The following is a 113689-nucleotide window of genomic DNA, read 5'->3' on the forward strand; positions in this document are numbered from 1 at the left end:
CTTACCAGGTGCCGGTGTTTTCCATTGAAGCCCAGGGCTCCTGCGGCTCCAGCGCCTCCCCTTTCTGCAGCAGCTCAATGGAAATGCCATCCGGTGAGCGTACAAATGCCATGTGACCGTCCCGCGGCGGGCGGTTAATGGTTACCCCTTCGTCCATCAGGCGTTGGCATATGGCATAGATATTATCCACACGGTAGGCCAGATGGCCAAAATTGCGCCCGCCGCCATAGCTCTCCGGATCCCAGTTGTAGGTCAGCTCCAGCAGCGGGGCCTTGTTCTCCCGCGCACTCTCGGCGTCCCCGGGCGCGGCCAGGAAGACCAGGGTAAAACGTCCCTTGTCACTGTCTTTCCTGTGGACTTCCTGCAGTCCCAGCTTTTCACAATAGAAACGGAGGGACTCCTCAAGATCCGAAACCCGGACCATGGTGTGCAGGTATTCCATCGTATGACGCCTCCAGGCGATTATTGGTTAAAAGATGCGCGTATTTCATTGGGACAGTATCCGGGAATCCAATAGGAATCGCCTATCGCGTCAATAGGCCCGGCCAGCCCATGTGCCAGATCGCGGATGTCGGCGCGAAGTCAAACCGGCTACAATCGCGCGGTAAATTAAAGCTTGTAAATCACGGATGCCAGAACCAAATGTACCAGAAATACTTCCGCCGGTTCCTTGAGGGTGCGGCTCAAAGCGCGGGCTCCGGCGCCGGAGCGCCACTGCATATGGCCTGTCATTCCCATCACTACTGGCCGGATGTCACCTACGAGGCCGTAAAGCAGTACTGGAACGACTCCGCCACACAGGCAGATGCCAAATGGGGCCCGCTGTTTGAAGAGAAAATTCCCGCCTGGCAGGCAGCGGTGGCACGGGTGCTCAATCTCCCGGCGCCCGAACGCATCGCCATAGCTCCCAATACCCACGAGCTGGTCTATCGCCTGGTAAGTGCCTTTGACCCGTCCCGGCCGCTTCGTATCCTGACGACGGATGGCGAATTCTACAGCTTTGCCCGACAGCTTCACCGGCTGGAGGAAGACAGTAATATCGAGGTGACGCGCATCCACAAGGAACCCTACGCGACCCTGGCCGAGCGTTTCGAGCAGGAGCTGCACCGGGGCAACTACGAGCTGGCCTACGCCAGCCAGGTATTCTTCGACTCCGGAGTGGTTTTCCCGGATCTCGCCGGGATTGCCGCGCGCAAGCCGGAACGAACCGAGTTCGTGATCGATGGCTACCACGGCTACTTCGCCCTGCCCACAGACCTGGGGCCGGTCGCCGACAAGGTGTTCTATACCGCCGGCTCCTACAAATACCAGGGCGCTGGCGAAGGCCTGTGTTTCATGAGCATCCCGGCCGGCTGCAAGCTGAGGCCGCGCTATACCGGCTGGTTCGCCGACCTGGAGGAGCTGGAGAACCGTGCCGACCAGGTGAGCTTTGCCGACAACTGGTTGCGCTTCGCGGGCTCCACCATGGATTACTCTACCCTGTACAAGGCGCTGGCGATCCTCGAGCTGTACGAGCAGGAGGGTGTGACGGTGGAAGGCATTCACGAGTACGTCCAACAATCACAGCAGCGCTTCCTGGCCAGCATGGATGCCGCCGGGCACCCTCTCCTGAATCGCGACAACCTGATCCATCACGACCTGGACAATGGCCACGGCCACTTTTTCACCTTCGATTGCACCACGGCACAAAAGTCGGAAGACCTGCAGGCCGAACTGCATTCACGCGGGGTATTGTGTGACCGGCGGCAACAGTTACTGCGACTCGGGTTCGCCATCTACCACGCAGCGGACGAAACCTTTCAGCGTGTATTCAGTTAAACACGGTGAGAATGAATGAAGCTCTCGGATAAGCATTCAGGAAACAACAGGGAGATAGCAATGCAGAGAACAACTAAGTGGATTGGCGGCGGCCTGCTGGCCGCCCTGCTGGCGCTAAGCGGCGGCTGTGGCAACGGCGTCGAGGGTCAACCGACCGGGACCCTGGTAAGCATCTCTGCCCAGGGTGAAGCCAGCAAGGTACCGGACGTGGCCGAGATTTCCGCAGGTGTAGTAACCGAGGCCACGGAAAGTAACGAGGCCATGAAAGCCAACGCCGAGCAGATGGAGAAACTGATTGACGCAATCGCGAAGGCGGGCATCGACAAAAAGGATGTCCAGACCAGCGGCATCAGCCTGACGCCGCGCTACGCGGCCCGGCCAGACAACCAGGGCCCGAACCGCCAGATCACCGGGTATATGGCGCGCAACACCGTGCGCATCACGGTGCGAGAGGTGGATGAACTGGGTGAGGTTCTGGACAAGATGGCCGAAGCCGGTGCCAACAATATTTACGGACCAAGCTTCTCCATCGGCGAGCCGGAGCCCCTGCGGGCCGAAGCCCGGGAGAAAGCCCTGCAACAGGCCAGGGAGCGGGCCGAGGCCTATGCCGGCGCGCTGGATATGAAGGTCGCCCGCATCGTAAGTATCTCAGAGGGCAGCCAGGGTGGTATGCCGCGCCCGATGATGCGTGCAGAAATGGCCTCCGCCGATGCACGTACGCCGGTGGCGCCGGGTGAGACCACCGTATCGGTCAACCTGGAGCTGGTGTTCGAACTCGTGGACTGACTGCTTGGGCGGTGCGGGCCCGCGGGCCCGCCCATTTCCCTGCTTCCCCCGGGCCCTCTCCCCTTCCCCCTCCCCCCTTCTTCCGTTCCCGACTACAAAGCCTTTGCCCTGCCTACACCGCAGACCGCGCAGCCAGCATTTGTCGGTGAGAGCTATGTATCAGTTTTCTCCCGGTGACCTACATTTTCCTCATACGCCCATCAATTTAAAGGAGCAGAGAATATGCGCGCACTGGTCTGGCACGGCATCGGCGACATACGAGCCGAAACCACGGATGACCCGTCAATCGAGAACGATCACGACGCCATCATCAAGGTCACCGCCACCGCCATCTGCGGTTCGGACCTGCACCTGGTCAATGGGGTGGTACCGGAAATGCATGAGGGCGACATTCTCGGCCATGAATTTATGGGCGAGATCGTCGAAACCGGCTCCGCGGTCCGGAAAATGAAGGTGGGCGATCGCGTAGTGGTTCCGTTCACCATCGCCTGCGGCGACTGTTTCTTCTGCGACCGTGACCTCTATTCCCTCTGCGACAACTCAAACCGCAAGCCGGAGGTCGCGCGCCAGGCGCTGGGACACGCGACTGCCGGCCTGTTCGGCTACTCCCACCTGACCGGCGGCTTCGCCGGCGGCCAGGCCGAGTATGTGCGGGTGCCCTATGCCGACGTGGGGCCCATCCGTATTGACAGCGACCTGCGGGATGATCAGGTGCTGTTCCTGTCTGACATCTTCCCGACCGGCTATATGGCGGCAGAGAACTGCGCTATTGAGGATGGCGACACTGTCGCCATCTGGGGTTGCGGACCCGTGGGGCAGTTCGCCATCCGCAGTGCATTCATGCTGGGGGCCGGACGGGTGATCGCGATCGACTGCGTGCCCGAGCGCCTGGCCCTGGCCCGGGATTTCGGCGGCGCCGAGACCATCGATTTCAGCTCAGAGGATGTGCTGGAGCGACTTGCGGAGATGACCGGCGGCCGCGGCCCTGACCGGTGTATCGATGCCGTGGGGGCCGAAGCCCACGGACACGGGGACAAGCCGGCCGTTACCCCGGAGGGGGCCAGCAAGCCTGGTGACAAGCCCGACCACCCCGACGTGCTGGCGCAGGCGATCATGGCCTGCCGCAAGGGCGGCACCCTGTCGGTGCCCGGGGTCTATGCGAAGACAGTGGAGCTGCCCTTCGGGGCATTGATGAACAAGGGGCTGGCGCTCAGGAGCGGCCAGACCCACGTGCAACGCTACCTGGCGCCGCTACTAAAGCGTATTGAGAATGCCGATATCGACCCATCGGCAATCATCACCCACCGGGCCGGACTCGACGAGGGACCGGAGCTTTACAAGGCCTTTTCCGAGAAGCGGGACGGCTGCATCAAGGTCTTCCTCACTCCCTAGGCATCCCCGCTTACTGGCCCGCCGTCGCCTTCCGCGGCGCGGCGGGCCGCTTGTAAATCTTGCCGCCCTTCATGATAAAGCGGACCCGCTCAAGCTGGGTGATATCCTGCAGCGGGTCGCCGGCCACCGCGATGATATCGGCATGCTTGCCCGCGCTGATGCTGCCCAGCTGGTCCTGTACCTGTAACAGCTCGGCGGCGTTCCAGGTCGCGCTCCGCAGGGCGTCGGCAGGTGTCATGCCGGCGGCCACCATCAGCGCAAACTCCTGCGCGTTGTCACCGTGACGACTGACTCCACTGTCGGTGCCGAAGGCAATCTTGACCCCGCGCCGGTAAGCTTCGGCGAAGGTGTCCCTGATAAGCGGCCCGATGGTGGCGGCCTTGGTCCGGACAATTTCGGGGAAGAAACCTTCCACCCTGGATTTCTCGGTGACCCAGTCGCCGGCCAGCAGTGTGGGCACATACCAGGTGCCATGGCGGCGCATCAGCTCGATGGTTTCGCCATCCATGTAGGTCCCGTGTTCAATGGAATCGACCCCCGCCCGGATCGCCCGCTCCATGCCCTCTTTGCCGTGGGCGTGGACCGCTACCGTAAAACCATAGTCCTTCGCCGTACTCACGATGGCTTCCAGCTCGTCTTTCATGAATTGCGGATTCTGGCCACTCTTGGCCACGCTCAGGACACCGCCGGTAGCGGTGATCTTGATCAGGTCGGCACCGTCCTTGTAGCGTTGCCGCACGGCTTCGCGAGCACTGGCAACCCCGTTCACGACACCTTCAACCGGACCGGGCTGGCCCATCAGGTCAATGCGGTAGCCATTGGTCGGATCCGCGTGGCCGCCGGTGGTGGCAATGGACTTGCCGGAAGTAAAAATACGGGGCCCGTCGACAGTGCCATTGCCGATGGCCTCCCGCAGGCTCACGGTCACGTTGCCGGTATCACCCAGGTCCCGCACGGTGGTGAAGCCTGCCATCAGGGTACGATGCGCGGTATCCACGCCACGCAGGGCGTAGTCAGCCGGATTCCAGGTGAAGCGCTCGACATAGGTGCGCGGCCCGAATTCGGTCACCAGGTGGGTGTGCATGTCCATCAGGCCCGGAAGTACCGTGTAGCCGCGCAGGTCCACCAGCTTTTCCCGGTCGCGCTTGGCGAATCCCTTCTGGACAGACTCTATGCGGCCATCAACCACGTGAATTGTGCGGTTTTCCAGGATCTCACCGGATTCGCTATCGAACATTTTGCCAGCATAGATCGCCAGCGATTCTGCCGAGGCCTGCGCGGCCCCCAGGGTCGCAAGTAAAACCGAGGTAAATATCGCGGCGCGTATGCCGAAGCGCCCCCTTTTGGTAGTTGTGCTCATTGTTACACCTTTTACGACTGGCTTAGCCTTGGTTGTTCTTGTGTCGAGTGGGCCTATGACCGCACAATCTACCCTATTCCCAATGCAGAGAGAAATGCCCCATGAAGATCTATGAATACGCACAGGCACCCAATTGCCGCCGGGTGCGCATGTTTCTGGCCGAGAAGGGAATCGAGGGGGTTGAGTTCGTGCCGGTGGATATCGCCCGCGGCGAAAATCGCACCGATGACTACCGCCGCAAGGATTTCAACGGCAAGGTCCCGGTGCTGGAGCTGGATGACGGCACCACCATCGCCGAGTCCGTAGCCATCAAGCGCTACCTGGAGGAGCTCTACCCAGAGCAACCGCTGTTCGGCCGCGACGCAAAAGAGAGGGCCAGGGTGGAGATGTGGAACCGCCGCGCCGAGTTCAACCTGATGGTGAACGTCGGCATGTGCTTCCAGCACACAACCGGCTTCTTCGCCGACCGTATGACAACCTTCCCGGAGTATGGTGAGGAATGCGGCCGCAAGGCACTGGCATTCTTTGACGAGCTGGACCGCCACCTGGCCGACAACCGCTACCTGGCGGGCGACTACTATTCCGTCGCCGATATCGGCATGGTCTGTGCCCTGGACTTCGGCAAGGTGGTTAACCTGCGTCCCAGTGCAGACAAGCACCCGCACCTGAAACGCTGGCGCGACGAACTGAACGAGCGGCCCAGCGCCCGGGCCTAGCCCACCGCCGGGTAACGGTGCCAGCAAGCCAGGTATGAGGTATACCCCTGGCTCGCCCGCGCGCGGCTAAGCGGCTAGGTGGAAAGCACCTCGGAGGCGGAGGTCTTGCGGGTACTGACCACACGCACATCCCGCTGCGGGAAGGGAATTTCGATACCGTGGCGCTGCAGCGTCTCGAATATGATCAGCAGCAGGTCCCCGCCGACGCGGTTGCGCCCGTCATCAATGCCCTCCATCCAGAATTCCACGAACATATTCACTCCGCTGTCACCGAAACTGTCGATCTCGCAGTCCGGTCGCTCCTCGAGAGGCAGGTGGTCCCCACTGAGCACCTGGGGATGGGAAGCCACTGCCGCCTTGATGATTTCCACCATCTCGCGGATGTTGGTGCTGTAGCTCACGGAAAAATCGACGCGGTAGCGCTGTTTCTTGTTTTTGTGGGTCCAGTTGATAAAGGAATTGGAAACAAACTTCTCATTGGGAACCACGATATCCTTGCCATCAAAGGTCTCAAGGGTGGTAGAGCGCATATTCAAGCGGGTAACCAGGCCTGTGCGACCATCCTCAAGTTCGATGTAGTCGCCTACCGTCACCGACCGGTCCAGCAGGATGATGATGCCGGAAATGAAGTTGGAGGCAATCGTCTGCAGCCCGAAACCGACCCCCACGCCGACCGCGCCCCCGAATACGGCCAACGCGGTGAGGTTGATTCCCATCAACTGCAGGATTAACAGCGCGACGAGAGTGAACAGGCCAATCTCAAACAGCTTGGCCGCCACCTCACGGGTGCGGAAGTCCAGGGTCTCCTGCTTGCGGATGATGTTCTGGCCGGTGGAGTTGGAGACGCGACCCAGCCAGAACAGAAGCGAGCCGAAAATGACAGTGCGGGCGATCCCGTAAGCCGACAGGCGGATATTGCCAATCTCCACCGCCATCGCATCGAGGACCTGCACGATGTCATCCAGTGCCCCGACCACGTACAGGAACAGGATAGGCATGCCAACCCAGCGGAAAATGTGGGCGGCCGCGGGATTGGTGACCACCACCCGCACGAAGGAATTGAACAGCAGGATGATCGCCACCGCGAGCGCTGTCTGTACGACCCAGCTCTGGCCGATAAACTGGGGAATAAACACCACCGCCACTTTCAGCAAGACGATGGCGAGCAGCGGAAACAGCAGGCGTCCACAGCGATAGGCCATCATTCGCAGTGGGTGCAGCTCCGGCGACTGCGGTGGGCGGCGAAGGGCGGGAACGTAGCGCTGCAGGCGGTGGGTAACAACAAAGGCGAGCGCGTAAACACCCGCAATGATGCCAACCTGGCTGAGGACACTGGCTTCACTGGTGGATGCCAGCAATTCACCCACCCGCTGCACAAACCGATCCAGCAGTTCCCCGCTCTCCATAATCCCTACCACTCAGGCAAAATTCATCGAGGTTATCAAGCGCGAGGGTTCTACCGGCGCCCTCCCGCTGTCCTAGAGGACCCATTAAAACACGTCAACGGTAACCCGGGTACCTGGCGGCCGGCGCCGGGTGTCCTAATCGACCGACTCCACGTCGGCGACCGAAACCGCATCCTCGGGCAGGCTGGCAATGTCGGGCTGGCGCCGGCGCCGGGTCTTGGCCGGCACCATGCCGCGCATGGCCTCCAGCTTACCGAAGCAGAGCAGCTTGTCGTTCGGCTCCAGCTCCCGCTGCGGCTTCGGGTTCGGGATCACCTTGTTGCCCCGGTAGAGTGTCAGCACGTTGATATCATGCTCATACAGCCTGGTTTCCTGAATGGTGCGGCCGACAAACCTGGATCCCTCGGGAATATAGATTTCACTGACCCCGTAGCCCTTGCTTACCGTCAGGCGCTGGCGCACATCGATTTCAGGGAAATCCACCTGTGCTGCGATGTACTCGATCACCGCGCCGGCCACATCCAGGCCGGTGCAGGTCTCGATGCCCTCGAGGCCGGGCGATGAGTTGACCTCCATGATCTGGGGGCCTGTCTTGCCCTCGAGCATATCCACCCCGGCCACCTGCAGTCCCATGATCTGCGTCGCCCGCACTGCGGTATCGATATATTCCTGCGGCAACTCCACCGGCTCGGCGATGCCGCCCCGATGCACATTGCTGCGAAACTCCTGCCCCTGCGCGACTCGCCGCATGGCCGCGACAACGCGATCACCCACAACAAAGGCACGAATATCCCGCCCCTTGCTCTCTGCAACAAATTTCTGGATCAGCACATTCTGCTTCTGGGCCTGTAACAGCTCGATAATGGCCTCTGCCTGCTTTACGGTTTCCGCCAGCAGTACACCGATGCCCTGGGTGCCCTCGATCAGCTTGATCACTACCGGCGCACCACCAACCCGTTCTATGGCCGGCAGCACATCTTTCTTGTTGTGAACGAAGGTGGTCTGCGGAATACCGATATGGTGCCGGCTGAGCAACTGCAGGCTGCGGAGCTTGTCACGGGAGTTGTTGATACCGTGGGCAGTATTGGCGCAAAACACGTCCATCTCCTGGAACTGGCGCACCACTGCCGTGCCGTAATAGGTTATCGAGGCACCAATACGCGGCAGCACGGCGTCGTAATCCTCGATCTGCTTTTGCCGGTAGAACAGGTCCGGCGCCCCCCTCTTCAGGTCGATGGCGAATTTGATGGTGTCCAGTACCTGCACATCATGCCCACGGTTCTGTGCAGCCTCCTGCAGCCGCATGGAGCTGTAGCATTTGGGGGAGCGGGAAAGGATCGCAAGCTTCATGGTGGCCACCTTTATTATGGGGCGGGCAGGTCTCATGCTCGCCCGGATTGACTGGTCGAGAACGCAACCACAATTACCAATGAGGAGGAAGCCCCCGGATTGCGTATCTCGCTTTATTATTCGCTGCCCCGGCGCGACCGGGGCGCGCGGGATAAACAGGATCAGTTCCCAGCCTAGTAGAAAACGGAGAAAACGCCAATCTCGCCTACCGGAGGGTGACGGGAGAGCTCCTCAGGATTCACCCGGCAGCACGGTGACCGGCCCGATATCCAGTGCCTCTACTTCCTCGCGGATCTCGTCAAGGTCACCGACGACCACCCAGGTGAACTGCCCGGGCTCGAGTACTTCCCTGGCCGCTGTCATTACGTCGTCCCGGGTCAGCGCCCCCACGCGCTGGGGGTAGTTGGCGATATATTCGGGTGGCAGGCCCTTCTCCACCTGCCAGGCGATGCTCGAAAGCAACTGTGCCTTGGTCTGGAAGCGGGCGCTCTGCTTGAGCACCTCGTCGTCGCGATAATCTGCCAGCTCCTGTTCCGTTATGGGTTGATCACCCAGGAACTCTTTGTACTCACGGAGCAGCTCTTTGATCGCCGCGGCGGTCTTGTCGGTCTGCACGGGGGCAAACAGAACATAAGGCCTCTGCGCCTCGGTATCCAGCGACACGGCCTGCGCGCCGTAGGACCAGTGTTTGTCTTCCCGGAGGTTCATGTTCACCCGCGAGGTAAACTTACCGGCAATGACGCTGGCCATGGCATCGAAAGCCTCCGCGCCCTCGGGTTGCCAAGGGGGGATCACCAGCCCGGCGAGTATATAACTCTGCTTTGCTCCCGGCCGGTCAAGCAGGTAGACCCTTGGCTGCGACGGGCGCTCCACCTCGGCGACATCGATCTGCGGTACCTCACCCTCCGGCGCCTTCCAGCCCCCGAGCGTGTCATTGAGCATGGCTTTCAGCTTCTCGGCAGTCACATCACCCACCACCGTGAGCACTGCATTGTCGGGACGCAACCAGGTATTGTGAAATTTCACCAGGTCGTCGCGGGTAACCGCCCGGATGCCCTCAACGGTGCCGGAGCCGGTCAGTGGCGCGCCGTAGGGATGCCCCTGCCCGAACAACAATGGCGGCAGCTCGCGCAGGGCCAACCCCTGGGGCTGGGCCTTTTCCTGGGCGATTGCATCGATGCGGTTGGACTTTACCCGGGCCAGGTCCTCCTCCGGGAACAGCGGTTCCTGCACTACTTCTGCCAACAGCTCCAGCGAGGGCTCTAGCTGTGAGGTCAGGGCGCTGAAGGTGATGTTGTTGTAATCCAGGCCGCTATCAGCGCTGATACTCGCCCCCAGTTCCTCCTGTCGGCTGCTGAAAGCGAGGCTGTCGTACTTGCCCGCCCCCTCGCTCAGCATCCGCGCAGCGAGTGAGGCCAGGCCCGGCTTATCGCCGTCTGCCGCCGCGCCGCTACGAAACTGCAGGTTCATGAACACCGCCGGGGTATCGTGGCGCTCGGCCAGCACCACGCGCAGGCCGTTGTCGAGTGTGAACTCCCTTTGTTCGGGTAATTCCAGTTCGACCGTTTTATCCACCGGCGGGAGGCTGCTGCGATCGGCCCCTTCGTCGGCGGCCTGGTATTCAGCCCGGGGCTTGATGACCAGGGTGTAACTCTCCGGGGTCAACCATCGCTGGGCGACTTTCTGCACGTCCAGTGCCGATACCCGCGCGTAGTCTTCCAGGCCAGCGACCAGGGCGCCGGGATCGCCGTAGTAAAATTCGGACCGGGCCAGAATATCGCTCTTGCCGCCGAAACCACCGATTTTTTCCAGCCCCTTGACCAGCCCCGCAAACTCGCTCTGCTTGATCCGGCGCAGTTCAGCGGCACTCACTCCGGCGTTGGCGAATTCCCGTAACTCCTCGTCGAGGAGCTTTTCCACCCTTGCCACCGGCACACCGGGCTTGACGTCGACCATGATCATCAGCTGCCCCGCCAACTGGCGCCCGTAATAGTATGCGCTGACACCGGTGGCCACCTGCTCTTCGCGCACCAGGCGCCGGTACAGCAGGGAATTGTTGCGATTTGCCAGCAGCGAAGTCATCAGCTCCAGGGCATTTTCCTCCTCGCTGCCCACCGCGGGGACATTCCACACTTTGTAGATCCGCGTCTGCGGCACCTGGTCAGTCAGTACCTCGCGCTTGTCCGGCTGCACCGGCAGCTCCCAGTTCTCCAGTCGTCGCGGCACGGTGGTGCTGGGAATATCGGCGAAATACTTGCGCGCCTTGGCCATGGCCTCGTCGACCTTGATATCCCCGGCGATCACCAAAATGGCATTGGCAGGCTGGTAGTAATCAGCAAACCACTGCTTGACGTCCTCCAGGCTGGCGTTGTCCAGGTCCTCCATGGAACCAATGGTGGTCCATGAGTAGGGATGGTGCGGGGGGAAGGTGCTGCGGGCGATTGTCTCGAAGGCCTCGCCGTAAGGGGCATTTTCGCTCTGGCGCTTCTCGTTCTTCACCACACCGCGCTGTTCATCGAGCTTTTCCTGGCTAATGGCCCCCTGGAAATGCCCCATGCGATCGGACTCCATCCACAGGGCCATGTCTACCGCTCCCCTGGGCACGGTTTCAAAATAATTGGTGCGATCGTTGTTGGTGGTGCCATTCATATCGGTGGCACCTGAGCGCTGGAAAGGCTCGAAATACTCGCCCGGGTAGTTCTCGGAGCCGTTGAACATCAGGTGCTCGAACAGGTGGGCAAAGCCGGTCTTGCCCGGCTCCTCATCCTTGGAGCCCACCTTGTACCAGATATTGACGGCGACAACCGGCGCCTTGTGATCCTCGTGCACGATTACCGTCAGGCCATTGTCGAGCACCTCCCGGTGGAAGGGGATCTCGATATCCGGAGCTTCGACATAGGCTTCTTTTCTCTCTGCCGCCGCGCGGCTGCTGGCAGCAGCTTCCTTGTCTACGGAAAGGGCACGGTGTTCCCCGTTCCCATCCCGGGAATCATCGGGCGCGCCGCATCCCCCCAGCGCCAGGATAGACGCGAGCAGCACGGAAAAAGCGTATCGCATTGGCATGAAATTATTTCCCGTTACCCTATCGGCATTAGTCTCTGGCCTGCCTCACCCAAGGGGGATTGCAGCCGCCACAGACTCGGAACAGATAGTTTAGGCAACAAACACGGCCGGGGGGGTTGGCCCATCCGGCGGGCAAAAAAAACGGGCGCTTCAGCGCCCGGGGAAATACTTCAGTTGGACTTCACGACGATACATCGCCAGAGGGAGAAGTGATTACAGTGCCGGTCCGGCGTCAGCCGCCGGACCCGGCCAGCAGCGCTCAGGCTGCGGCGGTATCAGTTTTTTTTACCGCATCTTCGTGACCAAAGCGTTCCTCGGCAATGCGGTCTGCCACATGGGCGGTGGTCTCACCGGTTTCCCCGGCACGCTCAAAGATTTCCTGCATGGTGTCGCCGATGCGATCGATGTGTGCCTTCACCTGCAACGGGTCATAGTCCCCGCCTTGCTGCTGGTAATAGACGTCGATAATGCCGCCGGCGTTAACGACATAATCAGGGGCGTAGAGAATGCCCTTCTCACGCAATACCGCGGCGTGGCGCTCCTCGGCCAGCTGGTTATTGGCCGCACCGGCGATCGCGCCCACCTTCAAGCGGGCAATGGTGTCGTCGTTGAGGATGGCCCCCATGGCGCAGGGTGCGAACAGGTCCACGTCCAGGTCGAAGATCTCGTCAGATCCCACAGCAGTGGCTCCCAGCTCATTCACCGCCCGGTCGATATTGTCCTGGAAGATGTCCGTGACATAGATCTCGGCACCGGCGTCCTTGAGCAGCTTCGCCAGGCGGAAGCCCACATTACCCACGCCCTGGATCGAAACTTTCAGGCCCTGGAGGTCGTCGCGTCCCCAGCGATGCCTGGCGGTGGCTTTCAGGCCCACGAACACACCATAGGCGGTGGACGGTGAGGGGTCGCCGCCGGTCTCGATACCCTCGACCAGGCCGGAGACAAATTCGGTGGTCTCGCCGATGACTTTCATGTCGGCGACACTGGTGCCGGAATCCTCGGCAGTGATATAGCGACCGCCCAGGGTGTTGATGAACTCACCCATGGCGCGCAGCAGTTCCGGGGTCTTGTCCTTGCGCGGGTCACCGATGATCACCGCCTTGCCGCCTCCCAGCTTCAGTCCGGCCATGGCGGATTTGTAGGTCATGCCGCGCGACAGGCGCAGTACATCTTCGAGCGCCTCGCCGTCATCGGCGTAGGGCCACATCCGGCAGCCGCCCAGCGAGGGTCCCAGATTGGTGTTGTGCACCGCAATAATCGCCTTCAGTCCGCTTTTGGCGTCCTGGTAAAAAGCCACTTGTTCGTGCTTGTCGTAGGCGGAATGGGAAAATATGCTCATTTCTTGTTCCTCTCCGGAGACCGGTTCTACAGCTGGGGAACAACCACAGCCCTTTGTGCGTTTTTATTCGAAGTTAGGATTATATCTATGATCAGGATATAAAGTTTGCAATCTTTGCACAAACAACCGCCCAACGGGCTAATCTGTCATACAGTCCGGCCGTTTTTAGGATGGAGGGTCATGCAAGACTGGAGCCGGCCCACCAGTCACCAATTGCGAGACCTTCCGCCCCGGTTAAACTGGTTCCACGATTCCTGTCTGGTAGAATCCGCGCCCAAATCGACCCGTAGAGACTCCCCGCATGCTGAACCCGGATGCCCTCAAGCAACTCTCCCAACTGAAGACCGATATTCGCTCCACCAAGGAGTTCGCCGAGGGGAGGGTCCGCGGCAGCAACGGCAAGTTCGGCTTTGTGATGCTCGATGACGGCCGCGAGGCCTTCCTGCCGCCACCTGAGATGGAGCGCGTCTTCCCGGGCGATCGCGTTCGGGTATGCCTCAACGAAGAGGACAAGGGCAAGCTGTCCGCTGAACTGGACGACCTGCTGGAGAGCGAACTGAAATACCTGGTTGGGCAGTATGTACAGCGCGGCCAGGGCCACTTCGTGCAGCCGAGCGAAAACGGTCTCACCCGCTGGATCTTCCTCCCGCCGAAAGCTCGGGGCAAGGCGCAGCCGGGCGAATTCATCGCCTGCAAGGTAATCCGCCACCCGTTCAGGGACGGCAAGGCGCAGGCGAAGGTTGTCGAAGTGATCGGCAAGCCGGAAATGCCCGGTATCGAGCATGCATTCGTGGTGGCCCAACACCGGCTTCCGGAGAAATTCAGCGACGCCGCGCTGAAACAGGCCGCGGAGATACGCGAGAAACTCTCCGAAGTCGCGGCCAGCCGGAAAGACGAGTCCGACATGGGTTTCGTCACTATCGACGCCGAGTCTACACGCGATATGGATGACGCCATTGCCGCGACCAGCCGGGAGGGTGGCTGGACCCTGCATATTGCGGTGGCAGACCCCTCAAGCCTAATCGAACCCGGCTCGCCCCTCGACAAGGAGGCATTCCAGCGCGCCCACAGCCAGTACCTTCCCGGCGAGACCCTGCCCATGCTCCCCCGCGAGCTGTGCGAGGACTCTTTCTCCCTGCTGCCGGGCGAGTTGCGCCCGGCACTGGTGCTGCATATCGATATCGACAGCGACGGCAGCCTCGGGGACAGTCGTTATGAGTTTGCCGCGGTGCGCTCCCGGCACAAGCTGAGTTACACACAGGTGTCACGGTTCATTGACGGCGAGGACGATGCCGTGCCGCCAGAGCAACACGACTCCATGCGCGCCCTGGCCGAGCTCAGTAAGGCGCGTGCCGCCTTCCGGGCCAGCCACTCGCTGATTATGGAGGATCGTCCGGATTACGAAATCCACCTGGACGAACGGCGCAAGATTGCACGCATCGAAAAGCAGGTGCGGAATGTTGCCCAGCGCATGATCGAGGAGGCCATGCTCGCCACCAATATCGCGGTGGGCGAAAAGCTGGCGGCGATGCAGCAGGGCTGCTTCTCGGTCCACCTGGGCTTCCGCGACGAGCGCCTGGGTGAAGTCAAGAGCCTGCTGAAAGAGACCCTCCCAGAGCATGCGGAGAAAGACCTGCACCAGCTGGACAACTACCTGGCCCTGGTGAAGTACCTTGAAACCCACCACGAGCCGAAGATGCAGAACCTGCTGGCGGTCCTCAAGCGCATGCTGCGTCCGGGCCAGCTGGCCAATACACCCGGGGCCCACCTGGGACTGGGGCTGGCAGCCTATGCCACGGTTACCTCGCCGATCCGCAAGTACAATGACCTGCACAACCACCGCGTACTGCGTGCCGCGGAAGAGGGACAGCGGGCAGCAGCGCTGGACGACAGCCAGGTCGAGACACTGCAGGACAGCCTGGTTCGCGGCCGCCAGGCCAACCGCGCCCTGGAACAGTGGCTCTACTGCCAGTTCATGCAGGACAAGGTTGGCAATGAATTCGCAGGCAAGATCACCCTCGTCAACGGCGCCGGCCTGGGCGTGCGGCTGGACGACTACGGGATCGACGGCTTCGTGCGCCTGAACACCGACAAGAAGAACCTGCCGGCGTTCGATGGCAAGCACCTGGTCCTGACCCACAATGACCACAGCTATCACCTGGAGCAACCGGTCACCGTCAAGGTGAGCAGTGTGGACGTCGACAAGCGGCGTATCGCGCTCGAGCTGCTCAGTGGCGGGACACCGCTGGCAGAGGTCCCTGCGGCCGCCGAAGCGAGCGAGTAGTCCACACCGCGGCCCCGACCGGGGCCGCGTTCCCACCTTTGCGCTCCACCTGTCCGCGCTGCGGGTATCCTCGCCGCACACAGCTATCACTCCCCTGCCCGCGGGCCCTATAATTGGCGCCGAATTGCGGGACCGGGCCACGAACCCGGCCGCCCGTCTGCCGGGCTCGCTTGATCAGGGCGGGCCGGGACCTTACCCAGGAACAGGAAGAAGGACCCAAGATGTCATCCATTGCCGAATTGAGCCCAACCCCACTGTGGAAACATTTCGCGAAACTCTGCGAAATCCCCCGCCCCTCCAAGCACGAAGAGAAGGTGGTGGCTTACATCATCGATTTCTGTAAAGAGCGCGGGCTCGACGTCAAGCTGGACCAGATCGGTAACGTCATCATCAAGAAACCGGCCACTCCGGGCATGGAGGACCGCAAAACCCTCGCCATGCAGAGCCATGTGGACATGGTGCCGCAGAAAAATGCCGATACCGACCACGACTTCCTGAAGGATCCCATCAAGGCCTATATCGACGGCGACTGGGTCACCGCCGAGGGCACCACCCTGGGTGCTGACAATGGTATTGGTGTTGCGGCCATACTGGCCCTGCTGGAGAGCACCGACATCCCCCACCCGCCGCTGGAAGCGCTGCTCACAATCGACGAGGAGGCGGGCATGACCGGTGCCAAGCACCTGCAGCCGGGCCACTTCGAGGCGGAACTACTGCTGAACCTGGACACGGAAGATGAGGGAGAGCTCTACGTGGGCTGCGCGGGCGGCGTGGACATCAATATCTCCATGCCCTACACCGCCGAGTCAGTACCGTCGGATCACAAGGCCTTCAGGCTTAGTGTGCGCGGCCTGCGCGGCGGCCATTCCGGCCTCGATATCGACAAGGGGCGCGGCAATGCCAACAAGATCGCCAACCGCATCATCGACATCGCCCACCGCGAACTCAGCGGCCTGCGTATTGCCGGCCTGGACGGCGGCAGCCTGCGCAACGCCATCCCGCGTGAGTCCTTCTCCACCCTTACTGTCCCCGCAGGCAATGCCGGCAGGCTGATGGAGATCGTCCTGCAGGAAAGCGCGGTGATCAAGGCGGAACTCGACAACGAGGCAAAGCTCGACATCGCGCTGGACGAGACCGAGGCCCCCTCCAGCATAATGGACCGCGATACCCAGCAGCGACTGGTGCGCGCGGTCCGCGCCTGCCCCAATGGCGTGGAGCGTATGAGCAGCGACCTGGAGGGTGTGGCCGAAACCTCCAACAACCTGGCCCGGGTGGTCACCGAGCACGATGGCAGTGATCACCAGGTGCGTATCCAGTGCCTGGTGCGGAGCCTGTCCGACAGTGCCCGCGACGATCATGCCCTCAACGTCGCTGCCACCTTCCAACTGGCCGGAGCCGACACCTCGCTGGACAATCCCTATCCCGGCTGGACGCCCAACATGCAGTCCCCGCTGCTGGCGCTGATGAAAGACGTATACAAGGACATGACCGGCGCAGAGCCGGCGGTTAAGGTGATCCATGCGGGACTCGAGTGCGGCCTGCTGGCCAAGCCCTACCCGCACTGGGACATGGTCTCTTTCGGGCCCACAATCCGCCGCGCCCACTCGCCAGAGGAGCGGGCCCATATCCAGAGCGTGGCGAATTTCTGGGATTACTTTCTCCGGGTGGTCCAGGCCACACCGGCCAGCCACCGCTAGAGCCACCTGCCCCCGCCGGGAAACCGGCGGAGGCCATAAGGCCCGCCCCCACTGGGAAACTACACACCAACGAGAAACCGTCGATGATCTACGGACTGGGAGCACTGCTGGTGGTATTGCTGGTATACGGCCCCTCGCTCTGGGTCCAGCTGGTGATGTGGCGTCATTCGAAACACAAGGATGCCATGCCCGGCACCGGCGGTGAGCTGGCTCGCCACCTCGTCGAGCGCTTCGGGCTCGACGGTGTCACCGTGGAACGGGGAAGGCCGAACGGCGACCACTACGACCCGGCCGGGAAAATAATCTCCCTCAGCCCCCGAGTCCACGACGGCAAGTCCCTGACTGCCGTTGCCGTGGCTGCCCACGAGGTGGGGCACGCAATCCAGTTTACCCGCAACGAACCCGTCAGCCAGCTGCGGCAGAAGCATATGCAGAAAGCATTCTTTATCAGGAAAGTCGGTACCGGCCTGATGCTGGCCATTTCCTCACTCGCACTCGTTGCCAAAATTCCCCATGTTTTCGCCATTGGCGTGGCGGTGGGCGTGATCACCATGCTGGCGTCCGCGCTGATGTATGCCGCCATCCTGCCAGAGGAATACGACGCCAGCTTCAACAAGGCGCTGCCGATCCTGGAAGAGGGATATGTGCCGGCGGAATATATCCCCGCGGTTCGATCGGTGCTGAAGGCGGCTGCACTCACTTATTTTGCCGGCGCCCTGACGGAAATGCTCAGCCTGTGGCGCTGGTTGAGGTTTATCCGTTAGCCGTCAGCTTCCCATCAGGATTCCCTGAATACAGGTTTGTCCCGCCTTGCACACCTTGCACACAACCGGCAATACATAGAAAAACAGTTCACCTTTCCCCCAAAAAATAGAACAAAATATCACGTGTAGAGTCACACTACTCGTCAACCACATCAGGAAGGAAGTGAAAATGAAAATAATCGCTGCCGTCTGCGCGCTACTCCCGTCCCTGGCCATGGCCGCCACCGACTCGCAATTTGGGCTGGGCCTGGGTACTCAATACGGAGGACTTGCCGGCTTCAAGTACTCAGTCGACCTGGGCTCCAGCAAACTCTACGCCGGTGCCGGCCTTGCCGGACAGGGCACCTCTTCCATGGGCAGGGAATACGGATTTTCGCTGGGCTGGGAGGCCGCCCTGACGGACAGGCATGCCCTTGGCCTGGTAGTGAGAACCAAACGCCCCCAGGACAACGAGGTCGCCCTCTCTCCCGCCCCATATGGAAGATACAAAGTCCGTTACGAAAGCTTTATTGGCCCCAGCTATACATACTATTTCCGCGGCTCCGACCAGGAGGGATTCCTGACAGGATTCACCGCCGGAAAATCATACCTCAGCAGCAATCGAGACCAGGAGTTCAAATCCGGTTTGGATTATGGCTTTCATCTCGGCTACCAGTTCTAGTGTTCGAATTTTTTCGGACAGCTGGAGTGGGTGGTCCCTGTAAGCACAGTCAGGGAAAAGAGAGTTGCGACCAACCGCACATTTTAGCCATTTGCCTCTCCCTGAATCAGAGTTCCGTCGAGTAGTACACCTTTCCCCGCTTATAGCTGCGGTATTAATAACACTGGTTTTCGCAGCGCGATGCCATGTGGGAAGCATCCTGCCAACAACTCTCTTGAGGCAATTCCCTCCCCCACCTTGATGGGCCGCTCAAAGAGCGGCTTTTTTTCTTTCCCCCGGCTGGCCTGGGATGCATCGCTTCCGGGCACGCAGCTGGCCCCAATTATTGCCGGGATGGACTGGCGTTCATCACTGTTTGGCGAGCCTCGATTGGGGCACGGCGAACTACATCACTATCTGCCACGGTAGATTTCTGTAAAGCCGGGCCAGCACATGGCGGTCCCGGATCTTCCGGTCCGCTGTGCCCTCGATACCGATGGAAACCTCGGAGCACTGCTGGTCCCTCTCTGGAAGCCCGGCCATTCACAAGCCCTTTGCGTCAGGCCAGGGATTGTGCACTGGCTGTCGCTTTCCGCTTGCCGCATAATTGCCGGCCAATTTCGAAAATAGAATGAATGGCCCGTTGTATGTGGTTCAAGAACCTGCGCGTATACCGCCTCACCAAAGAATTCGACCTCACTGCCGAAAAATTGAACGAACTGCTGGAGCCGGGTCTGTTCGTGCCCTGTGGCAGCCAGGATGCGGCCCGTTATGGCTGGGTGCCGCCGCTGGGCCGCCACGGCTCCGAACTGGTTCACAGCACCAACGGCTACCTGATGGTCTGCGCCAAAAAACAGGAAAAAGTCCTGCCCGCGGGCGTGATCAACGAGAAGGTAGAGGAAATGGCCCAGGCCATCTCCCAGAAAGAGGGTCGGCAGGTGGGCCGCAAGGAGCGCCAGAACCTGAAGGACGAGGTCCTGATGGAGATGCGGCCGAAGGCCTTCGCCCGCTCGCGCCTGCAATACGCCTATATCGCGCCGCGGGACGGCTGGGTGGTGGTAGATGCCGCCTCGGCCTCGGCCGCGGAGGAACTGCTGGAGAACCTGCGCGAGGCCATCAGCAGCCTGGCGGTGGTGCCGCTGGCGGCAAAGAACCTGCCCCAGCAGGCCATGACCCATTGGTTGCATGCCCCCGAGACACCGGCACATTTCGAGTTCGGTCACGAATGCGAGCTGCGCGACCCGAAAGACAGCGGCAGCGTCATCCGCTGCAAGAACCAGGACCTCTGTGCCGAGGAAATCCACAATCACCTGGTGGCGGGGATGCAGGTGCACAAGCTGGGCCTGACCTGGCGTGGCGGGGTGGAGTTTATCGTCGACGACCAGCTGTCCCTGAAGCGGGTGAAATTCAGTGATGAACTGATCGAAAAGGCGGACAGCGCCGATGCGGACAACGCGGCACAGCGTTTCGATGCAGATTTTTCGGTGATGACCCTCGAGATCTCTGCGCTGCTGACAGACCTGCTCGCGGCATTTGGTGGCGCGAACACGGAGACCACCAGCGTAGAGGAAATCGTCGCCCGCGCCTCCCGTGCCGAGGCGGAGCAGCCGTCTGCAGAGGTCGAGGAACTGGTATTCTGATCTCCTCGCCAGCCCCTCACCGGGGGGCTGGCTCTGCGTCACTGATCCCGAACCGGGCCTGCGCTTGCAGTCGCACTGGCCCCACTGGCACCGACCGCCCCGGCGCCTTATCCGCGCGGTCCATTCAGGCTGCCTCCCTCCCGTGTCATGCATCGACATTTGCACTCACGCAGCGCGAAGTCCCGACGGAATTTGCCGCCACACCCTGCGCCTCACTGGACTATGCTCACTGACTGAATCCCCACCGGGCCTGAATGCGGAAAATCGCTGCCCGGCAATCACCCCCAATGGAGCAACCGGGTATCCAGCATGAGATACAGCCTTGTCAGCTTCTTCACCGTCTCCCTGCTGCTCACAGGCTGCGAGGCGCCGCAGAGATTCAAGCTCCCGCAGATATTCGAGGCGCCGCAGATATTCTCCCCTACTGGTAGTGAGGGGCAGTGGGAAAAATACGAGACCTTCAACTTCGTGCCGTCGGGTGGCAGTGATGGCCGTGTGGTGTCGACCCTTCATGCAGAGGTTTCGCGGCAGCTGAACGCGCGCGGCATGAAGCGCAGCCGCAACCCGGATGTCCTAGTCAATATCGCGGTACACACGAGACAGCGATCAAAAGCGCGAGCCGGGACCGCCGGCTTTGCCGCGGCACGCTATCCGTTTTTACAGGATTATTACCGCGACCTTTCGAAAAAGCACGTGACCGATATCGATGGGGAAACCGAGGGCCGGCTGACCATCGATGTGCTCGATGTGAAACAGGGCGAAATGGTCTGGCGCGGCCGGACCGGGGGCCGCATCACCCCGGCGATGATGCAGGAACCAGAGGAGACACTGGCCACAGCGGTGGATGAGATCTTCCGGGAGTTCCCGAAGGCCGGGGGCTGATCACCGGTGGCCGGGCCACCGGATAAGACGCGCCCCGGGATGTATCAGACCTTTACCATCGGCCGGTCTTTCCGGCTCCACAGCACGTGGTACTTCTCGTTTTCGGGACGATCCGCACGGGAGAAGGTATGCGCGCCAAAGAAGTCCCGCTGCGCCTGCAGCAGGTTGGCCGGCAGGGATTCGCGCCGGAACGCATCGTAATAATTGAGAGCTGAAGAGAGTGCCGGTACCGGGATACCGCGCAGGCTGGCATCCGCCACCGCGCGCCGCCAGTTGCCCTGGTTGGCGGCAATCTGCTCGATAAAGAAATCGTCCAGTAGCAGGTTCGAGAGCTTGTGGTCGCGCTCGTAGGCGTCGCTGATGGACTGGAGGAATACCGCCCGGATGATGCAGCCGGCGCGCCAGATGCGCGCGATCTCGGCGAAATTCAGTTGCCAGCCCTGCTCCCGTGCCGCCAGCTTCATCAGGTCGAAGCCCTGCGCATAAATGCAGATTTTGGCGCAGTACATGGCGTCGTGCAGCTGGGCGATGACGGTCTCCCGCTGCTCCGCCGGCACCGGTTCCACATCCGGGCCCAGCAGTTTTTTCGCCGCCCGGGTGCGCAGCACCTTGCGCGTGGACAGGGAGCGGGCGAACACTGCCTCGGCGATACTGGGCGCCGGGCACCCCACCTCCAGGCTGCTCACCGCAGTCCACAGCCCGGTGCCCTTCTGGCCGGCCCGGTCGAGGATCACGTCCACCAGTGGTGAGCCGGTTTCCGGATCGGCGGTGCCCAGTACCTCGGCGCTGATATCGATCAGGTAGCTGTTCAGCGGTCCCTTGTTCCACTCCCGGAAGACTGCGGCGATTTCCTGCGGTGACATCTCCAGCGCACTGCGCATCACGTCGTACGCCTCGCAGATCAGCTGCATATCTGCGTACTCGATACCGTTGTGGACCATCTTCACATAGTGGCCGGAACCGATGGGGCCGATATAGGCCGCGCAGGGCTCCCCTTCCTTGACCGGATTACCGGGTTCGAAGCGCTCGATCGGCTGGCCGCTGTCTGGATCCACCTTGGCCGCCATGGCATGCCAGACCGGCTCGATGCGGGCCCATGCATAGGGATCGCCACTGGGCATCAGCGAGGGCCCGAAGCGCGCGCCCACCTCTCCACCGGATACCGCGGTGGTAAAGAAAATCAGCCGGCCCTCGTAGCGCTTGCAGCGCTCCACCGAGTCGGTCCACAGGCTGTTGCCGGTATCCACCACGATATCGTCGGCCTTGAGGCCTGCGTCCAGCAGCTTGTTGCATACGTCGTCCACCGGCGCCCCGGCGGGCACAGACAGGATCACCAGGTGCGGCGCCTTTACCCGCGCCAGCAGCTCGGTATAGGAGTTGCAGGTCTCGATCCGCGCCGGCTGCTCACCGCGCTCCAAGCGGTCCTGCTCCAGCAGGTCCTCCAGGCGATGGTGGTCCAGATCGAAGGCGCACACACGGTACCCGTTATCGGCAAGGTTCAGGATAAGGTTCTTGCCCATCACTCCTGCACCGATGAAACCGATGTCGCACAGAGAGTTGGTTGCAGCCATGGATTGCTCCGCAAATCGTGGTATCTAAGCCTGGCGGGCGCCAGATCGGGCGCGAAGTATAGCAACCTGCCGGCGTTACCGGGAGGCCGGAACCATTGCCGGCACCCGGGACCGCAACCGGGCGGCGCACACAGAGCATTGTGCTGAAAGGATAGCAGCGGGCAGTGAATGGCTCTCAACGGGTTCCGCTTTCGGTTACCATACGGCGGGCGCCAACCCGGGGAACGGGCACCGGCGGCCGCCGGAAATGACCAGTAACCTGCGGAGACTGGCGGCACGACGGAATACGCGAGGCGCAAGGCCAACACGCAAGGGGGAAAAGGCAAACATCATGGACCAGCAAGCAGTGATCGAATTTTATCTCGCCAACCAGTGGCTGGTCCTGCCAGTCTTTATCCTGCTGGTGATCGGCGTGGCGCTACTCTGGTTTGGCGGATTGGTCGCGGCACTCGTGGCCCTGGGGAACCGCCAGTGGCTCTGGGGAATCCCGACGCTCATACTGGGCCCCTTCACTGGCCTGCCTTACGCCCTGACCTATCCCGGTCGGGCGGAATATGCACGCAGCCTCATGCTGCGCGGACTTGCGCTGGCCCTGGCCTCCCTGCTCCTTTTGTTCCTGGTCTGGCTTTTTACCTGAGTCTTGTGCGAAAGGGACTATAGGGACTGTAGCCTCAATGTAATAGGTTGTAATGCTGCCCGGTATCCGCAGTCCCGGCAGGATGGTAGGCTCGGCTGAACTTCATCGGAAGAACAGGCCGGTCACTATGGCATCGCTACCTCAACAGTTGTCTCGTCTCTTTTTACTGGTTTCTGTATCCCTGGCCCCCCTGGTCGGGGCCGCAACGCTGCCCGGTGATGAAAAATCACCGGGATACATTTGCCCTCCCTGTGACCACGAGAAAAACCTGTTTCAGGCCAGTGCCGTCAACGCGCCCGGCGCCTGTAAAGTGTGCGGCATGGAACTGGTGGAAAAACCCCATGCGCCCGGCAGCGAGGACTTCGCCCTTCATGAGGGTTCCGGCAGTTTCATGCTCAGTAGCAACACTCCCGACTCGAATCCCCTGGCAGTTTTTTATCACCACCCGCAAAACCTGCGCGAAGATGCCCCGGTGCTTATCGTCCTTCCCGGTGCCGGCCGCAATGCCTGGAGCTACCGCGATACCTGGGTGGAATCCTCCGAGATGTACGGCGTGCTGGTGCTCGTGCCGCATTACGCGGAAACCCATTACCCGGAATTCTGGAGTTACAACATTGCCGGCATGATCGAGAATGTGCGCATCAATGAAGAGCGCACGGGGGTGGTGGGTTACGATATCAACCGCGCACCGCAGACCTGGCTGTTCAACGACTTCGACAAGATCTTCAACGTTGCTGTCCAAGAGCTGGGGCTCGGCACCGAAACCTATGACCTGTTCGGCCACTCCGCGGGCGGCCAGATCCTGCACCGCTTTACCCTCTTCGCCGGCGAGAGCAAGGCCCGGCGTATCCTGGCGGGTAATTCCGGCTGGTACACGGCACCCCGGTTCGACAAGCCGTTCCCTTTCGGCGTGGGCAGTGACATGCTCGACGGTGCCGGGCTGGCAAGGGCGTTCCAGCGGGAACTGGTGGTATTTCTCGGCGAACTCGATAACGCGAATGAGACCCGGGGCCACCTGGTGCGCACCCCCGAGGTCAACTGGCAGGGCGACCACCGCCTGTCCCGAGGCCGCTATTTCTTCGCCCAGGCCCAGGAGCGGGCCCGGGAACTGGAAACGGACCTGAACTGGCAGCTGGAAGTCGTCCCCGGGGTAGGACACGATTACGCGGCCATGGGAAGGGCCGCTGCCGATTACCTGTACGGCGGGTCCGGGGAACAGTAACGGGATCCAGCCAGTCATAGCGGGATAGTGACCCGGTGTGGATGATGGGGGCGGCCGTACTGGGAGATATCCCGGCTAAACTGCCGGACTACTCATCGTCAAGCCGGCCATTTCTGCCTGCGCCCCCGACAAAACGCGCCGCGCCTTCCAGGGCTTCCCCGAACACCACGGGGTAGCCCCCGGCCCCCTCCTCTTCCAGCGCCTGCGCCAGTGGCAAGTCCCACTGGCGATACGCGGAGCGGCGATCGGCCCGCAGGCAGCGTTGGGGGAAGCGGGCAATCTGGCGGGCCAGTGCCTGCGCGGCGTCCAGCACCGCATCGTCTTCCACCACCCGGTTGGCCAGTCCCATCTGCAACGCCTCCTCCGCGTACACGTGACGGCCGGTCAGGATCATATCCATGGCGCGACCGTGGCCGACGATACGCGGCAGGCGCACGGTGCCGCCATCGACCAGGGGCACGCCCCAGCGGCGGCAGAAAACGCCAAAGACCGCGGAGCGCCCGGCCACGCGCATATCACACATGAGCGCCAGCTCGAGCCCGCCAGCCACCGCATAGCCGCTTACGGCGGCGATCACCGGCTTGTCCAGCGGCATGCGCGTGGGCCCCATTGGGCCCGGCCCGGTGCCGGCGGACTCGATCCCATTGCGTCGCTCCGGGTCCGCCAGCGCCGAGAGGTCGGCCCCGGAGCAGAAGTTACCCCCACTGCCGGCAAGCACGGCCACACTGAGGCGGTCGTCGCCCTCGAATTCCTCAAAGGCACGGCGCAAGGCAGTGGCTGTCGGCCCGTCCACCGCATTGCGCCTGGCCGGGCAGCACAGGGTTATGGTGCAAACGGCGCCGTCAACAGATATCTCTACCGGGGACTGGTCCATCCTGCTCTCCTTGCGACTGGTGCATACGGCCATCATATATCCCCACAGCAGCCACTGACACCAACGCGCCAGGGCGGCTGTGAGCCCCAATCCCGCAGCCTACAATGCGAGACAGGTGAGCGAACCGAAACCCACGCGCTCCGTTATTGCGTCCTTACCGTGGGGGAGATCACCACATGATCGACGTGCCGACCACACTCGGGCAGATAAAGACAGCCTTGGCGCCCCTTGCCGGGAGCGATTCCGATTACACCCCCCTGCTGGAGAAAGCAGCGGAGCGCAGCGTCGTGCTGCTGGGAGAGGCGAGTCACGGCACCCACGACTTCTACCAGATGCGCGCGGATATCACCCGCCACCTGATCGAGGAACAGGGCCTGGATGCTGTGGTGGTGGAGGGGGACTGGCCGGACGTATACCGCATCAACCGTTTCGTGCGCGGCCTCGACGGCGACGAGAGTGCGCGCGCGGCGCTGGGGGATTTCGAGCGTTTCCCGCTGTGGATGTGGCGCAATACCGTAATGGAGTCCTTTATCGGCTGGCTGCGCGACTGGAACCTGGAGCGCGCCCCCGCCGAACGCGTAGGCATCTACGGCATGGATCTCTACAGCATGTACCGTTCAGCCGATGCCGTCGTCAATTACCTGGAAAAGGTCGACCCGCCGGCAGCCCAGCGCGCGCGCCAGCGCTATGCCTGCCTGGACCAGCACGGTGACCCGCAACGTTACGGCTACCAGGCGGCCATGGGGCTGAGCGAGTCCTGCCAGCAGGCCGCCCTGGAGCAGCTGCTGGAGATCCTGGAAGCCCGTAACCAGTGGCTGAGGAAAGCGCGCAACCTGTCCGAGGACGAACTGTTCTACGCCGAGCGCAATGCGCGCATCGTCCACCATGCCGAAGCCTATTACCGCGGCATGTTCTTCTCCGGCGTGAACACCTGGAACCTGCGCGACCGGCACATGGTCGACACGCTGCTCGACCTGCGCCAGCACCTCGCCCACCAGCGCGGCCGGCCCGCGCGGATCGCGGTCTGGGCCCACAACTCCCATCTGGGCGATGCCCGCGCCACCGATGCCGCACTACATGAGGAGGTCAATGTGGGCCAGCTGGTACGTGAAAAAATGGGCGGTGAATCACTGCTGGTGGGATTTACCACCTATACGGGTCATGTGACCGCCGCCCCGGACTGGGATGAACCTGCCGAACACCGCTGGGTACGGCCCGCGCTGGAGGGCAGTGTGGAGGCACTGTTCCATCGGGCCGGGGCCGGGCGCTTTTACCTCGATATGGCAGCATTGGACGCGGATGCCCTCAACGAGACGTTGCTCGAGCGCGCCATCGGTGTCATCTACCGCCCGGAAACCGAGCGCCAGAGTCACTATTTCCGGGCCCGGGTGCATCGCCAGTTCGATGCCATCTTCCATCTCGACGAAACCCGCGCCCTCGAACCCCTGGACATGACCGAGGGCTGGGAAGAGCGCGAGCCACCGGAGACCTGGCCCTACGGGACGTGACCCGGGCGGGCGATGCCCCGGCTGGGTGCCGTGTCCCCGTATACCCGGCTGCGTACCCACGACGGTGTTGATTGGTATAGGCTCTTAACAGGGAACCATTTTTTGGCGAAACCTGCGGGGCTTCGAAACCAGAGCCCCCCAGGCCGCAAACCCTCATGGAGGCACACGATGAAATGCCCTTCCTGTAAAGACTCCGGCATGATGAGCATGGACCGCAATGGCGTCCAGATCGATTACTGTCCCAACTGCCGGGGCATCTGGCTCGACCGCGGTGAGCTGGAAAAGATCATCGAGCAGTCGCACGCGGCGGGCGCTTCCAGTAGCACCGGAGGCCAGGAACAGCACAAACAGAAGCGCAACCTGATCACCGAACTTTTCGACTTCTAATCATCCCGGTCCGGCGGTACCGTGACCCCACACCGGGTCATCGGCCCCCGGTTCGGCGCGGGCCTCCCGCCACCCTAGAATCCCGGGTGAGCGACCGAAAGCCTCCAGGGGGGATGCCGATGAGAGCGATTACCGGTGAGCCCCGCCGCGGGGCCATCGCCGACCTGCGCGCCCTGCAACAGCCGGGGCTGGAAACCTTTCGCCGATTTGTCCATGAGGAACTGCCCGGCCCGCCCATCTGGCGCCTGACGGGAATGCGGCCCACCGAGGTCACCCTGGGCAAGGCCACCTTTTCCATGCCCGTCACCGCCTGGCTGGCGGACGGTAGCGGAATCTACTGGGGTGGCATCTGCGCCATGTTCGCCGATGCCCCGCTGGCTTCCGCCATCTGGACCACCCTGCCCGCGGGAAAGGTTCTCAGTACCTCTGAGCTCAACATGTGCTTCGTGCGCCCGATCACCTCTGCTACGGGGAACCTGGTGGGCCGAGCCGAGACGGTACACTCCGGCAGGCAGGTGGGGCTGTCCACAGTTGAGATAACCGACCAGGACGGCCGCTTCCTTGCGTTCGGCAGCAGTCGCTGCCTGGTAGCCGACCTGCCGGTGGATCCGGACATCAGTCTGCCGGAACCCGACCTGGGCCCCTGTGATACGCCGGACCCATACCGGCGCGAGCCACCGAAAGCGGAGTTGTGTGACCTGAAAGAATTCGCGCGGCTCAAGCCAATCGAGATACAGCGAGCTACCATCGCCGAGGATCGCACGCAGCCCATCTGGCAACTCACCGGCTATCGCCCCGTAGCGGTGGAGGAGGGTTGCATGCGGGCGGTGCTGCCTTCCTCCGAGTGGTTCTCGAATGGCAGCCTGTCGATCTATGGGGGATTGCTGGCCTGGGCTGCCGACTACACCATGGGCGCCGCAATCTATTCCACCCTGAGCGCCGGCGACCTGTTCGCCACCCTGGACACGCACATTCGTTTTATGCGTCCGGCCGCAATAAACAGTGGCGATATCACCCTCTGCGCCAGGGTACGGCATCACGGGCGGCAGCTGCGGGTGGCGACCTGTAATGTCGACAGTGCCGACGGCAAGCGCCTGGCCATGGCAACGGCCTCCGCCCTCGTTATCAGGCGTGGCGCCCACGATCTCGCCGGCGGCAAGGACCCGGAGGAGATCATCGCCAGCGCCAGAGAGAGACTGTGACGTCAACAGTTACCGGCAGCGGCTCTCCCGCATCCTGCCCCCCGCCGGTTTCCGGTCCCCGGCCCTGCCGGATCCCCGCGGCTGCGGTGCAGCCGACCGCCAGTTCCCACCAATATTGAGCCCGCCATTCAGCCGAGGAACGCTTTTGTGTATCATCGACGGCTTTAGCGCATTTTTTGACCACTTTTTGACCCGGGGCCACGCTCCTGCCCCGGGCAATGCGCGCCCGGGAAACCCGCGCCACGGTGCGGGGGCGATAACCAGCAGTTAAGAGAAAAGCAATGAGTACGACCACAACCGAAAGTGCCGAAGAGTCATCACGCGGCGGCAAGAAGTCCGGTTTTACCCGTTTCCTCGACACCGTCGAGTGGCTGGGTAACCTCCTGCCCCACCCCATCACCCTGTTTGCCCTTTTTGCCGTGGGGGTTGTGGTCATCAGCGGTATCGCCTCTTGGTTCGGGCTGGCAGTGGCCGATCCGCGCCCGGTGGGGGCCGCCGGCCGCGACCCGGACGGGATAATCGAGGTGTTCAACCTCCTTTCGGGCGATGGCCTGCGTATGATCGTCACCAGCCTGGTGACCAACTTTACTGGCTTCGCGCCGCTCGGCACCGTGCTGGTGGCCCTGCTGGGCGTGGGTATCGCCGAGCACTCGGGGCTGCTTAGCGCCGCCGTGCGTGGGCTGGTGATGCAGGCCTCCAGGCGCACCGTTACGGTGATCGTGGTGTTCGCGGGCATCCTCTCCAATACCGCGTCGGAACTGGGCTACGTGGTACTGATCCCGCTGGCGGCGATGATCTTCCACTCCCTGGGACGCCATCCGCTGGCGGGCCTGGCCGCAGCCTTTGCCGGGGTATCCGGTGGCTACAGCGCCAACCTGCTGATCGGCACCGTGGACCCGCTGCTGTCGGGTATCACCGAATCCGCCGCCCACATGATCGACCCCACCTATACCGTGGGCCCCGAGGTGAACTGGTTCTTCATGATGATCAGCACCTTCCTGATCACACTGGTGGGCAGCTGGGTCACCATCGCCATCGTCGAGCCCAAGCTGGGCAAATACGACCCGGCAGAGGCCTCGGTAGACCTGTCGCAGGACAAGATGGGGGAACTCACCCCGGAAGAGAAGCGCGGCCTGAAGTACGCCGGCCTGGCGGTGCTGGGGGTATCGGCCCTGTTCGCGCTGTCCATCGTCCCCGAGTGGGGCGTACTGCGCCACCCGGAAACCGGTGCGGTGGCCGGCTCGCCATTCCTGAAGGGCATTGTGGCGCTGATCGTGGTGTTTTTCGCCGTACCCGGCTTTGTCTTCGGCCGCGTGACTGGCTCCATGCGCAATGACCGCGACGTGATCAACGCCATGTCCAAGAGCATGGGCACCATGGGCATGTATATCGTGCTGGTGTTCTTTGCCGCGCAGTTCGTGGCCTTCTTCAAGGTGACGAACCTGGGCACCATATTCGCAGTAGTGGGCGCCGATACCCTGCAGAGCATCGGCCTGACCGGGCCGCTGCTGTTCCTGTTCTTTATCATGATGTGCGGCTTCGTCAACCTGATGCTGGGCAGCGCCTCCGCCCAGTGGGCCGTCACCGCGCCCATCTTCGTGCCCATGCTCATGCTGCTGGGCTACGCGCCGGAAGTCATCCAGGCCGCCTACCGGATCGGCGACTCGGTCACCAACATCATCACGCCGATGATGAGCTATTTCGGCCTGATCGTGTCCTTCGCCACCCGCTACAAGAAGGACCTGGGCATCGGCACATTGATTAGCACCATGATTCCCTACTCGATCTTTTTCTTCGTGGGCTGGACGGCGCTGTTCTTCATCTGGGTCTTCGCACTCGGCATGCCTGTGGGCCCCGGCGCGGCCACCTACTACAATGGCTGACCGATCCGGGCACCCGAATGTACCCCGCTCCCGCGGGGTGCCATTCCCCGGCGATTCGGTTTAAAGTCCGCTACCGCCGGGATTCACTCCCCTTGAACAGATAGCAACCAGCCCGGAACTTCACCATGAGCTCTCTCCAGGACCAACTCCTCAAGGCCGGCCTCGTCGACAGCAAGAAGGCGAAGCAGGTCAGCAAGGAAAAGCGCAAGCAGCAGAAAGTGGCCAATAAAACCGGCCAGGCGCTCGAGAACGAGGCCCGCGCCGCCGCCGAAAAGGCGCGCGCCGAGAAAGCCGCCCGCGACCGCGCCCTGAACGCCGAGCGCGAGGCGGCAGCGCGCGAAAAGGCGATCGCCGCGCAGATCCGCCAGATGGTGGCCAGCAACCGCCAGCCGCGGGGAAGTGGCGACCTCCCCTACAATTTCACCTTCGGGCGCAAGATCAAGACCATACATGTGAGCGAGGCGGTGAGAGACCACCTGGCAGCCGGCCGCCTGCTGATCGTGGGCCTGGACGACCAGTTCGAGCTGGTGCCCAGGGTAATCGCCGACAAGATCGCCGAGCGCGACCCGGGAGCGGTAGTGCAGCCACCAGCTGACAGCAACGCCGTCGAAGAGGACGACCCCTACGCGGACTACCAGATCCCCGACGACCTGATGTGGTAACCGCGCTTGGGCAGCAATGACCCTGTAATCAGGGATGTCGAAAAATGGCTCACCGATGTGGTGGTGGGCCTGAACCTGTGCCCGTTTGCGCGCAGGCCCCTGCGCGCGGGACAGGTTCGCTTTACAGTCAGTGAGGCCCGTAACGACGAGGCCCTGATGGCGGATTTGCTGGCGGAAATGGAATTACTGGACGCGCGCCCGCCCGGGGAGCTCGAGACCACCCTGCTGATCATCCCGCACTACCTGGCGGAGTTTGCCGATTACAACCAGTTCCTCGACCTGGCGGAGTGGCTGGTGGAGCGGCATGGCTACACCGGAACCTACCAGCTGGCCAGCTTCCACCCGGATTACCAGTTTGCGGGTACGGAAGCTGACGACGCCGGGAACCTGACCAATCGTGCCCCCTACCCGCTTCTGCACCTGATACGGGAGGCGACTGTCGAGAGGGTGCTGGAGCTGTACCCCGATCCCGAGGCGATCCCGGAGCGCAATATCCGCAGGGTGCAAAGCCTGTCCAGGGAGGAAATGCGGAAACTCTTTCCCTACCTGTTCCCTTCCGATCCACCAGGATAACTGGCCTGCCCCGCCTCGGGGGAAGGAAGTTCCAGGTGGTGAAGCGCCTCCTGGCGTCCCACCCGGTAACCCTGCTCCAGCAGGTCCGGCTCGCGCGTAAAGCGCTTGACGGGAAAATCCTCCGGGGGAGCAATTACCGACACCCTGCAGCCCTCGGGCGGATCGATAATGAATTCCAGCGCGCGGTTGTAGCGCTCTGCCCGGTCCAGTACCGCCTCGAACAGCCGCGAGTGCTCGTGGAACACCTCCCGTAACAATCTCGGTGCCGGCGTCAGGCGCTTGCGATAGCCCAGGGGCCGCGACAGCACCACAGTGATATCCCGGGCGCCCTGCTCATAGGCCCACAGGACCGGGATGGAATCCGCCAGGCCACCGTCGGTCATGGGCTCGCCATTTACCCGGGGAAACTCGCGATAGATAAAGGGGATGGCACAGGAAGCGGGAAAGACCTCGTGCATGTTTTCCGCACTGACCTCCAGGTAATGGGCCTGGCCGGTGCGGATACTGGTGGTTACGGCATAGAGCGGCACTTCGTTGTCGTGGTAACGCTGGACATTGAGGGGCACCTCATCGAAAGACGCGTGCCACAACCAGCTCACATCACAGAAATGACCGCCCTTCAGGTAGCGCCGCCAGTCGATGAAGTCGGCCCGGCGGGCGTGGTCCAGCAGGATCCTCCGGCTGCGGCCGCGGTCACCCGCCAGGTAGCCGATCAGGTTGGTTGAACCCGCTGACACGCCCACGGCAAAATCGTAGGGCAGGTAATCATTCTCGATAAACACATCGAGGACACCCGCGGCAAAGATACCGCGCATCGCGCCGCCCTCTACCACCAGTGCAGATTTTCCGGTTTCCTCTGCTGACACCTGGGCTTCTCCCCGCCGAACACTGACACTGACAATTGTGGCGTGATTGTATCTGCCGCCGCCACCTTAGCACCAGTTGCGGAGGCTGCGGCACCACCCCTGAAGTGACCGCCGGGCCACCCGGTATGGCCATCCGCCGTGAATGCCGATACCATCCCCGACCCTGCAGGCAGCGCGGGCAGTGCTCGCTGGAACCGGACGATCGCAATGCCATACCAACAGAAATTCGATGCCCCCTGGAGCCGTCAGCTGAAATGGCTCACCGCCCTGACCTCACTGCTACTGGTGGGAATTCCCGCGGTTCTGCTCAACCGCGCACCGGAGAACCCCCCATCCCTGTACATGGTGTCCGTGTGGCTACCGCTCGTCATATTGGCACTCTGTACGCTGTTTGCCATCCGCGGTTACGCGATCGATGACAACGCTCTTTACATCCTGCGACCGCTGTGGAAAACCCGTATTTCGCTGGAAGGACTCATCGAGGTGAAGCCCGATCCGGAGGCAATGCGTGCATCCATCCGCGTATTCGGCAACAGTGGGCTGTTCGGTTATATCGGTTTGTTCCGCAATGAAAAAACCGGCCCCTACCGCGCATTCGCCACCGACCAGCAAAAGGCGGTGGTCATGCGCTACCCCGACCGCACCGTGGTGGTAACACCCGGTCGCCCGGACAAGCTGGCAGCGCTGCTGGAAGAAAAAATCGCGGGGCGTTGAATTCCCCACCGGCAGGCAGGTCTCCCTGTGAGTGCCGTCCGCACGCGTAGCGATGCCCGTACCAGGGCCCCGGCACTATGCTACAAATGACGCAGGCGGTTGACGGGAATCATCACTCCAGGGGTGCCGGCGATGGAAAATACTGACCAACTAACCCACGCACCACCCCTCCCCCCGTGGCTCGAACAGGAACTGCCCTGGCGCCGCCGGATGTTTACCGGGGGCGATTATCCGATGCACTTTATCGACGAAGGCAGCGGTCCCCCGGTACTGATGCAGCATGGAAACCCGACGTGGTGCTACCTGTGGCGCAAGGTAATTGGCGAGCTGGTCTCGCAGCCCGTGAGGGTTATTGCCCCAGACCTGATCGGCCTTGGCCTCAGTGGCAAGCCACGTAACGCGGCAATTCACACCCCCGCGTTTCATGGCGAACAGCTATCCAAACTGATCCGCGCGCTCGACCTGGAGGAAATCACTGTGGTCGGGCAGGATTGGGGCGGCCCCATCACCGGGCTCGCGGCGGCGCTGAACCCGGAGCGCGTCCGCGCCGCGGTATTCGCCAATACTTCCCTGCGCGTGCCGGAGAAGGCGCCCCGTGTAACCCCCTTTCACCGCTTTGCCAATATTCCCGTGCTGTCTGACCTGGCGTTCAGGTTGCTGAATTTCCCCCTGCCGGTGATGCGGAAGGTTCAGGGCGACCCGGCCAGCCTCGGCAAGGCCGAGATGCGCGCCTACCGCTATCCCTTGCGCAGGTTTCGGGACCGGACGGCGCCCCTGGCGCTGGCGCGCATGGTGCCGACGCACCTGGATCACCCAAGTATTCCCCATCTCACCAGGGCCAATCGCTGGGCCCGGGAATTCGGCGGCCCGGTGGAACTGGTGTGGGGTTGCCGCGACCCGATCCTGGGGCGCGCGCTGGGCAGCAACCGGGAGCTGTTCCCGCGAGCCAGGGTAACCGAGACCGAGGCCGGGCACTTCCTGCAGGAAGAAGTGCCGGAGGCACTTGCAGCAGCCATATTACGCGTCACCAGCGCCGGTCAGGGGGAGGAAGAGCCGCAGTGAAGGCCGGGGGTATTCCCATGCTCCCACGACGCTGGGTAGGGCGCTGCACGGCGCGGCGCAAGCACTAAACGGCGAAATGGGAGCGACATTTCGCCGCCTGCGCCTGTGTGCTTAACTCCTGTAAAGCACACAGGGTAAAAGGTGATGAACGAAACCATGCCCCCGGACCTGATTGCGGCTGCTGCCACCGAACCAGAATGGCTCCGCTGGTGGTTTCGGGTGCTGATTGTCACCAACCTGGCCGCCGTCTTCTTTATTCTCAAGAGAACCCCCGCTGGCAGGCTCGCGGCCAGGCCCGAGGCGCTTGCGATCCTGGTCGCATTCATCCTCTCTGCAGTCACCATGAACTGGCTCTACGACTGGGTCGGCTACGTGCGGCTGCTCGGTGTGACGCACCTCGTCTTCTGGACGCCGGTCTACCTGTGGGTGCTGGGCCGATTCTGGCTCGGGGCTTACAGCGGGCCTTTCCGCTATTACGCCATTGTCTATCTCGTTGTGGCTGGTGCCTGCCTGGTTATCGACGCCTCGGACCTGATCCGCTACCTGCTCGGCGACCACCGCCCCCTCCACTTGGATTAGACTGAAGGAATGGGTTTCTCCGGAATTCAGGCAATGAGCTATCTCTCCCGGCAAGCGGCCAACTCGAAGATACGCTCCGCGTCGCCCGCCTCGGTGCTGGCGAGCCTACTGGCTGCAGTGCTTTTACTCGCTGCCGCGCCATTGGCCCGGGCGGCGGAAGGCGATGACGCCGACGCGCGGGAAATCCAGTTCAAGCCAGGCCACAGTGGTGCCTCTGTCGAGGGTACGATCAAGGGAAGGGATTCCATCGTTTACACGGTCCGCGCCAAATCGGGCCAGCGCATGATCGTCGAAATGCAGACCGACAATGCGACCAGCTATTTCAATATTTACCCGCCAGGCAACGGGCCCGGTGACACGGCCATGTTTATCGGGTCGGTCAAGGGAAACCGCTTTTCCGGTGTGCTGGCCGAGTCAGGTATTTACACTATCCAGGTTTACCTGATGCGCAGCGCCGCACGGCGGGATGAGACCGCCAACTTCAGCCTGGAGGTATCCATAAGCGCGGCCACCCCCGCCTCCACTGGCGGGCGGGAGCTGGCCTGGCCGGAAGAGTACGATGCCACGGGGGACCTCCCCTGTTCGACCGGCGAACCGGGCTTCAACCGTGCCTGCCCATTCCGGGTGAAACGCGAACTCCCCGATGCCACCATCTGGACTACCAGCCCGGCAACTCCCGCCGGCCTGCGCGTGCTGTATTTCCGCCGCGGCCGCTTTTCCTCCGATGACGCCGCCGAGGTCAGGTGGGAGCGACAAGGTGACAACTGGAGGGTTGCGATAGGTGAACGTGAATTCTATCTTGTCCCCGATGCCGTAATTCAGGGAGGTTGAGAGGATGAAATCCCTCCCGAGGTCCCTGCGACTGGCCCTGGGCGGCGCGGCCGGGGGGCTGGTGGTCGCTCTGGTGATCGACCTGCTGGGTGCCGGCGGCGGTGCCCTGCCCTACGTTATGTATCCCGTTGCCGGCTTGATGGGCGGACTGCTCGGGAGCTGGATCCGCCGGCAAAAAGGCCGGCGTCGCGACAGCGATGGCCGGTAAAGCGTCGGCACACCCGGCAAGCGGTTCGATCACCGGGACGATGACTGCTACACCTGTCACTGCCCGCAGCACGATCACTAGCGACTGTCCGACACGAATACCGGGAGCAGCAATATGCTGAGCGACCAACAGGGACTCCAGGTAACCGGCGCAACTGAGGAAGCGCTGGGTTTCTACCACACTGGCCTCCAGGCATTTAATCTCTATTCCGGTGACCCCCTCGCCCCCTTGCAGCAAGCCACCGAGGCAGCTCCCCAATTCGCCATGGCGTATTTGCTGCAGGCGGGCCTGTGCGCCGTGGCGACCGAGCCTGCGGCAAATGTGGCGGCGCAAAACTTTCTGCTCGCCGCACGTGACCTCCCCATGAACGAGCGGGAGGAATCGTTGTTCGCTGCGCTGGAAAAGCTCATCATGGGCTACTGGACCAGCGCCGCCGAATCCCTGGATTTTCACTGCGCCCGTTATCCGCACGACCTGGTGGCCCTGCAGTGCGGCCACCTGGTGGATTTCTACCGCGCGAACAGCCGCGACCTGCGCGACCGCCTGGCACGGGCACTGCCACACTGGTCGGCAGAAATCCCCGGCTACTCCCTGCTGCTGGGCATGTATGCCTTCGGTCTGGAGGAGTGCGGCGACTATGGCAGCGCGGAGGAATACGGCCACAGTGCCATCGAGCTGGAGCCCTTCGATTGCTGGGCCCATCACGCGGTAGCCCACGTACTCGAGATGACCGGCCGCCCGGAGGTGGGGATCCAGTGGATGGAGAGCCGCGAACCCTTCTGGGCCGGCGAGGAGAATTTCTTCAAGGTTCACAACTGGTGGCATCGGGCGCTTTATCACCTGGATCTCGATGAGCCGGACGAGGCCCTGGCGATCTACGACGGCCCCATCCGGTCAGGCAGGAGCAACATGGCCCTGGACATGGTCGACGCCTCTGCACTGCTCTGGCGCCTGGCAATCAGCGGAACCGATCCGGGCGGTCGCTGGAAGGAGCTTGCCGAGGCATGGGAGCAGCACGCCGATGGGCGGCTCTATCCCTTCAATGACTGGCACGCAGTGATGTCTTACCTGGGCGCGGGGCAGGAGGACAGGGTTGAGGATATCGCCAACAGCCTGCGCGCGGGCCGCGACAACGAGGCCGAAGTATCGCACTGGGGCTGGAAAACAGGATTGCCGCTAGTGGAGGGGTTCACTGCCTTCTGGCATGGTGACTTTATGAAAGCCGTCGAGCACCTGCACAGTGCCCGCTATATCGCCAACACTTTTGGCGGCAGCCACGCCCAGCGCGACATCATCGACTGGACGCTGGCCGAGGCGGCGATCCGCAGCGGCAGGCGCCACCTTGCCGAGGCCTTTACCAATGAGCGCCTCGCCCTCAAGCCCGATAGCCGCATCAACCAGTCATTTGTCGCACGTGCGGGGGCCCTGCCCGACCCCGGCTAGGGCGGGTCCGCCACAGCCCAGCTGCCCGGCACTCCGTATACGGAGTAATACCGCGAGCGGAAAACGCCAGCGCCAGCCAATATTCAAGGCGGTATCTAAAAAGCGACATCAAACCCGACCAGGAAGTACATTTCCTTGTCGAGGTGTCCCGTGAAGTATTCCCCCCGCCGGGGATGATCGCCGAGGAAATCAAAATTCACTTCGGCGATACCTTTGGCGTTGCGCATAAAGTAATAGCTGGCGGCCAGTGACAGGGTATCGATTTCGATGCCCTCGTAGATCGTGTCACTACCGGCGAGGTCCCCGGCATCAGCGGAGTTGTACAGCAGCGAAAGGGCCCAGCGATCATTCGGGATGTAATCTACGCCCAGGAAGCCCCCGTGCCAGTCATACTGGCGCCCGGGCCAGATTACCGTATTACCGATTTCCGGCTGCAGAAACCCGTCCCAGCTGTTCCAGAGGTACTGGACAAACCAGTGGATGTCGTCACCGATGCTGCCCGACAGGTCCACGCCGAGGATTTCCACATCGGAGTCACTCCCCTCCTCCAGCAAACCCGCGGGACCGGTGACGCGGGGACGCTCGCCCGACAGCAGGAAAAGCCCCATTGAAACCTGATCAAGCCCCACACCGATGCGGCCAAAGGCACTCTTGCTGTTATTGTCATCGAACAAGTTGTCCGGGCGGCGATAACCGGGACTGTTGACATTGAAATTGTCAGTGATGCCATTGCCATTGACCAGTCCAAGGGCAACATCGACCGGCCCGAAGCTCCGGTCAAGCACCATGCCGCGCTCGTAGGTGATCCCGGCCAGGCGATACACCATGTAGTCCTGGAATGTCAGGCGAAGTTCGCGCGGAAACATCAGGTCGGAAACCTGGAACTGCCCCAACTGCAGCCCGGTCCCCGTACAAAACAGGTCGCTGTAGCGAACCCAGGCATCCTCGACTATGGCCTCACCGTTCTCGCCCTTTTCCGCAAAAATGACGTAGAAGTAGTAGGTCAGATTGTCGCTGAGGGGCGCGCTGGAGAGCAGCTTGACCAGGTAGGGGGCCTGGAAGTCCGTATTTGCCTGCACGCGCTCGCCGGTCACCGGGTCGACGGATTCCCCGCTACGCGCCTGTGCGTAGGCCTGGCCACGCACCGCGAACGGCACATGGTCGGGCAGTGCCAGGAGCTTATCCCCGGTGTCTACAGTATTTTCACGCCAGGTGGGCAGGCGGTAGTTGTTGGCCGCAAATTCTTCGCCAAAAGCATTCAGGCGTGGGTAAGCGGAATGACAGGCCGCACAGCTGAGATTGTAGCTGCGGGCGAACTCCGGGATGGCCCAGCATCTCAGTGGCAGGGCGATGGCCAGCAGTGCAGCCAGAGTGATTGGCCACCAGATACGTTCCATGCACATAGCTGCCAGCTCCAGTCCTTGGTTCACCCACAGCAGGCTAGTCGAAGCTGCTCGCTTGTAAAGGTGAGCGGTACATCAATGTGATCCGGCGAAAGGTCCGGAACGTACATGCAGCATTGTGAATCTGTTAAGGGGGAATCTTTCATGGGCAAGTTAACCCGGCTCATCTATGCAAGCCGAGCGAATTTCCGGCCAGTTGAGGCATCCCAGGGTGTGGAGCCAACGGTTGGCCGCATCCTGTTCCAGAGCAGGCGCAACAACAGCCGCCACGGAATCAGTGGGGTGCTCTACTTCGGTGACAGCCATTTTTTCCAGGTACTCGAAGGCGAACCCCAGGCAGTCAATGAAACTTACCGCAGGATTGGTGCAGACAGCCGCCACCGGGACCTGACGGTTCTCTCGCAACTGCCCGTGAAAGAGAGGCTTTTCAGCGACTGGTCAATGAAATATGTCCCCGCGGAAAATTCGGTAAAAGCCTTCCTGGCCAAGCGGGACTACCTGCGCTTTGCTCCCCTGCGTTTCAGCAAGTCCGAGGCGGAAGAGCTGGCGCGACTTTTCCACCGGCAACAGGCAGAAGGCGAAGGTTCCGGTCCACTACCTGCCCGCCGCTTCAGCCTGCGCAGGCTGCTGCCGTTCTGACACAGGGAGGGGGAAGGCGGCAGGCACACTGAGTGTCACTATACTGACTGCCGTATTGACCGTTGCCGGATAAAGGGGGCAGGATAGCCACTGGAATTCCCGGAAAGCCCCACCATGTCAAAAGTGCCGCTAGTGTTGTTACTCACAGTGCTCCTTTCACTTGCACTGCCCGCCAGTGCCGGAGAGGCCTGTGTGATACTGCTCCACGGGCTCGGCAGGTCCGACGGTTCGATGGAGAAACTGGCGGAGGCTATCCACGAGGCGGGCTACGACACAATCAACGTCGATTACCCCTCCACGGAATATCCCATCGAGACATTGGCGGGGCGCGCCATCGCCCCCGCACTGGATCGCTGTGGCAGTGCCGCAGAAATCAATTTCGTGACCCATTCAATGGGTGGAATCCTTGTCCGCCAGTATCTGAGCCGGGTGCCAATAGAGAACCTGGGGCGCGTGGTGATGCTCGGGCCACCCAACAATGGCAGTGAGGTGGTGGACCGGCTGGGTGACTTCCCCGGGTTTCACTTCGTGCTCGGCGACGCCGGGCTGCAGCTGGGCACCGGCCCCATGAGCATCCCCAACCGCCTGGGTGCCGCCAACTTCGATGTGGGCATCATCGCCGGAACCCGGAGTATCAACCCGGTCCTATCACAGATGATTCCCGCCACCGATGACGGCAAGGTATCAGTGCAGAGCACCAGGCTCGAGGGCATGCGCGACCATATCAGCATGCCGGTGACCCACGTGTTCATGATGAAAAGTGATGCGGTGATTGCCCAGGTGATCCATTACCTGCGGCACGGCAGTTTCCGTCGCCAGGAAACCCCACTGGAACAGGGGCCGGCCCGTACTAAGCTGAATTGAGCATTGATTCGCTTGGACAACTTCCCCCGGAGACCAGGATGCGCGCCCGCCCAGCAGGTATTGTGCCCCTTGCCCGCTATATCAGCGCGGCACCTCTCCCTGAACCATGGCCTGGGAGGTACCGGGGGCACGCTGGGTGACCGGGACTGACACGCCGGAAATCAAAGAGGTATTCCGCTTGACCCGCCTTGGTCGGCAGGGAAGCCACAGATGACAGTCCAGCGCTCTTTACCGGCCCAGGAAGAGAGTTCCGAGGCCATTCGTGAGCTGCCGGGCAAGGTGGACGAGAGCGTTGTTGGCGCCCTGGCGAAAGTGGACGGCTGGGTTGCAGACGCCATCCAGCACACTCCCAACTTCATTGCGGCGCTGTGCATCGTCGTTCTGCTCTACCTGCTGGGGCTTCTCTTCGGGTTCCTCACCAGACACCATTTCAGTCGGCGCGGACGGGAAAACCTGGGAGATGTTCTCGGCGGCCTGGTCAAATGGGTACTGTTCGGCATCGGCTGCCTGCTGGCAGCCACGGTGGTGATGCCCACCCTGAATCCTGGCGACCTGGTCGCCGGGCTGGGTGTGGGTTCCGTTGCCTTCGGCTTCGCCTTCAAGGACATACTCCAGAACTGGCTCGCCGGCCTGCTCATCCTGATCAGGGAACCTTTTCATGTAAACGACCAGATCCGCATCGGGGAATTCGAGGGTACGGTAAAGAAGATCGAGAATCGTGCCACCCTGATCCGCACCTATGATGGCCAGCGTGTAGTCATTCCCAACAGCGATATCTACACCACCGCTGTGGTGGTGAAGACCGCCCACCCCCTGCGTCGCAGTGAATATGACATTGGCATCGGCTATGGGGACGACCTCGACCATGCCTGCGAGGTCCTGGTTGCAGCGGTCAGCAAGGTCGAGGGGGTACAGGATAAACCGCCTGTCGAGGCACTACCATGGGACCTGGCTGCCAGCTGGGTCACGATACGGGTCCGGTGGTGGACCCACAGCCGCCAGACCGACGCAAACCATATTGGCGCAGCGGTGATACGCGCCATCAAGCTGGCCCTCGATGAAGCCCATATCGATATGCCCTTCGAAACCCGGGTGGAACTCTTCCACGACCAGACCGAGGCGGACGATGGGGACCGCAGCCGCCAGCGGGAGGGCTGGCCGGCGCCGCCGGAGGGGGAGACCAGGCCCCGCTGGCGCGCGCAGGCAGAAGACCCTTGAGCAGTAGCTGACTGCATCCCGGGGCGTATCGATTCAACCCGCGGGAGGAAAACGCTATCCTCTGCACTGAATACAACACCAGGGTGCAGATATCGATGGTTCAATGGCAGTGGTCCCGCTTCACCGCACTGGATAACCGGCAGCAGTATGAAGTCCTGCGCGTACGCCAGCAGGTGTTCACGGTGGAGCAAAACTGCGCCTACCAGGATGCCGACGGCAAGGACTGGGTGGCCTGGCACCTGTGCGGCTGGGCGCCGGACGCGGATGAACCACGCCTGCTCGCCTACCTGCGTGTCGTGGATCCGGGAGAAAAGTATGCCGAACCTTCCATAGGCCGGGTACTCACCACAGCTGCCTCGCGTGGCTCCGGGCTCGGGCGGGCCCTGATGGGCCGGGCCCTGGAGCACTCGGATCGGAGCCACGACGGGGCCGCGATCCGTATCTCCGCCCAGCGGCACCTCGAGGGTTTCTACCAGGAGTTTGGGTTCGAGCAGGTGTCCCCGCCGTACGACGAAGACGGTATCCCGCATATCGAGATGCTTCGCCCCGCCCGCCTGCGCTGACACCGGCCATCGCTGTTTGCCTGAGACTGCCGTCAGTGCTTCACGTTGCTGGAAAACAGGTTAATGATCACTACGCCGGCAATGATCAGGCACATGCCCAGGATTGCCGGCCAGTCGGGTATCTGGCGGTACACCACCGCCCCCGCCACGGCCACCAGCAGGATGCCGACGCCGGCCCAGATGGCGTAGGCGATTCCCACCGGGATGGTGCGCAGCACCAGTGCCAGCATGTAGAACGCCAGGGCGTAGCACGCCACTACCACCAGGGAGGGCAGCAGCCGGGTGAATTCCTTCGATGCCTTGAGGGCGGTGGTGCCGGCAACCTCGGCGACAATGGCGATGGCCAGGTACAGGTATGCCATAACTTCCCGTTAAAAATATCGATTGGCAGACAGTTGGGGGGCCATCCGCCCCCCCACCCTTGGCCCCTCCCCTCGGCGGTCAGGACCTGGGCACTACGGATAGGTATAGCTGGCCTGGAGTCCCAGCGGCAGGCCAATGGACCAGTAAATCACCAGGAACACCGACCAGCACAAAAGGAAGGCAACTGAATAGGGCAGCATCATAGAAACCAGGGTGCCGATACCAGTGCCCTTCACGTAGCGCTGGCAGTAAACCACCACCAGCGGGAAATACGGCATCAGCGGGGTAATGATGTTAGTGGAGGAATCCCCAACCCGGTAGGCCGCCTGGGTCAGGTCCGGGGAGAAACCCACCTGCATCAGCATGGGTACAAAGATCGGGGCCAGCAACGCCCATTTGGCCGAGGCGGAACCCACGAACAGGTTTACAGAGCCCACCAGCAGGATAATGCCCATTAGGGTAACGGGTCCAGGCAGGTTCATCGCAGCCAGCAGGCCGCCGCCCTCCACCGCCAGTAATGTACCCAGCCCCGAACGACCGAATTCGGCAATAAACAGGGCGCAGAAAAAGGCCATCACGATGTAGTAGGACATGGAGCCCATGGTCTTCGACATGGAGTCGATGACATCTTTCGACTTGCCGAAAGTGCCGGTCAGGTAGCCAAAGACCACCCCCGGAATAATGAAGAGCAGGAAGATCAGCGGCACGATCGACTTCATCGCCGGTGCACCGAAGGATGCCAGCTGGCCTGAACCATCGCGCAGGGCCGAGCTCTCCGGCAGCATCCAGGCCACCAGCCCGCCAATGCCGGCAGCCATCACCAGCAGGGACCAGCGCAGCGCGCGCCGTTCGCGCTCGCCCATGTCCTGCATCACCGGCATCTCATTCTCGTCCCCGTCAATTTCCACGTCCCTGAGGCGCGGCTCAATTACCCGGTCAGTGAGCCACCAGCCCAGCAGCACGATCACCAGGCAGGAAGCCGAGGTAAAGGCCCAGTTATTCAGTGGATTGAGCTGTACCTGTGCATCGACGATCTGCGCTGCAGACTGGGTAAAGCCCTGCAACAGGGGATCGATGGCCGAGGGCACGAAGTTGGCAGAGAAACCACCGGAAACTCCGGCAAACGCGGCCGCTATGCCGGCCAGCGGATGGCGCCCGGCGGCATAGAAGATCACCCCGCCCAGCGGAATCACCAGTACGTAGCCCGCATCCACCGCCGTGTGGCTGACAATGGCGACGAGGATCACCATTGGGGTGAGCAGCATCTGCGGGGTCACTCCCAGCAGTTTTTTCAGGACCGCATTGATAAACCCGCTCTGCTCTGCCACTCCCACACCGAGCATGGCCACCAGCACCACCCCCAGCGGGGCAAAGCCGGTAAAGGTCGTGACCATATTGGAGAGAAAATATGCGAGAGACTCCCCCGAGAGGAGATTATTGATGCGGATGGCCTCGCCAGTGGCCGGGTGCTGCGCGTCAAAGCTCACCCCGGACAAGAGCCAGGAAAACACCCACACGGTGACCATCAGGATCAGGAAGAGCACCGCCGGGTCCGGCAGGCGGTTGCCGATCACCTCCACCCGGTTCAGCGCCCGGTTGACCCAGCTGTTTTTATCAATGCTCTTGCCACCATCTACACCGGCGGCAGAACTCGCCTCAACTTCACTCATAACAGGGCTCCCTGTATCTGTAGTTATTGTGCTTGTTTGTTGTTCTTATACATCTATCCGTGGGCCCGGGCCCGCGGATGGCTACATTGAGCGAATGCGCCGGCGAGCCGGCAACGCAATCAACCGATCTTGCGGATGCCCACCGCCTGGCGCAGCCTGTCGATAAACGGCGCGGCATAGGCGCGGGCTTTCTCCGCACCTTTTTCCAGCTCGCGCTCGATTTCCGCCGGGTTGGCCAGCAGCTCGTTGTAACGTTCGCGGGCCTCGCCAATCTGGCTGTTGACCAGCTCGAACAGCTGCTTCTTGGCCTCGCCCCAGGCGATGCCCTCCTCGAACGCCTTGCGCATCTCCGCAGTCTGCGCCTCGGTGGCGAAGGCCTGCCAGACCTGGAACACGGTGGAGGTATCCGGATCCTTGGGCTCACCCGGCTCCAGCAGGTTGGTCTTGATCTTGTTGATATGCTTCTTGAGCTGCTTCTCCGTCAGGAACAGCGGGATGGTGTTACCGTAGCTCTTGCTCATCTTGCGCCCGTCGAGCCCCTGCAGGACCGCCACATGGTCATCTACCACGGCTTCGGGCAAGGTAAAGTGCTCACCGTAGTGGTGGTTGAAGCGCTGGGCGATATCCCGGGCCATCTCGATGTGCTGGACCTGGTCCTTGCCCACCGGCACCTTGTTGGCGTTGAACATCAGGATGTCGGCCGCCATCAGGATCGGGTAGCTGTAGAGACCCATGTTGATGCCGAAGTCCGAGTCCTCGCCATCGGCGCGATTCGCATCCACCGCGGCCTTGTAGGCGTGGGCGCGATTCATCAGGCCCTTTGCGGTCATGCAGGTGAGCAGCCAGGTGAGTTCAGGGATCTCATGGATATCAGACTGGCGATAGAAAACCGCATTGTCGGTATCGAGGCCCAGCGCCAGCCAGGTGGCGGCGATCTCCAGCGTGGAGCGGTGCACCTGCTCCGGGTCCTGGCACTTGATCAGTGCATGGTAATCTGCGAGGAAGTAGAACGACTCGTTGTTCTCCTCCTGGCTGGCGGCAATCGCCGGACGAATGGCGCCCACATAGTTGCCCAGGTGGGGGGTGCCGGTGGTGGTAATGCCGGTCAGGACACGCTGCTTGCTCATAAATCCAAGGGTTTCCGTGCTACATATCTGGTAGAAAGCTGGACGCCCATGATACCCGTTTCGGCGGCGAGGTTGTATGCCGCGCAAACAGGCGACCCTGCCCACTTTTTGATCGCATCGGTTCCCGTGCAGGGCCGTAGCGGAACATGGTTCACTTACTGGTGTCCTGCAGGTTAAGGGAGGCTTGCACACTTGGGGAGAGAGATTCGCGACCGGGCAGGCCGGGCCGAGACTGCCGCGCCGCCCGATTACATCCGGTTTACCCTCGAGCGCAGTTTCGAACCCCGCGTCCAGATCCAGCTCGACCTGGACCGCGCCAGGCTGCGGGTGGCGAGCTGGTGCTGGCTCGCCCCGTCCGGCGAGGATGCCGCTGTCACTGTGGTGGAAACCGCGTTTATCGATCGCATACGCGGGCTGGCGGCCTCACTGGGTTCCCGCACTGCCCGCGACCAGGAATCGTTGGGGCTCGACGGTTCAACCTGGACGATCGAAGTCTGCATGGCAGGGGAATGCCGGAGCCGGAGGCTCTGGCTGCCCCGCTCGGGCCCGGAGTATGAGCTGGGCCGGCAGCTGTTCGAGCGTGCGGCAAGGCTCATCCCCCTGGGCGAGCTGTACTGAGCCCTGCGCGACGGCACCGCGTCGCCCGGCATGAGAAAAGAAAACTTACTGAGGATACCCATGCCCAGAGAGATCGAGAGAAAGTTCCTGGTCGACCCGGCGTTCGCCCGCACGCTCAAAAGCGGTACTGAGATCAGCCAGGGCTACCTGCCGGTCGCGGGGAAGTCGGTTGTCCGCGCCAGGATCTATGGCAGTCGTGGCTACCTCACCCTGAAGGGGGAGACCCGCGGTATGACGCGCACCGAGTATGAATATGAAATACCGCTGGACGACGCCCGTGAAATTATCAGCAGCCTGTGCGAGGGGCGGGTTATCGAGAAGACCCGCTACCTGGTAACAGTGGGAAAGCACGAGTGGGAGATCGATATTTTCTCGGGCAGGAACCGTGGCCTCGTGGTCGCAGAAATAGAACTGGCCGATGAACAGGAAGCTTTCGAGCGCCCCACATGGGTGACACAAGAGGTCACCCATGATCCGCGTTACTACAACGCCAACCTGGTTGAGACGCCCTTTGGGGACTGGTGATAAGATAAACCAGTGCCACGCCGCCACCCGGGACGCGCGGCCAGGGCTGCCAGGCGGCGCGGTTTTGTTTTGAGGAGGCGCAGACTTTCATGATCAAACGGGTGCTCGCCCTCTCCGGCCTCGCCGTCTCGGCAGCTTTCATCGCCCTGCTCGCCTTCCCCGGCCTGAAATACACCATCTACCGGGAACTTCCGGTGGATCTTCGCTGGAAAATCTCCTACCTCACCAGCGACAAGTTCCTGGTAGGTATGGTTTTCCTGATTGAACGGGACAACGCCCTGCTGCTGGTCCGGCACCGCTACCAGGACGCCTGGGGACTTCCCGGAGGCTGGGTTGAGCATGGGGAAACCATCGAGCAGGCGGTGCGACGGGAACTGCGGGAGGAAATCGGGGCGCGGGTAATTTCCACCAGTGTCATGGAGGTGCGGAAGCCGGCCTATACACCGGTGGTCGATATTGCCGTCAGGTGCCAGATCGAGCCGGGCGAAATGCTGTTCAATGACAGCGAGGTGGTGGAAACCCGTTTCTTTCCGCGGGAAGGGCTGCCCGACGATATTCTCTATACCCATAAACCCTACATACAACGCTTTATCGCCCTTTCCGGGCTCGCCACAGCGGCCTCCGCCGAGCCGCGGCCGGCGACGGGAGCGACGCCGGTGCCATGATGACACCAATGCGCAACAGGCCCACGGCGACCTGTTAAACTTGGGCGCGGCCGCCTCTGGCCGGCAGTTTCGCGGAGTTTTTAGGGGGAATTGGACACGGTCATGTGCAGCCTGTTCGACGCAGACGATCACGCCGGTATCCAGCGCTTCCTGGAGCAGGCGGGAGCGGGGCATCCGCAGCGGATGATCTTTGGTCGCCGCCAACGGCCAACCAGCAAGATCAGTATCGTCACCGGCCGACATGGCCAGCCGGAGCTCGAGAACGCCATCTGGCATCTCTACCTGCAGAAGGAAGGCGGTGAGTACCGGCCGCACAAAAAATACTGGTCGATCAACAGCAACTGGCGGAAGCTCCCGCAGCGGCCGGAGTATCGCCACTCCCGCTGCCTGATCCCGGCCAACGCCTGGGTGGAGAGCCAGCACGGCGAGCACCCGGTGGAATTCAGTTTTGGCCTGCCGTTCTTTTTCTGCGGCCTCTACAAGGTATGGGAGGGCGGCCGGCTATTGAGCTGTTCAATCATTACCCTGCCGGCCCACCCGATGACCGAGCGCTTTCATGATAAAAGCCTGCCGATGATCGCGCCCCCCAGCAGCTCGTTTATCCGCCAGTGGTTATCCCCTGACGCGGATACCGGTCAGTTTGCGCCATACCTGCAGCCGCGGGTGGAATACGCGGGACGCCTGCTGCACTACCGGCCACTGAAGCGTGCGACCTCAACCGAGTACACCGGCCCTGAGGCCCCCGTCGATGAGGCCCCGGACCATTGAAGACCTTCCTCGCGATCATCCTCCTGGCCGTCCTGGTATGGGTGCTGCCCTATTACTGGCAGAAGTGGCGGCGCCGCTACCTGCGCTCCCGGCCGCTGTCCGCGGCCCGGTATCGCTCGCTGCAGGCAGCCCTGCCCTTCTACTCGGCCCTGCCGCCGGCGGCCCGACGCGAGCTTTGTGCCAATGTCAGCCTGTTCCTGCACGACAAGGAATTTGTCGGCTGTGACGGCCTGCGCCTCAGCGAGCAGATGCGCGTAGCTATCGCCGCGTGGGCCTGCCTGCTACTGGTCGGGCGGGAAAACCGCTGCTATCCGGCGCTGCGTACGGTGCTGGTTTACCCGGACACCTACGTGGCGCGGGAGACGCACTTCGAAGGCCTGGTAGAGACCACGGCTGACAGCGCACGCGAGGGGGAATCCCACTACCTGGGACCGGTGGTATTGTCCTGGGCAGATATTGAGGAAGACCTGTACCACCCGGAGCATGGGCGCAATGTGATCGTCCACGAGTTCGCACACAAGCTGGATGAGGAAGACGGGGTTTACGACGGGAGACCCCTGTTTGCCCAGGACCAGTCGGGCAACAACTGGGCGCCGGTATTTCGCCGGGAGTATGAACGGTTGCGGGACAGGGTGGCAGGCGTCGGCGATGGCCACGTCGGGCCGGTAGGCCCCGGGGTGCGGGAGAGCGGGGATGGGATATCGATCCTGGACCCCTATGGCGCCCAGTCACCGGCCGAATTTTTCGCTGTGGCCTCCGAGGCCTTCTTTACGCTGCCCGACCAGCTCCGCCACCACCACCGGGACCTCTATGGGGAACTGCAGGCGTTTTACCGGCTGGACCCGGCCGCGTGGCATGGCGGTGAACCGACAATCGGACGGGGCTAGCCCGGTTGCAGCCTAATAGTCCCTTTTCCACTGCAGTTCCACACTGCCCGCGCCGCTCTCGTTACTGCCCGCGGACTTCAGCTCCAGGTTGAGGTTTTTGCGCAACTCGATCTGCATTTCCGCCTGCCAGGGATTGAGGGGGTCGGTACTGCGCTGTAGCTCGATGAAGATCCGGCTGGTGATGTATTTTCCCAGGCTGAGGGCGTAACGATCCTGCCCTTCCTCGCCCTCCTCGCTCTTGATATCGAAGGTATCCACGCCCAGCAGCTCACGGGTCTTGGCCAGCGGATCGAACCCTGCGCCGTTGCCCTGCAGGGTGCGGACCACAGTCACCAGGCGCACTGCCTGCAGGGGGGAGATATCGGTGAGGGATTTGCCGAACAGCAACTGGGCGAAAATTTCGTCCTGGGCTGCCGCAGGGGTCGAGCTGAATTCGATATCCAGGTCATCGGTCGTTCCGGAAATTTCCGCGATAATCTCGCCCTCGCTGTACTCATGCCGCCCCTTCACATAGATGGCCGCCTCGCTGTTCTCGAACAGCACCCGCCCCTCGAGCAGCTCAAAGCGCTTGCCCAGCAGGTCGAAATTACCGCGCACAATCGTCAGTTCGCCAGAAGCATCGGGCTCGGCTGCAGTGCCGCGCACATTCACCTGGCCCTGCAGTTCGGAGTTGAGTCCCAGGCCCCGCACATAGGACTGCTGGTCCAGCACAACCTGCACCGCCAGCGCAATGTTCTCGAGTATCGGCGGGCCACCGGTGATGTCCCCAAGTCCCACCTCTTCTTCCACTTCCACCACCTCGATTTCCGGGATGCTGCTGCCAAACAGCTGTTCCACCTGCACTTCCAGGGGACGCAGCACCAGCCTGCCCTCCAGGCGCGAGGCCTCGGTGGTACCCGTCAGCGCCAGGGTGCCCGAAACAGCTCCGCGCACGGCGGGGCTATTGAGCAGGTGTAACCGCCGGGCCCGCCCCTCAAATGCCAGCCGCGGCGGGCCCGCCTCCGGGAAGGTCACTTCACCACCGATATTGATACTGCCATCCTCTCGATCCTCTGCTCGCGCCCGCTCCAGCACCCACCGGTCGGGGGTCAGGCGGGCGAGGATATCGATATTGCGCAGGCGGGTATTGCTGGGCCGGTGTTCGTAGGAACCATTTTCCAGGCTCAGCTCGCCGCGCAGCTCCGGCCTGTCCAGGGTGCCGTCGGCGTTGACGGTAAAACGGAGCTGGCCACGCATGGCGTGGATCCCCGGATCGAGGAACGCGCCCACCACCGCCAGATCAGCGCTGCCCTCGCTGTCGAGTTCCAGCGGCACGGGCGGCGCAGGCGTATCGGGGGAGAGCAGGGCTTCGAGCATCTCGGCCACCGCCAGCCGGGCGCTGGCCTGGGCGGCGCGGCGGGAGCCGTGGTCGGCTACCATTTCGACCAGCAGCAACCTGCCCTCGGTCCTCCAATTGAGCGATGCGCGCAGCGGTTCGATGGCGCCACGGGAGCCAGCCGCGACACTATCGAGCACCAGCTCCCCCTGCAGCTGCGGGTTGCGCGGACTGCCGGTGGCGGTGGCCTGCAGCGAAATCTCGCCGCGCTCGTTCAGCTCCGCCGGCAGGCCCAGCTCCAGGTCCGCCAGCACAGCATTGGCTGTCAGGTCCAGGTCCAGCTGTTTCTCATTCAGGGTGCCCTCCGCAACCAGCCGGTTGCGCCCGGCCCAGAGCAGGTCGACACCGGTAAGGGAGATGCTGCCCTGGCGATAACCGATTTCTCCCCTGAGGTGCCAGGGCTTCTCCTGGAACTCGCCGCTGGCGAGGATATCCGCCCGGGCCTGGGGGCTGGCGAAAGGCCCGGAAAACTCGCCGTCGAGGCTCACCTCCCCCTCCAGTGAGGGAGGCAGGGATATCCCTGCGAGTTGCGCCAGTGAAACGGGAATGTTGCGCCCCGCCACAGTGCCGCGGGCGCGCTTCCGGCGCGGCTCTACCACGCCGTCGAGCTCGAGCCATGCACTCCCCGCCCCCGCCAGCTGCTCGGCCTCCCGCGCGAGCTGGTGCAGCCGGCTCGGGGTCTGCCGGGGCGCATCCGGCTCCTGGCCCTCCATATCGGCGAGCGGGGATTGCCGGCCGCGCAACGCCGGCGCGTCGAAGCCCCGCCCCGGATCCATACTGGAGAGTTCGAGCCGGACCCCGTCCAGCAGCAACCGGTCGAGGTTGCCGGCGATTCCGCCGCTCAAGCGGTAGCGGTACTGGCGGTACTTGCCGTCGGATTCCACGCTGGCATCCAGCCGGGGCTTGTCCCAGGGACCGCTGACCCTGAGGTCCGATTCCAGGCTGATGGCGATGCCCTCGAGTTCAGGCGCATCGAGCAGGAGGCGTGGGGGAAACTGGTCAGCGGTTGCAGACAGCTCCAGCGCCAGGGTCTGCTTTTCCAGCGACACCCGGCCCCCACCCCGGATAGCAAAGCGATCCCCCTGCAGCGAGAGTTCGCGCAGCCGGATCTCTTTCAGGTTGCCGCTGGCGGTGGCCTGCAGGCTGGTTTCCAGGTTGCGGTAAACTGGCCTGGCGCGGATCCGGGCGGTGAAATCGGGGTTTCCCCAGGGACCATTGGCGCTCACCACCAGGCCGTCGACGGAGCCGGACAGCTCCGGGGGCAGCTCCACCTGGCTGTCTTCCGGTAGCGCGGCCAGCAGCCCGCGGATGTCGTCCATTTCCAGGCGCGCCAATTCTCCCTGCAGGTCGATCGTCTCGGCCCCGACGTCTATCGCACCGTCAAGGTCGAGACGTGCGTCGGCATATTCGAGGGTCGCTCCTTCCAGCTGGATTACCTCATCGCGGGTTGCCACACGTCCCTGCAAGTGCACGGGCTGGTGTCGAAAACTGCTGCGCAGTTCCACCATGCCGGATACATTCGGCAGTGACAGGGGGCCGCGCACCGACAGGTCAGCTGTCAGCCAGCCACCCTGGAGGTAGTCCTGCCACGGCTGCGTGATCGCCAGTGGCAGCCGGTCGAGACGGACCTCCGCATCGACACGATCGCCGGATACGCTGCCGGATATATGATGGGAAGTGCCATCCACCGCCAGCGCCAGGCCCTCGCTCCCGACCTGCCACGGGGACAGCGCGATTTCTGCCGGACCGACGAGGGAAAAACGATGGGCCACCAGCGGGAGGGAGAACTCCTCGATATCCAGCGCCAGCCGGTCACCTGACTCCCTCACGGTAATCAGGCCACGCGCATCCAGTGCCTGCCCTGCCGGCAGCTGCAGCAAACGCCCGACAAAACCACCGCTGTCCTCGCGGGCCAGGAACTCCAGCCGGAACACGCCTTCCCGGATCTCTTTTGCCTGCAGGCTGGCCTCCAGCCCGGCGCCATTCAATTCGCGCAGCTCGAAGGACAGCCGTGTCGGCTCATCCTGCCAGCGGAAGCGACCATCGGAATCCAGCGCCACCACGGGCAGGTCCGGGTAGCGCGAATCGATGATCCGCAGCCGGCCGATATCCAGTTGCCCCAGGCGGATGGCCGGGACCGACATCGGCCGGTCTTCCACCTCGGCCTCCACCCTCTCGGTCCGCTCCTCCAGCAGCGACTGCAGTACATCCATGTCCAGCAGCAATTCCGCGGCGCGGATCCGCTCGATATCCAGCTGTCCGGAAATCAGCGCGCCGAGGTCAATGCCCACCGCGAGGTCACGGCCCTGGAGCAGCACCTTGCCGCGGTAATCGACCTTCAGGGAGCTGAAAGACCAGTGTCCCAGGTGCTCACTGGCCATGCGACCGCTCTGGATTGCCAGCTCTGGAACCATTCGCTCGGCTACCAGGAAGGCGCCCCTGGTCAGGGAGACCCGGCCCGAGCCGGTGCCGGCAAAATACAGCAGTGCCAGCAGCAGCATCAGCAATATGCCGGATATCATCGCCCCGCGACCGCTGAGTGAATGCCACAGGCTGCGTAATACCGACCCGAGCGCGCGCACATAACCAGAAGCCAGGGCTGACAGGGAACGCTTCATGTCAGAACGCCTGCCCCAGGCTTACGTACACCTGGAAGTCATCGTCAAGGTCTTCCCGCTTGTCCAGTGGAAAGGCGACGTCGAAACGTACCGGCGCAAATGAGGTGAAATAGCGCACGCCGAAACCCACGCCCCAGAACAGGGAGTCGAAACGTGGCTCAGGATCCAGGTATGCGTTGCCGCCGTCGACAAAGAGCACGCCACCCCATTTTTCGGTGATACGCAGGCGCCCCTCCAGGGAGATCTCACTCAGCGCGCGACCACCGATCGGGTCGCTCAGGCGCGGCTCGCCATCCGGCTCTTCGGGTTCGATCAGCCGGCGCGGCCCCAGTGCCTGGTAGTCATAGCCGCGCACAGAGCCCCCGCCTCCGGCATAAAATCGTTCATCTGCCGGTACATCGAAATTATCTGCGCCGGAGATCACGCCGGCTTTTATACGCAACGCCAGTGTTGGCTCAAAGCGGGTTTCGGCAAAGGTGTGGTAACCGGTCGCCACCGCGATGCTCCTCACAAAGCTGGTGCCGCTGTCACCGAGATCCAGATAGGGCTTCACCTCCAGCGCGGCGGTTGCGCCCTTGCGCGCATCGAGGGGGTTATCGGTGGTGTCCCACTTCAGGCCGAGGGGAAAGGCCAGCAGACTGTAGTTTTCGGTTATACCCCCGTCTTCCTCCACTTCACTGAACTTCAACTCCGCCCCGACACTTGCCGTGCGGTGCTTGCTCAGGTCCCGGGATATAACCGCCCCCAGGCGGAGGGACTCTGCCGTATAGGCATCCACTTCCTTGTTCGAAAGCTCTACCTGTCCGGTAAGGCCCTGGTCATCCCGAAGGAAACGCGGCACCAGCAATCGCGCCTCCAGCGACTGCTGGACCGGGTTCGCCTTGCTTTCGATATCGATTTTCTCGCCGCGCCGGAATACATTGCGATGTTCCCAGCCGGCAGACACACCGGCTCCCTCGCTGGAGGTGTAGCCCACCCCCAGCTTTACGGTGCGGTGCTTTCGCTCCTGCACGCGAAAGGTGATATCCACCACCCCACCGTAGGGCTCTGACACCTCGGTGCCCACCCCTGCAACCAGGTTAGTGCGCAGGAGGCGAAGCTGGGCGGCATCCAGCTGGTTGCGCTTGAAACACTCCCCGGATTCAATCTTGAGTTTGTCGCGCAGGAAGCCGGCATCCACCGACTCCAGTCCCTCGACGTAGACCTGGCCTACCACCACCTCCGGGCTCGGGGCCACCCGGTACACCAGCCGCGCCGCTGCCTCACTGTGGATCACGGTGGCCTTGTAGCTGACATCCACATTGAGCAGGCAGGCATTGTCGTTCAGGTATTGCTCGATGACGGAGACTCCCTCCTTCACCTTGGTGGCAACCAGGGGATCGCCCACCCGCAGTGGCAGGCCACCAAAACCGCGTTCGAGCTGCGACGGCATCTCCACCCTGATGCTCTTGATCAGGTAGCGGGGGCCTGGCTCGATGCGGTAGAGAATATCGCCATCGCTCACAGACTCCCGGATGTTACTGTCGTAGTACCCGCGGGAGCGTAGCAAACGCTCCAGGGATCCCCTCTCGTAACGCGCGACGTCACGGGGATCCTCGTAATTTTCCAGGACATTGCTGCCTTTGCGCAGCTCCTCCAGCTGCTCCTCCAGCCACTCCTGCAGCTGGCGATCGCCCTCTACCCTGACGGTAAAGTCCGGCAACTGGTCAAAGAAGGGAATCGCACGCGCCACCTGCAGGGGGCCGAGAAGCACTGCCGCCAGGAAAAAACCGGTTAATACGCGCAAATAACTCATCCATTCTATCTGGAGGCCGCGGCCTTCCTGTCCGAACTGCCGGGCCGGGAAAGCGCCCTGCTGCTACGATCACTTTTCCCGCCGGAAGTTGCGCCGATGCTGAGGGTGCTTTCAGCGGGTGGGGCGGGACTGGCCAAGCAGCGGATTACAGTCCCGGATAATGACCCGTCCCTCCAGGATGTTGCCCTTGGAGTACTCGGTGAAGATGCACTGGTTGGTCTCCGGGTCATAATTCTCGATCCAGAGGTTGTCCTCCTTCCAGGTGGCGCCGATATGACGCTGCCCTTCTGGCACATTGATACGCATCACGCCACCGAAGCGTTTAACGAATACCTGTTCGAAATGAAAGTAGTACGCCAGCCAGCCCACGAGAAAGAAGATAACAGCGCCAATCGCACCGATTTTAAAGCTGCCCATGCGGCTGCCGGCAAGAAGTGAAAGGACAACCAGCGCGATCACTGCGGCCCAGTAGAGATAGGTAATCATTAATGCTATTCCGTGCAGATTATTGGACGTTATATCAGGCGTTTCGTTTTACCAGCGAGCCTTGCGGCGGTCTGGTCGGGTCGACCAGGCAGGGGGTTATTGGTGCCGGATGCTCGCAGGCATATCAACAGGATGCGCGCCAGTCATCCGCCAAGGGCCCTGCAGATTGGCGGCCCGGATAAAGGGTAGCGCAGATTGACAGGATTGGTACAGCGCCACAAGCGGGGCTGCAGTAAGTGGAGATTTGCGGCCGGCGCCACCCGGCCGCATTGAAACCCGTTAGCCTTCCGCCAGTTCTGGCAGGTTTTCATATAGCTTGAGCGCCTCCGGGTTGGCCAGGGCTTCCTGGTTTTTTACCGGCTTGCCGTGTATGACGTTGCGCACCGCCAGTTCCACGATCTTGCCACTGATGGTGCGGGGGATATCCGCCACCTGGATCACCTTGGCGGGGACATGTCGCGGTGTTGTATTGGCGCGGATGGTCGACCGTATTTTCTGCACCAGCTCGTCGTCGAGCTCCACACCTTCGCGCAAAACCACGAAAAGTATCACCCGTACATCATCGCCCCACTCCTGCCCGATGCAGATACTGTCGAGGACCTCCTCTACCTTCTCCACCTGGCGGTAAATCTCGGCGGTGCCGATCCGGACCCCGCCCGGGTTCAGGACCGCATCGGAGCGCCCATAAATGATCACTCCACCGTGCCCGGTAATCTCCGCGTAGTCACCGTGCGCCCACACGCCGGGCCAGTTCTCGAAATAGGCAGCGCGATATTTGGCGCCATCCGGGTCGTTCCAGAAGCCGACCGGCATGCAGGGAAAGGACCTGGAGCACACCAGCTCGCCCTTCTCCCCGATCACCGGCTGGCCGTCATCATCCCAGACCTCCACCGCCATGCCGAGGCCGCGGCACTGCAGCTCGCCGGCGTAGACCGGCAGCGCAGGGTTGCCGAGGGCAAAACAGGAAATGATATCAGTCCCGCCGGATATGGACGACAGGCAGAGGTCCGCCTTGATATCGCGGTATACGTAGCGGAAACCCTCGTGGGCCAGCGGCGAGCCGGTGGAGAGGACCGCGCGCAGCCGCTCCAGGTTGTGGCTCTCGCGGGGCTTGATACCGGCTTTTTCCAGCGCGGCGATGTATTTGGCGCTGGTGCCAAAGACGCTGATGCCTTCCTCGTCCGCCATATCCCACAGGCTCTCGGGAGCGGGATAGAAGGGCGACCCATCGAACAGCACCAGGGTGGCACCGCAGGCAAGTCCGCTCACCAGCCAGTTCCACATCATCCACCCGCAAGTGGTGAAGTAGAACAGGATGTCATCCCGGTCCAGGTCACAGTGCAGGCGGTGCTCCTTCAGGTGCTGCAACAGCGTGCCGCCGGCACCATGCACAATACACTTGGGCACACCGGTGGTACCGGAGGAATACATGATATAGAGGGGGTGGTTGAACTCCGTCTGTACGAAGGTCAGCGGGCGCTCGGGCGCACCGGCAACGAACTGCTCGAGGGTCAGCGCCCGGGGCAGCTCCGCGATGGCCGCGGCTGTATCCTCTGCGGATCGGGCAACCGGCACCATCACGATTTTCTCTATTGACTCTATACGCGCAGCGATTTCGCCGATACGCGGCAGCGAGTCAATGGTCTTGCCGTTGTAGAAATAGCCCTCACAGGCGAACAGCACTTTCGGTTCCACCTGGCCGAAACGATCCAGCACGCCGTTGATACCGAAGTCCGGCGAGCAGGAGGTCCAGATGGCACCCAGGCTGGTGGTCGCCAGCATGGCCACCACCGTATCGATCACGTTGGGCATAAAGCCGGCCACGCGGTCGCCCTGCTCCACTCCCTGCTCCGCCAGCGCGGCTGCGAGCCGCTCCACCCGGGCGAAGAGCCCGGCATAGGTAAGCTCGCGCCTGCTGCCGTTTTCCAGCCGCTCCACCAGCGCGGTGCGATCATCGCGAAAGCGCAGCAGGTTTTCGGCGAAGTTCAGCCGCGCCCCGGGAAACCAGCGCGCCCCGGGCATCTCGTCATTCTCGAGCACCGTGTCGCCGCGCTCGCTGGCGAGCACACCGGTGTGGTCCCACAACAGTTTCCAGAAGTCCTCGCGGTTCTCCACCGTCCAGCGGTGCAGCGCGTCGTAATCTTCCAGCTCGGTCCTGAAGCGCTCGTTCACCAGGCGACGGAACTGGTCCATTTGCGTCGAGGCAACGGCCTCGGGACTGGGCTGCCACAGGGGCTGCTTGGAGTTGCTCATCTCTTCTGACCTTCCGGGTTCGTTATTGTCGGGGCGCAGAAACTTAAGGCGCGCGTCATCAGGGCACAATCATGCCTTGGTCTTACATTTAATAAAATTAAAAATAAGTTTAAGCTTGTTAAGCTTTTCTTAACTAAAACATGACCAGATATCGGCATTCAGTTTCATGAACCCAACACTCAAGCAGCTGCGGGCCTTTGCCGCCGTTGCCAGGACGCGGAGCCTGGCGGAGGCCAGTGCCCGGCTGCATATCTCCCAGCCGGCCCTGTCGGTGGCCATCAGGAACCTCGAGGAGTCCCTGGGGGGCGCGCTATTCAGTCGGGACAGTCGCCAGCTGGCACTCACCCCCGAAGGCAGGGAGTTCCTCGGCCGGGCGGAACAGCTCCTTAATAACTGGGACCACTCCATGGAGGCCATGCAGCAACGCTTCCGCCTGGAGCAGGGCCAACTGAACCTGGCCGTGATCCCAGCCTTCGCCCTCAACCGGCTGCCGGGGCTGCTGGCGGAGTTCCACAGCCGGCACCCATCCATCAATATCGTGATCGAGGATATCGTAATGGAGCGGGTACAGCGGGCGGTACAGGAGGGCCGGGCGGAAATTGGCATCACTTTCCGCCCCGCTGACCTGGGCGGGCTCGAGTTCCAGGGCTTCGCCAGAGACCGCTTTATCGCTGTGGTACCTGCCGCCCACCCCCTGGCCGGGAAAAGTGCGGTGACCTGGCGGGAACTGGCCGGGGAGCCGTTTATCGCCATGAACCGGGGCTCGGCGGTCAGGCGCTGGACCGACGGGGCGATGGCGGAGATCGGCTATAGCGGCAGGCTATTGTGCGAGGCCAACCAGCTCAGCACCATCGGCCAGCTGGTGGCGACCGGCATGGGAATCAGTGTGGTACCCGAGCTGTGCCGCCCGCAGATGCGCGACTACGGCCTCCCCTGCCTGGCCCTGCAGGCACCGGACATTGAGCAGGAAGTCGGTGTCCTGCTGCGCAGCCACGGTGCCCTGTCAGCACCGGCCAGGGCGCTGTTGCAGCTGGTCACCGCGCCCTGACCACATTCACCCGCGTAGCGCCTGGTACCAGAGGGCCACTCAGCCCTGAAAGTGCCGGGTAGCGCCAACCGTCTGACGATAGCGCCACAGGTTCTGCAGCAACCCCCAGCCGGTTCCCAGGATGGCAGCGATTACGGCAAGCTGCCAGTAAGCCTGGGGCATTTCCCAGAAATATTCGCCAGCACCACCCCACTGCACTGTGAGCACCTCATCCAGGTAATAAAGCCGCCCGAGAAGAAATAACCACAACAGGCGGATCGCGCTCTCCACAACCAGTTTTGCCCGGGTCCAGAATGGCAGGAAAAGCTTGTCCAGTGCCATCAGCAGGCTCAGGGCAATTACGCCATTCAGCCACGGGAGCAATGCATGCAGGCCGGAGGATACCGTGACCTCCATACCCCCAAAGCCGGTCGCGGGGAACAGGTCGTTTAACCAACCCGCCACCAGGACCATGGCCACCAGTTCCACGGCGCTGTCAAAAGAGCTGATACGCTGGCCTGCCGCGGCCACTCTCGGCAAATTCCGCGGCTCCCACTTGCCGAATACATCGCGGAAACTGAGGCTTTCACCAGCCAGGAAAAAGCCCAATGTCACCAGTGCAAAACTCTGGAGGCCGGCATTGATACTGCCCGCCAGCCAGGCCAGAGCGGCATCCAGGAATTGCGGCTGCGGTTGATTGAGCACCCCCATCACTGCCGCCACGCCATTACCGATAATGACAGCCAGGAAAACCCACTTCAGGACCTGCATGTATAACGGCAGCAGCGCCTCGCTCACCAGAGCCTTGCGCGGCCGGTAGCCCGCAGCCACTTCCATCGGGTGGCCGTTCCGCTTGAGCAGTTCCGCCACCTCAGACTCCGTGGCCTCGCGGCCGAGGGTGTCACTCAATTCATCACACTGGTCCAGCAGGCCCGAATACAGTTCATTGCCGATATCGTCGCGCTCATCACCCGGCAGGTAAATTTTGACGTTGTCCACATACCGCTGCAGTAATTCCATTACCAAGTCTCTCCAAGTTTATCGATCGTACGGTTCAGTTTTCGCCACTCGGCAGTCATCAACTCCAGCGCAGTCCTGCCATCTTCTGCGATCACATAAAAGCGTCGCTTGCGCCCATCGTGGACCTGCCAGGTGCTGCTGAGCAGCCCCTGGTCCTCAAGTCGCCGAAGCAGCGGGTAAAGCGTGCCCTCATCTATTTCCAGACCGATAGTGGCAAGTCGCTTGCGCAGGGAATAACCGTAATGCGGCTGGTCCAGCGCCCTGAGCACCGCCAGCACCAGCATCCCCCGCCGCATTTCCATCGCCAGTTTGTTGAGCCGTTCCGCCCCAAGCGTCATATCGTTTTCCGCATACTGTGCCATACACAGCATATACTGTGCGTCACACAGCAATAGATTGCAAGACCGTATTTCGGGAGCAGCTAACGAAAGTGGCGCAGGTTAAGTCTCGGGTGAGGGGTACTGGCGAACGCAATCGGGGGGGAAGGAGGGGGGACGAACCCGGTGGAGCGGCGCCTGCCAGGCGGCAGGCGCCACGGCTCAGCGCATCCGGGCTTGCTGTGCGGGGAGGACGCGAGAAACCATGCTCTCTACAAGAACGCCCTCCCCCGGGGGCTTTACTTCTTGCTGGTGGCGCGCAGCATCCAGGCGGTTTTCTCGTGCACGCTCATACGGTCGGAAACCAGTGCCACGGTGGATTCATCGTCCGCAGCCTGCGCCGCTTTCAATACGTCGCGGCAGGTCTTCACCACCTGCTCATGACCCTGGGTGAGGATTTCCACCATTTTCTCCGCGGCAGGAATTGAAGTCTCCTCCTTGATGGAGCTGAGCTCGGCGAACGCCTTGTAAGTTCCCGGCGCCTCCACGTCGAGGGTGCGGATGCGCTCGGCGATGTCATCCACTGCCTCAGCCAGTTCCTGATAATGCTCCTCGAACATCAGGTGCAGTTCCCGGAACAATGGCCCGGTGACGTTCCAGTGGAAATTGTGTGTCTGCAGGTAAAGCGTATAGCTGTCGGCCAGAAGGCGCTTCAGGCCGTCGGCAACTTTTTCACGATCCTGTTCGTTAATGCCGATATCAATCTTGGTCATACTCCACCTCTTTGTTGCTGTTTCTTAAAAACTTCCTGAAAGCCGGAAGACTCAGTCAACCTCTTGGGAAACCATCCTAACGCCATCGGGGAGAAATAAAAATTTATATAAGGAATAGCACCGATAAACAAAAGCTATCTCATGTCCCCGTGACAGTATGGCAAGCTTAGCCGCGATCGGGAGCACTGGAGCCGCAGAACCCGATCACAAAGCCCCTTCTGCCCAACGGGGCTTTCTTCGCCCGGGGAACCCCTTGATCCAGGACCGTACCGAAGGCAAGCGGCGACTGGCTCCGTGTTCAGCGCACCGGCAGACAGGCAAAAGAGCGGATAGAGCAAATAACAAGGGAGCCGAAAGCTCGGGGATCATCGGCTTAATGAACAGACCTGGCGTCTCTCATGCTCCCTGCGAAGATGCGTGCCCAGCGCTCGCAAGCCTGTTTCCACCGCTTCCCTGCCCTGTCGCTGGCGGGTGCTTCAGTCACCGCCGGTAGTAACAGGTGTTTCATCCGGGAGGGCCGCGCCCGCCATATAGCGAATCAGCCCGGCGAATTCCTCTTCGGTACAGTCAAAGCACAGCCCTTTCGGAGGCATGGCCTTGTAGCCGTTCATGGCGTTGTCTACCAGCACTTCCAGGCCTTTGGCGGCCCGGGGTTCCCACGCGGCCACATCACCGGTTCGCGGGGCACCAGTTACCCCCGGCCCGTGACAGCTGTGACAGCTGCGCAGGTAGGTTTCATGGAGTTTCCCGTCGACCTGTTCCGTAGCGGCGATGCCGGTTTCGGGAGCCGCGGTTTCGGCGGCCGTGGTCTCGGGAGTCTCGCCCCTGGGTTCGCGCTCGGCGGCGCATGCCGTCAGCAGGAGGATCGCTGCCAGAGTGGTGAGTGATGCTTTCATTATTTTTCTGCCCGTAATTCTTCTGTCAGTGAGCCCTGGGTCTGTCGGCAGCGAAGTGCCGCATCTGTCGCACATAGTGCATATGACTCGCCTTGTGAATACTCATTATTACCCCGCGAGTCGGGCGATCGCAACTCCGCGCCTGGGGCTGGGACTGGCAAAAGTGGTACGCGGGAGAGAGCTGCTGGCCGGGCCCGGCATGCCGACGCAGGTGCTTTTTCCGGGAAGCCGCCGCGACGCTTCAGTGGTCGCAGATGGACTGCAGCTTTGCTACCGCGCCCCGGTAATCCGCAGCCCCGGTGATGGCACTGACAACGGCTACGCTGCCCACCCCGGTGGCAACCACCGCCGGCGCACGCTCGACAGAAATACCGCCGATCGCCACCAGCGGGAAGTACGGTAGCAGTGCGGCCATACGCGCCAGCTTGTCGATCCCCTGCAACTGGCCACGCATATCCTTGGTGCCAGTGGCGAATATCGCCCCGATAGCCAGGTAACTGGGACGGTAGCGCCAGGCCCGCAGCAGCTCATAAAAGCCGTGGGTACTGATACCCAGTTTCAGCCCGGCGGACTTGATTGCCTTCAGGTCGGCTGAGCGCAGGTCTTCCTGCCCCAGGTGCACACCATAGGCACCGCACTCGATCGCCAGGCGCCAGTGATCGTTGATAAAGAGGCGCAGCTTGTATTGCCGGCCAATGGCCACGGCGCGCTCTACCCGCGTGCGCAGGTCGGTGCCCGCGTCCTTGATCCGCAGCTGCAGGGTTTTCACTCCCTCGGCTGCGAGTCTCTCCAGCCACTCGACGGAATCCACCACGGGGTAAAGCCCCAGCTCATTGGTATCGGTATCGGGAAAATCGCAGGCAAAAAGGCTGTTGCCATCGGCATCAAAGTAATCGTAATGCCGGGCGTGTTCCTCCTGCGGTAGCAGAACCCTGGGAAAATCCTGTAATTCGTCCGGCCAACCACAATGCCCCACGGGTCCGGGCCCGGCGCCGATAGAGTCACCCTGCCCGAGGCGCAGGCCGCGCTGTACGTAGGCCTTGGCCACCACGCAGGCGTCGCGCAGCGGGTAGCCCAGTGCAGTGAAGGCGGCGATCGCCGATGACAGGGTGCAGCCGGTACCGTGGGTATTCTCGCTGTCCACCCTGTCGCCGATAAACCAGTCGCCGCGCACGCCATCCCAGAGCAGGTCGGCAATTTCGCCGGGATTGATTTCACTGTGGCCTCCGGTGACGAGTAGCGCGCGACAACCGCTGGTGTGCAACAGTTGCGCCGCGTTCTGGATTTGGGTCGCGCAGCCGACCGGCGCTCGCGCAAGCCATTCCAGTTCGTGCAGGTTGGGAGTCACCAGGTCGCACAGGGGAAACAGTTCCCGCAATACCAGCTCACCGATACCGTCCTCAGTCAGGGTGTCGCCGCTGCTGGCCACTGCCACCGGGTCGTAGATTACCGGCACCGAGCGGATGGCTTTCAGCCGATGCAGGAATTCTGTCACTGCCAGCACCTGTTCACTATTGGCCAGCAGGCCGATTTTAATTGCGTCGGGCAGCAGGTCCCGCTGCAGGGCATTCAGCTGGTCGATGAGCACCTCCACCGGCACCGCATTGATGGACGCCACCCCGGTGGTGTTCTGGGCCGTGTTCGCGGTAATTGCAGTGCAGCCGTGGCAGCCCAGATCGGCGAAAGTTAGCAGGTCTGCCTGGATACCCGCACCGCCGCCAGAGTCACTGCCGGCAATGGTCCAGACGATGGGTCTTCTTGGCTGTTGCATAGACATCTTTTACTGGTGATTCAGAGCACGAAAAAATAATTCCGTGCATGCGGTCGTCATAATTCCCGGTTGCTCTCACTCGGCAGGGAAAGCCCGTGCTTACCGAGCAGCGGGCCAAGTTTCATTCCTGCGTTAACGGATCCGCCTGGTGCCAGAAAGGCATATCCAGGGTCGGCGTGCTTGGGCTGGCGGTCTGCTGGCGCACCATCAGGCCGGCCTGGTAGGCACTGCGCCCGGCGTCAATGGCGAGGCGGAAGGCGCGGGCCATGGCCACCGGGTCGTGCGCCTTCGCCACTGCCGTGTTGAGCAGCACGGCGTCAAAGCCCATTTCCATTGCCTCCGCCGCCTGCGACGGCGCGCCGATCCCCGCATCGATTATTAACGGCACCTGCGGCAGCCGTGTGCGCAGGGTTTCGAGGCTGTACTTGTTGAGCAGGCCCTGGCCAGTGCCGATGGGTGCGCCCCAGGGCATCAGCACCTCGCAGCCGGCGTCGAGCAGGCGCTGGCAGAGTACCAGGTCGTCGGTGCAATAGGGCAAGACCCTGAACCCACGCTTCACCAGTTCTGCCGCCGCCTCCACCAGCCCGAACGGGTCCGGCTGCAGGTTGTAATCGTCACCGATGACCTCGAGCTTGAGCCAGTCGGTGCGAAAAATCTCGCGGGACATTTCCGCCAGGTTAACCGCCTCCCTGGCGGTTTTGCAGCCAGCGGTGTTGGGCAGCAGCTGGCAGCCCGACTGCCGGATCAGGTCCCACACCAGGTTACCCTCATGCTGCGCCGGATTCTGCCGGCGTAGGGACAGGGTGACAATTTCCGCTCCCGACACGGCAATCGATTCGCTCATGATGGCCGGTGAGGGATAAAGGGCGGTACCGATCAGGAACCGGCTGGAAAACTCGCGGCCGTAGATTTTCAGCTTGTCTTGCATCTGGATTTCCTCAAAATTCCCCGTCAGCCACCCACGACCGGCGCAACTACATCCACCTCGTCGCCCGGGCGGATTTCTGTGTGCGCATAGTCTGCCCGGGGCACGAATTCGCCGTTGACTGCCACCGCGAAACCATCCCCTTTGTAACCTGCCTGCTCCAACAGGGCAGCCAGGCTCGGCCTGCCTTGCAGGGAATGTCGCTCTGCGTTGATGGTTATTTCACTCATTGCTATTCCGTTGTTACTTCGGTTACCAAACCCGCCGCTTCTGCCACACGCCGAACCAGTGCCGGGCCGCAGAGGTAGCCGTGGCGGTACAGCCCGTTAGCCTGCACCAGCCCCTCGACAATCCTGACAAAGGGGAGATTGTCCGGGGTCGCCGGGCGCAGGTTGACACTGGTCTCGACAATACGGGACTCGGCGAATGCCGGGTGCAACGCATAAAGCGCCGACGATAATTCCATGGTGGAGCGCAGGCTGATCGGAGACAGGTCCTCACTCTCGATTTCCGTAGCGCCAATGACCGTGGTGCCGTCGGGCTTTGGCACGGCGTATAGCTTGTAACGCGGGTGCATGAGGCGGACCGGTCGCTGGAAGCTGACCTCGGATGTTTCCACCACCATCACCTCGCCACGAACGCCGCGCAGGTTTCTGGCCTGCGCCTTGGCGCCCATGCCGCGGCAGTCGATAACCAGGTCAAAGGTCCGCCGCTCGCCACCCTTGTGCAGGACCACCGCGTGGGGCTCGCAATCCACCGCAGTCTCATCCACCAGCCCTACTCCCAGCCGCCGCAGCTCGTCGAGCAATACGCCGAGCAGGCGACGGTTGTCGAGGTCTGCCTCGTTGCGCAGGTAGACTCCCCGGGAGAAGTGCTGCAGGTCGGGCTCCAGCGCAGAGACACCCGCTGCGTCGAGTGGGGTCATCTCCTTTGTCGCCGCACTCCCCAGGGTACGCTGCAGGTCCCGCTGGAACTGGTCCAGCTGCGCCGCATCGCACTGGTGCGCCACTACCATGCTGCCATTGCGGCGAAAGTGCAGTGGCTGCCCGCTGGCGCGCTCGAGAACATCTATCCACCGGGGCCACAGTTGCAGGCTTTCCAGTCCCATACGGTACACTTCGTAGGGACTATGGATCAGCTCGGTCAGTGGCGAAATCATTCCCGCGGCGGTCCAGCAGGCACCCGCGGGGCGGGCCAGCGACCCGGCCTCGAAAAGGGTGACCTCTGCTCCGGCCAGCACCAACCGCCAAGCGCTCAGGCGTCCCAGGAGCCCTCCGCCGGCAATGGCGATGCGCATTGCTGTGCTCAAAATGCTTTTCTCCCGGCGAGATGCCCGCCTTTAGCCCTTGTGGTAAATCTCGCTGCCCATATCCTTGAACTTGAGCGCCATTTCCTCCATGCCCTGCGCCGCCCTCTGCCTCTCGTTTTCAAGTTTTCTGGAATAATCGCGCACGTCCTGGGTGATTTTCATGGAGCAGAACTTGGGACCGCACATGGAACAGAAATGGGCCACCTTGCCGGATTCTTTTGGCAGGGTCTCGTCGTGATAGCTGCGCGCGCGCTCCGGGTCCAGGCCCAGGTTGAACTGGTCTTCCCAGCGGAATTCGAACCGCGCTTTCGAAAGTGCATCGTCGCGCTGCTGCGCGCGCGGGTGCCCCTTGGCCAGGTCGGCGGCATGGGCCGCGATCTTGTAGGCCATCAGCCCCTCCTTCACATCCTCCTTGTTGGGCAGGCCCAGGTGTTCCTTGGGAGTGACGTAGCAGAGCATGGCGCAGCCATAGGTACCGATCAGCGCGGCGCCGATACCCGAGGTGATATGGTCGTAACCCGGCGCGATGTCCGTGGTCAGCGGGCCGAGTGTGTAGAAGGGTGCCCCGTGGCAGTGCTTCAGCTGCTCGTCCATGTTTTCCCGGATCTTGTGGATGGCCACGTGGCCGGGTCCCTCGATCATGGTCTGGACGTCGTGGCGCCAGGCCACCTCGGTCAGCTCGCCCAGGGTGCGCAGCTCGCCGAACTGGGCCTCGTCGTTGGCATCGGCGATGCAGCCCGGCCGCAGGCCATCGCCCAAGCTGAAGCTCACATCGTAGGCCTTCATGATCTCGCAGATTTCCTCGAAGTGGGTGTAGAGGAAATTCTCCCGGTGGTGGGCCAGGCACCACTTGGCCATGATGGAGCCGCCGCGGGAAACGATGCCGGTCAACCGCTCTGCGGTGAGTGGCACGTAGCGCAGCAGCACCCCGGCGTGGATGGTGAAATAGTCCACGCCCTGCTCGGCCTGCTCAATTAGCGTGTCCCGGAATACTTCCCAGTTGAGGTCCTCGGCGATACCGTCCACTTTTTCCAGCGCCTGGTAGATGGGCACGGTGCCGATGGGCACCGGGGAATTGCGCAGGATCCACTCGCGGGTCTCGTGGATATTCTGCCCGGTGGACAGGTCCATCACCGTGTCCGCGCCCCACTTCGTAGACCACACCAGCTTTTCCACCTCTTCTTCGATTGACGAGGTCACGGCGGAGTTGCCGATATTGGCGTTTACCTTGCACAGGAAATTGCGGCCGATGATCATCGGCTCGAGTTCCGGGTGATTGATATTGGCAGGAATGATCGCCCGTCCCTCCGCTACCTCGCGGCGCACGAATTCGGGGGTGATCTGCTCGGGAATATGAATACCGTCCCGCGCTTTCTGGTAGTCGGATTCTGCCAGGGCCTCTGCGGCCGCGGCGCGGCCCATATTCTCGCGCAGCGCGATAAATTCCATCTCCGGGGTGATGATGCCCCGCCGGGCGTAGTGCATCTGGGTCACGTTACAGCCCAGCCTCGCGCGGCGCGGCGACGGCAGCTCTTCAAAGCGGATATGATCCAGCCCCTGGTCAGCCATGCGTTTCTGGCTGTAGGCCGCCTGGCGGGTGGTCAGCGCCTCTGTATCCCCCCGGGCCTCGATCCACCCTTGGCGCAGCCTCGGCAGGCCGTTGCGCACATTTGGGTAATAGTCCGGATCCGAGTAGGGGCCGGCGGTGTCGTAGACACGCAATGGTGCATTGGGCTCCAGTACCGGGTTGTCTTCATCCCCCCCCACCACACTGTCACCCAGGCAGATTTCCCGCACTCCGACGCGGATGTCGTCAGTCTCACCTGCGAGGTAAATCTTGCGGGAATTCGGAAAGGACTGGGCGGTAAGGCTGTCGAGGAATGCTTTTGCGGATTCTCGGCTTGCAGCGCGAGATTTGCGGCTGGATTCGGCGGGTGTATCGGTGACCTGAGACATGCTGACCCCTTGTTTTGCGCACAATAAGCATAACCTTGTGCGGAAAATGACGCCGTAGCGCCCGGGGAAAGCTTCAGCAGGAGAAAGCGTCGCGCGATGTTTTTTAATGTGGCGGGTTCCGGTAATGAACACCCTACCCGCGCAACGCAGCGACTTCAGATCTTGTTCCCTACGCGGGGGTTACCCCGATCAGGTTCAACGGATCTCGCAAAAGCGATCTCAGCCCACAGGCACTCCGACAAGTGATCCGGGAGTATAGACTAAGTGTCTCGGATCAGACAAGGCAGCGGGGAACTGCCGCCTACCGGCCACGCCCACGCCACGAAGGCGATCACGCTCAATTACACGCCGAAACTTATCTCCAGAGCGACCTCCGGCGAAAATCTCGGCTAGACTCCCGCCATCCCGCAGGGCCTGGCTGTTGGCGCCCTGAAGCAAGGGACCCGGGGCCAGTCCACGCGGCCCTTCCTGCCAGGACTTGGCCCACCTGGCTACAGCGGGTAACGATTAAATGAATAAAATTTTCAGCTGTCTCGCGTTACTGGGCTTTATCACATCTTTTTCACCCTTAACGGCATCGGATAACGGTTTCCTCGTGATCGACTCGATCCTGTCACCCCAGACCGCAAGACAACCCACCTGGATTGCCCTGAGGCGATATGCCCCACCGGCTTATCAGGAAGGGGACTATCCGAAGGCAAACTGCACGCCATTTTGCATTCATGTGCCAGTGGGAACCGTTATCACCTCTGTTCCGACTGGCAGGTATTCGGTGGATCATATCGACTTCCGCAAAAGCAAGTCGATGAAGAGAGACAGCTTGCAGGTATTAAATGGCGACAATATCGCATTCGAAGTCGGCGCGGAGCATGTCACGGTTCTCGGCCTGATTCATATCGAGAGAGTAACAAGCGGAAAAAATAAAATCGCGATCACCCAGCCACAAATATTGCTCCAATGGGCGTGTGACGAGGGCGAGGATATCTTCGACCGTCACCAGGCACATCTCGTCGACGGCCGCTTCAGTTTCCAGACCATCAAAATACAGTGCAGTGATACTTATGGCATGGCCGAATAAATTGAAAAAGTTCGGACTTAAACTCCGGAGAGTGTCATGGGGGCATGACATTCCCTCATTACCGAGCAGGTAAAAATTCCAATAGAACCCTGCCACCGGGAGGACAAGGAAAAACCATGCAAAAAATAACCAGCCTCCTGGCTTCAACAATAATGACAGTCATCATTTCCGCACCAGCGTGGTCAGATGATGGATATCTGGTAATCGATACACTTTTGGAGCCACATTCCAAACGAGAACCAAAATGGATCTCCCTCAAGCGTTGCAATACTCGAACCTGCGTGCCTTATGGTGGACACTACACTTTTGTGGAGGCAGGCGAAGTCATCGCGGAAATCCCCCCGGGTAAATATATCGTGGCTCAAATCGGCTTCCAGAATAATAAATTTGGACGAGGCGTTGTAGTCACTGGCACCGAATTACTGGCGTTCGAGGTTCTCGAAGCGCATATTACTGTCTTCGGCCTTATTTACCTGACAGAGTCTTCACGTCACCGCAACGAATACCAAATCGAGATCTACCAACCAGAAATCCTGCTTCAGTGGGCCTGCGATGAAAATAGCGAGTTGTTTGACATCGCGCCCGTCCACATGGTGACCGGACCGCTCACTTTCGAGACGGTCAGGATACGGTGCGAGGGTCGCTCCGGCCCGCCCGATTGACTCGCGATAAGATCGCCCGCCCCAGGGATATAGTTAAAAGGATCCGCGATTGGTCCCGTCATCCCGTAAGTCGATCCGACAGCAGCGCAAGAGGCATTTCTGCCAGTTCAGGCCCATTCGCGCAACAATGCCCGATACCAAGCCACCGAGCTTTCCTTAAATAACCAGCGTTTTCTGGAAGCTCATCTCACGGATGGCGTAGCGCACACCCTCGCGCCCCACGCCGCTCTCCTTCACGCCCCCGAACGGGAAGTGCTCGGCGCGGAATCCCGGCCCGTCATTGACCGCCAGCAGCCCCACGTCGAGCCGGTTGAACAGGCTCCTGGCGAGCGACAGGTCACGGGTGAAGACCCCGGCCTGCAGCCCAAACGGGGAGTCATTGGCGAGGGTCACCAGTTCATCCACCGTATCGAACGGACGCAGGGGAATGACCGGGCCAAATGTCTCGTCGGCCACCAGCGGGGCGTCATCGGGAACATCTTCGATCACCGTGGGCCACAGGATATTGCCCTCGCGGCGGTGGCCAGACAGGACGCGGGCGCCGCGCGCCACGGCGTCCGCGATGCGGCCGTGCACCTCGTCCGCAGCCGCAGTGTGGATCAGGGGGCCGACAAAGGTCTCTTCATCCATCGGGTCGCCCACCTTGAGAGACGTGGTGGCATCGAGCAGCCTGGCCGTGAAGGCCTCGTACACACCGCGCTGGACAAACACCCGTTTGGCCGCCGTGCAGCGCTGGCCGGCGGTTGCAAACCGCTGGTTGATGGCGGCATGCACGGCCCCTTCCAGGTCCCCGTCCTCCATTACGATCAACGGGTCGTTGCCCCCCAGCTCGAACAACAGCTTCTTGTACCCCGCCGCCGCGGCGATGGCATTGGCTGCGGCGGTGCCGCCGGTAAAGTTGATTGCGTGTACCTGCGGGTGAGCCACCGCGTGGCTGGTTGCGGGTATATCGGGAATCAGCATCTGCAGTACGCCCGGGTCCATGCCGGCGCGATAGCAGAGGTCGACCAGGAATTCCGCCGAGCGCTTGTTCTGGGGGCCAGGCTTGAAGAGGATGGTGTTACCGGCCGCGAATGCCGGCCCGATCTTGTGGACGGCGATATTGACCGGGAAATTGAATGGCGTAATACACATCACAGTGCCCAGCGGCTTCCACAACACCACGCCGATGCGTTCGCGCTGCGGCGGGTAGGCATCGGAGTCCAGCGCCTCACCGGTGATTGCGCGGGCCTCCATGGCACTGGCGAGCGCGGTATTGCAGGCGCGCTCGATCTCGACCCGGCTGTCGCTGATGGTCTTGCCGGTCTCTGCGGTAATCAGGCGTGCCAGGTGATCGGCATGTTCCCGCAACAGGCCCGACAGCCGCATGAGAATATCGGAGCGCTGCCAGGCCGGCATGGCGGCCTGCACCGCGCGACCTTCCACCAGGCGGTCGATGGCACAGTCCACCGCTTCACGACCGGCGAAATCGTATTCCTCGATAAGGTCGCCACCGAAGGGATTGATAATCTGGTAATCAGCCATCGCTGACACTCCCGTTACATGGTAAACAGTTGGTAAAGGATACGCAGGCCAGCCACCAGCAGCGCCACGCGCATAAGCCGGAAAAACAGCGCGCTGTCCAGGCGGTTCAGCATGGCGATACCGATCCGGGTACCGACGATGGCCGCCACGGTCAGCAGCAGGATCAGGCCCAGGTGATCGGAGAACGCGAAGCCGAGATAGATAAACGCCGGCACCTTGAGCGCGTGGCACCAGGCCTGCATCACCGACTTGTTTGCCACCACCTCCTTCGGGGAGAGGTCGCGGCGCACGAAAAATGCCGCCAGCAGCGGGTCGACCGCACCGGCCAGGATCCCCAGGGTGCCGGTACCGATGCCCACCCAGAAATAGTTGTGCGGCCTGAGCCGGATCTCTGGCAGCCGCTTCGGCTTGAATACTGTGTAGAAGATCAATATCGCCAGCAACACCAACGGCAGCTGCTGCCACTCGAGTCGCGCCAGGCCCAGGGTCATTGCAGCAGCCCCAAGTGTGCAACCGATAAAGAACGGGATGCAGAATTCCCAGCGGATGTGTTCGCGCACATAGAGAATGCGCGCCAGGTTGTTCATCAGCTGCACGGCGCCGTGGATGGGTACCAGCAGCCGCAGCGGGATCGCCAGGTTGAGGGCGGCAAACATCAGCACCCCGCCTGCGCCTCCGGTTACCGCAGAGATAAACGCACTGGCGATACAGGCCAGCAGCAACAGCCCCAGCGTGAGGGAAGTCAGTTCTGTAAATTCCGGCAAAGCCCGCTCCCTTGTACGGTGCAGAGTGCAGTATTGGGGTTGTCACTGAAGTTCAGGGGTGGCGGGCAGTCTAGGGGCAGCGGAATAATAAACCCAGTAGTCACCGGACCCGGCGCGGTTAAATCAGGACATGGCGGCGAGCTGGTACAGGCGGTCCCGGTAGACCGGCCCCAGTTCGCGCCAAGCATACCCTGACACATCCTGGGGCGCCGGCAAATCCTGCCCGCTGGCCAGCCGGCGAATCTTTTCCACCGCGGCGCCGTTGCTGCCGTAGCGCACTCCAGCCGGATAAAAATCCGGGTAGGCCTGCTCGTCCGGCACCAGCGGGGTACATCCCAGCGCACAGGCTTCAAGCACGGCGAGGCCCTGGAACTCGTGGTGGGCGGTGGAGAGGAAGACATGGCTGCGGCGCAGCGTATCGAGATACTGTGACCGTTCCGGCAGGAACCCAATCCGGCCAAGCCGGTGGGCAAAGTCATGCTGGATGATGGAGAACTCCTCCGGGGTGTTGCGGAAGGATTCCCCCAGCAGGTTGAGGCGGTACTCCACTCCATCCTCCTCCAGGCCGCGGAGGATGTCCAGCAGCCGGGCACCGCCCTTGTCATATTCCCACCGGGCCGCCCAGCTGATCTCCAGCGGGCCAGCCCCTTGCGCTGCGACCTCGCCGCCGGCGGGGGCAAAGAGTTCATCCTCGAGCGGCACGGGCAGTACGTGCGACCTGGCCTCGATCTCGGCACAGATCCCCGCCGGCACAAAATCCGGGAAGCGCTTGAGCAGGCGTTCCGCCCCCTCCAGCAGGGTGCGCCGGTTGAACCCGGAATTGAACAGCAGCAGATCGCCACACAGGGCCGTGTAAATATTGAGAAGCTGGGGCTCTACCGACTGGTGGGCCCGGTCACTGCGCGGGTAGGCAAACTGGTTTTCATGGAAATACACAGCGGTGGGCACGCCGGCAATCTCCGGGACCAGTCCCCGCAGCGCCGAGAGATCGGTCATGGAAGTCGCCACCACCAGGTCCCAGGGGCGACCCAGTAGCTCGCGGGCCTCACCCCTCCCCCAGCTCAGGCTGTTGCCGCGCACCCGCCAGCTGAAATAGCGCGCGGGCAGGGTGAGCACCGTCCAGTCCCACTCGGGCAGGGCCGCCACCAGGCCCTTGCGCCAGCGGCGGTGGCTGGCGGCATCATAGGCGGACAGCAGCAGGACCCTCATGATCGCTTCCCGTATTCCGGCGGCTATATGCCTCAGTCGAATGAGCGCACGTTCATCAGCCGCGCGAACAGGCTGGAGGTGTCCCAGCGGCCGCCACCCAGCGCCTGGACCTCGCTGTAAAACTGGTCCACGAGGGCAGTGACCGGGAGCAGGGCCCCGTTGCGCTGGGCCTCGTCGAGGACGATAGCCAGGTCCTTGCGCATCCAGTCGACGGCAAAGCCATGCTCGTACTCACCCGCCAGCATGGTCTTGTAGCGGTTTTCCATCTGCCAGCTCTGGGCCGCCCCCTTGGAGATCACCTCGACAACCTGCTCGGCATCCAGGCCCGCCGCCCGGGCGAAGTGAAGCCCCTCGGCCAGACCCTGCACCACACCGGCAATACACACCTGGTTGACCATCTTGCACAGCTGGCCACTCCCCACCGGGCCCAGCAGGCTGACGGCGCGGGCATAGCATTCGATAAAGGGCCGGGCGCGCTCGTAATCGCCCTTCTCTCCCCCCACCATTACGGTGAGCACCCCGTTCTCCGCGCCCGCCTGGCCGCCGGATACCGGTGCATCCAGGAAACCTGTACCCTGCTCCCGCGCCTTTTCCGCCAGCTCGCGCGCGACATCGGCCGAAGCGGTGGTGTGGTCCACGAACAGGCTTCCCGGCGACATGCCCGCGAAGGCACCGGAATCACCCGTCACCACCTCGCGCAGGTCGTGATCATTGCCCACACACGCAAACACCAGCTCCGCTCCGCGAGCCGCCTCTGCGGGTGTCGCACAGACTGTGCCCGGGTAATCACCGACCCACTGTTCCGCGCGGCTGGCAGTGCGGTTGTAGACTCGTACAGAATGCCCGGCCCGGGCGAGAAAGCCCGCCATGGGATAGCCCATGACGCCGAGTCCGAGAAAAGCTACCGTCGTCATCGCTCGATCACCCCCAGATCATCCAGATCAACGCCGCACCCAGCACCAGGCGATAGATGGCAAAAGGTGCCATCCCGATGCGGCTGATAAATTGCAGGAAAAAGTGAATGCACAGATAGGCGCTGATGCCCGATAGCATCGCTCCCAGCAGGATATCGCCCCAGGGGACAGCTTCCTCCGCAAGCAGGTCGAAGGTAAGCAGCAGCGCGCTGAGTGCGATTACCGGGATCGACATCAGGAAGGAGAACCGGGCCGCCGCCTCACGTTTCATCCCCAGCATCAGGCCCGCGGTCATGGTAATTCCGGAGCGTGAGGTGCCGGGGATCAGCGCCAGGGCCTGGGCGACGCCGATCATCAGGGCCATTTTCCAGTTGAGCTGGGCCAGGGTCAGCTGACGCCGGGCGCGCACGTCAGCCCACCATAACAGGACCCCGAAGCCGATGGTGGCGGCGGCGATCACCGCTGCCGAGCGCAGGTTGTGCTCGATAAAGCCCTTGAAAGCCAGCCCTGTCAGCCCCGCCGGGATCGTTGCCAGCACAATCAGCCAGGCCAGGCGGCCCTCGTCCGTAAAGTGCCTGGTCACCAGTCCGCCCAGACCGTCGCGCAGCAGTGCCCATACCTCGTGGCGGAAGTAGAAGATCACCGCCGTCAGGGAACCGAAATGCACTGCGACGTCAAAAGCGAGTCCCTGGTCCGGCCAGCCGAGGACCTCCTTGGGCAGGATCAGGTGGGCGGAGCTGGAGATGGGCAGGAATTCCGTCAGCCCCTGGATCAGGGCCAGGACAATAATCTGAAAAATTTCCATAGCTAACCTGTTTACTGCTTATTGCGGGCGGATCTTCTGCCGCTTTTTCCAGGTGACTTCGTTGCGCAGGTACACGGGCTCCAGCTGCTCGGCGCTCACCGCCTTGCCCGCCTGTGCCAGCGGCAGCGCCAGTTCGGCGAGATCGCGCGCGTGGATGGGGCAATCGAGGTCAATGGCGGCCACGGGGGCCGCAGCCAGTTCCGGGTAATGCCAACCCGGCCCGGCCCCGTACAGGGCACCCTCGATGCCCGCCGCAGAGAGGGAGGCCGTCGCCTCCGCGGGATCCTCTACGGCCTCCGGCACGATGCTCTCGGCCGGCGCTGCCGGCGAATAGGCCCCCCAGTAGACCTGCTGCATGCGCGCATCCAGTGCGGCCACAATCGTGCCGGCGTGCCATTCGGGGTGCTTGCGCCGCGCGCCGGCCGCGAGGGCAGCGAGGCTGGAGACAGGGATCACCGGCAGGCCGGCGGCAAATGCCAGGCCCTGGACGCTGCTGATGGCAATTCTCAGCCCGGTGAAGGAACCCGGGCCCCGGCTGACCGCCAGGGCGTCGAGCTGCGCCAGCTTGAGGCCCGCCTCGGCCAGCACCCGGTCCACCATCGGCAGGAGCCGGCGGGTATGGTCGCGCTCTGCCGCGACAAACTGCTCCGTGAGCCGGCCGCCATCGTTGAGGGCGACTGAGCAGGAGCCGGAGGTGGTGTCGAGGGCGAGGATTTTCACTGCTGGCGGATCCCTTAACTTGCGAGGGGCGAATTGTGGCACGTCCGTCGCTGTACGTCATCGGGGGAATCGTCCCGGGGGGAGGCTAAACGCAAAAGCCCCGGTGCTACCGGGGCTCTGCAGGGCTGGTGCCGGACTGGCCGGCTAGGAGGCTTTCTTCTTGGGCGGCCTGCCACGACGCGCGGTGGACTTCTTCACCGCCGTGGTTTTCCTGGCCTTGGACTTCTTGGTCGCGGCCGCAGACTTGGGTGGACGGCCCGGCCCGCGGCTCGTCGATTTCCTGGCATTGCCCGCCTTCGATGCTGACTTCTTCGGCCGGCCCGGGCTCTTGGTGGTGGCCTTCTTGCGCGCGGCCTTCTTCGAGGGCTTTTTCGCTGCCTTCTTCGCCGCCTTCTTGGCATCCGCCTTGGACTTGGCCTCCGCCTTCTTGTCCAGCTCCTTCACCTTCGCATTGGCCTTCTTGGCCGCCTGCTTCACCTTGGCATCGGCTTTCTTTTCCGCAGCCTTGAGCTTCTTGGTATCTGCCTTTTCACGGGATTTGGACCAGCGCTTCTCATACGCCGACATCGCGGACTTCTTATCTTTTTCCCGTTTGCTCGACAGGCTGTCAGACAGGTCGGAGAGCTTCTGCTTGGCCGCTTCTTCCACCTGGCGTACGGCATCCATTGCCTTTGCTTTCGCAAGCTCCAGCTTCGCGGAGGCGGACTTGGCGCGCAAATCCTTTAATTTCTGGTTGGCGCTGGTCAAAGACTTCTTGGATGCAGCGGTCCCGGTTTTCTGGGCCCGCTCCCTGGCCTTGGCCACGCGATCGGCCTGGGCGTCCACGGCCTTGCTGGCAGAATCTGCTGCTTTCTGGGCCTTGTTCAGCGCTGGCGATTGCTTGGACGGAGTACTTGCCTTGGTAGTGCGTTTGGCCGTGGCCTTCTTTTTTGCTGTGCGCTTTTTCGCTACTCGTGCCATCCCTTGTCTCCTTAATTGAGAAGAAGTACTTCTACCTACCCGAAAATGTGTCGGCATTTAAGCCGCTCTAATCGTCAGTCAGCCTCCCGATAAAAACCTGATGGCAGCTTGCTGGCAACAGGCAGGGAGCGGGTTACAAGGTCTATTTCCATGCAACTTTATCTAAGTTAATAAAAAAAACCTGCTTTGCAAGAAAAATGGGACAAAAAACCAGCTTTTCCGGTAAAAAAATCCTTTTTCCACCTTTTGCTTGCCGAAAATTCTCCGGAAGGGAATAAAAGGGGCCCTTCGGGGGCTTAACAGGCGAGTGGTATTTTCTCTTCAATAATTGCCGCGAGTGCATCGATATGGTCCGGCCGCGCGTTCAGTGCCGGGATATAGCGGTACTCGCCCCCGCCGGCCCTCTGGAAATTAGCGCGATTCTCCTCAGCAATTTCCTCGATGGTTTCCAGGCAATCCGAGGCAAAAGCCGGGCAGATTACATCGACACTCGCGAGCCCTTCCCTTCCCCAGGCCTCCAGGGTTTTATCCGTATATGGCTGCAGCCATTCCGCCTTGCCAAAACGGGACTGGAAACAGACCTGCCAGCGGTCATCGGGTAAGCCCAGCTCCGCTGCCAGGTGTCGCGCCGTCTCCCGGCACTGGGTTTCATAGGGATCCCCCTTGCGCACATTGGCTTTCGGGATACCGTGAAATGACAGCAGGAGCTTTTCCGCGGCACCGTGTGTTTCCCAATGTTCCCGCACCGAGTTGGCCAGTGCGCGGATATAGAGTGAATGCCGGTAGTAGTCCCGCACCACGCTGATATCGGGTATATCGCGATTGGTGCGGTAGATCCGCGCCACCTGGTCGTAAATGGCCCCGGTTGTGGTGGCGGAGTACTGGGGATAGAGAGGCAATATCAGGAAGGAGTCGAACCCCTCCCGGCGCAGGCGCGCCACGGTGGAATCCAGGCCGGGCTTGCCGTAAGTCATGGCATAGTCCACGGTAATATCGGGCCGGTTGTCCGCGAGGCGAGCCTGCAGAAGCTCCACCTGGCGGCGCGTATAGTAGTGAATCGGAGAGCCCTCCACCGGCTCTCCGTCGAGTCCCCGATTCCAGATCTCTTCGTAAGCCGGGGCTATACGCTTGGGGCGAAACGGCAGCACAAACCCATGCAATATTGCCATCCAGAGGGGACGGGGAATTTCCACGACCCGTGGATCGCCGAGGAACTCGCGCAAAAACTGCCTCACAGCGGGGGCCGTAGGCTCTTCCGGAGTCCCCAGGTTCATAAGAATAACGGCGGTCGGCATGTATCACCCCTGTAAAGCTCTCTAGCGTTATCGGGTTCCGGTTGCACATCTGAAAGGCACCGGCGGTCGCAGCGCTTGCCGAGGAAGACCATAGCAAGGCGGAAAACTGCGGTCACCCACGCAATCTCACTCCCCGCGGTACCTCGCGGGCGTTGTTGCCGGTTCACAATTACGGCCTGTGTCCGGGAGCCCACATAAAAAAAGCCCCCTATCGGGGGCTTTTATACGTCAGGGATATCCGCCCGGATCCCCCGGCAATTGCTCACGCGCTTACTGCGGTCACTCGCTGAGTGCGGCGAGAACCTTTTCGCGAATATCATCCATCGAGCCCACACCCGCGACCTTGCTGTACGTCGGGGCGCTCTCGGGAGCCCGCTCTGCCAGCTCGCGATAAAATCCTACCAGCGGCTCAGTCTGCTCGTGGTAAACAGCAAGGCGGTTGCGCACTGTTTCTTCCGTATCATCCCCGCGCTGCACCAGCGGCTCGCCGGTAACATCGTCCTTGCCTTCTTCTTTAGGCGGATTGTAAATCACGTGATAGACCCGACCGGATCCTTCGTGCACACGACGGCCGGAGAGGCGCTTGACGATTTCTTCATCGTCTACGGCAATTTCCAGCACGTGATCGATCTTGATATCGGCGTCCAGCAGGGCCTGGGCCTGGGGGATGGTGCGCGGAAAACCGTCAAACAGGAATCCGTTGGCGCAATCCGGCTGCGCAATACGCTCCCTGACCAGGGCAATAATCAGGTCGTCCGATACCAGCTTGCCGGCGGCCATGACCTCCTTGGCCTGCAGTCCCAGGGGGGTCCCCTCCTTCACTGCCGCTCGCAGCATATCGCCAGTGGAGATCTGCGGGATGCCGAATTTCTCTGTAATGAACTGAGCCTGGGTGCCCTTGCCGGCCCCGGGCGCCCCCAAGAGAATAATTCGCATAGTCAGATTGCCTCTAATTTATACCGGCGGGTCAATGCCTGCCACGCCAAAAGAGCGCTACCTTACACGCAGACCCCAGACAGGGCAAGGTTGCCACGCGGCGTGGCGCTGAACCGCTTCCAGCCGCCAGTCACATGATTCACGCTATGCTAGTCAGTGCCAACCTGCACAAAAAACAACCGCTCGAGGCATTTCAATGAAAATTGCCGTCTACAAGGCCCACCCTTACGACCGGAGCTACTTCGAACGCTACAATCGCCGCTTCGGCCATGAACTGGCCTATATCGACAGCGAACTGGACCAGGACACACTGGTACTGCGCCGGGACGCTCCCGTGCTCTGCATTTTCGTCAACAACCCGGTGGACCGCACCCTGCTCAAACGCATGCGCACGGAGGGTGTGGAGATGCTGGCGCTGCGCTCCGCCGGTTTCAACCACGTCGATATCGAGGCGGCCAATGAGCTCGGGATCCTGGTTGCAAATGTGCCCGGCTACTCCCCCTATGCCGTTGCCGAGCACGCCACTGCGCTGGCACTGTGCCTGATCAGGAAAATCCACCGTGCCCAGTCACGGGTACGGGAGGGCAACTTTGCCCTCGACGGGCTGATGGGCTTTGACCTTCACGGCAAGACCGTAGGGGTCGTCGGCACGGGCAAGATCGGCTCGGTCTTCGCACGGATAATGAATGGTTTCGGGTGTGAATTGCTGGGCACTGATCCAGAGGAAAGCCGGGAGTGCCGCCAGCTGGGGATGCGCTACGTGCCCCTGGAAACCCTGTGCCGGCAGGCAGACATCATTTCACTGCACTGCCCGCTGTTACCGGAGACCCATCACCTGATTGACAGCCACATGCTGGCCAGGATGCGCGATGGCGTATGCCTGATCAACACGTCTCGCGGGGCCGTGGTCGACACCCCTGCCGTGATCAGTGCGCTCAAGAGCGGGAAAATCGGCTACCTGGGTATTGACGTCTATGAAGAGGAAGACACACTGTTCTTCGAGGATCGTTCGGACAGGATTCTTCGCGACGACGTGTTCGCACGGCTTTTGACTTTCAATAATGTACTGGTGACCGGCCACCAGGGCTACTTTACCCGCGAGGCCATCAGCAATATCGCCAAGACAACCCTGGCAAATGTTACCGAGTACGAGACCAGCGGTGAGTGCAGTAACGCCCTGTCCGCAACCTGACAGCCCGGGCCGTCAGTCGGCCCCTCGCTCTGCTTCCTTGGCCCGGACCCACAGGGCATCGAGTTCTGCCAGGGACGCCTCGGCGGGCCCGCGCCCCTCTGCGGCCAGCGCCGCTTCCACAGCCCCAAAGCGCCGTTCAAATTTCCGGTTGCAATCGCGCAGCGCTCTCTCGGGGTCCACTCTCAGGTGGCGCGCCGCGTTGATACAGCTGAACAGCAGGTCTCCCACTTCCTCACGCGCATGCGCTTCATTCCCGCTGGCCATCGCCGCGCGCAATTCGGCAATTTCCTCCTCGATTTTGTCGAGCACGCCGTCGGCTGATGGCCAGTCGAAGCCTATCCCGGCCGCCCGCTTCTGCAGCTTAGCCGCGCGGGTCATGGCCGGCAGGTTACGGGCCACACCATCCAGCACGCCGGCCTCTCCCCTGGCCCCCCGCTCAGAGGCCTTGATCGCCTCCCAGTTGCGCTTGACCTCCGTCTCGTCAACCGCGTGGGCGGCCCGCCATCCGCGCAGCTCGCCTTCGGGAAATACATGCGGGTGGCGCCGGATCAGCTTGCGCACGAGGGTGTCGACGATACCGTCAAAATCGAAGAGCTCGCCTTCCCGGCCGAGCTGGGCATAGAAAATGACCTGGAACAGAAGGTCGCCGAGCTCCTCCGGCAAGTGTTCGAAGTCGCCGGCCTCAATCGCCTCCGCCACCTCGTAGGCCTCCTCGATAGTGGAGGGCACAATGCTGGCGAAATCCTGTTTCAGGTCCCACGGACAGCCGCCATCCGGGTCGCGCAGGCGCCCCATCAGGTACAGCAGGTCATTAACGGAATATTTCTCAGCCACGCTCAGCTCCGATCTTTTCATGGTATCGATGGCCAACCCTTCGGGCCGGGCGAAACCCCGGTGTGCTCAGTGGAGCACGCGGCGCTTGGCCGAGGCTACGTTGGGCAGCTGGTTGATCCGGTGCAGCACGCGGCTCAGCTCCTCGAAATTGTGAATCTCCGCCGTGAGCACCATATCCACCGTGTGCTTGTGCTTGTTCGAGCAGGTCTGCATGGCGGTAATATTGATCCGCTGGTGGTCCAGCATGGCGGTGATGTCGCGCAGCAGGCCATGGCGATCATAGGCCTCGATCATGATTTCTACCGCGTAAAGTTCGCGGGGTTTTTCGGCCCACTCCACCTGCAGTACCCGCTCATGCTCCTCCGCCTGCATGCGCAGCATATTCGCGCAATCCTTGCGATGGATGGAGACGCCGCGCCCGAGGGTGATATAGCCCATGATCTCGTCACCGGGCACCGGGTTACAGCAGCGCGCGATATGGGTCAGCAGGTTACCCACCCCATCGATATAAACGTCCGCCTGGCCATCACTGCGTGCCACCGAGGCGGTAAGCGACGGCACTGATTCCGCCTTCTCCACCTTGACCATCCGCTGTGCCGCATTGAGCACCTGGCCGACGCCGATGTCCCCGGCGCCGACCGCGGCGTAGAGGTCGTCCAGCGAATGCATGTTGAGTTTGGCTGCAAGGGCGGCGAAATCGAAATCGATCAGCGCCAGTTGCTTGAACTCACCGTCGAGAATCGCACGGCCATCGGCAATATTCTGGTCCCGCGCCTGCTGCTTGAACCAGTGGATGATCTTGGCCCTTGCCCGGGAAGTGGTGATGTAACCCATCCCCGGCGAGAGCCAGTCGCGGCTCGGCGCCTCGCGCTTGCCGGTAAGGATTTCCACCTGGTTGGCGGTCTGCAATTCATGGTTGAGCGGCACTATGCGGCCATCCACCTTGGCCCCGCGGCACCGATGGCCGATCTCGGTGTGGATCTTGTAGGCGAAGTCCAGCGGCGTGGCGCCACTCGGCAAATCCACCACATGGCCGTCAGGCGTGAATACGTAGATACGGGTATCCGCCTCACTGGACTGGAGATCATCCTGGAGGGGGTTACCGCCCACCTCTTCGTGCCAGTCGAGCACCTGGCGCAGCCAGGAGATTTTCTGCTCGTAACTGTCCCTGCCCTGGGAGTCCTTATCCGTACCCTTATAGCGCCAGTGGGCACAGACGCCGTACTCGGCCTCCTCATGCATGGCGAAGGTGCGAATCTGCACCTCCAGCACTTTGCGCTCGGGACCGATAACCGCGGTGTGCAGCGAGCGGTAGCCGTTTTCCTTGGGAGAGGCAATGTAATCGTCGAACTCGTTCGGAATATTTCGCCAGAGGTTATGGACTATACCCAGCACCGCGTAACAGTCACGCACGGTCGGCACCAGGATACGCACCGCGCGGATGTCGTAAACCTGGGAGAACCCGATGTTCTTGCGCCGCATCTTGCGCCAGATACTGTAGATGTGCTTTGCGCGCCCGTAGACCTCACCCTCGATATCCGCCCGCACCAGCTCGCCGCGCAGGAGCTCGAGCACCTCGTCGATGTATTTCTGCCGATCCAGCCGCTTTTCGTCCAGCAACCGCGCAATCTGCATGTAGTCGTCCGGCTCGAGGTAGCGGAATGAGAGGTCTTCCAGCTCCCACTTGATATGGCCGATACCCAACCGGTGGGCAAGCGGCGCATAGACATCCGCCACTTCCCGGGCCACGCGGCGGCGCTTGGCGGGGTCGGCGTTTTTCGCGGCGCGAATGGCACAGGTGCGCTCGGCAAGCTTGATCAGCGCCACCCGTACGTCGTCCACCAGGGCCACCAGCATCCGGCGGATATTTTCCGAGTGCTCCTCGACCGCCCCCCTGGCACTGTGGGAATCCGTATCCGCGCTGCGACTGCGGATCGCCGCCATCCGCAGCACACCGCGAATCAGCTTGGCGACCTTCTTGCCGAATTCTTCCTCGACGACCTTCAGTTGCAGGCGCTTTTCCCGCACCGCTCGGTAGAGCACCGCGGCGCAGAGTGCTTCCCCGTCAACCTGCAGGTCCGCCAGGATCTCCGCCATCTCCAGGCCGGTAAGATAGCTGCTGGCACCTTCGGCCCAGATATTTTCCGCGGCGATGGCTCGCTGCTCGGCATCACTGCTGACCTCCGCAGCACGGCGCAGGGTCACCAGTACCCCGCCGTCGAGATTGGCCAGGGTCTGGATGTGGCGCAACCAGGACTCCAGGTCCAGTTCGCCCTTGGCGCCAAAGGAGTGATGCTTTCTGACTTGTACCATCGGACTACTTGCTATTCCCGCATCAGCTACTGGTTGTAAAGGCCTGAGGAGAGGTAACGGTCCCCCCGGTCACAGATAATGGCGACAATGGTGGCATTCTCGACCTCGGCCGACAGGCGCAGGGCTGCCGCCACCGCGCCGCCAGAGGAAACCCCGGCGAACACGCCCTCGACCCTGGCCAGTTTCCTGGCCATCTCCTCGGCCTCGCGCTGGTCCATATCCACCACGCGGTCTACCTCCTCGGGTATGAAAATACTGGGCAGGTACTCTTCGGGCCAGCGACGGATGCCCGGGATGCTCGACCCCTCAGTGGGTTGCAGGCCGATCACCTGTATCTCCGGGTTCTGCTCCTTGAGATAGCGGCCGCATCCCATGATGGTTCCGGTAGTTCCCATCGAGGAGACGAAATGGGTTATGCGGCCGCCGGTCTGTCGCCAGATTTCAGGGCCCGTACCCTCGTAGTGGGCCCGCGGGTTGTCATCGTTGGCAAACTGGTTCAGCACCAGCCCGCGTCCCTCGCCCTGCATTTGCAGTGCCAGGTCGCGCGCACCTTCCATACCCTCCTCGGGGCTTACGAGGATCAGCTCGGCGCCGTAGGCGGTCATCGCGGCCTTGCGTTCCTCTGTAGCGCTCGACGGCATGATCAGGATCATCCGGTATCCCTTGATCGCCGCGGCCATGGCCAGGGCGATACCGGTATTGCCGCTGGTGGCCTCAATCAGGGTGTCGCCGGGGGAGATCTGGCCGCGGGCCTCGGCGTGGGTGATCATAGACAGGGCCGGGCGATCCTTTACCGAACCCGCAGGGTTGTTGCCCTCGAGCTTCAACAGGATGGTATTACTGGTCTCCCCCTGCAGGCGCTGGAGGCGCACCAGGGGCGTGTTTCCCACGCAGTCGGCAATTGTCGGGTAATGCATAGTCTGCTCGCGGCCGGGTACAAAAAACAGGAGCGCCATTCTACCCTCCGGGCCCCATGCCCGCGACCCCGGGACAATCTGCCCTTATTTAGTGCGATCCGCGGCGCAGGGGGGTAGAATCGGGATCAAATAATGTCCAAAACGGCTCTCCGAACATGACCGTACCCACCCCACCGGTACAAGTCCCGGATCCCTCCAGCCGCGCGGTGTCACTGCGCGCGCTGATATTCCGCCTGACCCTGGGCCCAGCGCTGATCCTGGCCCTGGTGCTCGGTGGCCTGCTCACCCAGCAACAGGTGAGCGACCGCCGCCAGCTGCTGCTCAGCCACGGCCACGCCAGTGCGGAGCAGCTCGCAGAGCTGATTGAGCTGAGCGACGGCCAACCCCTGCAACAGCGGCTCGACTGGCTCCACAAGAGCCTGCTGGCACTGATGCTCGAGAAGGACATGGTGCGCTCGGTGCATATCTACTCCATCAAGGGTGACCAGCTGGACGCGGATACCGGGCTGCAGGTGCTGGCGACCGCCGGACCGCGGCCGCGCTCGCCCATTACGGACCTTCACCTGAAAGACCGGGAAGAAGGCTTCATATTTGAGAAAGGGTCAGGTATCCAGGTGCTTCACCCGCTCAGGGCCGGTGAGCTGACCTGCTGGATCGCTATCGAGCTGCACCGCCCCTATTTCACCATCGGCGCCTATCAGGTGGCTCTGGCTGCGCTGCTCGGGCTGATCCTCTGTACGCTTGCCGCCCTGACCTGGTCAATATTCCTGTCCGAGCGCCTCGCCCGCTACCTCGAACGCATGGGAAAGGCAGTGGAAGAAATTGGCCAGGGACAACTCGACCGGCGTATCGCACCGGGGGAAAACCGCGAACTGAATGTGCTTGCAGAACATATCAACCAGATGGCACAGAATTTCGCCTCCTACCAGGAGGAGGCGACCACGAACCTGCTGCAGTCGATGGACGACCTGCGCCAGTCCCTCGACAGCATGGAGGAACAGAATATCGAGCTGGATCTCGCGCGCAAGAAGGCGCTCGAGGCCAGCCGGGTAAAATCCACCTTCCTGGCCAACACCAGCCATGAGATCCGTACGCCGCTGAACGGCATCATCGGTTTCACCAACCTGCTGCTGAAGACCGAGGTCGATGAGCTGCAGCAGGACTACCTGCAGACCATCCTGCGCTCATCGGAAAACCTGCTCACCACTATCAATGATGTGCTGGATTTCTCCCGTATCGAATCCGGCAACCTGGTACTCGACCACATTCCCCTGAACCTGGGCCAGCTGCTCGAGGAGACCCTCCAGATCCTCGCTCCTTTCGCCCACGAGAACCGCATTGAACTGGTGCCCCTGATCGATGAGCAGCTGCCCACCACACTCATCGGCGACCCACTGCGCATCAAGCAGGTGCTCACCAACCTGGTGGGCAATGCAGTGCGCAGCTCTACTGACGGCAATATCCCGGTACGGGCCAGCGTGCAGAGTAGTCGCGACGCCGAGATTGTGGTCCGTATCAGCGTCACCGACCTCGGCAACCGTATCGATGAAGAGGGGCGCCGGGAACTGCGCCAGCTGCTGGAGAACAGCGCCCAGAACCCGGGCCAACAGATCAGCAGTAACGGCCTGGGCCTGGCGATCGCCCGCAGCCTGATGGAGCGCATGCGCGGCAGTATCGGTATTGACGAGGCAGCAGGAGGCGGGGCCACCTTCTGGGTCCACATACCGTTGCACCTGGAGCGCAACCGCAACCAACCGGCCCAGGAGCAGTTCCCGGGCACCCGCATCCTGGTGGCTGACACCAACCGCATGACCCGGCTGCAGGTTTCCCAACTCCTGAAGCAATGGCAGGTCGAGGCCATCGAACTCGACGACACCAGCACGCTGCAACCTGCACTGGAGCAGATGTGGAATCACGACGCCCTCCCCGATGCAGTCATTATCGATACCGCTATTGCCGGGGATGATGTAACCAGCTTTGTCGCCACCATCCAGCAGCTGGTGGACACCTACCAGTGCCGGGTGATCATCCAGGGCTCGCCGGTGGAACTGCGGCGCTGTTACGAGCAATTGCGCACCAGGGTGCTGACCTTCCTGGCCAAGCCCGTCACCCGCGATAACCTGCTGCGGGCACTGCGTCGTTCGCTGCCGCAGCAGGCCCACAACCGCCCCGCCACCACCAACCAATCAACCCTGCCGTGGACCGCGCCCCCGCGCGTGCTGGCGGTGGACGACCACGAGGCAAACCGGCACCTCGTCAGCGAACTGCTTCGCGCCCTGGCGATCGACGTCACCATCGCGGACAGCGGTGAGCAGGCAGTCCGCCTCTGTGGGCAACAGCGCTTCGATATGGTCTTTATGGATATCCAGATGCCGGGAATGGACGGCATCGAGGCGACCAGGAAGATCCGTGCCGCCGAGAAGGATGGCAGGATGCCCATTATCGCCCTCACCGCCCACGCCGGTGCAGAGGAAAAGGCGCGACTGCTGTCCGCCGGCCTGGATGATTACCTCAGCAAGCCGGTAAGCGAAAACCAGCTCAACAATATGGTAAAGCGGTGGATGAAAATCCTGGTCCCGGGCGGCCAGGCAGCGCGGCAGCAGGGTAACCCGCGCCTGGTTGATATCGCCGAAAGCCTCGAGCTAAGCAACCGCGATGCCACCCTCGCCAGGGACATGCTGCAGATGCTGATCAAGGGTCTGGTTGCCGACGAGCAGGAGTTGAACCGCTGCCGCGCCAACAACGATCACCGCGGCCTGTTCGAGCTGGTGCACCGACTGCACGGCGGCTGCTGTTATTGCGGGGTGCCGCGACTGCGTGAGGCCACGGCAGCCCTGCAGGAGCACCTGCGCCCGCAGCAGAGTGACGATAATCCCGACATCGACCAGCAGAAAGTGGAGGCGGTGACACGGGAAATCCGCGCGCTGCGGGAATGGTCGTCCGAGCAGGACCTGGATATCCTGTTCGGCCTGACCGCCAGCGCCTGACCGCCAGCCGGGAGAGCTGGCTTTCAGCGGCCCGTGTAGACCTGCCGGAACAGTTCGCGGCTGCGCAATGGCCGTGTGCCGAGTAGCGGGCTGAGCAGCAGCCGGGTCAGCCGCTTTGCTGCCGGCAGCGCAGCCGCATCCGGTAGCTCTCCGGCTGCCGCGCGCGCCAGGGCCAGCAGTTCCGTCCCGGTATATTCATCATCCCCGAGCCGGGCCTCTCCCACTCTGTGCACGGGGACGAATCCCGATTCCGGCTCGAGGCGATAGAACCCGTCCCGGCTGAGCGGTTGCCGGCTTTCGGCGCAGTGCCCCAGCTCCGGGCACTGGCCCAGCTCACCCAACAACTGCAACTCGAACCGGCGCAGCGGCGGCTCAAGGGCAGACGCACTGCTTCCGTCAAGTGATGCCAGGGCCTGCAGCAGCGACTGGTAGCAGGCAAATACCGTGTACTGGGCCTCTCCCTCCGCCAGGGTCCTCACCAGCAGCTCGTTGGCATAAAGGCCCGCGTACACGGCGCGCCCGCGAAGCCAGGCCGGGCTACCGGAGTTCTCTACCTGACCAAGGGTCTTAAGGCTTCCGCGCCCCATCAGTGAGAGCAGCAAGGGGGTAAAGGGCTGCAGGGCATGCTGGCGACGCTGCTTGTCGCGCCGGGCACCGCGCGCCACACAGCTGATACGTCCCTCTTCCGGCGTCAACAGCTCCAGTATCAGGCTGGTATCCCGATAGGGCCGCGAGTGCAGGATATACGCCGGTTGCAGTGGTTGCCGATGGGACATTTGGGGTTCAGTAGTCAGTAGCCGGGCTGCCCCGGAGGGCCTCAGGGAAGATGCTCGATATTATCCCGCCATTCTACCGGGAAATGGCAGCATGCCTCATGAACAGGCGCGGTTGGCGCTGCGCCGGTACCCGCGCCTGTTATTTTACCGAAGGGGGCCAGCGGCTCAGTCGTCCCGATAGCCCAGGCTGCGCAGGGCGCGCTCGTCGTCGGACCAACCGGACTTCACCTTGACCCACAGGTTCAGCATTACCTTGCTATCGAACAGGCGCTCCATATCCTGGCGCGCCTGGCTGCCGATCTGCTTGATCCGCTCGCCCTTGTTGCCGATCAGGATCCGCTTCTGGCCGCTGCGCTCTACCAGGATGGCCGCGCTGATATGCAGGACACTGCCGTCCTGGGCAAACTCCTCGACTTCGACCGTGACCTGGTAGGGGATTTCAGCCCCCAGCTGGCGCATCACCTTTTCCCGCACGATCTCTGCGGCCAGGAAGCGGGAACTGCGGTCGGTAATCTGGTCTTCCGGAAAGAAGTGCTCTCCCTCGGGAAGGCGCTTCACGATCACCTCTTCGAGCGCGTCCAGGTTGACGCCGCGCAGGGCGGAAATCGGGACTATCTCGGCCCGGGGATGCTGGTCGGCCAGGGCCTGCAGCTGCGGCAGCAGGTCTCCCTTGTTATCGAGCTGGTCCACCTTGTTGACCGCGATGATCAGCGGGCACTTGAGCCCACGCAGCTTGTCGGCAACCAGCTGGTCGCCCTCGGTCCAGCGGGTACGCTCCACCACGAAGACCACCACGTCGACATCGCGTGCAGCGCTGCTGGCCGCGCGGTTCATATAGCGATTGATCGCCTTGTCCGCCTCGGCGTGCAAGCCGGGGGTGTCCACGAAAATGATCTGGTGATCACCCTCGGTCTTGATCCCCAGCATGTTATGGCGGGTGGTCTGGGGCTTGCGCGAGGTAATTGCCAGCTTTTGTCCCAGCATGTGGTTCAGCAGTGTCGACTTGCCGACATTGGGCCGGCCGACAATCGCCACATAACCACAACGGCGGGTAGCCGGCTTGTTAGGGTCGCTCAAAGGATACCTCCGGGTGTCGTTCACCCATCAATTGTAGGGTGCGCGGGGCACCCTGTCGGGACCGGGAATTCGGGCAGATATGGAAAGGGGCACTTTAACAGAAATCCGCAGCCGCGCCGCAATGCTTCAGTCCTGCCCGGTGAGGCGGCGATAAGCCGTGTCGGCAGCTGCCTTCTCGGCGGCCCGCCTGCTGCCCGCCTCTGCCCTGACGGGATCGGCCAGCCCTTTCACACGGCACTCCACCACGAACCTCTGGGCATGTTCGGCGCCCGCCACATCCACTACCCGGTACTCGGGCAGCGGGCGCTGGCGCGCCTGCAGCCATTCCTGCAGGCGGGTCTTGGGGTCCTTGGCGGTCTCCAGCGAGAGCGAATCCAGGCGTGAGGCGAACCAGGCCAGGATCCGCTGCCGGGCGGTCTCCAGGCCTGCATCCAGGTAGATAGCGCCAATCAGCGCCTCCACTGCATCGGCGAGGATAGACGAACGGCGATACCCGCCGCTTTTCATCTCTCCCTCGCCCAGGCGCAGGCAGTCGCCCAGTTCCAGCTCTCGCGCCAGCTGTGCCAGGGTCTCGCCACTCACCAGCTGCGCGCGCAGGCGGGTCAGCTGGCCCTCGCGGCCGTGCGGGAACCTGTCAAATAGCGCGGCACCGATGGTGAATCCCAGGATCGAGTCACCCAGGAACTCCAGGCGTTCATTGTTAAGGCTGCCGTGGGAACGATGGGTGAGCGCCAGTTCCAGCAGGTCGGGACGATCAAAGCTGTGGCCCAGCCGGCGGCACAGGCGCTCGAGAGAGAGGTCAGTCACGTTGGCGGAATTGCTCCAGGTCTACCAGCGGTTCACAGCACAACTCCGCCTTGGCGGTATTGAGCTGCTTGTTGAAGCGCATGACCACATCGACGTTGTGGATCAGCGGCTGGCGCACCTCGTAATCGACGCTGATCAGTATGCTGTCGGCGCCGCGGATAATCTGCACGGACTCCGTAGGCTGGCCGCGGACATTGTTAATCAGGAAATACTTGTTGAGTTCCTGCTTGATCTGCCCGCGCGTCATGTCGCGCAGGTTGTCCTGCTCGGCCAGTTTTTTAAGTCCCTGGTCGACATAATAGGCGTCGATATAGCCAGGCCCCATCTTCGACACGCAGGTCAGGATGAAACCCGCCCCCGCGATAATCAATATCAGGCTCCAGTAACTCATGCCGCGCTGGCGATGGAGAGAAGATCCGAATTGGCCACCCATATAACTACCCTCAGTCTTGTTATTGTAGGTACTGAATTTCCGGCGACGGGCGTCACTCAATGGTGCCGACCCGCTTGAAGCTGGGGATGCTCAACAGGTTGTCCCAGTGCATCCAGATCGCGAAGGCCTTGCCGACAATATCGCGCTCCGGCACAAATCCCCATTCGCGGCTGTCGAGGCTGTTATCGCGATTGTCGCCCATCATGAAGTAGTGCCCCTCGGGCACCACCACCTCATTGATATCGGCGAAACGGCTCGGGTTCACGCTCTTCGCGACCAGGTGGCGACGGCCGTAGATTTCCTCCCACAACACCTCCATCTGGGGGTTGCCGGGCGGTATCGCCTGGATCAGCTCCTGCGGCGCCCGCTTGCCATTGATATAGAGCACGTTGCCTTCCACCCGGATACGGTCTCCCGGGAGGCCTATGACGCGCTTGATAAAGTAAGTGTCATTCATGTGCGGTGGAAAAAACACCATCACATCGCCGCGCTCGGGCTCGCCGATATCCACCACCTTGGTCCGGGACACCGGCAGCCGCAGGCCGTACGCGTATTTATTCACCAGGATAAAATCCCCCACCTGCAGGGTTGGCACCATGGACGCCGATGGAATCTGGAATGGCTCGACAATAAAGGAGCGCAACACGAACACCAGCGCCAGCACCGGGAAAAATGACTTGGCGTACTCGACCACTACCGGGTCCGGCCGGTCCTCGGCCGCCTGGCGGCGACGGGGGGCGAAAAACAGGCTGTCCACCAGCCAGATCAGGCCACTGCCCACAACCAGCCACAGGAGGATCAGGGGGAAATTGATATCCATATTATTCTCAGAAACCTATACCAACGCGTTCAATAGTCCTCGTGGCCGGCGAAGGCAGGCCCCCGACATTTACTGGTCCACCTTCAACACCGCCAGGAAGGCCTCCTGCGGCACTTCTACACGCCCCAGCTGTTTCATCCGGCGTTTGCCCGCCTTCTGTTTCTCCAGCAGCTTCTTCTTGCGCGTCACGTCACCGCCGTAACACTTGGCGGTTACGTTCTTGCGCAGGGCCTTGACCGTGGTGCGGGCAACAATCTGGCCACCGATGGCCGCCTGGATCGCGACATCGAACATCTGCCGCGGAATCAACTCTTTCATTTTTTCCGCCATCGCACGCCCCTTCTGCTGGGCGGTATCCCGGTGCACGATAAGTGCCAGGGCGTCGACGCGATCGCCGTTGATGAGGATATCCAGCCGCACCAGGTTTGCCGGGTCGAAGCGCACAAAACTGTAATCGAGCGAGGCAAAACCGCGGCTCACGGACTTCAGGCGGTCGAAGAAATCCATCACCACTTCACTCATCGGCAGCTCGTAACGAAGCGACACCTGGCTGCCCGCGTACTGCATATCCTTCTGTATCCCGCGCTTTTCGACACAGAGGGTGATGACATTACCGAGGTGCTCCTGCGGCACCAGGATATTTGCCTCGACAATGGGCTCACGCATCTGAGCGATATTGCCCACATCTGGCAGGCGCGACGGGTTGTCGACGGTCACCACTTCGCCATCGGTCAACTCTACCTCATAGACGACAGTGGGTGCGGTGGTAATCAGGTCCAGGTCGTACTCGCGCTCCAGGCGTTCCTGGATGATTTCCATGTGCAGCATGCCAAGGAAACCGCAGCGAAACCCGAATCCGAGGGCATCGGACGTCTCCGGCTCGTAGAACAGGGAGGCGTCATTCAGGGAGAGCTTGTCCAGCGCATCGCGGAAAGCCTCGTAGTCATCAGAGCTGACCGGGAACAGGCCGGCGTAGACCTGGGGCTTCACTTTCTGGAAGCCGGGCAGCATGGCTACGCCTTCAGATTCCTTGGCATGAGTCAGGGTATCGCCCACCGGCGCGCCGTGGATCTCCTTGATACCGGCCACCACAAAGCCAACCTCACCGGCCCGCAGTACACCAGTCTCCTTCCGCTTGGGCGTGAATATGCCCACGCTGTCGACGACGTGCGCGCGGCCGATGGACTTGGTGACGATCTTTTCCTTGGTCTTCAGGGTGCCCTGGACCACCCGCACCAGCGACACCACCCCCAGGTAGGGGTCAAACCAGGAATCGATGATGAGCGCCTGCAGCGGGGCGTTCACGTCACCCTCAGGGGGCGGCACCAGTCGCACCAGGTCCTCCAGTACGTCTTCCACCCCGAGGCCGGACTTGGCGCTGCAGCGGGTGGCCTCGGTGGCATCGATGCCGATAATGTCCTCGATTTCCTCCGCCACCTTGTCGGGATCCGCCTGCGGCAGATCCATCTTGTTGAGCACCGGGATCACCTCAAGGCCCTGCTCGATGGCGGTGTAGCAGTTGGCCACGGACTGGGCCTCTACCCCCTGGGCCGCATCCACTACCAGCAGGGCCCCTTCACAGGCCGCCAGCGAACGGGACACTTCATAGGAAAAGTCCACGTGACCGGGCGTATCAATAAAGTTCAGCTGGTAGGTCTTGCCGTCGCGAGCGGTGTAATCAAGGGTCACGCTCTGGGCCTTGATGGTGATACCACGCTCCCGCTCCAGGTCCATGCTGTCGAGTACCTGCTCGGCCATCTCCCGATCGGACAGCCCCCCGCAGACCTGGATAAACCGGTCGGCGAGGGTGGATTTGCCATGGTCGATATGGGCAATGATGGAAAAATTGCGGATATGGGAGAGATCTGTTGCCACTGCGGAGTAGAAACCCTTTCAAAATCAGAATGTTAATGGCGGACTCGCCATAGAGTTGGCGCAAGTCTACCAGATGGCAGTGGCTGCTGGGCAGTGCTATTCACCAGACAGGGCCGACGGGAGGCGGTCAGCTTCCACACCGGCCCGGCGCCCGGGCCGGAAGGAGAGCCGGCGCGAGGCCGGCACCTCCCGGGAGGGATGGTCAGCCCTCCTCGATCTGGATGGTGCGGAATGTGGGCTGGCCACCGCGGAAGAAGCGGATCGGCAGCAGCTCATTGCCGGGCAGCCCCTTGACGATACGCTGGTAGTCATCGAGGTCGCCCACCTCATCGAAGCCAAGCTGGGCTATGATATCCCCGCTTCGCAGGCCGGCCTTGGCCCCGGCCTTGCCCGGCACCACTTCCTTGACCATCACACCGGACTCCACACCCAGCCGCTGCTTCAATGCGTCCGGGATCTCATCCACCATCAGTCCCAGCCGGCCGCCGGCGTCAGCGGCGGGGTTGACCGATGCCTGCTGTCGCTCCTCTTCGTCCCCGGCGAGTGCGCCGACGACTACGTCCAGCCGCTTTACCCTGCCCTTGCGCATCAGTTCCACGGTCACCTCGCTGCCAGGGCGGGTCCGACCAACCACGTGGGGCAGGTCACCGGAGACATCAATTTTCTCACCGTCGAAGTGGGTGATGATATCGCCAGCCAGGATTCCCGCCTCTGCTGCCGGGGCACCGGCCTGTACCTGTGCCACCAGGGCGCCACTGGGCCTTTTCAGCCCCATAGCCTGGGCCATATTGCGATCCACGTTCTGGATACCGACACCCAGCCACCCGCGGTCCACACGCCCCTTTTCCTTCAGCTGCGCGACCACATCGCGGGCCAGGTCAGCCGGGATCGCAAACGACAGGCCGATAGACCCCCCGCTGCGCGTGTAGATCTGCGAATTGATACCCACTACCTCCCCTTTCAGGTTGAACAGGGGGCCCCCGGAGTTGCCCGGGTTGATGGCAACATCCGTCTGGATGAAAGGCACATAATTCTCCTGGCTCTCATTGGGAATACTGCGGCCAATGGCACTGACGATGCCGGCACTGGCTGAATAGTCGAGGCCGAACGGGGAGCCGATCGCGACCACCCACTCACCGACTTCCAGGTCATCCGAGCCGCCCCACGTAATAGCGGGCAGGTCTTCGGCATCCACCTTGAGCAGGGCCAGGTCAGAACTCGGGTCGGTGCCGATTACCTCGGCCTCCAGCTCGCGGCGGTCAGGAAGGGTAACGATTACCTGGTCCGCCCCGTCGACAACGTGGTTATTGGTGACCACGTAGCCATCTTCGGAAATTATGAAGCCCGAGCCCATGCTGGCGACGGGTCGCTGCTCGCGACGACGCGGCTCCAACAGGTGCCGGAAGATCTCCGGGATATCCTGCCGGTACTGCGGCGGTACGCCACGGCCAGCCGCCTGGGCGCGCTCGACGGTGTTGATTTTCACCACCGCCGGCGAGTTTTTTTCAATCAGGTCAGTCAGGTCCGGCAGGCCGCGCGCGCAGGCGGAGGCGGACACCAACATGCACAGGATCAAAAGGAACTGTGTACAGCGTGTAACCATCGGTTTGTTACCCCTAATTATCCCTTCTACTATGGAATCAATGACTTGAATTTCACTCCCGGTCCCGTCAATTCCAGTAGATAAGGTTCCGGGAGACGAGATTCAACGGGTCTTGCGTAAACAATTAGTGGCATCGGGATCGGGAAAGTTCTCGCGCCGCATGTAAATCAGTGTAAAGAATGATCAATTTACGTCCCCGTACCGAGCGTGGCAAGTTCAATCACCCACAACAGGTGTACGGCCAGTCACAGCTGGGAGCTCCCCTGCTGTACTTTCCCGCCCAGGTTGCCCCGGACGCAACTGACCGCCCGGGCATGGTCATGGCCGGAACCCATGGGGACGAGGTCGCAGCGGTGGTCGCCCTGTCGTGCGCGCTGCGCTCCATACCCCCCGACGCGCTCCGGCACCACGTGATCCTGGCGGTCAATCCCGATGGCTGCCAGCTGGGACAGCGCTGCAACGCACGGGGAGTGGATCTCAATCGCAACTTCGCCACCAGCAACTGGCAGCAGGAGGACACCGTCTACCGCTGGAACAGTGCGGCCGAAGAGCGCGACGTGCTGTTAAGCACCGGCACCAGCGGTGGCTCCGAGGCGGAAACCCGCGCCCTGTGCGAGCTGATCGCCAGGCTGCAGCCAGGGTGGATAGTGACCATTCACGAACCCCTCGCCTGCATCGAGGACCCGGCCACCAGTGAACTGGGGCAATGGCTGGCAGAGGCGCTCGCGCTGCCACTGGTCAGTGACGTCGGCTACCTGACACCCGGCTCTTTCGGCACCTGGTGCGCGGAGCAGGACTGGCCCTGTATCACGGTCGAGTTCCCGCCCATTTCCGCCGATGCGGCCAGCGAGGACTACCTCGACGCGCTGATCCGGCTGCTCACCCACTGACAGACAGGGATCACCAGTACACCCGCCCCGCCTCGAAGCGCAGTGGTGGCTCCACATCGCGGGCAAGCCAGGTGGGACCATCCAGGTCGCGCAAGCGCACCTTCTCACCCAGCGGCCAGGCCGCCCGGATGGCGCGCGAGGTGCACAGCATGCAGCCAAGCATCAGCCCAAACCCGCGTTCCGCCGCCTCGTCCGCCAGTGCCAGCGCTTCGGTAATGCCGCCGGTCTTGTCCAGCTTTATATTGACCATGTCGTAGCGACCAGACAGCCGGGGCAGGTCAGCGCGGGTATGGCAGCTCTCATCGGCACAGATCGGCAGCGGATGGGGAAAGGAGGTGAGGAATTCGTCGTCGCCAGCCGGCAGCGGTTGCTCGAGCATGGCCACCCCCAGGCCCGCGAGCGCCTCGCAGCGCGCCACCAGCGTCTCTCGGTGCCAGGACTCGTTGGCATCAATCACCAGCTGCGCGTCGGGCGCAGCCTCTCGCACAGCCCTGACGCGCGCCTCTACCCCGCTGTCATCCAGCTTCAGTTTGAGGGTATCCACGCCGCGCGCCACGGTTTTCTCAGCCGCCGAGGCCATCGCCTCGGGAGTATCGATGACCAGCGTCTGCACGGTAGAGAGCCACTCGGGGCCCGGCCGGCCGTCGCCCCGGCGCTGACGCTCCCAGTCCATCAGCGCGCAATCCACCGCATTGCGGGCGGCGCCGGCCGGCATCTGGGCGAGAAGGCCGGTCCGGTCGAGCCCGTTACCCACGGCAGGTAGTACCGCCTGCACCTGGTCCAGCACCGACTCCACGCTCTCCCCGTAACGGGGATAGGGTGTGCATTCACCCGTGCCGGTAATTTCCCCATCAGACACCTCCACCACGACCACCGCCGCCTCTGTGCGGGCACCGCGGGAGATGACAAATGAGGTGCGCAGGGGCCAGCGCTCGGCAAAACAGCGCACACGCATAGGGCGCTCCGTTCTCTACAGGCAGAAGTTAAGAGTTTAGTCCGGGGGAGTCCGGCGGGCTCAGCGGGGTGAGGGGCGTGAAGGTTCGATCCTGAGTAACACGGGACTGTACAGCGGGCTGGCGGCATTGCGCCGGCCATGCCAGCGGATGGCTCCGGCCCCGCCCAGCAGTCCGGCCACAGCACCCGCGATGGCGCCCGCCTCGCCGGCCAGGGCATCACCCGCAAGGGCTCCGAGCAGGAGGAATATGAGGGGTAAGATGTAAGCCAGGAGAGCGCCGGTGCTCAGGGCCCGCTCCGGAATACCGATTATCGCCGTGTCGTTCAGGGCGACATGCGCTTTATCCCAGCTGTTGAGGTCCACCCGGATACGGGTGGACCTGGACAGGAAATCGCCCAGCAGCCCGGTGCCACAACCGGACCTGGCAGAACAACCGCCGCAGGCACTGCGCTGGATAGTTTCCACCCAGATGGAACCAGCCTCGATGGCGACAACCCGCCCGCGCTCTTCGTGCACGGTCAGCTTCCGGTTCCCACGGAGCGCGCCACCCGCTGGGCGGTGGCATCCGGGATCTCACCAACGACCGTCACCGTAAAGTAGGTGCCATCCACCTCGACCCGGTCCATGTAGGCGACCGTGGCCCCGCGAATGGCACGGCCCTTGTATTCCAGTTCCGGCCCGAGACGCTGTACGAACACGGTGAACACGCTCAGGCCGTCACTGAACACCAGCATATCCCCGTCGGCAAGGGTCCGGACCGCCACTTTTTCGTAACCGTCCGGCAGCCAGCTCAGCTGCCAGCGGGTCTGCGCCGTTTCACAGGCGTGGCGGTTGTCGATGCGCCGGACGTCAGCCGAACGCGGCTTAAGGTCCTCATCACTGATCGGTGACAGGTCCAGCTCCACGAACTGGTAGCGCTCCAGCACCCGGCCCTGGGCCCCTACCAGCATCGACTTCAGCGGCAGGCCGGTCTCCCGGTCGAGGTTCAGGAACACACCCAGCCGGTGCTGGTCGCGGGGCCGCGCCTCGATGACTACTGTCTCGCGGTCGGCAATGCGCTCTCCGCCGCGCAGGACGAAATGATAACTGCCGGTGCCCTGGCCGTTGACGCCGCTCCACTGGCTGGCCCGGCCAAAGGGGCTTACCGCCCGGTCGCAGGCGGAGGTGGTGCCGTGGCTGATCAGTTCGCGGGGCTCGCCACTCAGGTAGCGTACGCGCTCCACCTGCTCACCATCGCGCACGGCATGGTAGACCTGCAGGGTTTCCAGCAGCCCCTGGTGCTCAAAAGTCACCAGCCCGCTGTATTCAAGGTCGCTGACTGCATCGGAGAGGCGGCCAAGCCAGTATTCGACGCTTCCCTGTTCACCGGCCACGGATGGCTCAGGCGCCGGCGTCACAGGCTGCTGTGCCGGTTTCCCAACCTGCTGTTTGCCGTCTGGAGTAGAAAAGTCCCGGCCCGCTGGCTCCGCATCGGGCGCGACCTCCTGGGCAAAACCTGCGGGGGCTATCAACAGCAAAGCCAACAGCAGGCTGTTGGCTTTGCGTTGCGATTCAGAGCGCAATCCCGTCACTGTCCGTCCTGCTCCCCGTAGGTGGCGCGGGCGAAAGGCACCATACCCTGGCTGCTAACATGGCCCGCCTGCTGCGAGTGGCGGATCATGACGCGGTTGAGGTGCCGGATCAGCTCGGGCGGCGGGGCCTGCTGGATCACGGCCTGTACCGGCACTCCCGGCTGTCGCTCGGGCACCAGGCGGGGTGAGGCAGTGCTAACTGAACGGGTGGTGGGCGCCGGCACGTAAAAACCGCTCGGTTGCGGGGCAGACTGCACCGCCTGCTGTACCGGACGGGGTGCCTCGGCCGCCAGCTGGGGCGCGCCGGTATTGTTGGCGGCCGGATCCGGCTGCGACAACTGCTGCACGCCAAGGATGGCGGCAAATGCTACCGTGGCCGCCACCGCACCGCGAGACAGGCTCCGCACCCAGGGGCTCCGCGTTGCCATGCCGGCAGAGGATTCCGCGTCGCTCGCGGCGGTATCCAGTGGCCCTTCCGCGTCGATGGCCGCAGATATGCTCGCAGCCAGGCCCGGCGCCACCGGAGCAAACTGCTCCCGGCGCATGATACTGGCGGCAAGCTGGTACCGGGACCAGCGCTCGGCCATCTCGTCACCTTCGCTGCCGCGCTTCAACAGGCGCTGCAGCTCCAGTTCGGTGGCCTCGCCATCCATCAGCGCCGATAGCGACTCATTCAGCCGATCCTGATGACTCCCGTGGGACATACGGGCAACCCCTCTCTACAAACAGTTGATAAACCGGCGCAGAGGCCTGCGCCACAGCAAAATGCTCGACCCAGCGGATACCACTTGCCAGTTATTCTCTCAGACAGGCGGGACGGAAAATTGTTTCACCGCCGCGCCAAAATTTTCCCGCGCTCCCGGCGCTATTTTCAGCCTCGATCCCCCAGTGGCTCGGGCTCGCCCTCCATCACCGCCTTGACTGTGCGGTCGATCGCTTCGCGGGCCCTGAAAATCCGGGAACGGACAGTGCCCACAGGGCAGCCCATCACCTCGGCGATTTCCTCGTAGCTGAGCCCCTCCATCTCGCGCAGCGTCACGGCCGAGCGCAGGTCCTCGGGCAGCGCCCGGATCGCCTCGTGCACCGCCTGCTCAAGCTGGTCGCGGAACAGCTGGTTCTCGGGGGTCTCATTGTCCCGCAGCAGGTCGGCGCCGGAATAGTACTCAGCGTCTTCCAGGTCCACGTCAGAGGACGGCGGACGGCGGCCGCGGGACACCAGGTGGTTCTTGGCCGTATTGATGGCAATACGGTACATCCAGGTGTAGAAGGCACTCTCACCACGGAAATTGGCCAGCGCGCGATACGCCTTGATAAAGGCTTCCTGCACCACATCCTGGACTTCACTGTGATCCTTGATGAACCGGCTCACCACAGCGACGATCTTGTGCTGGTATTTCAACACCAGGAGGTCGAAGGCACGCTTGTCGCCCTTCTGGACCCGCTCCACCAGCTGGCGGTCACTCGGTGACGCCTGTTGCGCTGTCATCCCCTACTCCCAAATACAGCCGCACCACATGCGGCCACCCAGGAATGACTGGAGTTGCCGGCGCAGGCATTTATTCTGTGATCTTGAAGACCGTGGCAATAGGACATAAGTTCCGGCCCAAATCGACGAAAGTTCAGTTGGCGCTATACTACGCGACCCCACTGGACAATGAAAATTATGACTGCACAGGCAAATTACGACGTTCTGGTCATCGGCAGCGGCGCCGCCGGGCTGACCCTCGCCCTGCATCTGGCAGCCCGTTACCGGGTGGCCCTGCTGTCCAAGCAACGCCTGCGGGATGGCTCCACCTGGTTTGCCCAGGGCGGCATCGCCGCCGTACTGGACAGCGCCGACTCGGTGGAATCGCATATCGCTGATACCTTAGATGCGGGCGCCGGCCTGTGCCACCCGGAGGCAGTGCGCAAGACAGTCGAGAACGGCGCCGCAGCGATCCAGTGGCTGATCGACCAGGGGGTCGACTTCACCCGCGACCGCCAGGACTACCACCTCACCAAGGAGGGCGGCCACAGCCACCGGCGCATCATCCACAGCGCCGATGCCACCGGGCGCGCCGTGCACAGCACCCTGATCGAGCGGGTGCGTGCGGCGAAGAACATCGACTGCTTCGAGCAGCACGTGGCGCTGGACCTGATCCGCCAGCCGGACGCGGCCAAGGGCAGGTTCCGCTGCGCCGGCGCCTATGTGCTCGACCGGGAAACCGAAGAGGTTGAACTGTTCCAGGCCCGCGCGGTGGTACTGGCCACCGGCGGGGCCAGCAAGGCCTACCTCTATACCAGCAACCCGGACGGCGCCAGCGGCGACGGTATCGCCATGGCCTGGCGTGCCGGCTGCCGGGTGGCAAACATGGAGTTCAACCAGTTCCACCCCACCTGCCTGTATCACCCCAAGGCCAAGGCGTCGCTGGTCACAGAGGCCCTGCGCGGCGAGGGCGCACAGCTGAAGCTGCCCGACGGCCAGCGTTTCATGCACCGGTTCGACAAGCGCGGCGAACTGGCTCCCCGGGATATCGTCGCCCGCGCCATCGACCACGAGATGAAGCGACTGGGCGCGGACTGCCTGTACCTGGATATCTCGCACAAGGACCCGGATTTCATTCGCGGGCACTTCCCGACGGTGTACAACAACTGCCTGCAGTACGGTATCGACATTACCCGGGAACCGATCCCGGTAGTCCCGGCGGCCCATTACACCTGCGGCGGAGTCATGGTGGACGAGCACGGGCGCACGGATCTCGACCAGCTGTACGCCATTGGCGAGACCACTTTCACCGGCCTGCACGGCGCCAACCGGCTGGCCAGCAACTCGCTGCTGGAGTGCCTGGTCTACGGCCGCGCCGCGGCCATGCACATCGATGCCAGCCTGGATGCCGTCACCCCGCCGCGCCCGGCAGCGCCCTGGGACGCGTCACGGGTAACCGATTCGGATGAGGATGTGGTGATCTCCCACAACTGGGACGAACTGCGGCGCTTTATGTGGGACTACGTGGGCATCGTGCGGACCCGCAAGCGCCTGCTGCGGGCCGAGCACAGGGTCAGGTTGCTGCAGCAGGAAATCCGCGAGTTCTACGCCAATTACCGCATCACCAGCGACCTGATCGAGCTGCGCAACCTGGCGGTGGTATCGGAGCTGATCATCCGTTCCGCGCTGGACCGGCGCGAGAGTCGCGGCCTGCACTACTCAGTGGACTACCCCAGGCTCCGCGAACTGGCCATGGACACCATCCTGGTTCCCGAGAACTTCGCCAACCAGCGCCAGTTTGTGTAACTGTCACCGCTGCGCCGGGTAACCCGGGGCGGGAAATCCATGGCGTAAGGTACATAGCGGAAAATTCATCAAGAGTAGCGCAGCGCTGCCTGCAGGCGACGCCAGTCGTCCGGCTGCAGGCTGTCACGCGCCAGAACCAGCCGGGCCTGCCCATTGTTTTGGATGCGGCCGTTTATCACCACCAGCCAGGGCCACAGCACCAGTTCGCCGCGCAGTGCAAACTCCATTTCCTCGCCGCCCGCCGGGCACCAGAACCAGCGCCCGGCCCGGGTACTGAGCACGCCGGCAACATCGCGCAGGCGGCGCAATTCGCGCGCCGCATAGAGGCACACCACCAGCGTGAGGATGAGCACCAGGGGCCAGGGAGCGCCACAGAGCCAGATTGCGAGCAACCCCTGGACCAGTGCGAGAACCAGCACTGCCGCCAGGAGGCGGGAGGGCGCCACCACGCACGACAGGCGGGCGTGGCGCTCCGGGAGAGGCGTGGGAGTGCTATTCCTGGAGGCCGGTATTGTCACGGATGATCTGCACGATGCGCTGCAGCTCGGGATCTGCCGGGTCCTCGCGCCGCAGGAACCAGGCAAACAGGTCCTGGTCCTCGCTCTCCAGCAGCTTCACGTAGCTCTGCTGGTCGGCCTCATCCAGGGTGTCGTAGACGTTCTCCAGAAACGGCAGCAGGACAAGGTCCAGTTCCAGCATGCCGCGGCGGCTGGCCCAAAACAGGCGGTTGCGATCCATACTTCATTCCAACCAGAAAATTTGCCGCAGTATACCCGCTGCAGGCCCACGAACAGTAGTCCCTGCACAGGGCAGGCGGATCGCGCCGGCGGTTGAAATCCGCCCTGCCACCCCCAGATACTGCAGTCTCTGCAACCCATCCAACCGAGCATCACAGGGAAACACTATGGACCAGGTACAGTGGCAGGAATTTCTCACCGCGAGGGGCGCCGTGTGGGAGGGAAATGAGGCTCACTTTCCCGATACGTCCGCGGATACCTACCTGGTGGACCTGAGCCCGCTGGGTTCGGTGTCCGTTACCGGCCCCGACAGCCAGAAATTCCTCCAAGGCCAGCTTACCTGCGACCTGCTCAACCTCCCTGACTGGCACAGCAGCCTGGGTGCACACTGCAACCCGAAGGGGCGCATGATCAGTGCCTTCCGCGTTGTAAAACACTCGCAAGAGCACTTTACCCTGCTGCTGCCGCGCGACCTCGCCGGCATCGCCCGGGAGGCGCTGGCGAAGTATGCCGTCTTCTTCAAGACCGAACTGTCTGAATGCGGCGACGACCAACGCTGGCTTGGCCTGCAGGGCAAGGGGGTCCTCGAGCGGGCGAGTGGACTGCTAGGTATCGGGCGACTCGCGCCGGGCGCAGCCCACAGTTTCGGGTTCGACGGCACCGAGGTCGTGGCCTGCGCGCTGGCCGAAGACCAGCTCGCGCTCGGGGTGCCGGCGAAGGCCGCCCCGGCGCTGTGGGAAAAGCTGGCCGGGCAAGCGGAAGTGGCGGGCTACTGCCACTGGACAGCCCGGCAGATACAGGCTGGTGTCCCGCAGTTGCATGCAGCCACCAGCGAGATGTTCATTCCCCAGATGCTGAACCTGCACCTGCTCGGGGGCGTCAGCTTCAAGAAAGGCTGCTATACCGGGCAGGAAGTAGTGGCGCGCATGCAGTACCTCGGCGCCGCCAAGCGGCGCATGTACCGGGCCCGGTGTGAATCGGGTGGGTTGCCCGAACCGGGCGCCCCGGTAAGTACCGAAGATGGGAAAAGCATCGGCAACCTGGTACAGGCCTGCCGCAGTGACGAGGGTATTGAGCTGCTGGCGGTGCTGACGATCGGCAAGGTTGCCGAGGGAGCCCCCCTGTTTCTCGCCGACGGGCGCGAGCTCAAGCTGCAGGAATTACCGTACGACGCGGACGCCGATCCGCTCGCCTGATCCCGGTCGAGTCGCAGTCCCGCGGCCTTTCCTTATACTTCCACAGCCACGCGCCGCAGTGCCGCCGCCTCCGGCAGCGCCCACTCGACGGGCTGCTGGCCGTGTTGCTGTAGCCAGGCATTGGCCTGGGAAAAGGGTCGTGTACCGAAGAAGCCGCGGTGGGCTGAGAGCGGCGAGGGATGCGGGGCTGTCAGCACCAGATGCCTGGAACGATCGATAAACGCACCCTTCTTCTGGGCATAGCTGCCCCAGAGGATAAACACCAGGTTCTCGCGCTGCTCCGCCAGTGCGTGGATCGCGGCATCGGTAAATTGCTCCCAGCCCCTACCCTGGTGGGCACCCGCCCTGCTGTCCTCGACGGTCAGGGTCGCGTTCAGCAGCAAGACGCCCTGCTCTGCCCAGGGCTGCAGGCAGCCGTGATGCGCCGGGGGGATTCCCAGGTCAGAGTGCAGTTCTTTGTAGATATTTTGCAGCGAGGGGGGAATGCGCACGCCCGGCATCACCGAGAAGCAGAGGCCGTGCGCCTGGCCGGCGCCGTGATAGGGATCCTGTCCGAGGATCACCACCTTGACCCTGTCGAATGGCGTCGAGTTGAAGGCGTTGAAAATCTGCCCCCCGGGCGGGTAGATGCGCTTGCCGGCATTTCTCTCAGCACGCAGGAACTCCCGCAACTGGCCCATGTAGGGCTTGCGGAACTCACCTTCGAGTACCCGGCGCCAACTGGGGTCGATATTTACCTGTTCCAGGGAAGGCATGCTGTTTCCTGTTCCTGTCTGGATCTCACTTCGGGCTTAAAGAAGAATTTTCCTCACCTGCAGCTGCAATTGCGGCACCACTTCCGCCTCGAACCAGGGCCGCTTGCGCAACCACAGCGTGTTGCGCGGGCTCGGGTGGGGCAGCGGGAAGTAGCCCTGCGGCAGGGCGTCACCAAAGTGGCGTACATTCTCGGTAATGCTGCCATACCAGTGCGGCAGGTAGTAGCGCTGCGCATATTGCCCCACCAGCAGGGTGAGCCGCAAATCGGGCATCAGTTCCAGCAGCCGCGCATGCCAGGTGGCCGCACACTCGGGTCTCGGCGGCAGGTCGCCACCCTTGCCGCGGCCGGGGTAACAGAACCCCATGGGAATAATGGCGATACGCGACTCGTCATAGAAGGTCTCCCTGTCCACCGCCATCCAGTCACGCAGCCGGTTCCCCGACGGATCATTCCAGGGGATACCGGTGGCGTGCACCCGGGTCCCCGGCGCCTGGCCGATGATCAACAGGCGGGCAGTGTCGGTCGCGCGCAGCACCGGGTTGGGGCCTAGTGGGAGGTATTCCTCGCACAGGCGACAGGAACGAACCTCGCGCAGCAGGTCCTGCAGGGGAATACGGCTCATGGCTGGGGGACTTCCTGCAGGAGGGTGCCCTGCGGGTGGCCAAGCTGCATCAGCAGTGCACGCCGGTCATCCGGGTCGGAGGCGCGGCCCACATTGTTGTTATCCAGCACGATGAAGATGCCCTCGTCATTGACAGCCAGGCCCTCGGCCTTCCCGTAACGGGTTTTCCGGTAGACATGTTCCGGCGCCTCTTCCACCGCGCGATACTCAATACACCACTCGGCCTCAAGGTCGCCCAGTGAGCGCCGGCATACGGCGAAGGCATTTCGCTCGAGGGTATACAACGCCCCAGCGTGTATATCCAGTCCGGTGATATCCTCGGGACGACCGTGAAAATCCAGGCCCGGCACAGGGGGTATATCGTAGAATTCCATCTTGTTTTCCCCCAGCCTGACCAGCCCGCGCGCCTGCCGCTCAAGCGCTATCCAGGTCTGCCCGTCCTTTCTCACCAGTCCCTCGCCGGCGCCGTTGAACCTCTGCATGTAGCCCCGGGCGCGGGCCGGTTCCGCCCAGCCCTGGGGCAGCCAGTGGCCGCTCCCGTCCGGCAAGAGTCGTACAAGCCGGTGGTAACGCTCGCTGAGAAGGTAGATAGCGCCACCGCTGCAACTGATTCCCTCAAAATCCGCAGCGAGGCCGGGCTGCACCAGGCCCAGCAACGCTGCTCCCAATTCCCCGCGCGGTACATCCAGCCCGCCAAAGCGCTGGTAGGGCTGCAACCGCGCCCGGGGCGATGCGCCCTGCCCTGGCTGGCTTCCGGCAAAGTCCACCGCGTATATGGTCCCGGAATCCTTGTCCGACACTGCCAGCAGGCGCTGCTCGCAGAAAGCCAGGCCGGACATATCCAGCCCGGCACTGCCGTCGAGCCACCAGCTCCCGAGTAGCTCGGCCGGCAAGACCGGCTGTGCCGGCGCCCGGGCAGCCAATAGCAGACCGAGCAGGAGCAGAATCGGCTTCAGCATCTCGCCCCTCTTTCCGCCTCATTCCCGCTGGTCCCGTAGCTGCCAGTGTTTTCTCGCAACCGGGCGGGCCAGGAGTGAGAGTCAGTCGCGGAAATTATTGAACTGCAGGGGCTGGTCCAGCTCCTTGGCACGCAGCATGGCGATAACCTGCTGCAGGTCATCGCGTTTCTTGCCGGTCACGCGCACCTGGTCCCCCTGGACAGAGGCCTGCACTTTCATTTTCTCGTCCTTGATCATCTTGACGATTTTCTTGGCAAGCTCCTTGTCCAGCCCGTTTTTAAGGGTCACCTTGACCCGAACCTCGCGACCGGACTGCTCCACTTCGCCCACTTCCATCGCCAGCGGGTCGATATCGCACTTGATCAGGGCGCTGCGCAGCATATCCACCATCTGCGTCACCTGGATTTCCGCCTCGGCGCGCACGGTAAGTTCAAAGCCGTTCATGTCCACTTCCGCGTTGACGCCCTTGAAGTCGAAGCGGTTGGTCACGGTACGGTTGACCTGGTCCACTGCGTTCGTCAGCTGGTGCTTGTCTACTTCGGATACGATGTCGAATGAGGGCATAGTCACTCCCAAAATTATTGAAGTTTTTCCGGGGTCACTTCCAGGCTCGCCTCTTCTGTTGCGACCCAGATGTGGCCGTCCTGGATAGTGATACTCAAATCCATGTTGCGCTGCGCCTGTTGTGCCAGTGCCTCGGTCTGCTCGGGCAATAAGCGATAGACCCGCAGGTTACCGAAGCGCGCCAGCCCCTGCTGGTGTTTCTGCCACCACACCGGTGCGGTGCGCCGGCCATAACTGTACACCAATACTTCGTCTGCACGGCCGCAGGCCTTGCGCAGCCGTTCCTCGGCGGGCACGCCCACCTCGATCCAGCGCTCGATCTCGCCGCTGAGGCTGAACTGCCACAGGTCTGCCTCGTCATCGCTGGAGAGCCCCCGGGTAAATTCCAGTGAATCGGTAGCGTTGTGCGCAAACGCCAGCAGCCGCACCATCATTCTTTCATCCGTTTCCGAGGGATGCCGCGCCACAGTCAGCAGGTGCTCGGCATAATAGTCCCGGTCCATGTCCGCTATCTGCAACCGCGCTTTGAATATTGTCGCTTTCAGTGCCATTACTGCTTTCTCTGTTGGCTTCCCGGTGAAATCGTAACTAACGCCCGACCGGGGGAATCCCACTCATGTGGGCCGGCATGTGTACCAGGAGTCCGGCCGCCCGGCTTTCCCCGACAGGCCACGCCTGTCGCTTCGTCGCGGGTGGCTATATTACGGGCCAGCGTCGCCAAATGCACCAGACGCAAGCGCAACACGTCCGGTCCGCGGCATCGCTCATCCGGCCAACAGGGTGCTGGTGAAAAAAGGACAGGACCGGGGAGGGATCGGGAAGCGGCCGCCCGGGGCGGCTGCAGTTCAGTCCCCGGGTACGGGCGCGCGGTTGTCGATCAGGCCTTCATCCCTGATCACCTTCCAGAATTCCTTCGGGACTTTCCTGTCCAGCGCAGCTGCGCTGGCCCTCACCTGTTCCGGCTTGCTGGCGCCGAACAGGACGGTGTCGACCACCTTCGGGGCAAATGAAAACTGGATACAGGCATCCACCATGTCCACCCCCATATTGTCGGCCAGCTCGTGTATGCGCCCAAGCCGTGTGCGCTGTTCCCTGGTTGTTTCCAGGCCGTAGTTATAGTGATCCTGGCCAGCGAGCAACCCGGAGTTGAACGGCGCCGCCACAATCAGGCCGGCACCACTCTCCTCGATGGCGGGGAAGAGGCGGTTGAGTGAATCCTGGTGATCGAGCAACGTGTACTGGATTGCCGACAGGAACAGGTCGGCGCTATGCCCTGCCTCGAGGGTCCTCAGAATCGGGTCGATGGTATTGACGCCCAGCCCCCAGCCCTTGATGAGCCCCTCATCGCGCATCCGGGTCAGTTCCGGCATGGCGCCATCGAGGGCAACCTCGAAGTGGTCTTCCCAGGTAGTGCCCTCGCCATATTCATCGTCGTGGTCCGGCGAAAGGTCATGGATAAATACATAATCAATCCGCTCGACGCCCAGGCGCTGTAGCGAATCCTCGAGAGACCGCCGCACCGCACCAGCCGAGTAGTCATAGCGATAATCGAAGGGGGACGGGTTGACCCACATTGTCTCCGGCGGGGTATCCGTGGCGGTGAGCACCCGCCCCACCTTGGTGGATAGCAGGTAGTCGTTGCGATCCTGGTTGCGCAGGAAGCGGCCAAACCGGCGCTCGCTGAGGCCCAGGCCATACCAGGGGGATGTGTCGTAATAACGGATACCCGCTTCCCAGGCTGCCTCCAGCGTCTCTTCAGCACGCTGGTCACTGAGGGACTGGAAGCCATTACCGATGGCGACACCGCCCAGCCCCAGGCTGGGTAGATTCAATGAACTCATAGCGACGGGGCTCCCTGCAGGCGCAAAGGGGAAAGTGAGAGGTTTTTCCTGTTCAGGGTAGAAAAACCTGGCCCGGTATCAAGCCCGCTCACGGGGATTACGCGCCACAGCCCGCCCGGGGGCGTGCCTCCGGGCATAAGACCCTGTGCGCCCTTCTTTCGCAGCAGGCTGCGGCCCTGCCCCGGAAAGCTATTATTGTCGGGCTTTTGCAAAAATATGGATGACCTGCATGAACCCGGTTTCGCCCGTGACCCATTTCCCGTCATGGCAGCGCCCGTGGCTGGCGCTGCTGGTTTCCTGGCTCGCGCTCACCGCCAGCGGCTGCGGGATCAACAATATCCCCACTTACGACGAACGGGTTAAGGCCGCCTGGGCCCAGGTACAGAACCAGTACCAGCGCCGTGCGGACCTGGTTCCCAACCTGGTCAAGACGGTCAAGGCGTACGCCGACCAGGAGCGGGAGACCCTGCAGGCAGTCACCGAGGCCCGGGCCCGGGTCAACTCCATGCAGGTGGACGAAAGCCTGATCAACGATCCGGCGCGGCTGGCACAGTTTGAGGCCGCCCAGGCACAGCTCAGCAGTGCGCTCTCGCGGCTCATGGTGGTGGTGGAACAATACCCCGACCTCAAGTCCAACCAGAACTTCCTGGCCCTGCAGTCCCAGCTGGAAGGCACCGAGAACCGCATCAGTGTGGCTCGACGGGACTATATCAACGCGGTGGAGCAGTATAACCGGGAGATCCGCACCTTCCCCGGCCGGATTTGGCACAGCATTCTTTACAGCGACATGCCCCTGCACGAGCCCTTCCAGGCCACCACCGAGGACGCCGAGAAGGCGCCCGAAGTCGACTTCCAGTAACCGTACCCGGATCAATCATGCGCTGTCACCGGTTGTTAATCCTGCTCGTCCTGCTCGGTTGCCCCGGCACCCAGGCAGCCACGGCCGAAACCGAATTCCCGACGCTGTCCGGCCGCGTTGTCGATCGCGCGAACCTGTTGAAGCAGGAAACCGAGTACCGGCTGACCGAGCTGATGCAGCAGCATGAAAAAGAGACCAGCAACCAGCTGGTGGTGGTCACCGTTCCGGACTTGCAGGGGCTCACCATCGAGGAGTATGGCTACCAGCTGGGACGCCACTGGAAGCTAGGCCGCAAGAACAAGGACAACGGCGCCCTGTTGATCGTGGCGCCCGACGAGCGCCAGGTGCGCATCGAGGTGGGGTATGGGCTCGAGGGCGCCCTTACCGACGCCCAGGCGGCCAATATCATCCACACCAAAATCCTGCCGAAATTCCGCACCGGGGATTTCGGCGGTGGGGTGACCGCCGGGGTGGAGTCTATGATCGCGGCCATCAAGAACGAATATGTCGCCGAACCCACCGAAACAGGGAATGATCGCCGGCTGGCATGGCTGGTGGGATTCCTCCTGCTGCTGGTCATGCTGCAGTTTTTCGGCGCCGCGTTCCTTGGGGTGCCGGGCAACAGCGGTCGCTTCCGCCGCGGCCGCTACGGCGGCTACTACGGTACCGGTGGCTTTGGTGGCGGTTTCGGCGGCGGGTCACCGGGCGGTGGCTTCGGCGGTGGTGGCGGCAGTTTCGGCGGCGGGGGCGCCTCGGGAGGATGGTAATGCTCAACAGTGATTACCGGCGCAGGGTCGCCGAAACCATCAAGCAGGTGGAAGCCGGCACCGATGCCGAGCTGGTAACCGTACTGGCTCCCGAGGCCGACAACTACCTCTATATTTCAACGCTCTGCGCCGCCTTCCTCGCCCTGTTGCTGGCACCACTGCTGCAGTTTCTGCCCTGGTGGCTGGACTACCGGGAGGCATTCACCCTGCAGTGGATACTGTTTATCGGGCTGGCCGTGCTGTTCCGCTGGCGGCCGCTGACCATGCGCCTGGTGCCGCGCAAGGTAAAGTTCTGGCGCGCCGCCAACCTCGCTCGGCGCCAGTTCCTGCAACAGGAATTGCATACCACCCGGGGCCGGCTGGGCATGCTGATATTTGTCGCCGAGGCGGAACACTATGTTGAGATACTCGCCGACCGGGGTCTCGCGGAGCAGATTACCGACGAGACCTGGCGCGAAATCATTGAGGAGTTCATTCGCGAGATCAAAAAAGGCAAAACCGGCGAAGCCTTCATACACTGTATTGAGCGGTGCGGTGAGCTCCTGCGGGAGGTGGCGCCGGCCACCACGATGAAAAACGAGCTTCCGAATCACCTGGTGATCCTGGACTGAATACCGGCCAGCAGACCGGAGCTGGCCCCATCGAGGGCAGCCATGATACACGCAGCAACAAGATCCCGACTTGCCGTCCTCGTCGCCCTGGTGGCGATTCCCGTCGCCTATTGGGCCTTCGCCGGCAGGCTGTCCGTGCCCGATGACGAACATCGCGCACCGGGAGCGCGCGCGGGCCTGGCGCAGCTCTTCAGCGGGAATGAAGCCAGTCTCGAGGAAAGGGTCGGGCGCCTGGAGGAATCGCTGGCCCGCTCTGCCGAAATCCAGTCACGGCTGCTGGACCTGGTGGAGGAATTGCGCCAGCAACTGGAGGGCCCGGACCCCGCCCCGCCGCGCACCCGGCAGGCCTCCTTACGGGATTCCCAGGCCCGGGCCGGGAACCGGAGCACCCGACGACGGGATTTCCGTGACACGCAGTTGGAGAGACTGGTACAGGCGGGCATCAACCCGGACCGGGCCGCCTTCATCATGGAGAGCCAGGAACGCTTCCAGTACGAGCACATGAAGCTCTCCTATGCCTACCGGCATATGCAGGACAAGTCGTCGCCAGAGGCGCGGGCGCTCAGGGAGAAACTCGAGAATTACAGTCACCCGCGCAAGATGCTGGAGCATGAACTGTCAGCGCAGGAATTCGAGCTCTACCTGCAAGCGACCAATGACAACCGGGAAATGGAAATCAGCGACGTGGTAAACGGCGCGCCGGCAGCCGACGCCGGACTGCGGCCGGGGGACAGGATCATTTCCTATAACGGCGAGCGGATCTTCCACATGGGCGACCTGCGCTCGCAGATCTACAAGGTCGGACCCGGGGAAAACGTGGCGGTTGAGGTCCTGCGCCGCGACAGCGGCAACCGGGAGACCATCTACGTACCCAGCGGACCCCTGGGTATTCGCGGGTAAGCATTCACCCCTCCCCCTGGGGGAGGGGTTCTCAGCTTCGGCCCACCCGGGGAAAGCCCTACTCCGCAGCAGTCTCGGGACGCATGTGCGGGAACAACAGCACATCGCGGATGGAGGGAGAGTCGGTCAGCAGCATTACCAGGCGGTCGATACCGATACCCTCACCCGCCGTGGGCGGCAGGCCGTATTCCAGCGCGCGGATATAGTCAGCATCGTAGTGCATGGCTTCCTGGTCGCCGGCATCCTTCTCCGCCACCTGGGCCTTGAAGCGCTCGGCCTGGTCCTCGGCGTCGTTGAGCTCCGAGAAGCCGTTGGCGATCTCGCGGCCACCGACGAAGAATTCGAAGCGCTCGGTGACAAACGGGTTCTCGTCGTGGCGGCGCGCCAGCGGTGAAACCTCGGTCGGGTACTCGGTGATGAAAGTGGGCTGGTCCAGGCGATGCTCGACAGTCTTCTCGAAAATCTCGATCTGTACCTTGCCCAGGCCCCAACTGTCCTTCAACGGAATTTCCAGCTTCCCGGCGACCTTGCGCGCATTCTCCAGGTTATCGATATCCGACGGATCCAGGCCCGGGTTGTAGCGCAGGATGGAGTCGAATACGGACAGGCGGGTAAACGGCTTGGCAAAGTCGTAGGTGCTGCCCTGGTACTCCACAGTGGTGCTGCCCAGCACGTCCTCGCAGATGCCGCGCAGCATTTCCTCGGTGAGGTCCATCAGCTCGTTGTAACCGGCGTAGGCCTGGTAGAACTCCAGCATGGTGAACTCGGGATTGTGCCGCGTGGACAGGCCTTCGTTGCGGAAATTGCGGTTGATTTCGTAAACGCGCTCGAAGCCGCCAACCACCAGGCGCTTGAGGTACAGCTCCGGCGCGATGCGCAGGTACATGTCGATGTCGAGTGCGTTGTGGTGGGTCACGAACGGGCGCGCGGTCGCACCGCCGGGTATCACCTGCAGCATCGGCGTCTCCACTTCCATGAAGTGGTGGCCGTTGAGGAAGCGGCGGATGTAGTCGATCACCTGTGAGCGGATGCGGAACACCTCGCGGGACTCCGGGGTGGCGATCAGGTCCACGTAGCGCTGGCGATAGCGCAGCTCCTGGTCGGCGATACCGTGGAATTTCTCCGGCAGCGGCCGCAATGCCTTGGTGAGCAGCTGGTATTCCGCGCAGGTGACATACAGGTCGCCCTTGCCGGACTTCTGCAGGGTGCCGCGTACGCCCACGATATCTCCGATATCCCAGGCCCCGTAGCGCTCCTTGATGTCCTTCTGCGCCGCCTTGTCGGCGTACAGCTGGATCCGCCCGGAAACATCCTGGATCACCATGAAGGGGCCACGCTTGGCCAGGATCCGTCCCGCCACACAGGCGGTCCTGCCCAGCTCCTCCAGCTCTTCCTTCGATTTCTCGCCAAACTCCGCCTGCAGGTCGGCGGCCAGGTGTTCGCGGCGGAAGGCATTCGGGAAGGGATTGCCCTTCTCACGCAACGCAGACAGCTTTGCGCGCCGCTCGGCAATCAGTTTGTTCTCTTCCTGCTGGGTCTGGGTATCAGTCATGGCGAATCGTCAATCGTGGGTAAAAGGGTTCTTTCATCTCCTGTAGGAGCGGCCCATGGCCGCGATCGGGGTTCCGGGGTGTCCCGTCGGTTCGATCGCGGCCATGGGCCGCTCCTACAAGAAGGTATTCGGGGCGTCAGCGTTTTACAGGCCGGCCTTGAGGCTCGCCTCGATAAACTGGTCGAGGTCACCGTCGAGTACGGACTGGCAATTGCTGGTCTGCACCCCGGTGCGCAGGTCCTTGATACGCTGGTCGTCGAGCACGTAGGAGCGGATCTGGCTGCCCCAGCCGATATCCGCCTTGCTCTCTTCCATGGCCTGTTTCTCGGCATTGCGCTTGAGCATCTCCTGCTCGTAGAGCTTGGCGCGCAGCATTTTCCAGGCCTTGTCGCGGTTCTGGTGCTGGGAGCGCTCGCTCTGGCAGGCCACCACGATCCCGGAGGGCACATGGGTGAGGCGCACGGCGGAGTCGGTCTTGTTCACATGCTGGCCGCCCGCACCGGAGGCGCGGTAGGTATCCTCGCGCACCTGCGACTTGTCCACCTCGATCTCGATATTGTCGTCGATCTCTGGCGACACGAATACCGAGCTGAAGGAGGTGTGGCGGCGGTTACCGGAGTCGAACGGTGACTTCCGTACCAGCCGGTGCACGCCGGTCTCGGTGCGCAGCCAGCCGAAGGCATGGTCACCCTGGAAATGAATGGTGGCACTCTTGATGCCCGCCACCTCGCCGGCTGAAGCCTCCTCCAGGGTGGTCTTGAAGCCGTGGGCCTCGCCCCAGCGCAGGTACATGCGCAGCAGTATCTCGGCCCAGTCCTGGGCCTCGGTGCCGCCGGACCCGGCCTGGATATCCAGGTAGGCGTTGTTGGGGTCGTTTTCGCCGGAGAACATGCGACGGAATTCCAGCACACCCAGCTGGTCCTGCAGGCCCTCGATCTCGCCGGCCACTTCCTGGACCGAGTCCTCGTCGCCCTCCTCGGCTGCCATCTCCAGCAACTCGCGACAGTCGGCGATGCCGCTGTCCAGGTTCTCGATGGTGGTGACCACCGTCTCCAGGGAGGAGCGCTCCCGCCCGAGTTCCTGGGCCCGGTCCGGGTCATCCCAGACACTGGGCTCCGCCAGCTCCATCTCGACTTCAGTCAGGCGTTCTTTCTTGTGGGCGTAGTCAAAGATACCCCCTAAGAACGTCGGTGCGCTCTTCGAGGTCTTTCAGCTTGTTCAGGATGGGATTGATTTCCATGGATCTCGGGCTTCCGGGCCAGTTAAAAGCGGCGCGCATTCTACCGCAGCGCGCCCCTCCCTTGCCAGTGCACCCTTCCCGTTCAGGGGGATGGGATATCCGCCAGGCCTTGCAGGATCGGGCACTCGGGCGAGTCGTTGCCGGGACAGTCCCGGGCGAGCTCGTGAAGGTTCGCACGTACCGCCAGCAGCTGCTCTATCTGCGCATCCACCTGCGCCAGCTTGGCTTCCACCATCTCCCTGGCGTCGCGACTCCGTCGCGCGGGATTGCGGTACAGCTCCAGCAGCCCGCGCACCTCCCCGACCGAGAAGCCGGCACACCGCGCCCGCTGGATGAAATGGAGTGCATCAATGTCGCGCTCGCTGTACTCCCGGTAACCGTTGGCACCGCGCCCGGGCACCACCAGGCCGTGTTCCTCATAGTAGCGCAGCGCCTTACCGCTGAGGCCGGTTGCCTCCGCAACACGAGAGATGTTCATACAGGCTCCTGTAGGACCTCAGACTGGAGAAACAACAGGTCAGGAGCCGCCGGCCGGGCAACTGGCCTGCTGGTACTCGATATTGCCTGCCGGGTCATAACCCTGCTGCAGGGCTGCATCCAGCGCCGTCTTCCTGACCAGGTGCAACAGGATATCCCCGGTCTGGCCACCGCAGACACTGGCATACATGCGATCGGTACGGGTGCCACAGCGGGATTCCTGGATCTC

General features: G+C 62.4%; 107 protein-coding genes, 1 pseudogene and 1 riboswitch (1 of these 109 running past the window's edge). Of the genes and pseudogenes, 45 read left to right on the forward strand and 63 right to left on the reverse strand.

The window, feature by feature from the left end:
* Position 1: 1 nt before the first annotated feature.
* Complete coding sequence (locus BLT26_RS00595) at positions 2-442, reverse strand: VOC family protein (RefSeq protein WP_091506492.1); 441 nt, start codon at positions 440-442, stop codon at positions 2-4.
* A gap of 278 nt (positions 443-720) precedes the next feature.
* Here BLT26_RS00595 and BLT26_RS00600 point away from each other — a divergent pair, with 278 nt between their 5' ends.
* The 3 genes from BLT26_RS00600 (at position 721) to BLT26_RS00610 (ending at position 3996) form a co-directional block, all read left to right on the forward strand.
* Complete coding sequence (locus BLT26_RS00600) at positions 721-1818, forward strand: hypothetical protein (protein WP_245720534.1); 1098 nt, start codon at positions 721-723, stop codon at positions 1816-1818.
* 60 nt (positions 1819-1878) lie between these two features.
* Positions 1879-2604: an SIMPL domain-containing protein gene (locus tag BLT26_RS00605; RefSeq protein ID WP_245720535.1), complete on the forward strand. Its 726-nt coding sequence runs from the start codon at positions 1879-1881 to the stop codon at positions 2602-2604.
* Positions 2605-2826: 222 nt separating this feature from the next.
* Positions 2827-3996 carry a zinc-dependent alcohol dehydrogenase gene (locus tag BLT26_RS00610; RefSeq protein ID WP_091506503.1) on the forward strand — a complete coding sequence of 390 codons (1170 nt, stop codon included), beginning with the start codon at positions 2827-2829 and terminating at the stop codon, positions 3994-3996.
* Positions 3997-4006: 10 nt separating this feature from the next.
* Here BLT26_RS00610 and BLT26_RS00615 read toward each other — a convergent pair whose 3' ends face one another.
* Positions 4007-5356, reverse strand: coding sequence for a metal-dependent hydrolase family protein (locus BLT26_RS00615; RefSeq protein ID WP_175452988.1), 1350 nt, complete (start codon positions 5354-5356; stop codon positions 4007-4009).
* Positions 5357-5457: 101 nt separating this feature from the next.
* Here BLT26_RS00615 and BLT26_RS00620 point away from each other — a divergent pair, with 101 nt between their 5' ends.
* Entirely contained in the window at positions 5458-6072 is a 615-nt protein-coding gene (locus tag BLT26_RS00620) for a glutathione S-transferase family protein (RefSeq protein ID WP_091506507.1), read from the forward strand.
* Positions 6073-6146: 74 nt separating this feature from the next.
* Here the strand turns inward: BLT26_RS00620 and BLT26_RS00625 are convergent, their stop codons facing one another.
* The 5 genes and pseudogenes from BLT26_RS00625 to BLT26_RS00640 form a co-directional block, all read right to left on the reverse strand.
* Positions 6147-7478 carry a mechanosensitive ion channel family protein gene (locus BLT26_RS00625; RefSeq protein WP_091506510.1) on the reverse strand — a complete coding sequence of 444 codons (1332 nt, stop codon included), beginning with the start codon at positions 7476-7478 and terminating at the stop codon, positions 6147-6149.
* 135 nt (positions 7479-7613) lie between these two features.
* Positions 7614-7928, reverse strand: coding sequence for a cation:proton antiporter regulatory subunit (locus BLT26_RS16560; RefSeq protein WP_425435262.1), 315 nt, complete (start codon positions 7926-7928; stop codon positions 7614-7616).
* Positions 7905-8828: pseudogene (rimK, locus tag BLT26_RS00630) on the reverse strand (30S ribosomal protein S6--L-glutamate ligase); the annotation flags it as partial. The gene BLT26_RS16560 and the pseudogene rimK, both read right to left, overlap by 24 nt.
* 231 nt (positions 8829-9059) lie before the next feature.
* Positions 9060-11891, reverse strand: coding sequence for a M16 family metallopeptidase (locus tag BLT26_RS00635; protein WP_091506516.1), 2832 nt, complete (start codon positions 11889-11891; stop codon positions 9060-9062).
* Between the two features lie 259 nt (positions 11892-12150).
* Positions 12151-13230 carry a Glu/Leu/Phe/Val dehydrogenase dimerization domain-containing protein gene (locus BLT26_RS00640; RefSeq protein WP_091506520.1) on the reverse strand — a complete coding sequence of 360 codons (1080 nt, stop codon included), beginning with the start codon at positions 13228-13230 and terminating at the stop codon, positions 12151-12153.
* Between the two features lie 301 nt (positions 13231-13531).
* On the opposite strand from BLT26_RS00640, the gene BLT26_RS00645 reads away from it, so the two are divergent.
* From BLT26_RS00645 to BLT26_RS00670, 6 genes are all read left to right on the forward strand, one after another.
* Entirely contained in the window at positions 13532-15514 is a 1983-nt protein-coding gene (locus BLT26_RS00645; RefSeq protein ID WP_091506523.1) for a VacB/RNase II family 3'-5' exoribonuclease, read from the forward strand.
* A gap of 221 nt (positions 15515-15735) precedes the next feature.
* Positions 15736-17211: an aminoacyl-histidine dipeptidase gene (locus tag BLT26_RS00650; protein ID WP_091506528.1), complete on the forward strand. Its 1476-nt coding sequence runs from the start codon at positions 15736-15738 to the stop codon at positions 17209-17211.
* Positions 17212-17294: 83 nt separating this feature from the next.
* A complete protein-coding gene (locus BLT26_RS00655; protein ID WP_091506532.1) occupies positions 17295-17975 on the forward strand; it encodes a zinc metallopeptidase in 681 nt (226 codons plus the stop codon).
* Between the two features lie 169 nt (positions 17976-18144).
* Positions 18145-18636 (forward strand): hypothetical protein, encoded by a 492-nt coding sequence (locus tag BLT26_RS00660; RefSeq protein WP_091506536.1) that lies wholly within the window; start codon positions 18145-18147, stop codon positions 18634-18636.
* A gap of 626 nt (positions 18637-19262) precedes the next feature.
* Entirely contained in the window at positions 19263-20255 is a 993-nt protein-coding gene (gene rdgC / locus BLT26_RS00665) for a recombination-associated protein RdgC (RefSeq protein WP_091506540.1), read from the forward strand.
* Between the two features lie 309 nt (positions 20256-20564).
* The gene (locus BLT26_RS00670) at positions 20565-21137 is read left to right on the forward strand and encodes a DUF4136 domain-containing protein (RefSeq protein WP_091506544.1); all 573 of its coding nucleotides are present in this window, start codon (positions 20565-20567) and stop codon (positions 21135-21137) included.
* A 44-nt stretch (positions 21138-21181) separates the two neighbouring features.
* Here the strand turns inward: BLT26_RS00670 and gndA are convergent, their stop codons facing one another.
* Complete coding sequence (gndA, locus tag BLT26_RS00675; protein ID WP_091506547.1) at positions 21182-22708, reverse strand: NADP-dependent phosphogluconate dehydrogenase; 1527 nt, start codon at positions 22706-22708, stop codon at positions 21182-21184.
* 331 nt (positions 22709-23039) lie between these two features.
* On the opposite strand from gndA, the gene BLT26_RS00680 reads away from it, so the two are divergent.
* Together BLT26_RS00680 and BLT26_RS00685 are read left to right on the forward strand one after the other, a co-directional pair.
* Entirely contained in the window at positions 23040-23345 is a 306-nt protein-coding gene (locus BLT26_RS00680; protein WP_091506550.1) for a hypothetical protein, read from the forward strand.
* 319 nt (positions 23346-23664) lie between these two features.
* Positions 23665-24567 carry a hypothetical protein gene (locus BLT26_RS00685; protein WP_091506554.1) on the forward strand — a complete coding sequence of 301 codons (903 nt, stop codon included), beginning with the start codon at positions 23665-23667 and terminating at the stop codon, positions 24565-24567.
* An 88-nt stretch (positions 24568-24655) separates the two neighbouring features.
* Here the strand turns inward: BLT26_RS00685 and BLT26_RS00690 are convergent, their stop codons facing one another.
* Positions 24656-25441 (reverse strand): crotonase/enoyl-CoA hydratase family protein, encoded by a 786-nt coding sequence (locus BLT26_RS00690; RefSeq protein ID WP_091506557.1) that lies wholly within the window; start codon positions 25439-25441, stop codon positions 24656-24658.
* A gap of 176 nt (positions 25442-25617) precedes the next feature.
* On the opposite strand from BLT26_RS00690, the gene BLT26_RS00695 reads away from it, so the two are divergent.
* The 6 genes from BLT26_RS00695 to BLT26_RS00720 all read left to right on the forward strand — a co-directional run bounded on the left by BLT26_RS00695 (position 25618) and on the right by BLT26_RS00720 (position 31656).
* Positions 25618-26949 carry an erythromycin esterase family protein gene (locus BLT26_RS00695; protein WP_091506560.1) on the forward strand — a complete coding sequence of 444 codons (1332 nt, stop codon included), beginning with the start codon at positions 25618-25620 and terminating at the stop codon, positions 26947-26949.
* Positions 26950-27117: 168 nt separating this feature from the next.
* The gene (locus BLT26_RS00700; RefSeq protein WP_091506564.1) at positions 27118-27336 is read left to right on the forward strand and encodes a TFIIB-type zinc ribbon-containing protein; all 219 of its coding nucleotides are present in this window, start codon (positions 27118-27120) and stop codon (positions 27334-27336) included.
* A 119-nt stretch (positions 27337-27455) separates the two neighbouring features.
* Complete coding sequence (locus BLT26_RS00705; protein WP_175452989.1) at positions 27456-28538, forward strand: PaaI family thioesterase; 1083 nt, start codon at positions 27456-27458, stop codon at positions 28536-28538.
* Positions 28539-28819: 281 nt separating this feature from the next.
* Positions 28820-30421 (forward strand): AbgT family transporter, encoded by a 1602-nt coding sequence (locus BLT26_RS00710; protein ID WP_091506571.1) that lies wholly within the window; start codon positions 28820-28822, stop codon positions 30419-30421.
* A 125-nt stretch (positions 30422-30546) separates the two neighbouring features.
* On the forward strand, positions 30547-31083 hold the full coding sequence (locus BLT26_RS00715; protein ID WP_091506575.1) for a DUF2058 domain-containing protein: 537 nt from the start codon (positions 30547-30549) through the stop codon (positions 31081-31083).
* A 6-nt stretch (positions 31084-31089) separates the two neighbouring features.
* The gene (locus BLT26_RS00720) at positions 31090-31656 is read left to right on the forward strand and encodes a DUF1415 domain-containing protein (RefSeq protein ID WP_091506578.1); all 567 of its coding nucleotides are present in this window, start codon (positions 31090-31092) and stop codon (positions 31654-31656) included.
* On the opposite strand, the gene BLT26_RS00725 is transcribed toward BLT26_RS00720, so the two are convergent.
* Positions 31626-32522, reverse strand: a complete 897-nt coding sequence (locus BLT26_RS00725) for a patatin-like phospholipase family protein (protein WP_175452990.1) — start codon at positions 32520-32522, stop codon at positions 31626-31628. The two genes, BLT26_RS00720 and BLT26_RS00725, sit on opposite strands and share 31 nt — an antisense overlap.
* Before the next feature lie 207 nt (positions 32523-32729).
* Here BLT26_RS00725 and BLT26_RS00730 point away from each other — a divergent pair, with 207 nt between their 5' ends.
* The 6 genes from BLT26_RS00730 to BLT26_RS00755 all read left to right on the forward strand — a co-directional run bounded on the left by BLT26_RS00730 (position 32730) and on the right by BLT26_RS00755 (position 37359).
* The gene (locus tag BLT26_RS00730) at positions 32730-33236 is read left to right on the forward strand and encodes a PH domain-containing protein (RefSeq protein ID WP_091506585.1); all 507 of its coding nucleotides are present in this window, start codon (positions 32730-32732) and stop codon (positions 33234-33236) included.
* A gap of 132 nt (positions 33237-33368) precedes the next feature.
* A complete protein-coding gene (locus tag BLT26_RS00735; protein WP_091506589.1) occupies positions 33369-34298 on the forward strand; it encodes an alpha/beta fold hydrolase in 930 nt (309 codons plus the stop codon).
* Between the two features lie 144 nt (positions 34299-34442).
* Positions 34443-34877: a hypothetical protein gene (locus BLT26_RS00740; protein WP_091506592.1), complete on the forward strand. Its 435-nt coding sequence runs from the start codon at positions 34443-34445 to the stop codon at positions 34875-34877.
* A gap of 33 nt (positions 34878-34910) precedes the next feature.
* Entirely contained in the window at positions 34911-35708 is a 798-nt protein-coding gene (locus BLT26_RS00745; protein WP_091506595.1) for a hypothetical protein, read from the forward strand.
* 4 nt (positions 35709-35712) lie between these two features.
* Positions 35713-35916: a hypothetical protein gene (locus tag BLT26_RS00750; protein WP_091506598.1), complete on the forward strand. Its 204-nt coding sequence runs from the start codon at positions 35713-35715 to the stop codon at positions 35914-35916.
* A 114-nt stretch (positions 35917-36030) separates the two neighbouring features.
* Positions 36031-37359 carry a tetratricopeptide repeat protein gene (locus BLT26_RS00755; RefSeq protein WP_091506601.1) on the forward strand — a complete coding sequence of 443 codons (1329 nt, stop codon included), beginning with the start codon at positions 36031-36033 and terminating at the stop codon, positions 37357-37359.
* Between the two features lie 95 nt (positions 37360-37454).
* Here the strand turns inward: BLT26_RS00755 and BLT26_RS00760 are convergent, their stop codons facing one another.
* On the reverse strand, positions 37455-38756 hold the full coding sequence (locus BLT26_RS00760; RefSeq protein WP_091508649.1) for a hypothetical protein: 1302 nt from the start codon (positions 38754-38756) through the stop codon (positions 37455-37457).
* A gap of 150 nt (positions 38757-38906) precedes the next feature.
* Here BLT26_RS00760 and BLT26_RS00765 point away from each other — a divergent pair, with 150 nt between their 5' ends.
* The 4 genes from BLT26_RS00765 to BLT26_RS00780 all read left to right on the forward strand — a co-directional run bounded on the left by BLT26_RS00765 (position 38907) and on the right by BLT26_RS00780 (position 42046).
* Positions 38907-39401: a BLUF domain-containing protein gene (locus tag BLT26_RS00765; RefSeq protein WP_091506604.1), complete on the forward strand. Its 495-nt coding sequence runs from the start codon at positions 38907-38909 to the stop codon at positions 39399-39401.
* 192 nt (positions 39402-39593) lie between these two features.
* On the forward strand, positions 39594-40265 hold the full coding sequence (locus BLT26_RS00770; RefSeq protein WP_245720536.1) for an esterase/lipase family protein: 672 nt from the start codon (positions 39594-39596) through the stop codon (positions 40263-40265).
* Between the two features lie 210 nt (positions 40266-40475).
* On the forward strand, positions 40476-41483 hold the full coding sequence (locus tag BLT26_RS00775; RefSeq protein WP_091506611.1) for a mechanosensitive ion channel family protein: 1008 nt from the start codon (positions 40476-40478) through the stop codon (positions 41481-41483).
* A gap of 95 nt (positions 41484-41578) precedes the next feature.
* Complete coding sequence (locus BLT26_RS00780) at positions 41579-42046, forward strand: GNAT family N-acetyltransferase (protein ID WP_091506615.1); 468 nt, start codon at positions 41579-41581, stop codon at positions 42044-42046.
* Between the two features lie 32 nt (positions 42047-42078).
* Here the strand turns inward: BLT26_RS00780 and BLT26_RS00785 are convergent, their stop codons facing one another.
* The 3 genes from BLT26_RS00785 to BLT26_RS00795 all read right to left on the reverse strand — a co-directional run bounded on the left by BLT26_RS00785 (position 42079) and on the right by BLT26_RS00795 (position 45206).
* Entirely contained in the window at positions 42079-42408 is a 330-nt protein-coding gene (locus BLT26_RS00785; protein WP_091506617.1) for a DMT family transporter, read from the reverse strand.
* A 93-nt stretch (positions 42409-42501) separates the two neighbouring features.
* The gene (locus tag BLT26_RS00790) at positions 42502-44079 is read right to left on the reverse strand and encodes an AbgT family transporter (RefSeq protein ID WP_091506620.1); all 1578 of its coding nucleotides are present in this window, start codon (positions 44077-44079) and stop codon (positions 42502-42504) included.
* Between the two features lie 119 nt (positions 44080-44198).
* Positions 44199-45206 (reverse strand): tryptophan--tRNA ligase, encoded by a 1008-nt coding sequence (locus BLT26_RS00795; protein WP_091506623.1) that lies wholly within the window; start codon positions 45204-45206, stop codon positions 44199-44201.
* Positions 45207-45398: 192 nt separating this feature from the next.
* Here BLT26_RS00795 and BLT26_RS00800 point away from each other — a divergent pair, with 192 nt between their 5' ends.
* The 5 genes from BLT26_RS00800 to BLT26_RS00820 all read left to right on the forward strand — a co-directional run bounded on the left by BLT26_RS00800 (position 45399) and on the right by BLT26_RS00820 (position 48669).
* A complete protein-coding gene (locus BLT26_RS00800; RefSeq protein WP_091506627.1) occupies positions 45399-45824 on the forward strand; it encodes a hypothetical protein in 426 nt (141 codons plus the stop codon).
* Between the two features lie 60 nt (positions 45825-45884).
* Positions 45885-46349, forward strand: coding sequence for a CYTH domain-containing protein (locus BLT26_RS00805; RefSeq protein WP_091506630.1), 465 nt, complete (start codon positions 45885-45887; stop codon positions 46347-46349).
* An 89-nt stretch (positions 46350-46438) separates the two neighbouring features.
* Positions 46439-47014 (forward strand): NUDIX domain-containing protein, encoded by a 576-nt coding sequence (locus tag BLT26_RS00810; protein WP_091506634.1) that lies wholly within the window; start codon positions 46439-46441, stop codon positions 47012-47014.
* A gap of 102 nt (positions 47015-47116) precedes the next feature.
* Positions 47117-47782 carry an SOS response-associated peptidase family protein gene (locus BLT26_RS00815; RefSeq protein ID WP_091506638.1) on the forward strand — a complete coding sequence of 222 codons (666 nt, stop codon included), beginning with the start codon at positions 47117-47119 and terminating at the stop codon, positions 47780-47782.
* Positions 47779-48669 carry a M90 family metallopeptidase gene (locus BLT26_RS00820; protein ID WP_091506640.1) on the forward strand — a complete coding sequence of 297 codons (891 nt, stop codon included), beginning with the start codon at positions 47779-47781 and terminating at the stop codon, positions 48667-48669. Before BLT26_RS00815 ends, BLT26_RS00820 begins: the two co-directional genes overlap by 4 nt.
* Before the next feature lie 12 nt (positions 48670-48681).
* Here BLT26_RS00820 and BLT26_RS00825 read toward each other — a convergent pair whose 3' ends face one another.
* The 4 genes from BLT26_RS00825 to BLT26_RS00840 form a co-directional block, all read right to left on the reverse strand.
* Positions 48682-52662 carry a translocation/assembly module TamB domain-containing protein gene (locus BLT26_RS00825; protein WP_091506643.1) on the reverse strand — a complete coding sequence of 1327 codons (3981 nt, stop codon included), beginning with the start codon at positions 52660-52662 and terminating at the stop codon, positions 48682-48684.
* A 1-nt stretch (position 52663) separates the two neighbouring features.
* Positions 52664-54457, reverse strand: coding sequence for an autotransporter assembly complex protein TamA (locus BLT26_RS00830; RefSeq protein WP_091506647.1), 1794 nt, complete (start codon positions 54455-54457; stop codon positions 52664-52666).
* A 111-nt stretch (positions 54458-54568) separates the two neighbouring features.
* Positions 54569-54943, reverse strand: a complete 375-nt coding sequence (locus BLT26_RS00835) for a hypothetical protein (protein ID WP_091506650.1) — start codon at positions 54941-54943, stop codon at positions 54569-54571.
* Positions 54944-55222: 279 nt separating this feature from the next.
* Complete coding sequence (locus BLT26_RS00840) at positions 55223-57196, reverse strand: acetoacetate--CoA ligase (RefSeq protein WP_091506654.1); 1974 nt, start codon at positions 57194-57196, stop codon at positions 55223-55225.
* 166 nt (positions 57197-57362) lie between these two features.
* Here BLT26_RS00840 and BLT26_RS00845 point away from each other — a divergent pair, with 166 nt between their 5' ends.
* Positions 57363-58244 carry a LysR family transcriptional regulator gene (locus BLT26_RS00845; protein WP_091506657.1) on the forward strand — a complete coding sequence of 294 codons (882 nt, stop codon included), beginning with the start codon at positions 57363-57365 and terminating at the stop codon, positions 58242-58244.
* Positions 58245-58283: 39 nt separating this feature from the next.
* On the opposite strand, the gene BLT26_RS00850 is transcribed toward BLT26_RS00845, so the two are convergent.
* From BLT26_RS00850 to thiC, 9 genes are all read right to left on the reverse strand, one after another.
* A complete protein-coding gene (locus BLT26_RS00850; protein ID WP_091506661.1) occupies positions 58284-59243 on the reverse strand; it encodes a hypothetical protein in 960 nt (319 codons plus the stop codon).
* Positions 59243-59581, reverse strand: coding sequence for a PadR family transcriptional regulator (locus BLT26_RS00855; RefSeq protein ID WP_091508653.1), 339 nt, complete (start codon positions 59579-59581; stop codon positions 59243-59245). The genes BLT26_RS00850 and BLT26_RS00855 overlap by 1 nt, the downstream gene beginning before the upstream one ends.
* A 278-nt stretch (positions 59582-59859) precedes the next feature.
* Positions 59860-60333 carry a Dps family protein gene (locus tag BLT26_RS00860; RefSeq protein WP_091506664.1) on the reverse strand — a complete coding sequence of 158 codons (474 nt, stop codon included), beginning with the start codon at positions 60331-60333 and terminating at the stop codon, positions 59860-59862.
* Positions 60334-60809: 476 nt separating this feature from the next.
* The gene (locus tag BLT26_RS00865; protein WP_091506667.1) at positions 60810-61229 is read right to left on the reverse strand and encodes a c-type cytochrome; all 420 of its coding nucleotides are present in this window, start codon (positions 61227-61229) and stop codon (positions 60810-60812) included.
* A 241-nt stretch (positions 61230-61470) separates the two neighbouring features.
* Positions 61471-63000 carry a thiamine phosphate synthase gene (gene thiE / locus BLT26_RS00870; RefSeq protein ID WP_245720537.1) on the reverse strand — a complete coding sequence of 510 codons (1530 nt, stop codon included), beginning with the start codon at positions 62998-63000 and terminating at the stop codon, positions 61471-61473.
* Between the two features lie 121 nt (positions 63001-63121).
* A complete protein-coding gene (locus tag BLT26_RS00875; protein ID WP_091506675.1) occupies positions 63122-63928 on the reverse strand; it encodes a thiazole synthase in 807 nt (268 codons plus the stop codon).
* Positions 63929-63951: 23 nt separating this feature from the next.
* Positions 63952-64155 (reverse strand): sulfur carrier protein ThiS, encoded by a 204-nt coding sequence (gene thiS / locus BLT26_RS00880; protein ID WP_091506678.1) that lies wholly within the window; start codon positions 64153-64155, stop codon positions 63952-63954.
* 2 nt (positions 64156-64157) lie between these two features.
* On the reverse strand, positions 64158-65234 hold the full coding sequence (thiO, locus tag BLT26_RS00885) for a glycine oxidase ThiO (RefSeq protein ID WP_245720538.1): 1077 nt from the start codon (positions 65232-65234) through the stop codon (positions 64158-64160).
* Positions 65235-65264: 30 nt separating this feature from the next.
* Positions 65265-67190, reverse strand: coding sequence for a phosphomethylpyrimidine synthase ThiC (gene thiC, locus BLT26_RS00890; protein ID WP_091506686.1), 1926 nt, complete (start codon positions 67188-67190; stop codon positions 65265-65267).
* Between the two features lie 149 nt (positions 67191-67339).
* A riboswitch (TPP riboswitch) is annotated at positions 67340-67438 on the reverse strand.
* Between the two features lie 263 nt (positions 67439-67701).
* Here thiC and BLT26_RS16150 point away from each other — a divergent pair.
* Positions 67702-68268: a hypothetical protein gene (locus BLT26_RS16150; RefSeq protein ID WP_139169344.1), complete on the forward strand. Its 567-nt coding sequence runs from the start codon at positions 67702-67704 to the stop codon at positions 68266-68268.
* 116 nt (positions 68269-68384) lie between these two features.
* The gene (locus tag BLT26_RS00900; protein WP_091506694.1) at positions 68385-68930 is read left to right on the forward strand and encodes a hypothetical protein; all 546 of its coding nucleotides are present in this window, start codon (positions 68385-68387) and stop codon (positions 68928-68930) included.
* 156 nt (positions 68931-69086) lie between these two features.
* Here the strand turns inward: BLT26_RS00900 and safD are convergent, their stop codons facing one another.
* The 9 genes from safD to adk all read right to left on the reverse strand — a co-directional run bounded on the left by safD (position 69087) and on the right by adk (position 78057).
* Positions 69087-70454 (reverse strand): sulfoacetaldehyde dehydrogenase SafD, encoded by a 1368-nt coding sequence (gene safD / locus BLT26_RS00905; protein WP_091506697.1) that lies wholly within the window; start codon positions 70452-70454, stop codon positions 69087-69089.
* A gap of 14 nt (positions 70455-70468) precedes the next feature.
* Complete coding sequence (locus tag BLT26_RS00910) at positions 70469-71218, reverse strand: sulfite exporter TauE/SafE family protein (RefSeq protein WP_175452991.1); 750 nt, start codon at positions 71216-71218, stop codon at positions 70469-70471.
* Positions 71219-71341: 123 nt separating this feature from the next.
* Entirely contained in the window at positions 71342-72427 is a 1086-nt protein-coding gene (locus tag BLT26_RS00915; RefSeq protein ID WP_091506704.1) for a tRNA-queuosine alpha-mannosyltransferase domain-containing protein, read from the reverse strand.
* A gap of 32 nt (positions 72428-72459) precedes the next feature.
* The gene (locus tag BLT26_RS00920; RefSeq protein ID WP_091506708.1) at positions 72460-73341 is read right to left on the reverse strand and encodes an NAD(P)-dependent oxidoreductase; all 882 of its coding nucleotides are present in this window, start codon (positions 73339-73341) and stop codon (positions 72460-72462) included.
* A gap of 7 nt (positions 73342-73348) precedes the next feature.
* Positions 73349-74146 carry an undecaprenyl-diphosphate phosphatase gene (locus BLT26_RS00925; RefSeq protein ID WP_091506713.1) on the reverse strand — a complete coding sequence of 266 codons (798 nt, stop codon included), beginning with the start codon at positions 74144-74146 and terminating at the stop codon, positions 73349-73351.
* Positions 74147-74164: 18 nt separating this feature from the next.
* Positions 74165-74866, reverse strand: coding sequence for a tRNA (adenosine(37)-N6)-threonylcarbamoyltransferase complex dimerization subunit type 1 TsaB (gene tsaB, locus BLT26_RS00930; RefSeq protein WP_091506717.1), 702 nt, complete (start codon positions 74864-74866; stop codon positions 74165-74167).
* A 144-nt stretch (positions 74867-75010) separates the two neighbouring features.
* A complete protein-coding gene (locus BLT26_RS00935) occupies positions 75011-75883 on the reverse strand; it encodes a hypothetical protein (RefSeq protein ID WP_245720539.1) in 873 nt (290 codons plus the stop codon).
* A gap of 239 nt (positions 75884-76122) precedes the next feature.
* A complete protein-coding gene (hemH, locus tag BLT26_RS00940) occupies positions 76123-77121 on the reverse strand; it encodes a ferrochelatase (RefSeq protein ID WP_091506722.1) in 999 nt (332 codons plus the stop codon).
* Positions 77122-77400: 279 nt separating this feature from the next.
* A complete protein-coding gene (gene adk / locus BLT26_RS00945; RefSeq protein WP_091506726.1) occupies positions 77401-78057 on the reverse strand; it encodes an adenylate kinase in 657 nt (218 codons plus the stop codon).
* Between the two features lie 196 nt (positions 78058-78253).
* On the opposite strand from adk, the gene BLT26_RS00950 reads away from it, so the two are divergent.
* Positions 78254-79249, forward strand: coding sequence for a 2-hydroxyacid dehydrogenase (locus BLT26_RS00950; protein ID WP_091506730.1), 996 nt, complete (start codon positions 78254-78256; stop codon positions 79247-79249).
* Positions 79250-79261: 12 nt separating this feature from the next.
* On the opposite strand, the gene mazG is transcribed toward BLT26_RS00950, so the two are convergent.
* The 3 genes from mazG to cysM form a co-directional block, all read right to left on the reverse strand.
* A complete protein-coding gene (gene mazG, locus BLT26_RS00955; RefSeq protein WP_175452992.1) occupies positions 79262-80083 on the reverse strand; it encodes a nucleoside triphosphate pyrophosphohydrolase in 822 nt (273 codons plus the stop codon).
* A gap of 66 nt (positions 80084-80149) precedes the next feature.
* Positions 80150-82396: a GTP diphosphokinase gene (gene relA, locus BLT26_RS00960; protein ID WP_091506735.1), complete on the reverse strand. Its 2247-nt coding sequence runs from the start codon at positions 82394-82396 to the stop codon at positions 80150-80152.
* Between the two features lie 26 nt (positions 82397-82422).
* Positions 82423-83313: a cysteine synthase CysM gene (cysM, locus tag BLT26_RS00965; protein WP_175453008.1), complete on the reverse strand. Its 891-nt coding sequence runs from the start codon at positions 83311-83313 to the stop codon at positions 82423-82425.
* 155 nt (positions 83314-83468) lie between these two features.
* Between cysM and BLT26_RS00970 the strand changes: the two genes are divergently transcribed.
* Positions 83469-86300 carry a response regulator gene (locus BLT26_RS00970; protein ID WP_091506742.1) on the forward strand — a complete coding sequence of 944 codons (2832 nt, stop codon included), beginning with the start codon at positions 83469-83471 and terminating at the stop codon, positions 86298-86300.
* A gap of 23 nt (positions 86301-86323) precedes the next feature.
* Here the strand turns inward: BLT26_RS00970 and recO are convergent, their stop codons facing one another.
* The 7 genes from recO to BLT26_RS01005 all read right to left on the reverse strand — a co-directional run bounded on the left by recO (position 86324) and on the right by BLT26_RS01005 (position 93691).
* Positions 86324-87076 (reverse strand): DNA repair protein RecO, encoded by a 753-nt coding sequence (gene recO, locus BLT26_RS00975; RefSeq protein WP_091506746.1) that lies wholly within the window; start codon positions 87074-87076, stop codon positions 86324-86326.
* A 165-nt stretch (positions 87077-87241) separates the two neighbouring features.
* Entirely contained in the window at positions 87242-88153 is a 912-nt protein-coding gene (era, locus tag BLT26_RS00980; protein WP_091506754.1) for a GTPase Era, read from the reverse strand.
* Positions 88154-88279: 126 nt separating this feature from the next.
* Entirely contained in the window at positions 88280-88960 is a 681-nt protein-coding gene (gene rnc, locus BLT26_RS00985; protein ID WP_091506756.1) for a ribonuclease III, read from the reverse strand.
* Positions 88953-89393, reverse strand: a complete 441-nt coding sequence (locus BLT26_RS00990; RefSeq protein WP_091508662.1) for a DUF4845 domain-containing protein — start codon at positions 89391-89393, stop codon at positions 88953-88955. Before BLT26_RS00990 ends, rnc begins: the two co-directional genes overlap by 8 nt.
* A 52-nt stretch (positions 89394-89445) precedes the next feature.
* Entirely contained in the window at positions 89446-90213 is a 768-nt protein-coding gene (gene lepB, locus BLT26_RS00995; protein ID WP_091506760.1) for a signal peptidase I, read from the reverse strand.
* 69 nt (positions 90214-90282) lie between these two features.
* Positions 90283-92088: a translation elongation factor 4 gene (lepA, locus tag BLT26_RS01000; protein ID WP_091506763.1), complete on the reverse strand. Its 1806-nt coding sequence runs from the start codon at positions 92086-92088 to the stop codon at positions 90283-90285.
* A gap of 202 nt (positions 92089-92290) precedes the next feature.
* Positions 92291-93691, reverse strand: a complete 1401-nt coding sequence (locus tag BLT26_RS01005) for a Do family serine endopeptidase (protein ID WP_091506767.1) — start codon at positions 93689-93691, stop codon at positions 92291-92293.
* Between the two features lie 179 nt (positions 93692-93870).
* Here BLT26_RS01005 and mpaA point away from each other — a divergent pair, with 179 nt between their 5' ends.
* Positions 93871-94581 carry a murein tripeptide amidase MpaA gene (gene mpaA, locus BLT26_RS01010; protein WP_091506770.1) on the forward strand — a complete coding sequence of 237 codons (711 nt, stop codon included), beginning with the start codon at positions 93871-93873 and terminating at the stop codon, positions 94579-94581.
* Between the two features lie 10 nt (positions 94582-94591).
* Here the strand turns inward: mpaA and ycjG are convergent, their stop codons facing one another.
* The 5 genes from ycjG to rpoE form a co-directional block, all read right to left on the reverse strand.
* Positions 94592-95536, reverse strand: coding sequence for an L-Ala-D/L-Glu epimerase (gene ycjG / locus BLT26_RS01015; protein ID WP_091506774.1), 945 nt, complete (start codon positions 95534-95536; stop codon positions 94592-94594).
* A gap of 60 nt (positions 95537-95596) precedes the next feature.
* Complete coding sequence (locus tag BLT26_RS01020; protein WP_091506778.1) at positions 95597-96052, reverse strand: SoxR reducing system RseC family protein; 456 nt, start codon at positions 96050-96052, stop codon at positions 95597-95599.
* Positions 96053-96054: 2 nt separating this feature from the next.
* Positions 96055-96909: a MucB/RseB C-terminal domain-containing protein gene (locus BLT26_RS01025; RefSeq protein ID WP_175452993.1), complete on the reverse strand. Its 855-nt coding sequence runs from the start codon at positions 96907-96909 to the stop codon at positions 96055-96057.
* A 194-nt stretch (positions 96910-97103) separates the two neighbouring features.
* A complete protein-coding gene (locus BLT26_RS01030) occupies positions 97104-97811 on the reverse strand; it encodes a sigma-E factor negative regulatory protein (RefSeq protein ID WP_091506784.1) in 708 nt (235 codons plus the stop codon).
* 167 nt (positions 97812-97978) lie between these two features.
* On the reverse strand, positions 97979-98593 hold the full coding sequence (rpoE, locus tag BLT26_RS01035) for an RNA polymerase sigma factor RpoE (RefSeq protein ID WP_091506787.1): 615 nt from the start codon (positions 98591-98593) through the stop codon (positions 97979-97981).
* 168 nt (positions 98594-98761) lie between these two features.
* On the opposite strand from rpoE, the gene nadB reads away from it, so the two are divergent.
* Entirely contained in the window at positions 98762-100378 is a 1617-nt protein-coding gene (gene nadB / locus BLT26_RS01040; protein ID WP_091506790.1) for an L-aspartate oxidase, read from the forward strand.
* 68 nt (positions 100379-100446) lie between these two features.
* Here the strand turns inward: nadB and BLT26_RS01045 are convergent, their stop codons facing one another.
* Both BLT26_RS01045 and BLT26_RS01050 read right to left on the reverse strand, forming a co-directional pair.
* A complete protein-coding gene (locus tag BLT26_RS01045) occupies positions 100447-100896 on the reverse strand; it encodes a protein YgfX (RefSeq protein WP_175452994.1) in 450 nt (149 codons plus the stop codon).
* Positions 100871-101116, reverse strand: a complete 246-nt coding sequence (locus BLT26_RS01050) for an FAD assembly factor SdhE (RefSeq protein ID WP_091506795.1) — start codon at positions 101114-101116, stop codon at positions 100871-100873. The genes BLT26_RS01045 and BLT26_RS01050 overlap by 26 nt, the downstream gene beginning before the upstream one ends.
* Before the next feature lie 166 nt (positions 101117-101282).
* Here BLT26_RS01050 and ygfZ point away from each other — a divergent pair, with 166 nt between their 5' ends.
* Positions 101283-102311 carry a CAF17-like 4Fe-4S cluster assembly/insertion protein YgfZ gene (gene ygfZ / locus BLT26_RS01055; protein WP_091506798.1) on the forward strand — a complete coding sequence of 343 codons (1029 nt, stop codon included), beginning with the start codon at positions 101283-101285 and terminating at the stop codon, positions 102309-102311.
* 32 nt (positions 102312-102343) lie between these two features.
* Here ygfZ and ung read toward each other — a convergent pair whose 3' ends face one another.
* The 6 genes from ung to BLT26_RS01085 form a co-directional block, all read right to left on the reverse strand.
* The gene (gene ung / locus BLT26_RS01060) at positions 102344-103066 is read right to left on the reverse strand and encodes a uracil-DNA glycosylase (protein ID WP_091506801.1); all 723 of its coding nucleotides are present in this window, start codon (positions 103064-103066) and stop codon (positions 102344-102346) included.
* Positions 103067-103102: 36 nt separating this feature from the next.
* The gene (locus tag BLT26_RS01065; protein WP_091506805.1) at positions 103103-103690 is read right to left on the reverse strand and encodes a uracil-DNA glycosylase family protein; all 588 of its coding nucleotides are present in this window, start codon (positions 103688-103690) and stop codon (positions 103103-103105) included.
* Positions 103687-104649 carry an SdiA-regulated/phytase-like domain-containing protein gene (locus tag BLT26_RS01070; protein WP_091506808.1) on the reverse strand — a complete coding sequence of 321 codons (963 nt, stop codon included), beginning with the start codon at positions 104647-104649 and terminating at the stop codon, positions 103687-103689. The genes BLT26_RS01065 and BLT26_RS01070 overlap by 4 nt, the downstream gene beginning before the upstream one ends.
* Before the next feature lie 81 nt (positions 104650-104730).
* A complete protein-coding gene (locus tag BLT26_RS01075; protein ID WP_091506810.1) occupies positions 104731-105213 on the reverse strand; it encodes a YajQ family cyclic di-GMP-binding protein in 483 nt (160 codons plus the stop codon).
* Between the two features lie 14 nt (positions 105214-105227).
* The gene (locus BLT26_RS01080) at positions 105228-105764 is read right to left on the reverse strand and encodes a YaeQ family protein (RefSeq protein WP_091506814.1); all 537 of its coding nucleotides are present in this window, start codon (positions 105762-105764) and stop codon (positions 105228-105230) included.
* Between the two features lie 294 nt (positions 105765-106058).
* The gene (locus BLT26_RS01085) at positions 106059-107054 is read right to left on the reverse strand and encodes an aldo/keto reductase (protein WP_091506818.1); all 996 of its coding nucleotides are present in this window, start codon (positions 107052-107054) and stop codon (positions 106059-106061) included.
* Positions 107055-107283: 229 nt separating this feature from the next.
* Between BLT26_RS01085 and BLT26_RS01090 the strand changes: the two genes are divergently transcribed.
* From BLT26_RS01090 to BLT26_RS16655, 4 genes are read left to right on the forward strand one after another with little or no spacing between them, the layout of a single operon-like run.
* On the forward strand, positions 107284-107913 hold the full coding sequence (locus BLT26_RS01090; protein ID WP_091508665.1) for a LemA family protein: 630 nt from the start codon (positions 107284-107286) through the stop codon (positions 107911-107913).
* A 17-nt stretch (positions 107914-107930) separates the two neighbouring features.
* Positions 107931-108680 carry a TPM domain-containing protein gene (locus BLT26_RS01095; RefSeq protein ID WP_091506822.1) on the forward strand — a complete coding sequence of 250 codons (750 nt, stop codon included), beginning with the start codon at positions 107931-107933 and terminating at the stop codon, positions 108678-108680.
* A complete protein-coding gene (locus BLT26_RS01100; protein WP_245720540.1) occupies positions 108680-109291 on the forward strand; it encodes a TPM domain-containing protein in 612 nt (203 codons plus the stop codon). The genes BLT26_RS01095 and BLT26_RS01100 overlap by 1 nt, the downstream gene beginning before the upstream one ends.
* A gap of 42 nt (positions 109292-109333) precedes the next feature.
* Positions 109334-110191, forward strand: a complete 858-nt coding sequence (locus tag BLT26_RS16655) for a PDZ domain-containing protein (RefSeq protein ID WP_139169345.1) — start codon at positions 109334-109336, stop codon at positions 110189-110191.
* A gap of 58 nt (positions 110192-110249) precedes the next feature.
* On the opposite strand, the gene lysS is transcribed toward BLT26_RS16655, so the two are convergent.
* From lysS to BLT26_RS01125, 4 genes are all read right to left on the reverse strand, one after another.
* Positions 110250-111743, reverse strand: coding sequence for a lysine--tRNA ligase (lysS, locus tag BLT26_RS01110; protein ID WP_091506831.1), 1494 nt, complete (start codon positions 111741-111743; stop codon positions 110250-110252).
* Positions 111744-111887: 144 nt separating this feature from the next.
* Positions 111888-112983 (reverse strand): peptide chain release factor 2 gene (gene prfB, locus BLT26_RS01115; RefSeq protein WP_139169346.1). Its coding sequence is split into 2 segments (ribosomal slippage): positions 111888-112910 and positions 112912-112983, totalling 1095 coding nucleotides; the frame shifts between segments, so codons are not numbered across the junction.
* Positions 112984-113065: 82 nt separating this feature from the next.
* On the reverse strand, positions 113066-113461 hold the full coding sequence (locus tag BLT26_RS01120) for a MerR family DNA-binding protein (protein ID WP_091506837.1): 396 nt from the start codon (positions 113459-113461) through the stop codon (positions 113066-113068).
* A 39-nt stretch (positions 113462-113500) separates the two neighbouring features.
* Positions 113501-113689, reverse strand: partial view of a hypothetical protein gene (locus BLT26_RS01125; RefSeq protein ID WP_091506842.1) — the 3' end only. The gene runs 261 nt beyond the window's last position; 189 of the gene's 450 nt are visible here — the last part of the coding sequence; its start codon lies off the right edge, out of view — the gene reads right to left on this strand; the stop codon is at positions 113501-113503.

It is taken from the genome of Microbulbifer yueqingensis, assembly GCF_900100355.1.
In the GTDB taxonomy this organism is placed as follows: domain Bacteria; phylum Pseudomonadota; class Gammaproteobacteria; order Pseudomonadales; family Cellvibrionaceae; genus Microbulbifer; species Microbulbifer yueqingensis.

Excerpts from the sequence above, each read along its gene's own strand:
- BLT26_RS00595 (WP_091506492.1), bottom strand. The coding sequence starts at position 442 with ATGGAATACCTGCACACCATGGTCCGGGTTTCGGATCTTGAGGAGTCC.
- BLT26_RS00600 (WP_245720534.1), top strand. The coding sequence starts at position 721 with ATGGCCTGTCATTCCCATCACTACTGGCCGGATGTCACCTACGAGGCC.
- BLT26_RS00605 (WP_245720535.1), top strand. The coding sequence starts at position 1,879 with ATGCAGAGAACAACTAAGTGGATTGGCGGCGGCCTGCTGGCCGCCCTG.
- BLT26_RS00610 (WP_091506503.1), top strand. The coding sequence starts at position 2,827 with ATGCGCGCACTGGTCTGGCACGGCATCGGCGACATACGAGCCGAAACC.
- BLT26_RS00615 (WP_175452988.1), bottom strand. The coding sequence starts at position 5,356 with ATGAGCACAACTACCAAAAGGGGGCGCTTCGGCATACGCGCCGCGATA.
- BLT26_RS00620 (WP_091506507.1), top strand. The coding sequence starts at position 5,458 with ATGAAGATCTATGAATACGCACAGGCACCCAATTGCCGCCGGGTGCGC.
- BLT26_RS00625 (WP_091506510.1), bottom strand. The coding sequence starts at position 7,478 with ATGGAGAGCGGGGAACTGCTGGATCGGTTTGTGCAGCGGGTGGGTGAA.
- BLT26_RS00635 (WP_091506516.1), bottom strand. The coding sequence starts at position 11,891 with ATGCCAATGCGATACGCTTTTTCCGTGCTGCTCGCGTCTATCCTGGCG.
- BLT26_RS00640 (WP_091506520.1), bottom strand. The coding sequence starts at position 13,230 with ATGAGCATATTTTCCCATTCCGCCTACGACAAGCACGAACAAGTGGCT.
- BLT26_RS00645 (WP_091506523.1), top strand. The coding sequence starts at position 13,532 with ATGCTGAACCCGGATGCCCTCAAGCAACTCTCCCAACTGAAGACCGAT.
- BLT26_RS00650 (WP_091506528.1), top strand. The coding sequence starts at position 15,736 with ATGTCATCCATTGCCGAATTGAGCCCAACCCCACTGTGGAAACATTTC.
- BLT26_RS00655 (WP_091506532.1), top strand. The coding sequence starts at position 17,295 with ATGATCTACGGACTGGGAGCACTGCTGGTGGTATTGCTGGTATACGGC.
- BLT26_RS00660 (WP_091506536.1), top strand. The coding sequence starts at position 18,145 with ATGAAAATAATCGCTGCCGTCTGCGCGCTACTCCCGTCCCTGGCCATG.
- rdgC (WP_091506540.1), top strand. The coding sequence starts at position 19,263 with ATGTGGTTCAAGAACCTGCGCGTATACCGCCTCACCAAAGAATTCGAC.
- BLT26_RS00670 (WP_091506544.1), top strand. The coding sequence starts at position 20,565 with ATGAGATACAGCCTTGTCAGCTTCTTCACCGTCTCCCTGCTGCTCACA.
- gndA (WP_091506547.1), bottom strand. The coding sequence starts at position 22,708 with ATGGCTGCAACCAACTCTCTGTGCGACATCGGTTTCATCGGTGCAGGA.
- BLT26_RS00680 (WP_091506550.1), top strand. The coding sequence starts at position 23,040 with ATGGACCAGCAAGCAGTGATCGAATTTTATCTCGCCAACCAGTGGCTG.
- BLT26_RS00685 (WP_091506554.1), top strand. The coding sequence starts at position 23,665 with ATGGAACTGGTGGAAAAACCCCATGCGCCCGGCAGCGAGGACTTCGCC.
- BLT26_RS00690 (WP_091506557.1), bottom strand. The coding sequence starts at position 25,441 with ATGGACCAGTCCCCGGTAGAGATATCTGTTGACGGCGCCGTTTGCACC.
- BLT26_RS00695 (WP_091506560.1), top strand. The coding sequence starts at position 25,618 with ATGATCGACGTGCCGACCACACTCGGGCAGATAAAGACAGCCTTGGCG.
- BLT26_RS00700 (WP_091506564.1), top strand. The coding sequence starts at position 27,118 with ATGAAATGCCCTTCCTGTAAAGACTCCGGCATGATGAGCATGGACCGC.
- BLT26_RS00705 (WP_175452989.1), top strand. The coding sequence starts at position 27,456 with ATGAGAGCGATTACCGGTGAGCCCCGCCGCGGGGCCATCGCCGACCTG.
- BLT26_RS00710 (WP_091506571.1), top strand. The coding sequence starts at position 28,820 with ATGAGTACGACCACAACCGAAAGTGCCGAAGAGTCATCACGCGGCGGC.
- BLT26_RS00715 (WP_091506575.1), top strand. The coding sequence starts at position 30,547 with ATGAGCTCTCTCCAGGACCAACTCCTCAAGGCCGGCCTCGTCGACAGC.
- BLT26_RS00730 (WP_091506585.1), top strand. The coding sequence starts at position 32,730 with ATGCCATACCAACAGAAATTCGATGCCCCCTGGAGCCGTCAGCTGAAA.
- BLT26_RS00735 (WP_091506589.1), top strand. The coding sequence starts at position 33,369 with ATGGAAAATACTGACCAACTAACCCACGCACCACCCCTCCCCCCGTGG.
- BLT26_RS00740 (WP_091506592.1), top strand. The coding sequence starts at position 34,443 with ATGAACGAAACCATGCCCCCGGACCTGATTGCGGCTGCTGCCACCGAA.
- BLT26_RS00745 (WP_091506595.1), top strand. The coding sequence starts at position 34,911 with ATGAGCTATCTCTCCCGGCAAGCGGCCAACTCGAAGATACGCTCCGCG.
- BLT26_RS00750 (WP_091506598.1), top strand. The coding sequence starts at position 35,713 with ATGAAATCCCTCCCGAGGTCCCTGCGACTGGCCCTGGGCGGCGCGGCC.
- BLT26_RS00755 (WP_091506601.1), top strand. The coding sequence starts at position 36,031 with ATGCTGAGCGACCAACAGGGACTCCAGGTAACCGGCGCAACTGAGGAA.
- BLT26_RS00760 (WP_091508649.1), bottom strand. The coding sequence starts at position 38,756 with ATGGAACGTATCTGGTGGCCAATCACTCTGGCTGCACTGCTGGCCATC.
- BLT26_RS00765 (WP_091506604.1), top strand. The coding sequence starts at position 38,907 with ATGGGCAAGTTAACCCGGCTCATCTATGCAAGCCGAGCGAATTTCCGG.
- BLT26_RS00775 (WP_091506611.1), top strand. The coding sequence starts at position 40,476 with ATGACAGTCCAGCGCTCTTTACCGGCCCAGGAAGAGAGTTCCGAGGCC.
- BLT26_RS00780 (WP_091506615.1), top strand. The coding sequence starts at position 41,579 with ATGGTTCAATGGCAGTGGTCCCGCTTCACCGCACTGGATAACCGGCAG.
- BLT26_RS00785 (WP_091506617.1), bottom strand. The coding sequence starts at position 42,408 with ATGGCATACCTGTACCTGGCCATCGCCATTGTCGCCGAGGTTGCCGGC.
- BLT26_RS00790 (WP_091506620.1), bottom strand. The coding sequence starts at position 44,079 with ATGAGTGAAGTTGAGGCGAGTTCTGCCGCCGGTGTAGATGGTGGCAAG.
- BLT26_RS00795 (WP_091506623.1), bottom strand. The coding sequence starts at position 45,206 with ATGAGCAAGCAGCGTGTCCTGACCGGCATTACCACCACCGGCACCCCC.
- BLT26_RS00805 (WP_091506630.1), top strand. The coding sequence starts at position 45,885 with ATGCCCAGAGAGATCGAGAGAAAGTTCCTGGTCGACCCGGCGTTCGCC.
- BLT26_RS00810 (WP_091506634.1), top strand. The coding sequence starts at position 46,439 with ATGATCAAACGGGTGCTCGCCCTCTCCGGCCTCGCCGTCTCGGCAGCT.
- BLT26_RS00815 (WP_091506638.1), top strand. The coding sequence starts at position 47,117 with ATGTGCAGCCTGTTCGACGCAGACGATCACGCCGGTATCCAGCGCTTC.
- BLT26_RS00825 (WP_091506643.1), bottom strand. The coding sequence starts at position 52,662 with ATGAAGCGTTCCCTGTCAGCCCTGGCTTCTGGTTATGTGCGCGCGCTC.
- BLT26_RS00830 (WP_091506647.1), bottom strand. The coding sequence starts at position 54,457 with ATGAGTTATTTGCGCGTATTAACCGGTTTTTTCCTGGCGGCAGTGCTT.
- BLT26_RS00835 (WP_091506650.1), bottom strand. The coding sequence starts at position 54,943 with ATGATTACCTATCTCTACTGGGCCGCAGTGATCGCGCTGGTTGTCCTT.
- BLT26_RS00840 (WP_091506654.1), bottom strand. The coding sequence starts at position 57,196 with ATGAGCAACTCCAAGCAGCCCCTGTGGCAGCCCAGTCCCGAGGCCGTT.
- BLT26_RS00845 (WP_091506657.1), top strand. The coding sequence starts at position 57,363 with ATGAACCCAACACTCAAGCAGCTGCGGGCCTTTGCCGCCGTTGCCAGG.
- BLT26_RS00850 (WP_091506661.1), bottom strand. The coding sequence starts at position 59,243 with ATGGAATTACTGCAGCGGTATGTGGACAACGTCAAAATTTACCTGCCG.
- BLT26_RS00855 (WP_091508653.1), bottom strand. The coding sequence starts at position 59,581 with ATGACGCTTGGGGCGGAACGGCTCAACAAACTGGCGATGGAAATGCGG.
- BLT26_RS00860 (WP_091506664.1), bottom strand. The coding sequence starts at position 60,333 with ATGACCAAGATTGATATCGGCATTAACGAACAGGATCGTGAAAAAGTT.
- BLT26_RS00865 (WP_091506667.1), bottom strand. The coding sequence starts at position 61,229 with ATGAAAGCATCACTCACCACTCTGGCAGCGATCCTCCTGCTGACGGCA.
- thiE (WP_245720537.1), bottom strand. The coding sequence starts at position 63,000 with ATGCAACAGCCAAGAAGACCCATCGTCTGGACCATTGCCGGCAGTGAC.
- BLT26_RS00875 (WP_091506675.1), bottom strand. The coding sequence starts at position 63,928 with ATGCAAGACAAGCTGAAAATCTACGGCCGCGAGTTTTCCAGCCGGTTC.
- thiS (WP_091506678.1), bottom strand. The coding sequence starts at position 64,155 with ATGAGTGAAATAACCATCAACGCAGAGCGACATTCCCTGCAAGGCAGG.
- thiC (WP_091506686.1), bottom strand. The coding sequence starts at position 67,190 with ATGTCTCAGGTCACCGATACACCCGCCGAATCCAGCCGCAAATCTCGC.
- BLT26_RS16150 (WP_139169344.1), top strand. The coding sequence starts at position 67,702 with ATGAATAAAATTTTCAGCTGTCTCGCGTTACTGGGCTTTATCACATCT.
- BLT26_RS00900 (WP_091506694.1), top strand. The coding sequence starts at position 68,385 with ATGCAAAAAATAACCAGCCTCCTGGCTTCAACAATAATGACAGTCATC.
- safD (WP_091506697.1), bottom strand. The coding sequence starts at position 70,454 with ATGGCTGATTACCAGATTATCAATCCCTTCGGTGGCGACCTTATCGAG.
- BLT26_RS00915 (WP_091506704.1), bottom strand. The coding sequence starts at position 72,427 with ATGAGGGTCCTGCTGCTGTCCGCCTATGATGCCGCCAGCCACCGCCGC.
- BLT26_RS00920 (WP_091506708.1), bottom strand. The coding sequence starts at position 73,341 with ATGACGACGGTAGCTTTTCTCGGACTCGGCGTCATGGGCTATCCCATG.
- BLT26_RS00925 (WP_091506713.1), bottom strand. The coding sequence starts at position 74,146 with ATGGAAATTTTTCAGATTATTGTCCTGGCCCTGATCCAGGGGCTGACG.
- BLT26_RS00935 (WP_245720539.1), bottom strand. The coding sequence starts at position 75,883 with ATGCCGACACATTTTCGGGTAGGTAGAAGTACTTCTTCTCAATTAAGG.
- hemH (WP_091506722.1), bottom strand. The coding sequence starts at position 77,121 with ATGCCGACCGCCGTTATTCTTATGAACCTGGGGACTCCGGAAGAGCCT.
- adk (WP_091506726.1), bottom strand. The coding sequence starts at position 78,057 with ATGCGAATTATTCTCTTGGGGGCGCCCGGGGCCGGCAAGGGCACCCAG.
- BLT26_RS00950 (WP_091506730.1), top strand. The coding sequence starts at position 78,254 with ATGAAAATTGCCGTCTACAAGGCCCACCCTTACGACCGGAGCTACTTC.
- relA (WP_091506735.1), bottom strand. The coding sequence starts at position 82,396 with ATGGTACAAGTCAGAAAGCATCACTCCTTTGGCGCCAAGGGCGAACTG.
- cysM (WP_175453008.1), bottom strand. The coding sequence starts at position 83,313 with ATGCATTACCCGACAATTGCCGACTGCGTGGGAAACACGCCCCTGGTG.
- BLT26_RS00970 (WP_091506742.1), top strand. The coding sequence starts at position 83,469 with ATGACCGTACCCACCCCACCGGTACAAGTCCCGGATCCCTCCAGCCGC.
- recO (WP_091506746.1), bottom strand. The coding sequence starts at position 87,076 with ATGTCCCATCGGCAACCACTGCAACCGGCGTATATCCTGCACTCGCGG.
- BLT26_RS00990 (WP_091508662.1), bottom strand. The coding sequence starts at position 89,393 with ATGGGTGGCCAATTCGGATCTTCTCTCCATCGCCAGCGCGGCATGAGT.
- lepB (WP_091506760.1), bottom strand. The coding sequence starts at position 90,213 with ATGGATATCAATTTCCCCCTGATCCTCCTGTGGCTGGTTGTGGGCAGT.
- BLT26_RS01005 (WP_091506767.1), bottom strand. The coding sequence starts at position 93,691 with ATGGTTACACGCTGTACACAGTTCCTTTTGATCCTGTGCATGTTGGTG.
- mpaA (WP_091506770.1), top strand. The coding sequence starts at position 93,871 with ATGATCAATTTACGTCCCCGTACCGAGCGTGGCAAGTTCAATCACCCA.
- ycjG (WP_091506774.1), bottom strand. The coding sequence starts at position 95,536 with ATGCGTGTGCGCTGTTTTGCCGAGCGCTGGCCCCTGCGCACCTCATTT.
- BLT26_RS01030 (WP_091506784.1), bottom strand. The coding sequence starts at position 97,811 with ATGTCCCACGGGAGTCATCAGGATCGGCTGAATGAGTCGCTATCGGCG.
- rpoE (WP_091506787.1), bottom strand. The coding sequence starts at position 98,593 with ATGACAGCGCAACAGGCGTCACCGAGTGACCGCCAGCTGGTGGAGCGG.
- nadB (WP_091506790.1), top strand. The coding sequence starts at position 98,762 with ATGAAAATTATGACTGCACAGGCAAATTACGACGTTCTGGTCATCGGC.
- BLT26_RS01050 (WP_091506795.1), bottom strand. The coding sequence starts at position 101,116 with ATGGATCGCAACCGCCTGTTTTGGGCCAGCCGCCGCGGCATGCTGGAA.
- ygfZ (WP_091506798.1), top strand. The coding sequence starts at position 101,283 with ATGGACCAGGTACAGTGGCAGGAATTTCTCACCGCGAGGGGCGCCGTG.
- ung (WP_091506801.1), bottom strand. The coding sequence starts at position 103,066 with ATGCCTTCCCTGGAACAGGTAAATATCGACCCCAGTTGGCGCCGGGTA.
- BLT26_RS01065 (WP_091506805.1), bottom strand. The coding sequence starts at position 103,690 with ATGAGCCGTATTCCCCTGCAGGACCTGCTGCGCGAGGTTCGTTCCTGT.
- BLT26_RS01070 (WP_091506808.1), bottom strand. The coding sequence starts at position 104,649 with ATGCTGAAGCCGATTCTGCTCCTGCTCGGTCTGCTATTGGCTGCCCGG.
- BLT26_RS01075 (WP_091506810.1), bottom strand. The coding sequence starts at position 105,213 with ATGCCCTCATTCGACATCGTATCCGAAGTAGACAAGCACCAGCTGACG.
- BLT26_RS01080 (WP_091506814.1), bottom strand. The coding sequence starts at position 105,764 with ATGGCACTGAAAGCGACAATATTCAAAGCGCGGTTGCAGATAGCGGAC.
- BLT26_RS01085 (WP_091506818.1), bottom strand. The coding sequence starts at position 107,054 with ATGAGTTCATTGAATCTACCCAGCCTGGGGCTGGGCGGTGTCGCCATC.
- BLT26_RS01090 (WP_091508665.1), top strand. The coding sequence starts at position 107,284 with ATGAACCCGGTTTCGCCCGTGACCCATTTCCCGTCATGGCAGCGCCCG.
- BLT26_RS01095 (WP_091506822.1), top strand. The coding sequence starts at position 107,931 with ATGCGCTGTCACCGGTTGTTAATCCTGCTCGTCCTGCTCGGTTGCCCC.
- BLT26_RS01100 (WP_245720540.1), top strand. The coding sequence starts at position 108,680 with ATGCTCAACAGTGATTACCGGCGCAGGGTCGCCGAAACCATCAAGCAG.
- BLT26_RS16655 (WP_139169345.1), top strand. The coding sequence starts at position 109,334 with ATGATACACGCAGCAACAAGATCCCGACTTGCCGTCCTCGTCGCCCTG.
- lysS (WP_091506831.1), bottom strand. The coding sequence starts at position 111,743 with ATGACTGATACCCAGACCCAGCAGGAAGAGAACAAACTGATTGCCGAG.
- BLT26_RS01120 (WP_091506837.1), bottom strand. The coding sequence starts at position 113,461 with ATGAACATCTCTCGTGTTGCGGAGGCAACCGGCCTCAGCGGTAAGGCG.